The organism is Krasilnikovia cinnamomea (genome assembly GCF_004217545.1).
Taxonomy (GTDB): Bacteria; Actinomycetota; Actinomycetes; order Mycobacteriales; family Micromonosporaceae; genus Actinoplanes; species Actinoplanes cinnamomeus.
The window spans coordinates 4,251,788-4,367,130 of the sequence record NZ_SHKY01000001.1 but is presented as its reverse complement, the minus strand read 5'-3'; the positions used below and the strand labels follow the sequence as shown (position 1 = coordinate 4,367,130).

Genomic DNA, 115,343 nt, shown 5'->3' with positions numbered 1-115,343 from the left:
CGGCAGCGGCGTACTCGAGCCGCTTGACCACCCGGTCGGCCGAGGCGGATCCCGGCGAGACGACCTCCACGACCAGCAGGAGGTCGGCGAGGTCCAGCCAGACAGCCGGTGGCTGCGGCCGGGCCCACAGCGTGAGGTCGGGAATCCGGCCGCCGCCACCATCCGGCCCCGGAATCTTGATGCCAACAGCCTGAAGCACCTGCTCGGCGGGCCAGCCGGCAACCGCCAGCCAGATCATGAGGCGGCTGGCGATCGCGGCGTGTTCGGAGTCGGGCGGGGGCGTCACCGACAGGGCGCCCTCAGGGCTCAGCTCGTACCGGTGGCCGTAGCGGTCCGCCGCGTTCATCGCGGCCAGGTCGTCGAGCGTGACGACGGCAGGGAAATACCTGCCGAAGGCCTCGGCGCTCATGCCGTCATCGTAGTGGCCCTACGTTGCCCGCGGTGGGGCACGTGGAGCCGGTGGCCGTCACGTCGTTGCGTACCGCTGCAGGAACAGCGCCTCCGCCAGCGCCATGCGTTCGATCTCGGCGGGGTCGACACTCTCGTTCGGAGCGTGCATAGGGGTGAGCGGCTCCTCGACCCCCATCAGGCCTTCCACAATCAGCCTGAGGACGGCTCTGCTGCCGTCTGCGGTGGTGAGCAGCTGCATCTTGTCGAAGCCCAGCTCGGCGAACCGGTCCTTGACCCAGGTGGCGGCGCGTTCGCATTCCTCGACCGGGAACTGCCGGGAATCGGGCCACGGACCGGTAGGAGACCAGTTCGGCAAGTTCGGTCCGTACTCTCGGCATCTGTGCGGCGATCTTGTACCGCAGCCCGTCGACCCCACGCCCGCCTCCGGTGTCAGGTCGATTCGGGCAGGCCGAGCGTCGCGACGAGCTGGTCGGCCTTGGCGCTGGCCTCCTGGTTGGTCTTTCCCGTACGGAAACTGGCACATGCGTGATGCAGCCAGTGTGGCACATGACCGCTTTGTCTGGTTCGCGATTGCCCGCGCGGGGATCATGGCCGGGCCAAAGGTCGGAGATGACCCATCGGTCCTCGAGGTGGGTGAAGCTGAGGGTGTGGCGCGGACACCGCTCGCCGACGGTCAGCGCCCGGCTCAGGGGGCTGCATGCGGTACGCGGAATGGCAGCGGGAACACGGCTCGCTCACCCATGGCTGGTGGCGGGTCGGGGTGCTGTCGTTCGCCGTACTGATCATCATCATGACCAGCCTGGTGGACCTCGCCACGCCCCGCGAGCTGACCGCGTTCGGGCTGGTGATCGTGGCTGGTCCGGTGCTGGCGGCGGCCTCGGCCCGCCCGTGGGCGGTGGCCGCCGTCGGCGCGTTCGCCTGGGTGATGGCCTGGGCCACCTCCTCCTGGCAGGGCCTCGGCGGCACCGCCTACCAGCAGGTTCGCCTCTGGGTGATCGCCGGCATGAGCGTCCTGAGCGTCATCGTCGCCTACGGACAGCGTGCGTTGGAACGCCGCGCCAACCGCTCGGCCGAGGACGAGTCGATGCTGGCCGCGATCGTCGAGTCCTCCGGGGACGCGATCATCTCCATCGACCGGGAAGGCATCATCCTGTCCTGGAACCGCAGCGCCGAGCGGATGTACGGCTACACCGCAGCGGAGATGATCGGCCAGAGTGTGCTGAAGGTGCTGCCGCCGGCCGCGGCGGCCCGATTACCCAAGATCATGTCGGAGATCCTCAACGGTGGCGGAATCTCTCAGCTGCGTACCCAGCGGCTACACAAGGACGGCCATCTCTTCGACGTGTCGACCAGCATCTCGCCCATCTTCGACCGGCACGGCACCGCGGTCGGCATGGCCGCGATCGCCCGGGACATCAGCGCCGTCAAACGCGCCCAGGATCAGCGCGAACAGATCCTCGAACGCTCCGCCCGCGCCGAACGCCTCGAAAGCCTCGGCCAACTCGCCGGCGGCATCGCCCACGACTTCAACAACCTGCTCGCCATCAACCTCAACTACCTCGAATTCGCCCTCGAACAAACCACCGACCCCGACACCCACCACGACCTCACCCGCGCCAAAGCCAGCGCCGAACGCGCCCGCGACCTCACCCGCCAACTCCTCGTCTTCGCCCGCAAACAACCCACCACCGCCGAAACCATCGACCTCAACACCGTCATCACCGAAACCCGCACCCTGCTCGACCGCACCATCGGCGCCAACATCGAACTCATCACCCACCTCCACCCCCAACCCCTACCCATCCGCGCCGACCGCGCCCGCCTCGAACAAGCCCTACTCAACCTCGCCATCAACGCCCGCGACGCCATGCCCGACGGCGGAATGATCATCATCGAAAGCGGCACCACCACCATCGAGGACAGCCCTCACCCCCAGGCCCACCTCAACATCACCGACACCGGCACCGGCATGCCCCCCGACATCGCCGACCACGCCTTCGAGCCCTTCTTCACCACCAGGACGCAGGAACACGGCACCGGGCTGGGGCTGGCCACGGTCTACGGCATCGTCACCGAGGCCGGGGGCACCATCACCCTCACCACCAAACCCGGCGTCGGCACCACCTTCCACATCGAGCTGCCCTTCACCGGCATGGAGCTGCCGGCCACCACGGAGACGGCCGACGCCGATCAGTTACGGCTCGGCTGAGGATGCGCGTTAGGTAGCCGCGGGTTTCCGGTCGATCGGGGTCAGTCCCAGGCACGACCGAGCTCGGCCAGCTGATCCGATCTGATCAGCCCATCCATCCGGCCAGGCAGGCGATAAGTCCGAGTCACCGGACTGCCGCTGAGCGAACCCCGGCCCACCCTTAGCGGGCCACGGTTTCGTCGACGGTGAGGAACTCGGTCGGCTTCGCCTAGGGCGTGGCCTCCCCGGGGGTCAGCGGCGGCTGCGGGTTCCCATTGGCGTCGAGGCCGAGCGGTTCGGTGAACTTGCCGGGGCTGTACACCGGCGGACGGGGCCGCTTCGCCGCCTCAGCCAGGTCCGTTTTGAGCTGCTCGACGGCCCGCCGGGCTTCCTCTCGTTCCTCTTCCGTGACCGGCTCGAATCGGGCCGTCTCACTCACGTCAGACCGCCTTCAAGCGAGAAAGCCGCCGTCCGTGACGCGCACTGCTGTCAATGACGGCGGCTTTCGCCTCAGTCCTTGAGCAGCTGGCGGGCCATGACGATGCGCTGCACCTGGTTGGTGCCCTCGTAGATCTGGGTGATCTTGGCGTCGCGCATCATCCGCTCGACCGGGTAGTCGCGGGTGTAACCGTACCCGCCGAGGAGCTGGACCGCGTCCGTGGTGATCTCCATGGCGGCGTCGGAGGCGAAGCACTTCGCGGCGGCACCGAAGTAGGTCAGGTCCGCGTCGCCACGCTCGCTCTTGCCCGCGGCCACGTACGTGAGCTGCCGGGCCGCCTCCAGCTTCATGCCCATGTCGGCCAGCATGAACTGCACGCCCTGAAAGTCGGCGATGGGCTTGCCGAACTGCGTGCGCTCCTGCACGTACCCCTTGGCGAAGTCCAGCGCGCCCTGCGCGATGCCGACCGCCTGCGCGGCGATGGTCACCCGGGTGTGGTCCAGGGTCTTCATCGCGGTCGCGAAGCCGGTGCCCTCGGCGCCGATCATGCGGTCCAGCGGGATGCGTACGTTGTCGAAGTACACCTCGCGGGTCGGCGAGCCCTTGATGCCGAGCTTCTTCTCCGGGGCGCCGAAGCTGACCCCCTCGTCCGACTTCTCCACCACGAACGCCGAGATGCCGCGCGAGCGCGACGACGGGTCGGTGGTCGCGAAGACGGTGTAGTACTCGCTGACGCCCGCGTTGGTGATCCACCGCTTGACGCCGTTGAGCACCCAGTAGTCGCCGTCGCGGACCGCCCGGGTGGTCATGGCGGCGGCGTCGCTGCCCGCCTCGGGCTCCGACAGACAGTACGAGAACATGGCCTCGCCCGCGGCGACGGCGGGCAGGTACTTCTGCTTCAGCTCCTCGGACGCCGAGATCAGCAGGGGCATCGTGCCCAGCTTGTTGACCGCCGGGATGAGCGAGGACGAGGCGCAGGCGCGGGCGACCTCCTCGATGACGATCGCGGTGGCCAGGGCGTCCGCACCGGCGCCGCCGTACTCGACCGGGATGTGCGGGGCGTGGAAGTCGGACGAGCGCAGGGCCTCGTACGAGGCCTTGGGGAATTCGCCGCTCTCGTCCGCTTCGGCCGCGTTCGGGGCCACCCGGGCGTCGCAGATCTCGCGTACCGCCGCGCGGATGGTCTCGTGGTCCTCCGGCAGCTGGTAAACGTCGAACGCGCTCATGTAGGGCCCCTCTCTCTACGGTCGGCGCAAATGTTACTGGTGCGTAGGGTACGACGGCTATCCTCTCCGCGGCCAACCCGGCAGGGTGCTTCCCCGGCGCCCCACCGGGTAAGCGGTGGGCGACAGCACCGGTTCGCCGTGAGAAAGTGAACTCCCCCCAGCAGTGAGCGGAGACTCGTGTGACCATCCCCTACCCGACCAAGCAGACAGCGACGGCGTTTTCCGAGGTGAGCCCGCCGTCGGGCGCGTCACGGCCCCGGCTGAGCTTCCTCGGTACGGGCTACCTGGGCGCGACGTACGCGATCTGCTTCGCCGAGCTGGGCTACGAGGTCCTCGGGTTCGACGTCGACGAGGCCAAGATAGCCAAGCTGGCGGGCGGGCAGGTGCCGTTCCACGAGCCCGGCCTCGACGAGCTGCTGCGGGCCAACCTGGCGGCCGGGCGGCTGCGGTTCACCACCTCGTACCAGGAGGTGGCGGACTTCGCGGACGTGCACTTCATCTGCGTGGGCACCCCGCAGCGGGGTGACGGCATGGGCGCCGACCTGACGTACGTGGAGACCTCCGTCACCAACCTGGCCCGCCATCTCACCCGCCGCGCGCTGATCGTGGGCAAGTCGACCGTGCCGGTCGGCACCGCGGAGTGGGTCGAGCAGCTGGTCGCCAAGCACACCGACCCGCAGCTCCAGATCGAGGTGGCCTGGTCGCCGGAGTTCCTGCAGGAAGGCTTCGCGGTCGAGGACGTGTTGCGCCCCAACCGCATCGTCGTGGGCGTCAAGACCGACTGGGCCAACGGCATGCTCTACGCCGCGCACAAGGGCGTCTTCGACCTGGCCGCCACGGAGGACCGCGAGGTGCCGCTGGTGGTCACGGACTTCGCCACGGCCGAGCTGGTCAAGGTCGCCGCGAACGCGTTCCTCGCTACCAAGATCAGCTTCATCAACGCGATGGCCGAGGTCTGCGAGGTCGCGGGCGGCGACGTCACCCAACTGGCCAAGGCCATCGGGTACGACCCGCGCATCGGCAACCGGTTCCTGCAGGCCGGGGTCGGCTTCGGGGGTGGCTGCCTGCCCAAGGACATCCGCGCGTTCCAGGCCCGGGCCCAGGAGCTGGGCGCGGGCGAGGCGCTGCGCTTCCTGCACGAGGTCGACCTGGTCAACCTGCGCCGCCGGGGCCGCGTCATGCAGCTCGCCGCCGAGCTGCTCGGCCGCCGGTCCGGCCCGGCCGGGCCGGACCTGTCCGGGACCAGGATCGCGGTGCTCGGCGCCGCGTTCAAACCCAACTCCGACGACGTACGCGACTCGCCGTCGCTGGCCATCGCCGCCACCCTCGCCAAGGCCGGTGCCGACGTCCGGGTGTACGACCCGCAGGGCATGGAGAACGCCCGCGCCGCCCAGCCCGGCCTGAGCTACGTCGCCACGATGGCCGAGGCCGTCACGGACGCCGAGCTGGTCTGCGTACTCACCGAATGGGCGGAATTCCGCAACGCCGACCCGCAGGCCATGGGTGAGCTCGTCGCCCAGCGCCTCGTGATCGACGGCCGGAACTGCCTGGACGCGGCGCTGTGGGCCCGCGCGGGCTGGCAGTACCGGGGCATGGGCCGCCCCCACCCGCAGGCGTAGGCGCACTCCCTGTCGGCTTCGCCGCCGTTTCCATGGATCTCGACCCCGGTGAGCCTGTTCTAATGAGGTGTCGTACCGGCATGCTCTAGTAAGGACATGCGACCGGCGGGGCACTCGCGCTGATCCCGGGTTCCCCGTCGCCGGTCGGTCGAGGAGGTGCCGTGGCGCAGGGGCAGCAGCCGGACAGCTATGACGAGGAGCTGGCCCGCATCGACGCCTCGATCGCGGAGCTGAAGATCCGCGATATGGCGGCCGCGAAGGAACGCACCCAGCTCGCGGCGAAGCTGCAGGCGGCGCAGTTCCAGCGGGACATCCTGGCCCACGCCAACACACAGAAGGCGAAGAAGGCCGCCCGCAGGCAACGGCTCCGGCGCCGGCCGGCGACCGACGACGGGCCTGCCCCCACCGAGTCTCCGGACGCCAGCCCCGCCCCTGCCGGGTCTCCGGCCGCTGGGTCCTCCCCGGCTGGATCCCCCACCGCCGGATCCCCCACCGCCGGATCTTCCACCGCCGCGACTCCCACTACCGGATCTCCCACCGCCGGATCTTCCACCGCCGCGACTCCCACTACCGGATCTCGTACCCCCGGGTCTCCGCCCACCGGGGCTTCCGGGCCGGGCGCCAGCGTGGGTCAGCCACCGCGCCCGGGATCCCGTCCCGCTGGTCCGCCGCCGGGATCCGGCCGCCGGCCCCCACCGGCCGGCCGGGCACCCGCCCGGGGCGAGACGGGCGGCGCGTACCCCGGGGAGGGCCGCAGGCCCCGGCCCGCCGGTGAAGGGCGCACCGCGCTGCTCGACAGCCCCCCGCCCAGCGAGCACCCGGGGCCACCGCGCGCCCCGCATCAGGAGCACCCGCACGAGCACCCCCCGGAGACCTCGACCCAGTCCGTACAGAACATCCTGCTCGGCCTCGGAGCACTGCTGCTCGGCGTGGCCGCGGTCGTCTTCGCGGGCGTGGCCGTCAGCAACCCGATCGCCCGGAGCCTGGTCCTCGGGATCGCCACCGCCGCCGCGCTGTTCGTCGCGCCGCGCATCGCCCAGCGCGGTCTGACCTCGACCGGCGAGACCGTCGCGGCCGTCGGGCTCGTGCTGCTGCCGATGTCGGTGTACGCGCTGTACGGCAGCGCACTGGTCGGCGGCCACGCCATCCCGGTCACCCTCTACCTCGGCATCACCTTCGCGATCACCGCCGTGGCCGCGTTCGTCTACGCGGGCAGCACCCGGCTGAGCGCCCCCCGGTACGGCACGGTCGTCGCGCTCCAGCCGGTGGCGCCGCTGCTGGCGTACCCGGCGATCGAGAGCCCGGCCGGCTGGGGGGTGGCCCTGACCGCGGTCGCCGTCATCGACCTGCTGCTGCTCACCACGGTCATCCGTACGGGGCCGCTGCTGCCGCACTGGCCACTGGTGAGCCGGCTGATCCCGGCCGGCCGCCGGTCGCGGGCGGAGGCGGCCGCCGCCCGGGCCGCCGGGGCCACCGACTTCACCGACCGCGACGCCTCCCCCGGCCGCGCGGGCGCGGGCTCAGCCGGCGCCTCAGGGGCACCCGCTGCGGGCTCGGCCAGCGCCGGGCCGGGGAGTCCGGCTGAGGCGGGCCCCGGCGCGGCTCCGGGAGCAACGGCACCGGATCCAGCCGAGCCGGCCTCGGACGCGCCGCCGCGGCCGGAATCCCGGCCGGAGGAGCCGGATCTGATCATCGGGGCCCTCGCCAGCCCCAGCCGCCTGCACTGGGCGCCGACGTGGCTGTTCCCGGAAGCCGGCCCGGTCCCGCCGGGGCAGACCGCCGCCCCCGCGTCGGGCGGGTGGCTGCGCGAGCTCACCTACGCCCTGCTCTGGGCCGCGGTCACCGGCGCCCTGATCTACTCGGGCGCCGCCCTGATCGGCGCGGACGCGATCACGGACGCCGTACGCTCCGGCATCGTCCTGGTTCTGGCCGCCACCGTGGCCCACGCCGCGGCCCGGCTGCTCGACAACGTCACCGCGCGCAACGTCACGGGCGGGGTGCTCACCCTCGCGGTCATCGCGGCCTGCGCGCGCATCGCGGACGTCGCCTCGCCACCGTGGATGTTCGCCGTGGCGGCCGCGGCCATCGCGATCACGGGCATCGCGGTCCACCGGGTCCCGGAGGAGGTCCGGCGCGGACCGCAACTGGCCTCCGCGGGCGCGTTGACGATGGTCGGGCTGTTCGTGGCACTCGACGCGCTGCGGGCCGCGCTGGCCCCGGTGCAGGCGGCCCGGCCGGTGTGGCATGCGGACACGGCCGCCTACGCCGAGGTGATCGCCCGCGCCGCCCCGGCCGGGTGGCTGCTGGCGCTCAGCGCACTGCTGGTCACGGTCGCGGCCGCGGTGGCGTTGCCCGCCGACGTACGGCACGAGGGTGCCGTGGCGGGCATCGCGGTCACCGCGCTGGCCGTACCGGCGTCGCTCGGGCTGCCGTGGGCGCAGGCGCCGTGGCCGCTGGTTCTCGGTGCGATCGGGCTCGGGGCGGCGGGTCTGGCGGCGCGTACCCGACGCATTGCGATCGCGCACATCGCCGGCGCCGGCGTGGTGGGGTTGTTCGGCGCGGCCGCCGCGCTCAGCGCCTCCTGGCTGACCGCGGCGGTGCTGACCGCGCTCGCCGGAGCGGGCATGATGATCGCGATCGGGGCCCGCCAGGTGCCCGTCTCGCGGTACGCGTGGCTGGTCGGCGACTGGGCGGCAGCGGCGGCGGCGCTGGCGCTGCCCGGCGCGGTGGTGACGGCCATGCTGGCGATGCACGACCGGGGCAACGGGCCACCGGCGACGGAGGCCGTGACCGTACCGGCGCTGGCGGTCGGTTTCCTCGCGGTCGCCGGGACCCTCACGTACGCGGCGGTGTTCCAGGTGGCGCGGCGCGAGATCAGCCTGCCCCTGACGATCGGCACCGGGCTGGGCGCGGTCGCGCTGGCCCTCGCCGCGATCCTGGCCCCGGGCGCCACCCCACCCGACGTGTGGGTCGGCGCCCTGCTGCTGACCGCCGCGGGCCTGCTCTTCTTCGCCAGATCGATCGACTCCGGGCGGCGCGCCGACCGGATGCTCGACGGTCCGGACATCGCCGCTGCCGCGGCCACCGTCGCCGTCTGCGGCGCGCTGGCCCGGGTGACCGCCCTGGCGTTCCCGCACGCCCCGCTGGTCGTCGCGGGCCTGGTCGTGCTGGCCGTGGCCCTGGGCGTGCGGGCGCTGCCGGAGGACTGGCGGCGCGGTCCGGTCCGTGGCCTCGGGCTGGCCGGGGCCGTGGTCGGCGGGATCGCCGCCTGGCAGGCGCTCAGCGCCGGGCTGCGGGTCATCGCCGCGCCGGGGCCCCTGTGGGCGTCCGATCTGAGCCAGCATGCACCCACCACCGGAGCGTGGCAGGCGCCGATCGCCCTGGTCCTGGTGGCGATGGCCGCGGCGGCCGCCCTGCCCCGCCCGGCGTCGTACGACATCGCGGCCGCGGCGGCGGCGATCGCCACGATCGGGGCGCCGGCCTGCTTCGGCCTGCCGTGGTGGGCGCCGCTGCTGGTCGGCGGGGCGGTGGCGCTGGCGTACGGGATCGGCGCCGTGGCCGCCGCCGATCCCCGGGCGGCCCTGGCCCGGGCCGGGGTGGCCGCCGCTGTCGCGGTGCACTTCGTCGCGGTGGGACTGGTCCGGCCCTGGTCCACCGCGGTCGCCCTGGCCTTCGTCGTCCTCATCGGTCTCGTGGTCGCCACGCTGTGCCGCACGGACGTGCCGCTCACCGGGGCGGAAGCCGACCCGGACGGTCCGGCTTCCGGCTACGCGGCGGACGGCGAGTACGCGCCAGGTCCCGCCGGAAGATCGGCGCCGGCCGGCCCCGGGTGGGCGGCGTCCGCCGGACCGGCCCGGGTGGACGCGCCGGACTGGCCGCGCGCCGAGGTGGCCGACGAGGAGTTCGCCCTCGCCCGCGACGACACCGGCATGCCCCGGCACCGGGCCCAGATCGGCGGGGCCGCCACGGCCTCGGTGCTGCTGGCCGCGCCGGGCCTGCTGGCCGCGATCGCCGCCGCTCAAGGCCGCTCGACACCGGTCATCCTGACCGCCGCGCTGGCCGCGTCCAGTCTCTGCCTCGCGGTGCTGGCGCTGGTCGCCCGGTGGATCCCGCAGTATCTGCCGTGGGCCACGGCCGGCCTGGTCGGCGGCGCCACGATCACGGCGTTCGTGTCGCTGCCCACGGGGTACCCGACCGCCCTGTACGCCGCGACCGCCGCCCTCATCGGCGTCATCGCGGAACTGCTGCGGGGGGCCACCCCGGCGCCCGGCATCACGGTCGCCCCCACGAACTTCTGGTCGGAGCGCGGCTACCCGCGCCCCCGCTGGACCGCGATCCGGCCCAGCGGGCTGCGCGGACGGTGGCTCGTCGACCCCGCCACCGGCGCGGTGATGGTCGCCCTGGTCCCCACCGTGCTGGCCCTGATCTCGCTGGCCCCGGCGCTGAAAGGCGCGCTGGTCGACCCGCTGAAGCAGCTGAACGCGATCTGGCAGGGGCCGGTCACCGCCCTGACCGACCCGACCCAGGGCAACGTGGACGCCACCGGTGTGCTCGCCGCGGTGCTGCTCACGGTCGCGGCCGCGCTGGCGGCCACCGGGTTCGGCGGGCGCCCCGCCGAGGTCGTCCCGGTCGTGCTGCCCGGGCTGGCGATCACGTTGCTCATCGCGCCGATCGGCCTGAACGCGGCCTGGCCCGCGTCCACGATGGCCGCTCTCGTGGTGTTCACGATCGCCATGCTGGGGCTCGCGCTGACCCCGCCGCCACTGTCGGCCCGGTCGACGCTGCTGGGCACCACGCGCACGATCGTCTTCGTCATCGGCCTGCTGGCGGGCGGCGCCGGTCTGGCCGGCAGCCTCGCCGCCCAACGGCTGACCCTGTTCACGCTGGGCAGCGCCGTGGGTGTCGGGCTGGTCGGGGCGATCGCCGGACGCACGACGCACGCCCGCATCCTGGGCTGGCTGTTCGCCGCGGTGATGGCCCAGTTCTTCGTGCTCACCGTCGCGCTCGTGGCCGGTCTCACCCCGGCCTGGGCGGCGTTCGGGGTGCTCACCGTGGGCGCGGCGCTGCTGATCCTGGAGGCCACCCTGCCCCGGCTCGGGCGCCCCGAGGCCGCCCGCGAGGCCGCCACGGTCGAGTGGAGCGGATACGCGTCGGCGCTGCTGGCCGGAGCGCTGGCCCTCAACTCGCCCCGCCACCTCGCCGCGCTGCTGGCGGCGTGGGGTGCGGTGCTGGGCCTGGCCGCGTCCCGGCCCGGGCGCACCGCGGGCAACCGGCGGACGCTGTTCTGGCTCGCGGTCGGCTTCGAGGTCGTCGGCTGGTGGCTGTTCATGACGCTGGCGGACGTAGCGCTGCCCGAGGCGTACACGCTGCCGTTCGCGGCGCTGGCACTGCTGGTCGGGGTGCTCGAGGTGCGGATCCGGCCGGAGCTGAGCAGCTGGGCGGCGTACGGGCCGTCGCTGCTGGCCGCGTTCGTGCCGACCACGGGCATCGTGCTGGCCACGGACGCGGGCGACCTGCGGGAGCTGGTGCTGCTGCTCGGCGGGGTGGTCACGCTGATCATCGGGTCCCGGCTGCGGCAGCAGGCCCCGGTGGTGGTCGGCGCGGTCGTCACGGCGATCGCGGCGCTGCACTTCGCGGTGACGCTGGTCGGCCCGTGGCTGGTGCTGGTGCCGCTCGGGGTCGGGCTGCTGTTCCTCGGCGCCACGAACGAGAACCGCCGCCGCACCCAGGAACGCCTACGCGGCGCCCTGGTCCGCCTCCGCTGACGCCCGGACAAGGACATCCCCTGACGGGCGGAAACACCCGGCGGGGCGGCGGGTCAGGACATCAGGCGGTTGCGCAGCGCCTCGTCCTTCTCGGCCACCAGCTGCTCCAGCCCGGCCTGGAACTGCGCCATCCGCTTGCGCAGACCCTCGTCCGAAGCTCCCAGGATGCGCACGGCCAGCAGCCCGGCGTTGCGCGCCCCGCCGATCGACACGGTCGCCACCGGCACGCCGGCGGGCATCTGCACGATGGACAGCAGCGAATCCATGCCGTCGAGGTGCTTGAGCGGCACCGGTACCCCGATGACCGGCAGCGGGGTGAGCGCCGCCACCATCCCGGGCAGGTGGGCGGCGCCGCCGGCACCCGTGATGATCACCTGCAGGCCCCGGTCGGCGGCGGTCTCCGCGTACGTGACCATCTTGCGGACCGTGCGGTGCGCGGAGACGACACCCACCTCGAACGGGACGTCGAACTCGGCGAGGGCGACCGCGGCCGCCTCCATCGTGGGCCAGTCGGAGTCGCTGCCCATGATGATGCCGACGCGGGGTGCCATCTACTTGCCTTCCTGCAGCCATCGGGCGGCGCGCGCCGCCCGGGCGCGCACCTCGGTCATGTCGTCGCCGAGCACGGTCACGTGGCCGATCTTGCGGCCGGGGCGGACCTGCTTGCCGTAGAAGTGCACCCGCGCGCCGGGGTCCGCCGCGAACAGGTGGTGCAGCCGTTCGTCGATGGACATGCCGCCGGACGCGCCGCCCAGCACGTTGGCCATCACCACGGCCGGGGCGGTCAGCGCGGTCGAGCCCATCGGGTAGTCCAGCACGGCCCGCAGGTGCTGCTCGAACTGCGAGGTCCGGGCTCCCTCGATGCTCCAGTGCCCGGAGTTGTGCGGGCGCATGGCCAGCTCGTTGACGACGATGCCGGTGTCGGTCTCGAACAGCTCGACCGCCAGCAGCCCCACCACCCCGAGCGCGTGGGCCAGGTCGATCGCGAGTTGCTGGGCGGCCACGGCGCGCTCGTCGCTCAGCCCGGGCGCGGGGGCCAGCACCTCGACGCAGATGCCGTCGCGCTGCACGGTCTCGACCACCGGGTACGCGGCGACCTGCCCGAACGGCGACCGCGCCACGAGGGCGGCCAGCTCCCGGCGCAGCGGCACCTTCTCCTCGACGATCAGCGGGGTGCCGGTGTCGACCAGCCGCTGCGCCTCGTCCGGCGAGGACAGCACCCAGACGCCCTTGCCGTCGTAGCCGCCGCGGGTGGCCTTCGCGATCACCGGCCAGCCGGTCTCGGCGGCGAACGCGGCGATGTCGGCGGTGTCGTTCACCGGCCGCCAGCGCGGCACAGGGGCACCCAGCTCCGCCAGCCGTGCCCGCATCCGCCCCTTGTCCTGCGCGAACAGCAGCGCCGCCGAACCGGGGTAGATCCGGACACCCTCGCCCTCCAGCGCCGCGATGTGCTCGGTGGGCACATGCTCGTGGTCGAAGGTGACCGCGTCGCAGTCCTTCGCGAACTCGCGCAGGGCCGCCAGGTCGGTGTGGGAGCCGATCCGCACGTCCCCGATCACCAGGGCCGCGCTGTCGTCGGGTGACTCGGCGAGCACGCGCAGCGACTGGCCGAGGGAGATGGCGGCCTGGTGTGTCATGCGGGCCAACTGGCCGCCGCCCACCATGCCGACTACGGGCAGACCGGTTCTGGTATCCATGTCGGCGCCAGCGTAGCGAGCACCCAGCTCAACCGGCGAGTCGGGCGAGCAGCTCAGCCTCGCTGGTGACGGGCAGGTCACAGACGAAACCCTGACACACGTACGCGGTGGTGGCCCCGTCCACCAGCGGCCGCCCGGCCAGCAGCGGCACCCCGGGACGGTCCGGTTCCCCGGCGACGATGACGGTGCCCGGCGGGGCGTGCCGGTGCGCCGCCGCGACCAGCGGGTCGGTGGCCGGATCGGCGGCGGCGATCGCGATCTCGTACGGTCCCGCGAGGGCCGCCTCCGCCGCGGCGGCCGAGTACCCGGCGAAGCGGGGATGCCCCTCGATCACCCGCCCGACCGTGCCCAGCGCGGTGTCGGCGGCCTCCCGGTAGCGCGTCTGGCCGCTGAGTGCCGCGTACGAGATGAGGGCCGCGCAGGCGGCGGCCAGCCCGGACGGGGTGGCGTTGTCGGTGGGGTCCGCGGGCCGGGTGACCAGCTCTTCGGCGTCATCCGCGGTGTCGTAGAAGCCGCCGCCGGGCGCGCCGAAGCGGGCCAGCACCACGTCCAGCAGCTGCCCGGCGAGCGTCAGCCAGCGCCCGTCCGCGGTGATCTGGTGCACGGCGCAGAACGCTTCGGCCACGCACCCGTAGTCGTCCAGCACCCCGGCCGGGGCGCCGACCACCCCGTCGCGGGACACCCGGCGCAGCCGCCCGTCGACGAGGTGCCGGTCGGCGAGCACCCCGGCCAGCTCGATCGCGGCCGCAGTGGAGGCCGGGGCGCCGGTCAGGGTGCCGTGTTCGGCCAGGGCGGTGACGGCGAGGCCGTTCCAGGCGGCCACCACCTTGTCGTCGCGGGCCGGCTGTGGCCGGGCCGCGCGCGCGGTCAGCAACCGGGACCGTACGTCGCGCCAGCGCGCCACCAGTTCCGGGTCGGCGGCGTCGATGTCGCGGGCGAGCACGAGAACGCTGGTGCCGTGCTCGAAGGTGCCCGCGCCGGTGACCCGGAACAGGTCGGCGGCCCAGGCGCCGTCCTGCTCGCCCAGCTCCTCGACCAGTTGCGTGGGCGTCCACGCGTACGTGAGCCCCTCGACGCCCTCGGTGTCGGCGTCCAGGGCGGACGCCAGCCCGCCGTGCTTGGTGCCCAGGTCGCGCAGCAGGAACGCGGCGGTCTCGTCGGCGATCCGCCGGGCGAACTCGTCGCCGGTGAGCCGCCAGAGCTGGGTGTAGACGCGCAGCAGCAGGGCGTTGTCGTAGAGCATCTTCTCGAAGTGCGGCACGGTCCAGGTCCGGTCCACCGCGTAGCGGGCGAAGCCGCCGGCCAGCTGGTCGTAGATGCCGCCGCGGGCCATCTGCTCGCAGGTGTGCCGGACGATCTCCAGGGACTCGGCGGAGCCGGTGCGCTGGTGGTGGCGCAGCAGGAAGAGCAGGGCCAGGTGCGGGGGGAACTTCGGCGCGCCGCCGAACCCGCCGTACTGTCGGTCGTGCTCGGTGTCGAGTCGCTTGGCCGCGGTGTCGAGCAGCTGCGCCGTCGGCGGCGCGGCGGTGGCGCCCGCCGGGTTGGCGCGGCCGATCGCCTGCACCACCGCGGCGCCCTGCTTGAGTACGTCCTCGCGCTGCTCCTGCCAGGCGGTGCGGACGGAGCCCAGCAGCCGCAGGAAGGCCGCCTTCGGAAAGTACGTGCCACAGAAGAACGGCTCGCCGTCCGGGGTGGCGAAGACCGTCATGGGCCAGCCGCCCTGCCCGGTCATCGCCTGGGTGGCGGTCATGTAGACCGCGTCGACGTCGGGGCGTTCCTCGCGGTCCACCTTGATCGCCACGAACCCGTCGTTGACGAGCGTGGCGACCTCATCGTCCTCGAACGACTCGTGCGCCATGACATGACACCAGTGATTTCATGCAAGAGGCGATAACCAGTGGCAGGATGCGTATCCCACTGAGATCAGTAGGGGTACGTCCCGCCGTTTTGCCTCTTGCATCGCCTCCTCTCCCCACGGCCACCAGTCCACGGGGTTGGTGGCATGTTGGAGGAGGTAGGGCGAGGTCGCACTACCGAGCCGGTTCACGGCACAACCTTCTCACAACCTCGGCCGCGATTGAGGCACCTCTCACCGCGGGTTCGGGCCGCGGCGCGCGGCGCGGCGCGGGCTCAGCTCATCGGTATGTCGCCGCGACGCAGCGTTGCCAGCGGGGCTGGGGCAGTACGGAGCAACCTGCCGGGACATCCTCAAGGTTTGGCAGTTCAGATCCTCAAATTTTGGTAGTTGTTTCTCTCTGAATTTGGTATCCTAACGTTCTGAATTTTGGTACCGCACGACCCTCGGAGGTCAAGCATGATCAGGCCGCTCGCCGGGATTGCGCAACGCCGCGTCTCTGCGCTGCTCGACGACATGTTGCAGGTGGAGCCGGTCATCGCCCTGCATGGTCCGCGCTCCGTGGGTAAATCCACAGCGTTAAGCGCACTGGCCCGCGGTCGAGAGGTGCCGGTTCTGGATCTGGACGATCCGGGCACTCGAGATGCCGTGACGGCCAACCCACAGACAGCTGTCGCGACTCCGGGGTTGCTGTGCGTAGACGAGTATCAGCACGCTCCGGAGATTCTTGACGCCTTGAAGGCACGGCTCAACCGCGAAGGCACCCTCCCGGGCACGGCCGTGCTGACCGGATCGACCCGCCAGGATGCACTGCCCCGCACGGCGCAGGCACTCACCGGCCGACTGCACACGATGACCATCTGGCCGCTGTCACAAGGGGAGATCAGCGGCGTCTACGAGGACTTCCTACCTGCGCTTCGAGCAGATCCGGATGCAACCGTCGCAGCCCAGCCATCCTCCTCGACCGCCCGAACGGAATACGTCGACCGGCTTTGCGCCGGAGGGTTCCCGCTGGCTCTGCGCCGTGTCGGCACCGCACGCGACCGGTGGTTCGACGACTACATCCGCCAGTCCTTGGAACGCGACGCCATCGAGCTTGTCCGGATACGCCAGCGCAACATGCTGCGCGAGCTTCTGGGCCGGCTTGCCGGGCGAACGGGGCAGGTACTAAACCTGAGCAATGCATCCCAAGGGCTCACGGCGGAACGCAAAACCATCGAGGATTACGTCCGGCTCCTGGAAAACCTGTTCCTCATCGATCGGCTTCCCGCTTGGGGCAAGACGCTACGCGCACGATCCGCGGCATCGCCGAAGGTGCACGTCATCGACACCGGGGTGGCCGCCCGACTCATGCGAGTTACTTCAGCCAAGCTCGCCACCCTCGACCCGACCGCCTTGGCGGAATTCGGGCACCTTCTCGAGACTTTCGTCGTCGGCGAGCTTCGCAAGCAAGTCTCCTGGCTGGACGAACGGGTCTCCACAGGACATTGGCGCACCCACGACGGCGACGAAGTCGACTACGTCATCGAGTTCGACGACGGCCAGGTCCTCGCCTTCGAAGTCAAGGCGAACGAACGCGTCGCCGGCACCGACCTGAAAGGCCTCCGCAAGCTACGAGACGCGCTCGGCAACAAGTTCATCGCCGGAGTCGCACTCAGCACCGGGATGCGGTCCTTCACCTACGAGGACCGCATCCACGTCATGCCCGTCGACCGTCTCTGGACACCCACCAGCCAGTAGCCGCGGGCACCTTCCCGCTCCACCACAAGCTTTTGCGTATGCCGACGCGCTGGAGGAGGTAGGGCGAGGTCGCACTACCGAGCCGGTTCATGGGGAACACCCTCTCACACCAGTCATTTCGATCTCATTCCCACGTGCAGCCCCAGGCGATCGGAATCGCGTCCGAATTAGATGTGATGTCCGTTTAAGCGCGCCTTAAACGGATGAGCGCCTCCGCAAGCGTGCGGCTAGGGTGATCCGGATGTCCGAGACGAAAGACTGGGTACAGCCGCAGGTCGTGACCAGTGGCTGCTGTGAGGGGTGGCGGTGGCATCTGCGGATGACCGGCCCGGACAACGACCGCCCCCAGTCCCGGCTCGCCGGGATCGCCTACAACCCGGCCGCGCCCGCCGAAGTCCTGCTCGCGATCGCCCGGTCAGGCGGCCGGCTGCCTCGGCTGGTGCTCGCCGAGCGGCTGAACGGGGATTCCTCGTTGTGCGAGGAGTCCCCCGAGATCGTCGCGGCCCTGGTAACAGCGGCGATCGACACCGGTGACCCCCACCTACTGGGGCGGCTCGTATGCACCGGCGACTTCCCGCCCGACGCGATCGCAGCGCTGGCCGTCTCGCCCGACCACCGGGTGCGGGCCGAGGTTCCCTGGCTGGCGGCCTGCCCTGCGCAGACGCTGGCCACACTCGCCGACGACCCGCACCCCGAGGTACGGCGGGCCATCGCCTGGCAGGTCAGGCTCAGTCCGGAACTTCAGGCCAAGCTGGCCCGTGATCCGGACCCGGTCGTACGGGAGGCGATCGGGGAGCGCGAAGATCTGTCGGCCGAGATAGTCACGATCCTGGCCCAGGACGAAGTCGCCTCCATCCGCGCGCACGTGGTCGATCAGGCGGACGACTGGCTCGCCGAGGAGCTGGCCACCAACCCCGATCCCGAAGCCCGCGCGGCGGCCGCCGGCTCCGGGCGACTGTCCGTCGAGATGATGTCGGCGCTGGCCAACGATCCAGTGGTAGAGGTGCGCCGCTGGCTGAGCTGGTCAGGCAACCTGCCCGTCCCGGTCCTGGCGATTCTCGCCCATGACCCCGACCCGGAGATACGCCGGCGAGTCGCGCTGAACGACGCCACCCCAGCGGCGACCCTGGCCACGTTGCTCGTCGACCCGGACGACACCGTGGCCAGTGCGGCCGTCGCGCAGATCGCCGGCCAACCGCACCGGCCGCTGCCGACTCTGGAGCGCTTGGAGGCGAGCGCCGAGCGCCTCTCCGTCGAGCAGCTCCGCGACCTCGTGGGTGGCGAGTACATCTCGGGCTGCGAACCCGGCCCGCGTCCGTGGCCGGTCGACGAGGCCGAGGATGCCCGGCACACCTTGCTGGCCCAGTGCGCGGTGTCGCGAAAAGCTCGACTCCGGGCGCTCGCCGCAGCGGATCGGCGGCTGCCGGCGGAGATCGCTGCCGTGCTGGCCGACGACCGCGACCCCACGGTCCGCCGCTGGCTCGCCCGGCATTGCCGACACCCGGAGATCCTGAACCGATTCGCCGACGCACCGGCCAAGGGAATCGGCGACGCCCTGGCCTCGAATTTCCACACCCCGCCGGACCTGCTGGAGCGGTTGCCCGCCAAGCCGCACCGGCTGGCCCGGCATTGGAACGCATCGGGCACGCTGCTGGCTCGCCTGCTCGACGGAGCCGACCACGTCACCCGGCTCGCCGTCGCCGAACACCGGAACACTCCACCAGAGACTCTGGCGGAGCTCGCCCGGGGCGATGCCGAGCGGGACGTGATCCGCGCCGCCTGCGAACACCCTGCCCTGCCGATCACGGTCATGTGGGAACTGGTCGAGGCCACCAGCTGACCACGCACGGCCTGCTCAGGAAGCGTCGTCGGCGCGGAGCGGGACGATCTTCGCCTGGGTCGCCGCCTCCCCGAGCCGGTGCAGCGTGCCGACGATCTTGTCGGGGGGCATCGGCTGGCAGAAGTGGTAGCCCTGCGCCGACACGCACCCCAGGGCCAGCAACGCCGCCCGCTGCTCGGCGGTCTCCACCCCCTCGGCGACGACCCGGGCGTGCAACCGCCCGCCCAGCTCGACCGCGCCCCGGACCACCGCCTCCGCGGCCGGGGAATCGATCATGTCGTCCACGAAGGACCGGTCCACCTTGAGCTCGTCGATCGCCACCCGGGTGAGGAACGCCAGCGACGAGAAGCCGGTGCCGAAGTCGTCGACCGACAGCTGTACCCCGGTCTCGCGCAGCGCGGCCAGCACCTCGTCGACGATCTCCAGGTCGCTGATCGCCACCGTCTCGGTGATCTCCAGGACCAGGTGCCGGGCGGGCACCACGTGCCGGCGCAGCGCGTCCGCGACCTGGCCCGGGAAGGTGGGGTCGAGCAGGCTGCGGGCCGAGACGTTGACGGAGACGGGCACGTCGATGTCCGCGGCGATCCAGCCGGCCGCGGCGGCCAGGGAACGGTCCAGCACGTACCGGGTGAACGGCCCCAGCAGTTCGCTGTGCTCGACCGCGGCGATGAACACGGCCGGGCTGAGCGGGCCGCGCCGGGGATGTCGCCAGCGGGTCAGCGCCTCCACCCCGACCGGCGCGCCGCTGGCCAGGTCGACGGCCGGTTGCAGGGCGAGGACGATCTGGTCGTCGGCCGTCAGGGCGTCGCGCAGCTCGGCCAGCAGCGCGAGGTGGTCGGTGCTGCTGGCGTCGCGGCTGCTGTCGTACGTGGCGACGCCGACCCGCAGCTGTTTGGCCTGCTTGAGGGCGACGGCCGCGCGGCGCAGCAGTTCGGCGAGATCCGCGGAGCCGGCCGTGGCCACCGCGACCCCGACCGCCCCTTCGACGGCCAGCCGGACCCCGCCGACCTCCATCGGGGCGGCGAGCTGTTCGACCAGTTCGCGGGCGCGCCGCAGGGCCCGCGACAGCGGTGTGGGCGCCTCGTGCAGCGGGGTCGCGGCGTCGGCGGGCACGGCGACGGTCGGCAGCAGCACCGCGAACTCGTCGTCGCCGAGGCGGGCCACCACGTCGTCCTCGCGGGCCAGGTCGAGCAGCCGCTGGGCGACCAGCCGCAGCACGTCGTCGCCCGCCCGGTAGCCCAGGGTGGCGTTGACCTCGCGGAAGTCGTTGAGGTCGAGCAGCAGCAGGGCGACGTGCCGGTCCCGTTCCACGGAGCGCAGCAGCGCGTTCGTCTCGGCCAGCAGCGCGGCCCGGTTGGTGAGGCCGGTGAGCGGGTCGCGTACCGCCTCGTACGCGGCCCGGGCCTCCAGCGCGGTCAGCCGCTCCCGTCCCGCCGCGCCGTGCAGCGCCCCGGCCAGCGCGTCGCCGTACGCGGAGACCGCCAGCTCGTCGCGGCCGGCGGGCAGCGTCGGCTCGGCCAGCCACACGGTCAGCTCGCCGACCGGGATGCCGGCGACCGCCATGGACCGGGTGATGACCGGCCCGGGCAGCCCGTCGGCGGCGACGTCGGGCCCCGGACCGTCCCCGGTGTACCGACGATGACCGCCCTCGGGCAGGTGCACCTCGATCTCGACCCGCCGGGCGTCGAACACGTCGAGCGCGCCGCGGATGCCCGCGTGGGCCACTTCCACCTCCGATGCCCCCGGCAGCGCGGCCGTGGCCCGGGCGAACGCGGCCCAGATCCGCCGTTCCTGCGCGGCGCGCAGGTGGTAACGGTAGGTGCGTTGCAGCAGCCACAGCGCGGGCGCGAAGGACAGCAGCCAGATCGGCGCGCGCGCCAGCACGAACACGGCGGCCAGGCCGACCACCACGCTGCCCACGGCCATGGGCGCCTTGGCGTGCAGCGCCCGGGTGACGAGTTGCCCGGCGGGCGCGTCGCGGCGCAGCACGAGGGTGAGCACCGCCAGCCCGAAGGTGACCACGAGGTAGCAGAGGGCGCCGGCGACCAGGGCCGCCTGGGCGCGGGCGGTCTGCAGGCCGGCGGGCCCGGCGACCGCGGTGGTGACCGCGGCCCCGGCGGCGGCGCCGAGCGTGAGCGATCCCGCCAGGTGCAGGATCTCGATGCCTCGGCGGTGGTCGTCGAGCCAGGACATGAGGGCCCAGGCGCTCGCGGCGCTCACGAACACGACGGCGGGCAGCCGTCCGGCCGGGGCGACCGCGTACCCGATGACCATGGCGGCCTCGCCCCAGGAGAGGCTGACGATGGCCCCGCCGAGCCGGAAGCGCAGCCGGGCGATCTGGCCTGCGGCGACGGCCGCCGCGGCGAGCAGGGTGCCGGTGGCGGCCGTGAAGGGTGCGCCGGGCGGTCGGTGGGCCGGGAGCAGGGCGGCCAGCACGGCGACGACCAGCGCGGTCGTGACCACGGCCGCCGACCAGACACGTACGGCACGAGGCCGGCCGGACCCGTGGGCGCCGGATCCCGGCGTCCCGGGCTGGACGGCCTGGGCCAGCGCCGACGAGGCGATCATGCGTCACTCCGGGTGGCCGCCGGAACACGCGAATGCACGTGCATCTGCAGTGGATCAAAGAGTCGGCGGAAAGTGGTCGGCATTCGGTGCCCCCTTCCGCGCAGGGTCGAGGGACACAAAAGCCCCCGGCGGAAGGCTAAGCCAATCCCGATGAACGCAACAGGGGTTGACGACGGACCGTTGTCGATGTTCAGACCGGACGAGATCGACCGGTCGGCCGATCCGATCCACTTGACACAGTCCACACACGCCCGACCCGGTGGCCTGTCACGGCCCGGGGAGACGCCCTCAGGACGAACCGTCGGCGGCGGGTGGCTGCTGGTCCGGTGCGCGGTCGGGCGCCTCGGTGCGGTCGCCGCCGTCGGCCCCGGGGCGGACCGGCTCGGCGGAGGGCAGCCGCAGGTCGGCGTCGAGGCGGGCGATCTCGGCGTCGCGCCGGGCCGCGTCCGCTTCGCCGAAGGCACCGGGCAGGCGGCGGATGCGCTTGTTCATGTTGCGGATGAGCAGGACCGTCGCGACGATCATCAGCACGATGAGGAACAGGCCCATCGGCCCCGCGAGCCCGCCGGAGCGGGTGTCGCCGAAGTTGTTGACCGCCACCACGATGTTCACGGCTCAACCGTACGCCACGGCCTCAGTGGGTCTCGACCGTCTCCCGGACCCCCGCGAACAGGTCGGACTCGGGGACCGGGCTGTCGACCAGCGACCGGGCCAGCTCGAAGTCCTCCGTCGGCCAGACCTTCTGCTGCATCTCCATCGGGACGTGGAACCAGAAGCCGTCCGGATCGACCTGGGTCTCGTGGGCCCGCAGCGCGTCGTCGCGGACGTGGAAATACTCCCCGCACTCGACCCGGGTGGTGATCCGGCTGCCGCGGTCCTCCCGGTCGCGCCACTTGTCCAGCCATTCCGCGTACGGCGACTCCAGGCCGGCCGCGAGCATGCCCTCGTGCAGCGCCAGCATCCGGGCCCGGGTGAAGCCGGAGTCGTAGTACAGCTTCAGCGGCTGCCACGGCGCGCCCAGCTCGGGGTGGACCTCCGGGTCACCGGCCCGGTCGAACGCCGCCACGGTGATCTTGTGGCACATGATGTGGTCGGGGTGCGGGTAGCCGCCGTTCTCGTCGTAGGTCGTCACGACGTGCGGGCGGAACTCCCGCATCAGCTTGATCAGCGGCTCGGCGGCCAGCACCGGATCCATCAGGCCGAAACACCCCTCGGGCAGCGGGGGCAGCGGGTCGCCCTCGGGCAGGCCCGAGTCGACGAAGCCGAGCCACGCCTGGCGCACCCCGAGGATCTCGCGGGCCCGCTCCATCTCCCGGCGGCGGATGTTCGCGATGTCGGCCCACACCTCGGGGCGGTCCATCTTCGGGTTGAGCACGCTGCCGCGCTCCCCGCCCGTACACGTGGCGACCAGCACCTCGACACCCTCGTCGACGTAGCGCGCCATGGTGGCGGCGCCCTTGCTGGACTCGTCGTCTGGGTGCGCATGCACCGCCATCAGACGCAACTGCTCAGCCACTGGTCTCTCCCTCGACCAGGCCGCCGCGAACCGGCCCGGACCTGCTGCGAAGATTGTCGTTGCCATTCTGGCCGATACCACTGACAACTGTTGCAGGAGACGTAACACGGTGAGCGAGACGCACGCCACAGCCCCCGCGTTCCCGCCGGGCCGCTACGGGCGGCGGCGCGACAGACGGCGCCGCCGGTTCCTGCCGGTGCTCGTGGCGGCCGTCGTGATCGCGGCCTCCGTGACGCTGTCCGTAAGCCTGTACCGCCAGTACGGCGACCCGGACTATGACGCCCAGATCGTGGGTTGGCACGACGTCACCGACACGCGGATCACGGTCGAATTCACCGTACGGGTGCCGCCCGGCGGCTCGGCCGAGTGCGCGCTGCGCGCCCGGGCGTACGACGGCAGCACCGTCGGGTTGCGCACCGTGACCGTCGCGGCCAGCGGTGATGCCACCACGATCCGCGCCGCCGAGGCCGTCGACACGACGGCGCGGGCGTCCGTCGGCGAGGTGTTGCACTGTCAGCCGCCCGGCTGACCCGCTGTCGCTGGGGGTCCCGAATCGGGCAAGATCCAACAATCCGGTCGGTGCGCGCACCGCTGGTAAGCTTGGTGATTCGCTCAGTTCCCTTGCCTCACACCTCAAGGAGATCGTCTGTGTCCAGTTCAGAAGCGTCGCGGACCTGGCTCTCCCAGGACGCCCACGACCGCTTGCAGGCAGAACTCGACGCGCTGATCGCCGGTCGGCCCGTGATCGCCGCGGAGATCAACGCGCGTCGTGAGGAGGGTGACCTGCGCGAGAACGGCGGCTACCACGCCGCCCGCGAGGAGCAGGGCAAGCAGGAGTTCCGGATCCGCCAGCTGCAGGAGTTGCTGCGTACGGCGCAGGTCGGGGAGGCGCCGACGGCGGACAAGATCGCTCCCGGCACGGTCGTCACGATCTACTTCGACGACGACCAGACGGACACGGAGACGTTCCTGCTGGGCTCCCGCGAGATCTCCTCGACCACCGACCTGACCGTGTACAGCCCCGAGTCGGCGCTGGGCAAGGCCATCCTCGGGGCGGGGCCGGGTCAGACCGTCACGTACACCGCCCCGAGCGGATCGGACATCAAGGTGACGATCGTCACGTTCGAGCCGTTCGGCGGCTGATCGCCGCAGAGCCCAACTACGGGGTGCCGGACTGCGCCACGGCGTAACCGGCATCCCGTAGCGCGGTGATCAGCGCCGCCGAGTGGTCCGGCCCCCGGGTCTCCACCGACAGCTGCACTTCGACCTCGCCGAAGGCCAGGCGCGGATTCTGCCGGGAATGCAGCACGTCGACGATGTTCGCCCGGGTCTTCGCGATCTCCCCGAGCAGCCGGGCCAGCTCACCCGGCTGGTCCGGGGTACGCACCGACAGCCGCTGGAACCGGCCCGCCGACGCCAGCCCGTGCTCGATCACCCGCAGCAGCAGCATCGGGTCGATGTTGCCGCCCGACAGCACCGCCACCACCGGCGGTTCGGCCCCCACCTTCCCGCTGAGCAGGGCCGCCACCGCGGCCGCACCCGCGGGCTCCACCACCTGCTTGTGCCGCTCCAGCAGCACCAGCAGCGCCGCCGACAGCTCCTCGTCGCTGACCGTGACCACGTCGTCGACCAGCTTGCTGACGTGCGCGAACGTCAGGTCGCCCGGCCGCTGCACCGCGATGCCGTCCGCGATCGTGGCGCACCGGGGAATCTTCACCGGGGCACCCGCCGCCAGCGACGCCGGGAACGCGGCCGCCCCGGCGGCCTGCACGCCGACGATCCGTACGTCCGGGCGCAGCGCCTTGACCGCCACCGCGACCCCCGAGATGAGCCCACCGCCCCCGATCGAGGTCACGATCGTGCCCACCTCCGGGCACTGATCGAGGATCTCCAGGCCGACCGTGCCCTGCCCGGCGATCACATCCGGGTGGTCGAACGGGTGGATGAACACCGCGCCGGTCCGCTCGGCGAACGCCCGGGCGGCGATCAGGGCGTCGTCGACGCTGGTGCCCGCGTACTCGATCGTGGCGCCGTACCCCTTGGTGGCCGACACCTTCGGCAGCGGCGCGCCCTCCGGCATGAAGACCGTGGCGCGGATACCCAGCAGCCCGGCGGCCAGGGCGACCCCCTGGGCGTGGTTGCCCGCGCTGGCGGCCACCACCCCGCGCCCGCGCTCGGACTCCGGCATCCGCGCGATCCGGGTGTACGCGCCGCGCACCTTGTACGCCCCCGCGCGCTGCAGATGTTCGCACTTGAGCCAGGTGGGCTGCCCGATCATCCGGGTCAGCGGCCCGGAGCGGACCAGCGGGGTACGCCGCACCACGCCCGTGAGAAGCGTCCGCGCGGCCTCGACATCCGCGAGTTCCAGCAGATCCATGCCGCCACCCGTCATGGCTCGCATCCTGCCACCGGTCGCGCCGATCCCGCACGGCTGGTCCGTGGCGGGATCGCTACCCGTCGCCCCCGACCGGCGGGCTGCGCGCCCGGCTCGCCCCGGACAGCTCGGGAGCAGCGCGCCCGGCTCGCCCCTGGCAGCTCGGGACAGGTCAGCCGGGGCTCACGCCAGCACGTGCCGCCGCCACGGGTTGCGCATCTCGAACTGGCCCGCGACCGCCAGCAGCAGCAGCTCGGAGTCGGGCGGCCCGACCAGCTGCACGGCCAGCGGCAGCCCGTCCGGGCGCACCCCCACCGGAACGACGATCGCGGGCAGGCCCGCCACGTTCCACGGCGCCGCGTACGGCGCGTAGCGCAGGTTCGTCAGCACGTTGCGGCCCCACCGGGCGCCCGTGTGCCCGTCCGCGGCCGGGGGCGGTCCGGCCAGCGCCGGGGTGAGCAGGAGATCCACCCGGTGCTCCGCGAAGAACCGGATCGAGCGGGCCCGCCACCCGTCCCGCTGCTCCTGCCGTACGTATCCGCGGCGCCATGCCCACCGGCCCAGCCGCACGTGCCGCCTGGTCCGTGGCTGCAACGTCTGCGGGTCCACGCCGGTGCCCTCAGCCTCCCGGTACGCGGCCGCGAACCACGTCGCCAGGCCGGCCAGGTTCAGGGCGGTCGGGTAGACCGGGTCGGCGGTCACGGTGTCGTGTCCCGCGCCGCCGAGCAGCCGCGCCGCGACGGAGACCGCCTCGCGGTTCGGTACGTCCGGGCGGACGCCGAGCACCGGTGAGCGCAGCGAGACCCCGACCCGCAGGCGCCCCGGCTCGACCAGCTTCGCGGGCCGCCCCCCGGCCAGCACGCTGAAACCGAGCGCCGCGTCCGCGACCGTGGTGGCCAGAATGCCGTGCTCGACCAGCCCGAACCAGCCGTCCACGCCCAGCTCGCGGGGGATGACGCCGCTGCCCGGCTTGAGCCCGATCAGCCCGCAGCAGGCGGCCGGGATGCGCACCGAGCCGAGCCCGTCGGTGCCGTGCGCGATCGGCACCAGCCCGGCCGCCACGGCCGCGGCGGCGCCGCCCGAGGAGCCGCCCGGCGTACGGTCCAGATCCCATGGGTTGCGGGTGGCGCCGTCCGGGCCGTCCGTGGTCCCCCACAGGCCCAGCTCGGGCATGCGGGTGGTGCCCACCACGACCGCGCCCGCGCCGCGCAGCCGCCGCACCACCTCGTGGTCCTCCTCGGCGACGGCCGAACGGACCGCCGCGCCCTGCGACGTCGCCAGCCCGGCCACCGGGGTGTTCTCCTTGACCGCCACCGGCACCCCGGCCAGCGGCAGGTTCGCCAGGTCGTCCTGCTCGTCGACCTTCTCCGCCTCGACGATCGCCTCGCCCGCGCGCACCGTCCGGAACGCCTCCAGCGACGGGTCGGTGACCGAGATCTGTTCGAGGTGGTCGGCGACGATCTGGGTGGCCGACACGTCACCGCGCCGGACCGCGCGGGCGATCTGCTTCGCCGTCGCGCCCACCCAGGTCGTCGTTGCGTTGTCCATCAACGGTCTCCGTCCGGAAAGGACCTAGCCGAGCGCCTGCTCCAGATCGGCGAGCAGATCGTCAACGGTCTCGATGCCGACTGACAGTCGCACGAGATCGGCTGGTACTTCAAGCGGGGAACCCGCGGCGCTCAGGTGTGTCATCTGACCCGGGTGCTCGATAAGCGACTCGACTCCGCCCAGTGACTCCGCGAGCACGAAGAGTTTCGTCCGGTTGCAGATGTCGATCGCCTGCTGCGGACCGCCCGCCGCCCGGAACGACACCATCCCACCGAAGCGGCGCATCTGCTTGGCCGCGGTCTCGTGCCCGGGATGCGACTCCAGGCCCGGGTACAGGACATCCGCCACCGCGCGGTGGCCGGAAAGGTACGCCACGATGCGCTCGGCGTTGTCGCAGTGCCGGTCCATCCGTACGCCGAGGGTCTTGATGCCGCGCAGCGTCAGCCACGCGTCGAACGGGCCGTTGATCGCGCCCATCGCGTTCTGGTGGAACGCCAGCTGCTCGCCCAGGTCCTCGTCGGCCGTGATCAGCGCACCACCGACCACGTCGGAGTGCCCGCCCAGGTACTTCGTGGTCGAGTGCACCACGACGTCCGCGCCCAGGCCCAGCGGCTGCTGCAGGTACGGCGAGGCGAACGTGTTGTCGACCGCCAGCAACGCGTCGTACTCGTGCGCGAGCGCGCCCAGCGCGGCGACGTCGGCGATGCCGAGCAGCGGGTTGGTCGGGGTCTCCGCCCAGATCAGCCGGGTGTGGCCGGGACGGAACGCTGCCCGCACCGCGTCCAGGTCGCCCAGCGACACGGCCGTCCAGTCCAGCCCCCAGTTCTCGGCGACCTTGGCGAACAGCCGGTACGTGCCGCCGTACGCGTCGTCGGGGATGACCACGTGGTCGCCGGGGCGGCACACCGTACGCAAGAGGGTGTCCTCGGCCGCGAGGCCGCTGGCGAACGCCAGCCCGCGGCGGCCGCCCTCGATCGCGGCCAGGCATTCCTGCAGCGCGTCGCGGGTGGGGTTGCCGGACCGGCTGTACTCATAACCGAGGCGCGGGGAGCCCACGGCGTCCTGCGCGTAGGTACTGGTCTGGTAGATCGGCGGCACCACCGCGCCGGTCCGCGGCTCCGGCTCCTGGCCGGCGTGGATGGCGAGAGTGTCGAAGCCGTACTGGTTACCCGTCATGCCGGCCAAGGCTAGTCTGCTGCCGTGCCCGACTGCCTGTTCTGCGGAATCGTGGCGGGGACCGTGCCGGCATTCACGGTCGCCGACGGTCCCGACGCGGTGGCGTTCCTGGATGTCCGCCCGGTCTTCAAGGGCCACGTGCTGGTGGTGCCGCGCCCGCACGTCGGCCAGCTCGGCGAGCTGGGTGCCGAGCTGTTGCCCGGGTTCTTCGCGCAGGTGCAGCGGGTGGCGCGGGCGGTTCCGGACGCGCTGGGGTCGCAGGGCACGTTCGTGGCGATGAACAACGTGGTATCCCAATCGGTGCCGCACCTGCATGCGCACGTGGTGCCGCGAACCAAGGGTGACGGCCTGCGCGGCTTCTTCTGGCCGCGCCACAAGTACGCCTCCGACGACGAGGCCACCTCCTACGCGACGCGCATCACGGCCGCCCTGCGGTAGTCCGCCGCTGACATTTCCTGAGTGATATTCGGCAAGTTCCGGGCGAGTTGTGCGAGGCACGGTACTCGGTATGATCTCACGGATTTAAATGATTGGCTGCGCGCCAGCCTTCCTGGCGGAAATGTCTCCACTGTGACCGGTGGGCCCGCGTTTCCGCTGCCCGGTAAGCACCGCGTGCGATACCGGTGTCGGTGATCACCGACAAATTCGGGGAACAGAAAGGACAACGCGACGGGCAGGGTGCCGAGCCAGCCGATCACGGTCGAACTGGGCCGCACCGTCAGCGTGACGTGGGTGGTGCCGCACGCGGACCGCGACGCCGCTCTCCTGCGGTTGCAGACGCCGGTCACCACGGTCGCCCCGGTGTCGCTCGCCACGGCCGCTCCCGCCGCCGGGGACGTCCTGCGCGTGGTCGGGTACGGCCGCACCGCTGACACGTGGGTGCCGGATCAGAAGCAGCGGCTGGGCCAACAAGCCCCGCATCATCACCGGCGACTTCAACGGCGCCGGCAAAACCGACATCATCGCCCAGAACGCCGAAGGCGAACTCCGCGCCTGGGCCTCCCGAGGCGACCTGACCACCGACAGCAAGCTGTTCACCGGCCCCGGGCTGGCCGTGGGCACCGGCTGGACCGTCAGCGCCCGCCCACGGATCCTTTAGGTGTCATCCCGGCGCGGCCGCCCGCTGTGGCGGCGCGCCGGGGAAACGCCGTCCGACGCCGGTCGGGATCCCGGGTAAGGATCGCCGGGCGGGCGGCGTTACGCAGGGCGGATGAAGGGAGTTGGCCGTGTTCCTGCGGTACAAGAAGCTTGAGCTGCCCACACCCGAGCAGGCGCTGCCGGGTCGCCCCCTGGCGATGCCGGTCGCGGCGACGCACACCGTGCTGGGTACCCCGCTGAAGGGCCCATGGCCGTCCGGGTACGAGACCGTCGTCTTCGGAATGGGCTGTTTCTGGGGCGCCGAGCGGATCTTCTGGCGCCTGCCCGGCGTCCACTCGACCTCGGTCGGCTACGCGGGCGGGACCACCCCGAACCCGACGTACGAGGAGGTCTGCTCGGGGATGACCGGGCACGCCGAGGTCGTCCAGGTGGTGTACGACCCGGCGAAGATCAGCTACGAGCAGCTGCTCAAGACGTTCTGGGAGAACCACGACCCGACCCAGGGCATGCGGCAGGGCAACGATGTCGGCACCCAGTACCGGTCGGCGATCTACACCACGACCGACGCCCAGGCGCGGACGGCCGAGGCGTCGCGCGAAGCGTTCGCGCCGGTGGTGCGCGCGGCCGGGCACGGCGAGATCACCACCGAGATCACCCCGCTGGGTACGTACTACTACGCCGAGGACTACCACCAGCAGTACCTGTCGGACGCGAAGAACCCGGACGGCTACTGCAACCACGGCCCGAACGGAATGTCCTGCCCGATCGGCGTCGGCAAGTCCGCCTGACAAGGCATTGCTGGCCCCCTCCTGTGTACGTACACTCGTACGTACACAGGAGGACGACATGACCACCGCGGCATCGGCCCGATTCGAGTTCCGTCTGCGCCCAGAAGCGAAAAGCCGCATCGAGCAGGCGGCTGGCCTCGTGCATGAGAGCACGTCAGACTTCGCGCGGACCGCCGCCGAGGAGCGCGCCAACCGCGTGCTGCAGGAGCATCTCGTCGCCACCGTCGTGCCTGCCGAGTTCTTCGAGGAACTCCTGCAGGCTCTTGACGCCCCAGCCCAGGCAAACTCCGCCCTGCAGCGCGCCGCAGAGCGGGCAGGCAGCGTCGTGGAACGGCGGTAGCGTTCGTGGCCTTCATCAGCGATGCGCTGAGCGAGCACCACGTCACAGAACACTTCGACAGCGGCAAGCCCGATCTCGACAGCTGGCTCAAGCAGCATGCCCTCACCACCGAGGCGCGCCGCACCGGCCGGACTTTCGTCTGGCACGACGATGAACGGGTCGTCGCCTACTACACGATCGCCGCACACCTGATCGTGCGCGAGGAACTTCCACGCGTACTCGGGCGGGGAAATCCTGGTCAGATCCCCGCAGTGTTGCTGGCCCGGCTCGCACTCGACAAGGCACTGCACGGTCAGGGCCTCGGCGGCGCCCTTCTCGCGGACGCACTGCAGCGCATCGTCGTCGCCACCCGCACGGTCGCCGCTCGGTTCGTGGTCGTCGACGCGATCGATGAAGCCGCCCACGGGTTCTATCTCCATCACGGCTTCCGTGAGATACCCGGCACGATGCGGCTGATCCAGAAGGTCAGCGACATCGCCGCAGCCGTCGCGCCGTGAACCGGTAACCCGATCCGGGCGCCGACCCACGGCGCCCGGACCAGGGTCCCGTCACTTCAGGGACTTCAGTGTGCCGCGCGCGCTGCGGGCCGCCTCGCGGATCGGCTGGACCTGGGCGCGGATCGCGTCCCCGTCCGGTCCGGGCTGGATGGCCAGCAGCTTGTCGACCTGACCGGTCAGCGACCGCTCCACCGCGTCGAGCTTGGCCTGGTCGACGCCCGAGCGCCCCTCCAGCTTGGCGACCACGGCCAGCTCGGTGTCGATCGCCTTGGTGAGCCGGACCTTGGGTCCGGTCAGGATGAAGACGCGGAAGTCGTCGACCATGCTCTGCGCGTCGGTCTTGACCGCCGCCGCGGTGCTCTCCCCGGCGACCTTGGCGCGCAGGGCGGTGAGCCCGGCCCGCTGGTCGTCGATCAGCTTGTCCAGCGCGGCGCGGTGCCCGGCCTGCACCCTGCCGGCCTTGCCCAGCGTGGCGTCGAAGCGCTGGAGCGCGGCGAGGCGCTTGTCGATCCGGGCGGTGACCACGGTCTTGGCCTTGTCGAGGGGCTTGTCCGCCACGTCGGCGCGGGCGGGCGCGCCCGCGCCGAGGGTGACGGCGAGCGCGGCGGCGCCCACCACGACGGTACGGGGGATGCGGTTCATCGGTGTCCTCATCTCTCAGTCCTGGTCCTCGGCCGGCTGCTGGTCGCTGGACAACTGCCGGTCGACCTCGTCCAGCAGGCCGTCGACGTCCGGGCTCGGCCCGGCGTCTTCGGGCCCGGCGGCCTGGGTGCGCGTCACCCGCGACGTCGGGGTGGACGCGGTGGCGGCCGGAGCCGGTTGCCGGGTCGCGGCCGCCGGCTGCTCGGTGGTGGCCGGTTCGGCCGGCGCACGGTGGCGGGCACAGCCGCCGGCCAGCAGCACCGTGGCCGCCAGCGCGATGGCGAGGGTTCGTCTCATGACCGAGGATCCTTGGCTCGCACCGTCAGCGGATGGCGAGCGGTTCGTAAGGATCAGGTCAACCCGCATTCACCACCCGTGTGGGCGAAAAAGATCGACACCCGCCGAGGCTCAACGGACACTGGTACCTGCGGACAAACCAGGAGGTTGCGCCACGGGAGGGGCACACATGACGGAGTTCATGATCGACAACGACGAGGGCGAAGAGCTCAGCTGGACGCTGGCCGAGTCCCTCCTCGAGAAGGCACGCACCATGATGCAGGAGGCGGAGACAGCCCTCGAGTCGTTCGTGACGGGCAAGGAACTGAACCGGCAGTTGTGCTCGAGCCGGGGCATCGGCGAGTCCGACGCGGAGATCCGCTGGAACAACACCGCCAAGGCCCGCAAGGCCCTCGCGGACACCACCTTCAACACCACCCAGGCCACGATGTACTACGGCGCCGCCACCGCGAATTTCTCCCGCGCGCTGTACCTGCGCAGCCATCGCCGGGAGCCGGTGTGAGCCCTGTGCCGCGAGCGCCCCGGCAGGCAAGATAGACAGAATGGAGAGCGCCACTGAAACCGAGCGCAAGTACGACGTCCCCGCGGACTTCGAGCTGCCACCGCTGACCGGTGTCGGCGGCGTGAGCCGGACGAGCGACGCCGAGACCCACAACCTCGACGCCACCTACTTCGACACCGAGGACCTCAGGCTCGCCCAGCACCGGCACACGCTGCGGCGGCGGACCGGCGGCTCGGACGCCGGCTGGCATCTCAAGACGCCCGGCGACGGCGCGACCCGCACCGAGCACCGGCTCCCGCTCGACGCGGGCACCGACGAGGTGCCCGGCCCCCTGCAGGCACAGGTGCGGGCGATCGTGCGGGACCGCGACCTGCGCCCGGTGGCCCGCCTGCGTACCGTGCGGCGGGAGACCCCGCTGTGCGACGACGACGGACACACACTCGCGCTGGTCGCCCAGGACACCGTCACCGCCGAGACCGACGCCGGCCGGCAGCACTGGCAGGAGCTGGAGGTCGAGCTGGTCGACGGCTCCAAGAAGGTGCTCACCGCGGTGGAACGTGCACTGCTGGCGGCCGGTGCGACCCCCGCCGGCGGGCCCTCGAAGCTGGCCCGCGCGCTCGGCGACCAGCTGCCCGCCCCCGGCCTGGGCGGCGACGGGCGGCCCGACCCCGTGCTGGCGTACGCGCGGGCCCAGCGCGACGCGATCGAGGCGTACGACCCGGGGGTACGGCGGGGCGAGCCCGAGGCGGTGCACAAGATGCGGGTCGCGACCCGGCGCCTGCGCAGCACCCTGCGTACGTTCAAGGCCTGGTTTCCGCCGCAGGCCGCGGGCCCGGTCACCGACGAGCTGAAGTGGCTGGCCGACCTGCTCGGCGCGGTCCGCGACGCCCAGGTGCAGTCACACAAGCTCCTGGCCACGGTGGATCGGGAGGGTCCGGAGTTCAGTACCGTCGCGCGGCGGATCCGGGAGCACCTGCGGGACGCGGAGACCCGTGGCCGGGCGGCGCTGACCGAGCAGCTCGACAGCGAGCGGTACCTGCGCCTGCTCGACGTGCTCGACGCCCTGGTCGACGCGCCCGCGGGCAGCGACGCCAACCCGAAGGGCCGGGTCCGCAAGGCGCTGGCCAAGGCCGACCGGCTGCTCGACCAGGCCCACGCGGACGGGGTCGACGCGGAACTGCACGACGCCCGCAAGGCGTACAAGCGGGCCCGCTACGCCGTCGAGGTGCTCGCCGGCGGCGCGGGCAAGCCCGGCGCGAAGCTGGTCGACAGGCTGACGGACCTGCAGGACGTACTGGGCGGGCATCAGGACTCCGTGGTGGCCCGGGAGCTGCTGCGCGAGCTGGCCGACGCCGCCCGCGCCGCCGGCGAGGACGGCTTCCCGTACGGGGTGCTCTACGCCCGCCAGGAGCGCGTCGGCGACGACACCCTGGCGCAGCTGTCCGCCGTCGAGGCCGCGTCCCGCCGCCCCAAGCTGCGTGGCTGGCTCGGCTGACGCCCGGCTGGGTAAATACCGTTGTCGTGTTTCGGCACCCTGACTACGGTGGGCGGTACACGCGAAAGGAGGTGGTCCGACGTTGTATAGCTACGGGACTCGTGAGGTGGCTGTCCGCTAGGCCGCTGTCCTCGACAGCAGAATGAAACCCCATGTCGAGACCGTGTGGCAGCGGTCCCGGCCGAATACCAGACAGCCACCCGACCCCCGGGGTTCCGGCCTTGTCCGACCGGACCGCGCTCCTCGCGAGCGCGGAGAACCCCGGGGGTCGCTTCATGTCCCCGGAAGGGCGGACGGACCCGATGCGCGAACTCGTCGTCCTCGGCACGGCCAGCCAGGTGCCGACCCGGCACCGCAACCACAACGGCTACGTGCTGCGCTGGGACGACGAGACGATCATGTTCGACCCCGGCGAGGGCACCCAGCGCCAGATGCTGCTGGCCGGGCTGGCCGTGAGCCCGCTCACCCGGATCTGCATCACGCACTTCCACGGCGATCACAGCCTCGGCCTGCCCGGCGTCATCCAGCGGATCTCCCTGGACAAGGTGCCGCACGCCGTCGCGGTCGCCTTCCCCGCGAGCGGCCGGGAGTACTTCGACCGGCTGCGGCACGCCACCAGCTTCTGGGACAACACCGACCTGCGGCCCGAGCCGGTGGGCGCGGGCTTCGCGGTGCAGACGTCCGCGGGGCGGCTCACCGCGCTGCCGCTGCGGCATTCCATCGAAACGTACGGGTACCGCCTGGTCGAGCCGGACGGCCACCGGATGCTGCCGGACCGCCTGGCCGCGCACGGCATCACCGGGCCCGCGATCGGCGAGCTGCTGCGTACCGGCCGGCTGGACGGGGTCACCCTGGCCGAGGTGAGCGTGCCGCGGCCGGGCCAGCGCTTCGCGTTCGTCATGGACACCGGCCTGTGCGACTCGGTGTACGCCCTCGCCGAGGGCGCCGACCTGCTGGTCATCGAGTCGACCTTCCTGGCGGCGGACGCCGCGCTGGCCGCCCAGGTGGGTCACCTCACCGCCGGTCAGGCCGGGGCCGTGGCCCGCGAGTCCGGGGTACGCACCCTGGTGCTCACCCACTTCTCCCAGCGCTACCCGGACCCGCGCGCGTTCCTGGACGAGGCCCGCGCGCAGTTCACCGGCGAGATCGTGCTGGCCGAGGACCTCATGCGGGTGCCCGTACCGGCCCGGCTACCGTCGGGCGATGACCGTCCTGCTGCGCCCCGCCGTTGAGGCCGATCCGCCCGCCGTCGGTGCCCTGCACTTCCGTTCCCGGCGCAGCGCGTACGCGGGGCTGTTCTCCCCCGAGGCGTTGAACCACGGCTCGCCCACGGCGCTCGGCGAGTGGTGGGCGGAACGGTGGCGCTGGGAGCGGGAGACCCACCGCCTGACGGTCGCGGACGCGGACGGGGAACTGGTCGGCTTCACCTACCTCGGGCCGACCCCGGACCCGGGCGTCACCGAGCTGTACGCGATCCATGTCGCCCCGGAACGGGTGGGCCGGGGCGTGGGGCGGCTGCTGATGCTGGACGCCCTGCCGCACCTGGGCGCGCGGGCCGTGCTGTGGGTGCTCGACGGCAACACCCGGGCCCGGCGTTTCTACGAGCGCGGCGGCTGGGTGCCGGACGGTGCGACCCGCGACCAGCCGATGGGCTCCGAAACGGCTCGTCAGCTGAGGTATTCGCGCACTCGGACGGACTGACGTCGCGCGTGCGCGACGAAAGGAGGGCGGGAACGCGCGACCGAGTGAATGCGGGGGAACCTGTGGTCGCGCGCTCCCGCCTACCGCGCCCGCCCAAACCGGGGGTTGCGCCTGGCCGGAGGCGCTGACCGGCGGAGGCGTGCCGGTCGATCCAGTTTCCTGGGCGGGTCTTCGCGGGATGCCGGTGTGCTGGCGGGGCACAGCGGCGTCACCGCCGGGGAGGCGTCGTACGGGCCGGGGAGGGCTGGGCCCGCCGGGGGACGGCCGGGCCGCCGTACGACGTCGCGGTTTTCTGTTGTCGTCAACCGGGTCTGGCGCCGATCTCCGTGTGGGTCAGCCGAACGCCCCCCGGTTGGCACGGTGGCGGGGCGGCGGTTCGTGTGCCGTGCGGTTGGCGGCCCGCCGGGCCCGCCGGTCCGCCCCGGCCGGACCCGCCGTACGGCGGCGGTCGAGGTTGTCGCGCAGCCCGGCGTGCAGTCCCGTGGGGCGGATGCTGTTCAGGTCGTGCCGTAGGGTCCACGCCTCCCGCCACGGGCGGCGCGCGGCGGTGTTCGCCCGTTCGGCGAGCCGCCGTGGTGCGCACGGCCAGCGCCGTCCACACCAGACACAGTTGAAGTCGGCGTCCGGCCGGTCGTGGCGGCCGAGCAGGTGCTGCGCGTCGCGCCAGAGCAGCCGATCCACGATGTCGGCCGGTTCAGTCTGGTCGACAGAGACCATTCCTCACCCCTCCGTCAGCAGTGGCGTATGTCCGTCACGACACATACAACTCCGACCACCGGCCCAGCGGTCGGACTTTCTGTGCGATTGCCCCCACTATGCGTTACGGCGGCTGCGATGTTCGCCGTGGGCGGACGATCAACGGGCATGACCCGGCGCGGGGGCGGCGTTGACGGCGGCATGGATACCGAACGCCCGGACGCCGAGGCGCAGGCCCTCGACGCCTACAGCCGGGTGGTGACCGGGGTGGCCACCCGGCTGCTGCCCTCCGTCGCGGCTCTGGCCGTCCGCACCCCGCGCGGTCCCGGCGCGGGGTCGGCCGTCACGTTCACCGACGACGGGTTCCTGCTCACCAACGCGCACGTGGTGTCCGGTGCGGTCGGCGGCACCGCCGAGTTCGCCGACGGCACCGAGAGCGCGTTCGATGTGGTGGGCGCCGACCCGCTCTCCGACCTCGCGGTGGTGCGGGTGCACCACCGCGGCGCGCCCGCGGCCCCGCTGGGCGACGCCGACCTGCTGCGCATCGGCCAGCTCGTCGTCGCGGTCGGCAACCCTCTGGGCCTCGCCGGCTCCGTCACCGCCGGGGTGGTGTCGGGGCTCGGCCGTTCGCTGCCGACCCGGGACGGCCGCCGGACCAGGATCATCGACAGCGTCATCCAGACCGACGCCGCCCTCAACCCGGGCAACTCGGGTGGGGCGCTGGCGGACGCCGCCGGCACCGTGGTCGGCATCAACACCGCCGTCGCCGGTTACGGCCTGGGCCTGGCCGTACCGGTCAACGCGACGACCCGGCACATCGTCGGGGAGCTGGTGTCCCACGGCCGGGTCCGCCGGGCCTGGCTGGGCATCGCCGGGGTGCCGGTCCCGCTGCCGCCGCCGATCGGCGCCCGGCTCGGCCAGCGGATCGGCCTGCGGGTCGTGGAGGTGGTCCCGGGCAGCCCCGCCGGCACGGCCGGGATCTACCTCGGCGACATCCTGGTCAGCGCGGGCGGGCAGCCGGTGCAGAGTGTCCAGCGGTTGCAGCGGCTGATGCTCGGCCCGGCGATCGGCACCCGGCTGCCGGTGACCGTGTTGCGCCGCGACGCGTTCGTCGACGTGGTGACGGTGCCGACGGAGCTGGCGTAGGGGTCCGGCGCCGGGGAGCGGCGGCCACCTGCGTGGACTCGCGCCCGGCGGCACGCCGACGGCGCCGCCACCTGGGCGGCGCCGTCGGGCGGGCTCAGCTGAGGTGGGCCAGCAGGTCCTGCCGGGTGAGCACCCCGGCCGGCTTGCCGTCGATGAGCACCATGGCGGCGTCGGCGTGCTCCAGCAGGGTCACGGCCTCGCTCACCGGCTGGCCGCCACCGATCATCGGCAGCGGCTCGGCCATGTGCCGCTCGATGGTGTCGTGCAGGTGCGCCTGACCGGTGAACAGCGCGTCCAGCAGCGCCTTCTCCGCGATCGAGCCGGCCACCTCGCCGGTGACCACGGGCGGTTCCGCCTTGAGCACGGGCAGCTGGCTGACGCCGTACTCGCGCATGTAGTCGATCGCGTCCCGGACGGTCTCGGTCGGGTGGACGTGCACCAGCGGCGGGATGTCGCCGCTCTTGTTGCCGAGCATGGTCGCCACCGTGGGCTCGTCGCCGCCGGTGGTGAGGAAGCCGTACCGGGCCATCCAGCCGTCGTTGAAGATCTTCGACAGGTAGCCGCGGCCGCCGTCGGGCAGCAGGACCACGACCACGTCGTCCGGTCCGGCCCGGCGGGCCGCCTCCAGCGCGGCCACCACGGCCATGCCGCAGGAGCCACCGACCAGCAGCCCCTCCTCGCGGGCGAGGCGGCGGGTCATCTCGAAGGAGTCCTTGTCGGAGACCTCGATGATCTCGTCGCAGATGTCGCGGTCGTAGGTCGTCGGCCAGAAGTCCTCGCCGACACCCTCCACCAGGTACGGCCGCCCGGTGCCGCCCGAGTACACCGAGCCCTCCGGGTCGGCGCCGACGATCCGTACCGGGCCCTGTTCCTTGAGGTAGCGCCCGATTCCGCTGATGGTGCCGCCGGTGCCGACCCCGGCCACGAAGTGGGTGATCTTCCCGGCGGTCTGGGTCCACAGCTCGGGGCCGGTCTGCTCGTAGTGCGAGCGCGGGTTGGCCGGGTTGCTGTACTGGTCGGGCTTCCACGCGCCGGGGATCTCGCGGGCCAGCCGGTCCGAGACGTTGTAGTACGAGCGGGGGTCCTCGGGCGCCACGGCGGTCGGGCAGACCACGACCTCCGCCCCGTACGCGCGCAGCACGTTCTGCTTGTCCTCGCTGACCTTGTCGGGGCAGACGAAGACGCAGCGGTAGCCGCGCAGCTGGGCGACCAGGGCCAGACCGACGCCGGTGTTGCCGCTGGTGGGTTCGACGATCGTGCCGCCGGGCTGGAGCGCGCCGGACTTCTCGGCGTCCTCCACCATCCGCAGCGCGATGCGGTCCTTCACGGACCCGCCGGGGTTGAAGTACTCGACCTTGGCAAGGACGGTCGCGGCGATGCCCTCGGTCACGCTGTGCAGCCGGACCAGGGGCGTGTCACCGATCATCTCGACGACGTTGTCGTAGTAGCGCACGCCTTAGCCTAACGACGACTCAGGGCACGACGGAGCCGGGGATCACCGAAGCACGCTGGCGTTCCCATGCCAGGAACCGTTCCGTCTCGCTGAGTACGGTCCCGGCCAGCCAAGTGATCATGATGGCGTCGTCGGCCAGCCCGAAGACGAACATGACCGCCTCCGGTACGAGGTCGACCGGTGACACCACGTATGCGGTGGCCGCCGCCATCAGGGCGATCCGCTTGCCGCCGTCGTACTCGCCGCGCATCGAGGCCAGCACCATCCGGGGCACTGCGGCCAGCCGGGCGCCGATGGACGGGCCGCCGCGGGCGCCGCTCGTCAGGGCCCGGGCGAGTGCGGTGAAGGCCGCCGTACGCTTCAGCGTCTTTGCCATGGTCAATCCCCTCTCCTGAGTCCAGGATGACGCGGTGCCGCCACCGCTGCCGAGCGATGACGGCTCCGGGATGGTTTCGTGCCGACTGAGTGAACTCTGCGTCGGGTAGGTGGCGACCCCGACCACGCTGTCGTACCCGCGCGCTAGCCTCTGAATTCCCACCATCGCGGGACTTGTTTTGATCCAACCGGATCGGGCACGTCTCACCGAGCGACCGCGAGGGAGACAGTGGAACAGGTGTTCAGAGCCGCGTTCGGCCCCGCCCGGGCCCGCGGGATGACGAAGGACGACTGGCGGCGCGCCCGTCGCCTCGCGGGCGGCGTGACGGGCGCGGCCGCCGGTCTGACCCTGCTCTCGCTCGGCGTGCTGCTGCGCCAGGCCGCGGACGCCCGGCGGGTGATCCCGATGGCCGAGGCGCCCCCACCCCGCGGCGACGGGCTGTACGGCGCGAAGTTCCCCGGCAAGCCGCTGACCATGGTGATCCTGGGCGACTCCTCCGCCGCCGGGTACGGCGTGCACCGCCCCCGGGAGACCCCCGGCGCCCTGTTCGCCACCGGGGTGTCCCGGCGGCTGCACCGGCCGGTCCGGCTGTATCGGCTGGCCGTCGTGGGCTCCGTCTCGGCCGGCCTGCCGTATCAGGTCGACGCCGCCCTGGAGTACGACCCGGATGTCGCGATCATCCTGGTCGGCGGCAACGACGTCACCCACGTGTCGGCCCGCACGGCCGCCGTGCGGCATCTCGCCGCGTCGGTGCGCCGTCTGCGCGCGACCGGCTGCAAGGTCGTGGTGGGCACCTGCCCGGACATCGGGGCGATCCAACCGATCAAGCCGCCCCTGCGCTGGGTGGCCCGGAGCTTGAGCCGCCAGCTGGCCGCCGCGCAGACCATCGCGGTGGTGGAGGCCGGCGGGCGCACGGTCTCGCTGGTCGACCTGCTGGGTCCGGCCTTCGAGGCCGATCCCGTGCGGATGTTCAGCTCCGACCGCTTCCACCCGTCCGCCGAGGGGTATGCCCGGGCGGTCGCCGTGATGATGCCGACCCTCGTGGCGGCCCTCGGCGAGGACGACGAGGACCGGCCCCCGCTGGCCACCGGCGAGGGCGTACGCAGCCTGCCGGCCGCCGCGCAGGAAGCGGTCCGCGCGGCGGGTACGGAGGTCAGCGCCGCCCGGGTCGACGGGCACGAGCGGGGCCCCGCCGGGCGCTGGGCGCAGTTGCGCCGGCACCCCTGGTTCGGGGAACAACGCCTGTGGTTCGGCCACCGGGCCCCGGCCCGGCCGGGGAATCCGGCAGTGGGCGCACGGGTTGCGGGCGGGGCGGCTGGATCCACGCCAGGCGCCGTAGGGTGGACACCGGAGGATCATCAGGCGACCGTGGACTGACCCCGTCATCGGCCGCCGGCCCTCCGGCACCGGTGACGACCGGGGAGTGACCCAGGGAGGCGACATGACGAGCTTGGCGGGACGCATCGGCAAGGCGGCGGCGACGACGCTGTTCGCCGGCGCCGTGGGTGGTTTCGCCCTGCTGGCCGGGGAGGCGCTCGCGGCCAAGAGCAGGCGCTACGCCAAGCCGACGATGGGTCTCGCCCTGCGTACGTCGATGGGTCCCACCGCGGCGCCGCGGCTGCGGCTGATCCTGCTCGGCGACTCCGGCGCGGTCGGCGTCGGTGTCGAGTGGCTCTCCGAGACGGTCGGTGGCCAGCTGGCCCGGCTGCTGGCCGACGGCTCGCCGGAGACCGGTGAGCGGCACGTGCTGCTCTCCAGCGTCGGGGTGGCGGGCTCGCGCTCCAGCGATCTGGCCACGCAGGTGGCCCGGGCGTTGCTGGGTGACCAGCCCGACGTGGCGGTGATCCTGATCGGCGCGCACGACGCCACCTCGCTGCGAGGGCCGGAGGAGTCCGCGGAGCACCTCGGCGCGGCGGTGCGCCGGCTGCGCGAGTCGGGCGTGCAGGTGGTGGTCGGCACCTGCCCGGACCTGGGGGCGATGCGCGCGATCGCGCAGCCGCTGCGCCAGCTCACCGGCTGGCTGGGGCGCCGGATGGCGCGGGCCCAGGCCCAGGCGGTGCAGGCGGCGGGCGGCGCGGTGGTGGACCTGTGCGAGGAGACCGGAGCCGTGTTCCGCGCCGACGCCGGGACGTTCTGCTACGACGGCTTCCACCCGTCCGCGGACGGCTACCGGGTATGGGCGCATGCGCTGTATCCGGCGGTCGAGGAGGCGGCATTGGCCGCAGGACGCCCAGCCGCGGAAAAGTAGGACATTTCGGTGTGACGCGATTGTCCTTCCTCGCCAAGTTACCGTTCAGTTAACGTAGGTGAATGCCGGAAGCTGTCATCGTTGCCACTGCCCGCTCCCCGATCGGCCGTGCCGTCAAGGGCTCGCTGCGGGAACTGCGCCCGGACGATCTCACCGCCACGATCGTCGACGCCGCGCTGAACAAGGTCCCTCAACTGGACCGTACGCTGATCGAAGATCTTTACCTGGGCTGCGGCCTGCCCGGCGGTGAGCAGGGCTTCAACATGGCCCGCGTCGTCGCCACCCTGCTCGGGCTGGACGGCCTGCCGGGCGCCACGCTGACCCGGTACTGCTCGTCGTCGCTGCAGACCACCCGGATGGCGCTCCACGCGATCAAGGCGGGCGAGGGCGACATCTTCATCTCCGCCGGCGTCGAGACCGTGTCCCGGTTCGCCCGCGGCAGCTCCGACGGCCTGCCCTCGGAGGCGCAGGCTCTGGTCGGCGGCGGCTGGGAGAACCCGAAGTTCGCGGACGCCCAGGCACGTTCGGCCGCCGCGGCACAGGGCGGCACCACCTGGCACGACCCGCGCGAGGACGGGAACGTCCCGGACATCTACCTCGCGATGGGGCAGACCGCCGAGAACCTGGCCCAGCTCAAGGGCGTGACCCGCGAGGACATGGACGAGTTCGGCGTACGCAGCCAGAACCTCGCCGAGAAGGCCATCGCGGACGGCTTCTGGGAGCGCGAGATCACTCCCGTGACGCTGCCCGACGGCACGGTCGTCTCGACCGACGACGGCCCGCGTTCCGGGGTCACCATGGAGGCCGTGTCGGGGCTCAAGCCGGTGTTCCGTCCGGACGGCCGGATCACCGCGGGCAACTGCTGCCCGCTCAACGACGGCGCCGCCGCCGTGGTGATCATGAGCGACACCAAGGCCCGCGAGCTGGGGATCACCCCGCTGGCCCGGATCGTCTCGACCGGCGTGACGGCGCTGTCCCCGGAGATCATGGGCCTCGGCCCCGTCGAGGCGTCCAAGCAGGCGCTGAAGCGGGCCGGGATGACCATCGACGACGTGGACCTCGTCGAGATCAACGAGGCGTTCGCGGCGCAGGTCATCCCGTCGTACCGGGACCTGAACATCCCGATCGAGAAGCTGAACGTGAACGGCGGTGCCATCGCGGTGGGCCACCCGTTCGGCATGACCGGCGCGCGGATCACCGGCACCCTGCTCAACTCGCTCGAGTGGCACGACAAGAGCATCGGCCTGGAGACCATGTGCGTCGGCGGCGGCCAGGGCATGGCCATGGTGCTCGAACGCCTCAGCTGAGACCTCCGCCGGGTCCGGGTGCCATGGGGCGGCCGGGCTCGGCGGGCTTCACCACCGGCCGTGGTGCGCCCCGGCTCCCGGGGCCGCCCGGCAGGAATCTGCTTCGCCGGGTTGCCATCCGGACCGCTCGCGCATAGTCAGAGTGAGAGCGGGAGAGGGAGAGGCTCAAATGGTCGCAATGGGGCGCAAGGGCACGGATGACACCGACAGACTGTGTGCCGCCGAGGCCGTACAGTTTCTGACTCCCGATCTCCTCGAGTTCCTGGCCGACCTGTACGGGGCACCGGCGTCGATCGCCCAGGGCGCGGTACAGCTTCTGCCGTTCGGGTCGCGGGCGGCGTTGCTGGCCACCGGGCTGGTCACCGCGCTCGACGACGGTGACGGTCCGGCGCACGAGGAGATCCTGCAGCTCACCGACCTGGCGTTCGAGGTAATCGCGATGGCCGCCAGCGCCGCCGCGAGTGAGCAGATCGACGAGCTCGCGGCGCACGCGGCCGCGATCGTCGCGGCGCGGCAGCGCGGCTGACCGGGGCGTGACCTTACGCCGTCTCGGCGATCACCGCGTGTGCTGCAACGCGGTGATGTACGAACGCAGCCGCCGCAGGGCCTTGCCGACCCCCTCGTGACTGAGCCCGAGGACCTGGGCGCAGGCCCGGTTGCTGGGGGCCTTGCCGGTGCGCTGGATCTGGTCGAGCAGGTGGGTGGCGACCCTGATCGCGGTGGCGTCGCGCCGGTGATAGGCCAACGCCATCGCCTGCTGGATGATCTCCGGCGTGGCCGCTTCGTCCAGCCGCGCGGCGGCCTGCTCGTCGGTCATGGCCAGGAGCCCGGGGTGCGAGGTGTCGACCGGCACGGTGCGCTGGGCGCGCCGGATCGCGGCGAGCGCCTCGTTCGAGGCGATCTTGACGAGGTAGCCGGCCGGGTTGCGGGCCTCGTCGACCAGGCCGCGGCGGCCACTCTCCACCAGCCGGGCCACCGCGTCGTTGGCGATCTCGTCGAGGTCCGCACTGCTCAGCGGGGGGCTGTAGCGGCCCTGCAGGTAGCGGCGCAGCGCCGTGACGCCGCGCTGCAGCGTCTGCGAGGTCACCGCGGTGGGCGCCCGCAGCAGCCCGAGGACGAGGAACTGTATGGGGTCGTCGGGTTCGGTCGCGGTGGCGGTGTCGTCCATGGTTCAGGGCGCCCGGTGCAGCAGGCAGTGGAAGTCGACCAGGGCGTTGTGCACATCGTCCTCACTCAGGCCCCGGCCGCGGCCCTTCAGCTTGTCCAGCACCTCCCGCGCGGTGGGCACCATGCCGTCGAGCTCGGCCATGTCCAGGTACTGCGTCATGATCAGCGCCTCCATGATGCGCCTCTCATGCACCAGGAGGTGGATGCCCCACCGGATCGCGGCCGCGTCGAAGCCGCCGCCGAACACGGTGTCGGCGAACAGGTCGTCGTAGTCGCGTCCCCTCGAGTCGATCTTGCCGTTGGTGCGCAGCCACGCCAGGGCGGCCCGGTTCGCGTCCGCGCGCAGGCCCTTGGCGACCGCGGCGCTGCGCGAGTCCAGGACTCCCCGCCAGCGGGCCACCACCCCGGCCACCAGCGTCCGGACGACGGGTGCCGGAATGCGGTCGGAGAACCGCTCATGGACGTGCCGATCCAGGTCATCGAGCAGCGACGCCACGGCCGACGACCGGCCGGATTGCCGCTGCGTATCGCCCCGTTCTGAATCGACCACGACGCCCCACGTCCGAAAAGCCGGAAATAGCCAGGTGAATCCGCGGTAACAGCGCCGTTTATGCTACGGGAGCCGCACCATCGCCAAACCTGGCTATTTCCTGACACCCGTGGGGACCTCGTGTCGCTTGTGTCACTTGCCGTCGCGATTGTCGTCGCGGCGGTGTTCGCGGTCTTCGGCTTCCCGTTCCGCTTCTACCAGTGCTGGTTCAGCTGGAGTCGCATCGGCGCGCCGGCCGGCGTCCTGCTCTACATGGCCCTGGCCGGTGGGGGCGGCGGCGGCATCGGCTGGCTCACCGCGTACCTGGCCAACGTGCCGCCCTCCAGCGTCCCCTTCATCGACGGGCTGTTCTACGGCGTCGCCGGCGCCCTCGCCGTACGCGCCGACTTCCGCTCCGGGCCGGGCGTCACCCGAGGCCCGCAGGAGGTGCGCGGAGCCGCGTCGCTGCTCGGCAAGGGGATCGAGTGGACCACCGGCCTGCTCGACGAGGTCACCTGGCGCCGGGTCAAGTACTGGCTCGACGCCCGGACCGACGACCAGCTCCTGGTCGTCGCGTTCGACATCGTCCACGAGATCAGGGCCGACAACGCCATACCCCCGCCCGCCAAGAAGGTCATCGGCAAGGAGGCGGTCGACGCCATGCAGGCCCTCCACGAGGCCGACGACGACGTGAAACGCGCCGAGGGCCGGTCGCGGCTCACGCACTTCTGCCGAAGCCAGATCGTCAGCCAGCACATCACCAAACCGGTCTAGCCCAGCGACGTGGCTCCCCCGTCAGCCCGTCACAGGACGCGGCGCAGGGCATCCACCTCGACGCCGGCCTGTGCGAACACGTGCGCGCCCGGCTCGGCGGCCAGCAGGTCGTCCGAGGTGACGCGCAGTTGGTCGGGCAGCACCGGATCGGTCAGCCGGGGCACGGGACGGCGCGGCCGCCCCTCCGCGTCCGCGGCGAGGTCGGCGAGGCTCTGGACGAGCGCGTACGCCAGGTCCGCCTTGGTCGGGCCGAGCGGCGTGTGCACCCACCAGCGGCCCTGCTCCCAGTGGCCGACCTGGTTGAGCAGCCGGTCGACGTTGGTGGCGAACTCCTGCGCGGTCACGCCCGCGACCCTACCGCCGCGCCCCGCACCTACGGGACAGCGCCCGGTCCGTGACGACACGGGCCGGGCGCTGTTCGCGGCGAGAGACGAACCGTCAATCGTCGCCTTGCAAGATGCTCAACAGGCGCAGGATCTCCAGGTAGAGCCAGATGAGGCTCACCAGGATGCCGAACGCGGCGGTCCACGAGTACCGCTGCGGCAGGCCCATCCGGACGCCCTCCTCGACCTCGGCGAAGCTCAGGATGAAGCTCAGCGAGGCGACGACGATGCACACGATGCTGAAGATGATGCCGAGGGCACCATTGCCGCGCAGGCCCGTGTTGATCCCGAAGATCGACAGCACGAAGTTGATCAGCATCATGGCGAACAGACCCGCCATGACGGCGATCATGCCGCGGACGAACTTCGGCTTGGCCCGGATGACGCGGGCGCGGTACAGGATCGCCATCAGGAAGAACACGCCGAACGTGGCGACGACCGCCTGCAGCACCACACCCTGGTAGCCGGCGATGTTCTCGAAGTACTTGCTGACCATGCCGAGGAAGACACCCTCGACCACGGCGTAGGTGACGACGAGTGCCGGGTTGGCCACGCGGGAGAAGGAGATGATCAGGCCCAGCACCAGGCCGACCATCGCCGCACCGATCCACGCGGCACGCAGCATCGTGTCCGGGACCAGGTTCCACGCGGCGGCCGCGGAGATGCCGGTGATACCCAGCAGCACCACGGTCTTGACGACGACGTCGTCGATTGTCATGGGCTGCACGGCGGGCGGAGCGGCAGGGTACCCGGCAGCGGTCGGGTACGGCTGCCCGTACCCCGGCTGACCGGCGGGCCCGTACGCTCCGTACCCGGCCGTCCCCTGGCGCTCGGCCGCCTGGCCGAGGCGCGACAGCACCGGGTTGGAAGTCTTCACTGTGTCCAGCCTCCCCTGAGGTTGAGGCACGTGTGTGTGCGTGCCCTTCCAGAGTAAGCGCTGCACACACCCACTGGGTGTGGCACCACCTGTGAGCAGGCTGAGAGTGCCCGGGACGGGTCTCGAACCCGCACGCCTTTCGGGCAGCCGCTTTTAAGGCGGCCGTGTCTGCCATTCCACCACCCGGGCGAGTCCAGCCCTCACCGTAGCGAACGCCGCCCGTCCGGCGGCGGACCGGACGGGCAGAACCCGCCGGGACGTCCGGCCCCAAATGCCCCGGACCGCGACGCGGACCGGGGCATCGTGTCGTCAGCGGGCGCCGGCACCCACCGGGCTGCTCGCCCGGTCGCCGGCCAGCGGCGGCGTCACGTCGGTGAACTCCTCGCGCGGCTTGTGCAGCTGGCCCAGCGAGACGACCTCACGCTTGAAGATCAGGGCCAGCGTCCAGTCGGCCACCACGCGGGTCTTGCGGTTCAGCGAGGGGATCCGGCTCATGTGGTACGTACGGTGCATGATCCACGCCGGGTAGCCCTTGAGCTTGATGCCGTACACCTTCGCCACGCCCTTGTGCAGGCCGAGGCTGGCGACGCTGCCGGCGTACTTGTGCTTGTAGTCCTTCGGGGCGCCGCCCAGGACGACCTGGCGGATGTTGTCCGCGAGGACCTTGGCCTGGCGGACCGCGTGCTGCGCGCTGGGCGAGCAGAACGCGCCCGGGTTGGCCAGGTCGGGGACCTGGGCGCAGTCGCCCGCGCTCCACGCCCCGTCGAGCACCTTGTCGCCGTCGACCACCTGCAGGGTGGGCTTGCAGGTGACGTGCCCGCGCGGGCCGCGCGGCAGGTCGGTGCGGTCCAGCATCGGCGACGGCTTGACCCCGGCCGTCCACACCAGCGTCTCGGTGCGGAACTCGTCGCCGTCGGAGAGCCGGACGACGCCGCCCACACACGACTCCAGGCGGGTGTCCAGGCGCAGGTCGATGCCGCGGCCGGCGAGCTGGCGGGCGGCGTACGCGCCCATGTCGGGGCCGACCTCGGGCAGAATCCGGTTGGTCGCCTCGACGAGGACGAAGCGGACTTCGTCCTGGCGCAGCTCGGGGTAGACCTTGAGGGCGTCGCGGACCACGTCCTCCATCTCGGCCAGCGCCTCGATGCCCGCGTAGCCGCCGCCGACGAAGACGAACGTCAGAGCCGCCCTGCGTACCTCGGGGTCGGGGGTGACCGCGGCCACGTCCAACTGGTCGAGGATGTGGTTGCGCAGGAAGATGGCCTCACCGATGGTCTTGAAGCCGATGCCGTGCTCGCGCAGGCCGGGGACCGGCAGGGTACGCGACACGGAGCCGGGCGCCACGATGATGTGGTCGTACGACAGCTCGGTCGTGGGGCCCTCGATCGGCGCGATGGTGACCGTCTTGCGGGCGTGCTCGATGCGGGTGACCTCGCCGGAGATGATGCGGCACCGCTTGAGGGCGCGGCGCAGCGGCACCACGGAGTGACGCGGGGAGATGTTGCCGGCCGCCGCCTCGGGCAGGAACGGCTGGTACGTCATGTGCGGCTGCGGGTCGATCACGACCACTTCGGCCCGGCGCGCCGAGAGCTTCTTCGACAGGCGCAGGGCGGCGTACAGCCCCACGTGTCCTGCCCCTACGACGACGATGCGCTGCGGTTTCACGTGTTTATTGTCGCCCGTTCGCGCCGGGAGCGCCTCGGGATGTGACGTAACACAAAGCCCGCTGTCAAGTGCCGTTACGCACGTATTTCCGGAAGGTGGCGGGGGCCGCCGGGACCCGGCCGGACGGTTTCCGCCAGCCCCCTGATCGGGCCGCAGGATCTCCGCCCTAAGGGCGGCGTAGGAGCCGGGCCAGGAGCATGGTGAGGCCGACCGCGGCAGCCAGCCCGGCCAGCGTGGCGACCAGGAACGCGCCGCCGGCCAGGTCGGTGGTCAGGCCCAGCGCCAGCACCGTGAGCACCGCCGAGACCAGCGTCACCGCACCGGCCCGCAGCAGCCAGCCGGTCACCACGTCGGTGTCGACCTCGGCGTCGGTGGGCAGCACGGCGGCCAGCGCGGTCAGCGTGTGCGCCAGGTACAGCAGGGTGGCCAGGGCCAGCACCCGCCACAGCGCGACCCGGGCGTCGTACCAGGCGGTGTCGAGGATCCAGCCGCCGACCGCGGCGACGGCGGCCACGGTGGCGCCCCGGCCGCGCGGGGCCAACGCCGGGTACACCGCGACCGCGGCGATGAACACCGCGAACCGGCCGGTCAGCACCGGCACCGGCCAGGCCACGGTGACCGCCAGCAGGCCGCACACCGCGACCCCGGCCCGGACCAGCATCGGCACGAGGGTGGCCCGGCGCACCGTGGTGCGGGCCCGTTCGATCCGCTGGGTCAGCGTCCCGAGCACGGCCACCACCTCCGGCGCGGCGTCGACGGATCGGACACGGTCAGCGCCCCCTCGGCGCGGAGGCCGTCCGGGCCACGTCGCGCAGCACCAGGTCGAGGCTGCCCGCACCGGCCCAGGTCACCACGGGGACGCCGTGCTCGCGCAGGCGGCCCAGCACGTTCTCCCGTTCGAGGCGCCACAGGCGGGTGGCCAGCGGGGTCCAGGCGCTGCGCCGCGGCGGGGTCACCTCGGCGGGCAGGGTGTCCACCGCGACCGTGAACCGGCCCGACTGGGCCAGCTGGGCCAGCATGTCGGCGGCGCGCGGGTCGACCAGCGGGGTCAGCACCACGACCAGGGCGTCGGAGGAGATGTGCTGCATGCCGAGGAGGTGCTCGGAGGGGTCCGCGTCCGAGACGTCCGCGCGCACGTCGAGCAGCCACTCCAGGGCGGTCAGGTACTGGCGGCGGCCGGTGGCGGGGCGCAGCCGCCGGGCGGACTGGCCGTACTCCAGAAGCGACACCCGGTCGCCGCGCTGCAGATAGTGCTCGGCGATCGCCGCGGCCGCCCGGACCGTCGTGTCGAGCACGGAGGCGCTGCCCCGGATCCCGCCGGAGCGGCCCGCCTCGCCGAGCACGTCGAGCAGCAGCAGCACCTCGGCGTCGCGGTCCGACAGGGTGGCCGCCACGTGCAGGTCACGGGTACGCAGTGACACCCGCCAGTCGATGCGGCGCAGCCGGTCGCCGGGGGCGAACGGGCGTACCCCGGCCAGCTCGCCGCCCTCGCCGGGGCGCCGGGACCGGTGGTTGCCGACCAGCCCGGCCGCCGCGGGCATCGCGTCGACGGCCGCGAACGGCTCGGTGACCGGGTACACCCGGACCGCGCTCGCGGGGGTGAGCACCGGACGGCAGGCCAGCAGGCCACCGCACGCGGCGACCCGGGCGGCCGCCGGGCCCACGTCGTGGCGGCCCCAGCGCAGGGCCTCGCCGGGCAGGTCGATCGCGCGCCAGCGCTGCGACCGTACGGTGATCCCGAAGGGCCGGTCGGCCTTCTCCAGCCGCAGCCACGGCGACGTCCGGGTGCGCACCACGACCAGGTCGTACGTGATGCCGTCGGGGTTGGCGACGGTGAGCCCCGCGGTGACCTTGCCGCCCTCGACGACGTGTTCGGCGTCGGCCTCGATGGTGATCTCGGGGGCGGCGCGGGGCATCCGGCGCAGCCCCACCGCCGCGCCGATCGCGAACGGCGCCGCCAGCAGCACCAGATCCACCCGCCCCAGGGCGACCCCGAGCACCAGCAGCAGGCCGGTGAGCAGCACCGCCCGCCCGAGCGCCCGGGTCGGCACCCAGGTCGGAGCCCCGTCGTCCGCCGCGTTGTTCATTGCCGCGGATACCCGCTCGGCAGCGCGCCGCTGGCCGGGGCGGGCACCGCGGCCAGCACCTCGTGCACCACGAAGGACGGGTCGACGCGGCGCAGCCACATCTCCGGACGCAGCGTGATCCGGTGCGCCAGCGCCGGGACGGCCACCTCCTTGACGTCCTCGGGCACCACGAAGTCACGCCCGGCCATGGCGGCGCGGGCCCGGGCCAGCAGCAGCAGGGCCAGCGAGCCGCGCGGCGACGAGCCGACCAGCGCGGAGCCGTGCTCGCGGGTGGCCGAGGTCAGCGCGACGATGTACCGGCCGATCGAGTCCTCCACGGCCACGGTCTCCAGCGACGCCTGCATCGCCTGCAGGGTGCGCGCGTCGACCACGGGGGCGAGCTGGGCCTCCTCCTGGCGGCGCGCCATCCGGCGGCGCAGCACGTCCCACTCCTCCTCGGCGGTGGGGTAACCGAACGAGACCCGCAGCATGAACCGGTCGAGCTGGGCCTCGGGCAGCGGGTACGTGCCCTCGTACTCGATCGGGTTGGCGGTGGCCAGCACGTGGAACGGCGGCTCCAGCCGGTAGGTGACGCCCTCCACGGAGACCTGCTTCTCCTGCATGGCCTCCAGCAGGGCCGCCTGGGTCTTCGGCGGGGTCCGGTTGATCTCGTCGGCCAGCAGCATGTTGGTGAAGACCGGGCCCGCGCGGAACGCGAAGTCGCCCTTGCGCTGGTCGTAGAGGAATGAGCCGGTGACGTCGGCGGGCAGCAGGTCGGGGGTGAACTGCAGCCGCCGGAAGTCGAGACCCAGGGCCTGGGCGAAGGAGCGGGCGGTCAGCGTCTTGCCGAGCCCCGGCAGGTCCTCCAGCAGCACGTGGCCGCCCGCGAGGATGCCCGCGAGCACCAGTTCCAGCGAGTCCCGCTTGCCGACCACCACGGTGCCGACGGAGTCCAGGACCGCGCCCGCCAGCCGCCCCACCTCGTAGGGCGGCATCACCTCCACGCGTGCGTCCGTCACGAATCCGCCCTTCTCACAGTCGTTCCAGTGTTTCCACGTACGCGGCCAGATCGCGCCCCTTCGGCGGGCGCCGGCCGGGCTCCGCGAGGGTCTGCCACAGCGCCTCGCCCAGCAGCTCACGGGCCCGGCGCGGGTCGGATGCCCGGGTGATGCCGTGCCGCAGCCGCAACCGCTCGTCGGTGAGCTCGGCGATGACGGGCAGGACGTTACGCGAGTACTGGTCGGCGTCGCTCTGCGCCCAGTCCAGCCGCAGCTCCCAGCGGCGCACCGCGGCCCGCAGCGCGTCCCCGCCCTGGCTCAGGTGTTCGGAATCGGCGGGACGGGACGTGGCCCGCGGCGGCGCGGGCGCCGCCACCTGCGAGACGGCCAGCATCAGCAGCCGCAGCGCCACGAACGCGGCGACGATCAGCAGCAGCGACACGGAGATCCCCGCCGAGCGCAGCGCCGCCACGGTCACCACGGTCGCGGCGACCACCAGCAGCACATTGCGGACGATCCAGGCCGTCCGCGAGCGCGGCCTGCGCACCTCCGGCAGATCCGGTACGGGCTCCGCCGCGCTGGAGAACAGGTCGTCGAGCCCGCCGTCGCGTTCACTCATGGCGCGCTCACCCGCCGTACCCGCTCGCTCATCGGGCGGCCACCTCCGCGCCCAGGTCGGCGCGGAGCTGCTGCAGCGCCGTGCGGGCCTGGCCGCGCATCCGCTCGTCGACCGTGTGCGTGGTGGCGTACCGGGCCTCCCGGTACACCGCGGCGAAGGCCGCCAGCACCTGGGCGTCGACGTGCTGCTCGGCCAGCAGCCGGGCGATCAGGTCGGTCGGGGTGTCGCCCGGGTGGCGCGGAGTGCCCGCCGCGGCGGCGGCCTGCTCCAGCCGTACCCAGCAGGCGATGACCGCCCGGCGCGGGTCGCGGTCGGCGTCGGACAGCTCGTCCAGGCCCGCGTCCAGCACCGCCACGATGTCTTCGGCGCTGCCCGGTTCCGCCTGACGGGTGACGCGGCGGCCACCCCGGCGGGCCCGGCGGCGCGCCTGATCGCGGACCAGCGCCCAGACGATCAGCGCCAGCACGATCAGACCCGTCACGACGAGTACGGCGACCGCGGCCGTACCGACCCAGTCGGGCAGGCCGCTCGCCGCCTCGGGGGTCGGCGCGCTCGACGGGGTGGCCTCGGCGCCGGACGGCCCGGGCGTGGGCTCGGACGGCGGCAGCAACGGCGCCGCGGTGGTGGCGACCGCCTCCTCGGGGGTGATCCGCTCCAACTGCGGCGCCGACCGGGTCGCGGCCAGGGCGGCAAGGAACAGCAGCCCGAGCACGGCGGCCACGGGCCACCAGCGGCGCAATGCGGCGAGGTCCACTCTCAGGCCCTGTTCCGTGGCTCCGGGGTTGGCGGTCGAGGTGGAATCATGCCAGGCCCGCCAGCTCTTTGGCACGACCGAAGACGTCGTCCAGCATCGCGGGCGTCAGCCTCCCGGTGAACGTGTTCTGCTGACTCACGTGGTAGCAGCCCAGCAGGTCCGGCATTTCTGGCACTTCGGGCAGGCTGACGTGGGCGCCGTGACCGAAGGCGGGGCGGGGGCTGGGCGGCCGGTGGCCGTACACCGCGCGGGCGGCGGGCCACCACGCGGCCCAGGCGAACGCGCCGAGCGCCACCACCACTCGCAACGTCGGCCGGATCAGGGCCAGCTCGCGGTGCAGCCACGGGGCGCAGGTGTCGCGTTCGGCCGGTGACGGCTTGTTGTCGGGCGGGGCGCACCGTACCGCCGCGAAGATCCGGGTGTGCGCCAGAGTGAGACCGTCGTCGGCCGCGACGCTGGTCGGCTGGTTGGCCAGCCCGGCCCGGTGCAACGCCGCGAACAGCACATCCCCCGAACGGTCCCCGGTGAAGATGCGGCCGGTGCGGTTGCCGCCGTGCGCGGCGGGAGCCAGGCCCAGAATGCCGATGACCGCGTCGGACGTCCCGTAGCCGGGCACCGGGCGCCCCCAGTAGGTCTGGTCACGGAACGCGGCGCGGCGCTCGGCCGCGACCCGCTCCCGCCAGGCGACCAGGCGGGGGCAGGCGAAACAGTCGGCCACGGCGGCGTCGAGGGCGGGCAGGTCGGGGGCGGCGGCCGCGCGGGCCACCACCTCATCCGGGGTACGGGTGGTCACCGCACCAGCAGAGCACTTCCCACGTACGCCGGGCCGGGCGGGTGGTTCCTGGCCGTGCCCAGCCCCGGGGGTGTCCGCGCGGCCAGCCCTCCGATCCTGCGCGACGCGGTCACGGATTGCTCGGCGGCGGCGTCGGTCGTGTCCGGGTTCGCCCATCGGCAAAGATGCGGACTTCCGGTCAGCCCCACACCTCAACTCACCAACATCCAGTGGTCAGGCGGCCAGCAACCGGGAACAGGCGCGGCCCCAAGGCTGCGCGCCGCGAACGTTGAAGACATTCGGTCAGCCACGCACCGCAAGTCACCAACATCCAGAGTTCAAGGCGGTCAGTCGGAGGCGAGTTCGAACTCGCCGTTCTTGACGCCGTCGAGGAACCGGGTCCAGGCATCCGGGTCGAAGGTCAGCACCGGGCCGAACCGGTCCTTGCTGTCACGCACACCGACCACACCGGGGACGTTCTTGGCGACCTCGACGCACGAGTTGCCGCCCGTGTCGCTGCGAGTCGACTTGCGCCAGACGGCGCCGGTCAGGTCTGCCATCTTGCCAGCACCTCCTTGATCAGCCCTATCGACTGCATCCGGGGCAACGCTTCACCACGGATCGCCTCCCATCTCTTGATCAGGCTATCAACGGCATCACGCCGATGAAGCACCTGCACGGGCCACGGGGTGTCCATCATGGCCACCTCGAACTCGTCTCCCTTGCTGATGACGAATGGCCCAGCCAGGCCCGCATAGGCGCCCGCGGCTGCCGGTACGACGTTAATCTGAATGGTGGATCTGTCCGCGCAACGCAGCAGGTGTTCGCACTGCGCCGCCATCGTCTCGGGACTGCCCACGGGTCGGCGCAGTGTTCCCTCATCGATGATCGCAAGGAGATGCGGCGGCCGTGGCGCCCTGAGGACCTCCTGGCGCTCCAGCCGAGCAACGACGCGCCGCTCGACCTCTTCGTCGTCGATGAGCCTGGACCCCGCGAAGATCGCGCGGGCGTAGTCCTCCGTCTGCAGCAGGCCCGGAACGATTGACGGGTCGAACCATCTGACGAGTGTCGCCTCGCGCTCGAAAACGAGCCAGTCCCGAAACCAGACCGGCGATTGATCGGTGCGGACCAGGTTGTCGAGCAGGCGCTGGAAGAGGCCGCCCGTATCCAAGGCACGGTCCACGCCTGCGAGATAGTCCCGGGTGGGTGGGCGTTGGCCGTTTTCTACGGCGCTGACCAGGGATGACGAGTAGTTGATGGCCTTGCCGAGGTCTTCCTGGCTGAGGCCGGCGGCCGAGCGCGAACGCCGTAACTCGTTCACCAGGAAGCTCGACGCTGACTCCGACACCTCGGCCATCGCACACTCCCGCCACACGTCCGCCGGGCTCCGCCACACGTCCCCACGGGCCCGGGGCCGGGCACACGGCACCGCCGGGGACCGGCGCAAGAGCTTCCGAGCGTATCGATGCCGTCACCAGACTGTGAAGACACGCAGGAATGATGCCGGGAGGCGGAGATGGAACTGGTGATGGTGATCGGTCCGGCGCTGGCGGTGGGGTTCTCGCGGGGCTGCTGACGTTCCGGCAGAAGAGCCGGTGGTGCCCGGCGTGCGGGGCTACCCTCGCCTGCCCCGATGCCAACCGTCACGCCGCCCGAGGGTGGCGGATCTGACCATGGTGGACGCGCTGGAACCTGCGGAACCGGGCGGCGCGGCGCCCGCCACGCCGCCCGGGCACCGTCAGGACTTGGGCTTGAGGCAGAGCAGGTAACCGTCGCCGGACTCGCCGGCGACGGCGAGGTACTGCTCGCCCTCCTTGACGTACTTCTCGCAGGCGCCGTTGTTGACGTCGGTGACGCCGTCGACGCGGCCCAGGACGACGAAGGCGGCATCGCGGGAAGCGCAGTCGACCATCGTCATCTTCGCGACGCCCCGCTCGCCGACCTTGACATCCTTGGCGGCCTCGGAGGCGAGGCAGTCGCCGGCCTTGGCGTCCTTGGTCGGGTCGGCGAACATGCCCACCACCACTCCGCCGACGACGACCAGGACGAGCACGAGCACGGCGACGACGGCCAGGATGATCCAGACGGCCTTCGACTTCTTCTTCTTCGGCGCGGCGGACCCGGCCTTCGGGCCGGAGACAGCGGCCTTCGGGTCGACGGCGGCGGCCTTGGCGTCGGAGACGGCGGCGTTCGGGTCGGAGGCGGGGGTGTTGCCGCCCTCGGGGGCGGGGGTCGGCCCAACCGGGTTGCTCACTTCGCGTCCTTTCGCGGAGTCGGTCGACGGCCGACCGAACACCGGACGACAACTTAGCGATCAACCCCTCGCGGGCGCGACCCCGCTCCGGTGCTGCCTACCGGCCGGGGCTGGGCGCGGCGGTCGCCGACGGGGTTCGCGGTGAGGCCGAGCCCGTCGGTCCTGCCGATGGCATCTCGAAGGGGGCGTTCTGCGGGCAATAGGGGTAGACCGACTCGTCGGCTGCGTTCGGGCCACTGCCGTCGGCGGCGACGTCGCACCAGGGGTTGCCCAGGTGGATCGGGGTGCCGTCCTGATCGAACAGCCGCGCCCCTTTGACCAGCCGACCCTGCTGGTCGTAGACAAACACATCCTGGACATTTCCGTACGGGTCGCTGTAGCCGACGTCGGTGTATTCGGGGTCGAGGCTGTTGCTGTCGGCGAGGGTGAAGCCGCCCAGCGCGACGATCACCAGGATGACGGACGCGGCGTACAGCGCGTACCGGGGCCAGTGGGTGAGATTGACCGTCCGGCGGCCGACCCAGATCGAGCCGAGGACGCCGGCGGCCAGCAGCACCAGCGCCACCGCCTCGCTGCCGCCGATGCGCGGGAGCAGCCCGATGGACTGGCCGCTGTCGTCCAGGATGCCGGCGAGGACCATCGCGACGAGGTAGCCGCGCAGCACCCACCACGCGGGGCGCAGCATGGCCAGGAACTCGCTGGCCCGCGCGGCGCCGAACAACGGCCCGAGGCGCCGGTCGACGATGCCGAGCCCGCGCCGCAGCTCCTGGCCCAGCTCGCGGAGCCGGTCGGGGCTGGGCGGCGGCGGGTCGGGGAAGCCACCGACGAAGCCCGCGCTGGTACGCAGCTCCGCCGCGTACGCGCTGGGCACCCCGAGCCGCTCGATCAGGGTGCCCTCGCCCTCAGCCAGCACCTCGGCCAGGTGCTCGGGCAGGTCCTCGAGCAGCTCGTCGCGCAGTGACTCCGGAAGGTCACCGAGGGCCGCGCGGACCGCGAAGACGTACGCGGCGATCTCGTCCTGTGCCGTTCCGTTCACGCCGTCCCCCGCTCCCGAAGCAGATCGTTCATGGTGGATGCGAAGCCGTACCACACCTTGCCACCGCGCTGCAACTCCGCTCGGCCAGCAGGATTCAACGCGTAGTACTTGCGATGTGGACCCTCGTCGCTCGGCACGACGTACGTGGTCAGGTAGCCGGCGTTGAACAGGCGCCGCAGCGTGCCGTACACGGAAGCGTCGCCGACGTCGGCGAGGCCCGCGGCGCGCAGCCGCCGCAGGATGTCGTAGCCGTAGCCGTCCTCCTCGCACAGCACCGCCAGCACGGCCAGATCCAGGACCCCCTTGAGCAGCTGGGTCGTATCCACGCGGTGCACGGTAGTCCGCAGTGCGAAATACCGTCAAGCTGGCGGCCCCTCAGCCAGAACTTGAAGAGTTCCGGTCAGCTGCGCACCCGAACTCATCAAGATCCGAGCCGATGCAGCCCGAATGCCGACCACCGCGAGGGTCGCGGCCAGCACGACACCTGCCGTCAGTGATGAGTTTCGGTGCCGAGCTATCCGGAAGTCCCCAAGATCGAAGCCAGCAAGCGTCAACTGGCGAGACTCCAGGCGATGCCGTCGAGGATGTCGTGTTCGCTGGCGACCACAGTGGACGCGCCGGCATGCTCCATGACGGTCCGCAGGATGAGGGCGCCCGCGGCGATCACGTCGGCGCGGCCCGGGTGCATCACCGGCAGCGCGCGGCGCTGCGCGACCGTCGCGGCCAGCAGCTCCGCGGTCACCTTCGCCACCTGCTCCTGCGACACCCGGGCGTGGTGGATGCGGCTGGCGGCGTACCCGGGAAGCCCCAGGGCCAGGGCGGTCACGGTGGTGACCGAACCGGCCAGCCCGACCAGCGTCGCCGCCGCGCGGCCGGGCACGGCCGCCAGCGCGGCATCGACCGCGTCGGCGATGTCGCGCTCCGCCGCCGCGATCTCCGTGGCGGTCGGCGGATCGGAGCGCAGGTGCCGCTCCGTCATCCGGACACAGCCGATGTCCACCGAGATCGCCGCCTCGACGGTACGGTCGCCCGTGACGAACTCCGTCGACCCGCCGCCGATGTCCACCACCAGGTACGGCGCCGGGGCGGCCAGCCCGCGCACCGCTCCCGTGAAGGACAGCCGGGCCTCCTCCTCGCCCGTGATCACCTCCGGGTCGACACCCAGGACCGACCGGACCATCTCCCGGAAGTCCGCGGCGTTGGAGGCGTCCCGGGACGCCGACGTGGCGCACATCCGCACCCGGGTCACGCCCAGCTCGGCGATCTCCGCCGCGTAGCCCAGCAGCGCCGTGCGGGTGCGGGCGATCGCCTCGGGAGCCAGGCGGCCCGTGCGGTCGACCCCCTCGCCCAGCCGGACGATCTCCATCCGGCGGGCCACGTCCGTCAGTGAGTCGCCGACCACGTCCGCGATGAGCAGCCGGATCGAATTCGTGCCGCAGTCGATCGCCGCGGCCCTCATAGGTGCAAGAGCATTCTCGTGTTCCCCAAGGTGTTCGGCTTGACCCGTTCCAGGTCCAGGAACTCGGCGACACCCTCGTCGTACGAGCGCAGCAGTTGCTCGTACACCGCGTGCGGGACCGGGGCGCCGTCGATCTCGGTGAACCCGAACGAGCCGAAGAACGAGGTCTCGAACGTCAGGCAGAAGACCCGGGCCACACCCAGTTCCCGGGCCATGGCCAGCAGCTCCGTCACGATCCGGTGGCCGATCTTCTGGCCCCGGCAGGACGGGTCCACCGCGACCGTACGGATCTCGGCCAGGTCCTCCCACATCACGTGCAGGGCGCCGCAGCCGACCACCCGCTGGTCGGACGCGCGCACCGCGACCCAGAACTCCTGGACGCTCTCGTACAGGGTGACCGTGGCCTTGCTGAGCAGCCGCCGGTCCGTGGTGTACGTGTCCACGAGCTCACGGATGGCCTTGACGTCGGACGTGCGCGCCCGGCGGATCTCCACCTGCATTCCGTCGAGTCTAGGAAGGCTCCGGCGCCACGCAGGGACCGCCCGTCCACCACGGCCCCACGGCCTCGCGCACCTCGTCACCGAACGGGTTCACCCCGGGCCCGGCGGCCAGCGCGTGCGCCAGGTGCACGTGCAGGCACTTCACCCGTTCCGGCATGCCGCCCGCCGAGACGAACGCGATCTCCGGTACGTGCATCACGGACTCGCGGCGGGCCAGGTAGTCCTCGTGCGCCCGGGCGTACTGTCTGGCCAGCTCGGGGTCGGCGGCCAGCCGGTCCTGCATCTCGCGCATCACCCCGCCCGACTCCAGGCGGCTGCAGGCGGCGGTCGCGTTCGGGCAGGTCAGGTAGAACATCGTCGGGAACGGGGTGCCGTCGTCCAGGCGCGGCGTGGTCTCCACCACGTCCGGGTTGCCGCACGGGCAGCGGTGCGCGACCGCCCGGGTGCCGCGCGGGCGGCGGCCGAGCTGGGCTTCGACCGCGTCCAGGTCGGCCTCGGTGGGAGAGTCCATCTGCGTCATTTCTTCGGCGGGGTGTCGGCGGCGGCGACGCTCGACCACAACGTGTCGTACCAGCGGTCGGGGGCGGGGGCCGGTGGTGGCTTTCCCGCGTCGCGGGCGGCGCCGGCCGGGTCGTTGAGCACCAGCAGCGGCACCTCGCCGGGGCGGACGTAGAACAGGCGGTCGCGGGCCTGGATCCGGACGTACTCCGGGTCCTGCCACTTCTCGACCTCCTCGGTCAGGCCCTGGATCGTGGCCTGCTGGGCGGCCTGTGCCGCCTCCATCCGGGCGATCTGCGACTCCTGCGCCAGATACACCCGCACCGGATACGTGTACGCCAGCGCCAGGATGACCAGCACCGCGATCAGCACCGTGGCCCGACCCGTGAAGGCGCGCGGGCGCGGGGCGACCGTACGTTTCGTGGCGCCCGTGGCGGCGGTGCGCCGGGCCGCCGCGGGACGGCTGCCCGCGCGGTCGCCGCCGCGCCCGGCACGGGCGGCCGGGACGCGGACGGCGCTGGCGCGGGGCTCGATCCGGATGTCGCCGGTGTCGCGGGTCGCGGAGCGGGTGGGCCGGACCGCCGCGCGTCCGCCCGGACGGCCCGCCTGCCCGGGGCGGCGGGACGGGCCCTGCCCACTGGGCGTGCGGCGCTGCGTCATCCCTGCCCCTCCCCCGAGTCGGACCCGGCCGCGCGGCATCGGCTCCAGCCGAAACCTATGCCCCGCGCGGCCGGTGTCACAACTCCAACTCCCGTTACGCGGAGCGGTAGCGCGGGAACGCGCCCGCACCGGCGTAGCGGGCGGCGTCGCCCAGCTCCTCCTCGATGCGCAGCAGCTGGTTGTACTTCGCCACGCGGTCGGAGCGGGCCGGGGCGCCGGTCTTGATCTGGCCGCTGCCCACCGCGACGGCCAGGTCGGCGATCGTGACGTCCTCGGTCTCGCCGGAACGGTGGCTCATCATCGTCGTGAACCCGGCCCGGTGCGCCCGGTCCACGGCGTCCAGCGTCTCGGTGAGCGAACCGATCTGGTTTACCTTGACCAGCACCGAGTTCGCGGCGCCCTCGGCGATGCCGCGGCCGATCCGGGTCGGGTTGGTGACGAACAGGTCGTCGCCGACGATCTGCAGCTTGTCGCCGAGCTGCGTGGTCATCGCGGTCCAGCCCGCCCAGTCCTCCTCGGACAGCGGGTCCTCGATGGAGACGATCGGGTACGTCTCGGCCAGCTTGGCGTAGTAGTTGATCATCTCTTCGGTGGACTTCGGGGAGCCCTCGAAGACGTACGCGCCGTCCTTGTGAAACTCCGTCGCCGCCACGTCCATCGCCAACACGATGTCGGTGCCCAGGGCGAAGCCCGCGGCCTGCACGGCCTCGGCGATCAGGTCCAGCGCGGCCGCGTTGGTCGGCAGGTTCGGCGCGAAGCCGCCCTCGTCGCCCAGGCCGGTCGACAGACCCTTCTTCTTCAGTACGGACTTCAGCGCGTGGTAGACCTCCGCGCCCGAGCGCAGCGCCTCGCGGAACGTCGGCGCGCCGATCGGGGCGATCATGAACTCCTGCACGTCGACGTTCGAGTCGGCGTGCGCGCCACCGTTGAGGATGTTCATCATCGGCACCGGCAGCACGTGCGCGTTCGGTCCGCCGACGTAGCGGAACAGGGGCAGCTCCGCGGAGAGCGCGGCGGCCTTGGCCACCGCCAGCGAGACGCCCAGGATGGCGTTCGCGCCCAGCTCCGACTTGCTGGGGGTGCCGTCGATGTCGAGCATCTTCTCGTCGATGAGGCGCTGCTCGCTGGCCTCGTACCCGATCAGCTCGTCGGCGATCTTGTCCTCGACGTTGCTGACCGCCTTTTCGACGCCCTTGCCCAGGTAACGGCCCTTGTCGCCGTCACGCAGCTCGATCGCCTCGAACGCGCCGGTGGAGGCGCCGGACGGGACCGCGGCGCGGCCGATGGTGCCGTCGTCGAGACCGACCTCGACCTCGACGGTGGGATTGCCTCGCGAGTCGAGGATCTCACGGGCGACGATTGCTTCGATGGTGGCCATGTCTGGTGTCGCTCCTTGCGCTCGTACGGATGAGTTCCTGACCGCGACCCTGCGGCCGACCACGGCCCTGAGCGTATCGAGCCGGGGTGTGCGCCGTACGGGCGGCCGGGGAACTTCGCCCCCGGGATGCCTCAAGAACGGCCCGCTGTTGCCGATCAAGAGCGCACCATGACTACGACCACCGTGCTCCCCGAAACCGGCACCCGCGTCGAGCTCACCGCCTCCGCGGCCACCGAGCCGGTGGGCTGCGTACGGGTCGTACAGGCCGAAGGCTCCGTACTGACCCTGGCGCTGCCGCAGGCGCTGGCCCCCCGTGCCGGCGCCTTCGTGACCCTGCGCTGGGCGGCGGGCGCCCGTGGGCGGTTCGTGCTGCCCGCGGTGGTCGTCGCCGTGAACGAGAACCGGATCGAGCTGCAGCCCGCCGGTGAGCCGACGATCGAGCAGCTGCGCCGCTACGTGCGCGGCGGCGGTGGCGAGCAGGTGCTGCTGCGCCGCCCCGGCGAGATGGACACCCTGGGCTGGATCCGGGACATCAGCGAGCACAGCGTGCGGGCCCACTTCTCCGGGGTCCAGCTGGCGCCCGGCGACGAGGTCGGCCTGCTCATCGACCTCGACGGCGAGATCATCGAGGTACGGGCGACCGCCGTGAAGGCGGCCGGGCTGCCGCAGCGGGTGCCGCCGGGGCCGATGTCGGTCGAGGTCGTCGCGGTGTTCTCCGCCGACGAACCGCAGGCCAAGCTGATCCGCCGCTACGTCATGCGCCAGCAGCTCCTCAGCCGCATGCACGCCTGACCAGCTCCCGGAGTGGCTCAGACGCCGAGCAGGGTGCGCAGGTGGCGCGGCGGTGGGGAGCCGTGCGCCAGCATCGCGTCGTGCCAGGCCTTCGGGGTGGCGCCGAACGGTCGCGCCGCCGCGATCGCGCTCACCTCGGTGTAGCCGACGAAGTAGGTCGACAGCTGGGTGGAGGTGAGCAGGGCGCGGCGCCACTTGCCGGCGGCCTCGCCCTCCTCCTGGAAGCCGCGCCCGGTCATCAGGGCCATCCCGTCGGCCTCGGACAGGTCCGCGCAGTGCACCAGCTGGTCGAGGACCGCGTTGAGGCTCATCCGCAACTGCATCTTCAGCTGTTGCAGGCGCACCGGCGGGCCGCCGAAGCCCAGCCCGGCCACCAGCTCCTCCGCGTACACCGCCCAGCCCTCGACGAACGGGTCGGAACCGGCCAGCGCCCGCACCCGGGTCGCCGCGCGGAACCGGCGGGAGTGGGCGAGCTGCAGGAAGTGGCCGGGCATCGCCTCGTGGACGGTGAGGTTGCGCAGCATGTGGTTGTTGTACTCGCGGTAGAACGACTCGACGCGCGCCGCGGGCCAGCCCGACGGGGCCGGTGCGATGCAGTAGAACGTCGGCACGTCGGCCGTCTCCAGCGGGCCGGGCGGATCGCAGTAGGCCACCGCGACACCTCGGGCGAACTCCGGCATCTCCTGGATCAGGCACTCGTCGTCCGGGATCGTCATCAGGTCGTGGGCGCGGACGAAGTCGGTGGCCTCGGTCATCGTCCGCTTCGCCAGCTCGACGATCGTGGCCCCGTCGGGGTGGTCGTCGGCCAGCCGATCCAGCGCCCGGCGCACCGTCTCGTCGGTGGCCGGGCCGCCGGTCAGCTCGGCCGCCACCGCGCGCAGCTCGGCGGCGACGTCGTCGAGGTTGCGCTCGGCGCGGGACAGGACCTCGGTCGCGGGCAGCTCCGTGTCGAGGGCGTGCCACAGCCGCGCCTCCCACAGCGGGCGCCCCAGCCGTGGGTCGCGCCCGGGCTCGCCACTGTCGAGCCTGTCCCCCAGCCAGCGGCCGAACTCGGCCAGGGCATCCAGGGCGGCGGCCGCCGCGGGCTCCACCACGGGGCGCAGCCCGGGCTCCTCGGCCAGCAATTCGGGAATCTCGGTGCGGATCAGGGCCGCCGAACCGGCGAACTGGCCGACCGCGGTCTCGGCGTGCAGCCGGGGCACGTCGCTGAGCACCGCGCGGGCGGTGGCGAGCGCGTCCGGGATGGCGGCCAGCCGGGCACCGAGGCTGCCGAGCCGCTCCGCCACCGGCGCGAACGGGCGGCTGATCAGGCTGTCGAGCAGCGGGCCGGGGTTGTGCCGCAGCGGATTCCACTCGTGCTCGCGCAGGTCGCGGAGCTCGAACAGGGCCCGCTCCACCCGCGCGCTGAGGATCGCGTGGTCGACCTGCTCCTGCGGGCCGAACTCGTCGGGATCGACACCGGACAGCGCGTCGGCCGCGTCGCGCAGCATGGTGACCCGCTCGGCGACCGCCCCGGGCGACAGGTCCGGCAGCCGGTCGTCGACGCGGTGATCCCCCGCCTGCGACGCCAGCATGGGGTCGTCGGCCAGGAGGGCATCGACGATGCGCTCGGCGAGCGGCACGAAATCCGACATGCCGAGAACCTACCCGGGCGGTCCGACGTTTCCGTTCTCCGCCGCCCGCACCGCGTCGGCGTACGCGAGGGTGGCGCGGCGCAGCGCGGCCTCCGCGTCCAGGCCGGCGGCGCGCGCGTCCGCCACGACCCGCAACAGCGCGGCACCCAGCTCCGCCTCCGCCCGCGCCGCGCCGCCCGGTGTGTCCTCCGGCGGCGTGGCTGCCGGATCGGGCTCCGGTGGCAGCGGGACGGCCAGCCCGGCGCGTTCGGCACGCCGGAGTATCTCGTCGGCCAGCGACAGGGCGGGCTGGCTGCGGGCCACACCGTCCAGGACGGAGCCGCGGGCCTTCTCGGCGCGCTTGATCCGTTCCCAGTTCTCGATGATCTCCTCGACGCCCGCGACCTGCTCGCCCGCGAACACGTGCGGGTTGCGCCGGATCATCTTGTCGACCAGGCCGCCCGCCACGTCGTCGACGCTCCAGCGGTGCTCCTCGGGCCCGTCCTCGGCCAGCCGGGCGTGCAACACGACCTGCAGCAGGACGTCGCCGAGCTCCTCGCGCAACGCGTCCGGGTCGCCGTCCACGATCGCGTCGTACGCCTCGTACGCCTCCTCCAGCAGGTACGGCGCGAGGCTGGTGTGGGTCTGCTGGCGCTTCCACGGGTCGCCCCCGGGCGAGACGAGCCGGTCCATCACCGCCACCGCGTCCAGCAGCCGGGCCCCCGGCGGATCCCAGGAGCCGTAGCAGAGTTCCAGCTCGGCCAGGGCGGGTTCGCGGGCGAGGCGCAACCCGAGCTGGCGGGCGAAGTCCTGGTCACCGCCCGGGCCGGAGAGCCAGACGACCGCCCCGCCGGAACCGGGTAGGGCCGCCAGCAGCGCCTCCGGGTCCGGCGGGAGCACGGTCACCGTGACCCCGGCGGCGCGCAGGGCGTCCGCCTGCTCGCTGTCGGCGGCGGTGCACACCGGGTGGGACCGGACGAGGTCCCACGCGGCGGCGCTGAGCAGCCCGGCGGGCAGCCGGGGCGAGGTCACCAGCAGGACGATGCGGGCGGTCACCGGCGGGCGCTCCAAGTGGTCGGCACGGCCGGGCGTCGCCGAGCGCCCCGGGCCTCAGGCAAGGTCGGTGACCGGCACGGCGTCCCCGCCCGCAGTACCGAAGGTCACCTCGATCAACGGCAGGTTCTCACCCTTGGGACCCTGGACGGTGTAGAGCGGCAGCGTCGGCACCGGGTAGCGGGGGTTCACCTTGATGTCGAGCGCGTCGATCCGAGGCTGCAACGCGTTGCGCAGGCCGATGAAGGGTGCCAGCGACTGCTTGTCCTGATCGGTGATGCTGGCCGCGAACTGCTCGAAGGTCGGGTTGCCCGGCAGCGGGCCAGCGGCGCTGAGCCGCTCGAAGATTCCGCGCATGTCCTCGTCGGTCACCGTCGCGGGCGCCGCCTTCTGCTTCAGCAGGGTCACCCACGCCTGGAACTCGGCGGCCAGGCCGACCAGCTCGGCGTCCGGCGAGAGGTTGAGCGACTGGGCGATCTCGGCGGCGGACTGCGCCGTCACGGTGAGGCCCTGGTCCTTGCCCACCTTGCGCAGCGCCTCCAGGCGGATCAGCAGGCTGCTGATGTCCTTGCGCTCGAACGGCATCTGCTTCTGGCCGGTCTGCGGATCCGGCTGCAGCCGCGCCTCGGTGTCGTCCCATACCCACTGCAGCTCCTGCTCGGTGACCACCTTGGCCGGGCCGAAGTACGACACCGCGTCCGGCGCCGACCGGCAGGCGGTCAGAGCGCTCACGGCAAGGGCGGCGACGGCGACGAAAGCGGCGAGTCGGCGAGCACGTGGCATGGTGAGAACTCTCTCATGCGGGGGCCGGAAAGCGCCGCCGACCCCCGCAGATCGGTCATGGGGAAACGGGTGCGGGCACCTCGCCCAGCACATCGGAGAGCAGCTGCGCGCACCACTGCAGCAGCGCCTGGTCGCGCAGCGGCTCGCCGCCCACCCGCCGGGTGCTCGGCCGGGGCACGCTGACCTGGTCGGTCGCCTGCTTGTAGACCGAATCCGGGTGGTAGCGCTTGAGCCGCAACTGCTTGGAGTCCGGCAGCGGCAGCGGGGAGAACCGCAGGTGCTTGCCCTGCACGGACACATCGGTCAGACCGTACGCGCGGGCCAGCAGCCGGAAGCGGGCCACCGCGATCAGGTTGGCGACCTGGGTCGGGGGCTCGCCGTACCGGTCGGTCATCTCGGCGACGACCTCGTCGAGGCGGGCGCCGTCGCGGGACTCGGCGAGCTTGCGGTACATCTCCAGGCGCAGCCGTTCCACCGAGATGTACTCCGTGGGCAGGTGCGCGTCGACCGGCAGGTCGATCTTGACTTCGGGCTCCTCCTCGGGCCGCTCGCCCTTGAACGCGCTGACCGCCTCGCCGACCATCCGCACGTACAGGTCGAAGCCGACGCCCTCGATGTGGCCGGACTGCTCGCCGCCGAGCAGGTTGCCCGCGCCGCGGATCTCCAGGTCCTTCATGGCCACGTACATGCCCGCGCCCAGCTCGGTGTGCTGGGCGATGGTGGCCAGCCGCTCGTGCGCCTGCTCGGTGAGCGGCTTCTCGCGCGGGTACAGGAAGTAGGAGTACGCGCGCTCGCGGCCCCGGCCGACCCGGCCCCGGATCTGGTGCAGCTGGGCCAGGCCGAGCAGGTCGGCGCGTTCCACGATGAGGGTGTTGGCGTTCGGGATGTCGATGCCGGACTCCACGATGGTCGTGCAGACCAGGACGTCAAACTCCTTCTCCCAGAAGCCGACCATCACCTTCTCCAGCGCGTCCTCGCCCAACTGCCCGTGCGCCACCGCGACCCGGGCCTCGGGCACCAGCTCGCGCAGCCGCCGGGCCGCCTTCTCGATGGACTCGACCCGGTTGTGCAGGTAGAACACCTGACCGTCGCGTAGCAGCTCGCGGTGGATGGCGGCGGCGACCTGCTTGTCGTCGTACGCCCCGACGAACGTGAGCACCGGATGCCGCTCCTCGGGCGGGGTGGCGATCGTGGACATCTCCCGGATGCCGGTGATCGCCATCTCCAGGGTGCGCGGGATCGGGGTGGCGGACATGGTGAGCACGTCCACGGAGGCGCGCAGCGTCTTCAGGTGCTCCTTGTGCTCGACGCCGAAGCGCTGCTCCTCGTCGACGATGACCATGCCCAGGTTCTTGAAGCGGGTCGCGTTCTGCAGCAGCCGGTGGGTCCCGATGACGATGTCGGCGGTGCCGTCGGCGGCCTGCTCCAGCGTCTGCTTCGCCTCCGTGGGCGTCTGGAAGCGGGACAGCTGGCGGACCGCCACGGGGAACTGGCTCATCCGCTCGGAGAACGTGTTGTAGTGCTGCTGGGCCAGCAGCGTCGTGGGCACCAGCACGGCGACCTGCTTGCCGTCCTGCACCGCCTTGAACGCGGCCCGCACCGCGATCTCGGTCTTGCCGTACCCGACGTCGCCGCAGATCAGCCTGTCCATCGGGACGGCCTGCTCCATGTCGTGCTTGACCTCGTGGATGGCGGCCAGCTGGTCCGGAGTCTCCGTGTACGGGAACGCGTCCTCCAGCTCCCGCTGCCACGGGGTGTCCGGCGCGAACGCGTGCCCCTTGGACGCCTGCCGGGCCGCGTACAGCTGGATCAGCTGGGCGGCGATCTCGCGGACGGCCTTGCGGGCCCGGGCCTTGGCCTTCTGCCAGTCGGAGCCGCCCATCTTGTGCAGGGTGGGCGACTCGCCGCCGACGTAGCGGGAAAGCTGGTCGAGCTGGTCGGTGGGGACGAACAGGCGGTCGCCGGGCTGGCCGCGCTTGCTCGGCGCGTACTCGATCACCAGGTACTCGCGGTCGGCGCCGTTGACCGTGCGCTGCACCAGCTCGATGTAGCGGCCGATGCCGTGCTGCTCGTGCACGACGTGGTCGCCCATCTTGAGCTCGAGCGGGTCGATGGTGTTGCGGCGGCGGCTGGGCATCTTGCGCATGTCCTTGGTGGACGCGCCGCGACCGCCGGTGATGTCGTTGCCCGTGATGACCGCGAGCTGCGAGCCGGGGTCGACGAAGCCGTGGTTGAGCGGGCCGCAGGTGACCAGCAGCTGACCCGGCTCGACCGGAACGGTCACCGCGTCGACCGGGGTGACCCCGAGCCCGGCGTCGCGCAGCAGCTCGGTGGCCCGCTGCGCGGTGCCGTGGCCCTCGAAGACCAGGGCGACGGCCCACTTCTGCCCGATCCACTGGCCCAGGTCGGCGGCGAGCCGGGCGGTGTCGCCGTGATACAGCGGCACGGGCTGGGCGGCCAGGCTGATCGCGTCCCCGGTGTCGGGGCTCACCTCGACCGGGGCGGACTCCAGCCACGGCGTGTCCGACTCCGGCGCCTCGTCCGCCTCGGCGAGGCCGAACGGGGAGATCGTCCACCAGGGCTGGCGCAGCGTGGCGGCGTGCGCGCGCACGTCGGCCAGGGTGCGGAAGGCGACCGCGCCGACGTCGATCGGGGCCTCGCCGCCGACCGCGGCGGCGGCCCAGCTGGCCTCCAGGAACTCGGCGGACGTACGGACCAGGTCGTGCGCGCGGGTGCGGATCCGCTCCGGGTCGCACAGCAGCACCTGGGTGCCGGTGGGCATGCAGTCCAGCAGCAGCTCCATGCTGTCCGCGCCGGCGGAATCTCCGGACAGCAGCGCGGGGGCCAGCGACTCCATGCCCTCGACCGGGATGCCCTCGGCCAGCTTGTCGAGGATCTCGGCCAGCTCGGGATGCTGGGCGGCCAGCGCGGCGGCCCGCTCGCGCACCTGCGGGGTGAGCAGCAGCTCCCGGCACGGCGGCGCGAACAGAGCGTCGACCGGGTCGATGGTGCGCTGGTCGGCCACCGCGAACGTACGGATCTCCTCGACCTCGTCGCCCCAGAACTCGACCCGCGACGGGTGCTCGTCGGTGGGCGGGAAGACGTCCAGGATGCCGCCGCGCACCGCGAACTCGCCGCGCTTGGTGACCAGGTCGACCCGGGCGTACGCCAGGTCGGACAGCCGCCGGGCGACGTCCTCCAGCTCGGCGGACCCGCCCGCCGCCAGCTCCACGGGGGCCAGCTCGCCCAGGCCCTTGAGCTGCGGCTGGAGCAGGCTGCGCACCGGCGCCACCACGACCGACAGCGGACCGGTGTCGGGGTGGGCGAGGCGGCGCAGCACCGCGAGGCGGCGCCCGACCGTGTCGGAGCGCGGCGACAGCCGCTCGTGCGGCAGCGTCTCCCAGGACGGGAACACCTCGACCCGGTCGGGGTCGAGCAGGCCGCGCAGCGCGTCGGCGAGGTCGTCGGCCTCGCGGCTGGTCGCGGTGACGGCCAGGACCGGGCGTTCGGCACCGCCGGCGTCGGCGGGCGCCGCTACGGCCGCCACGACGAACGGGCGCAGCGCCGCCGGGGCGGTCAGGTCGAGGGCGTCCGCGTCGACGCCGCCCTTGCGGGCCAGGTCGCGCGCACGGGAAAGGCCACGGTCGCGCAGGGCGGCCGGGATCAGGCCGGCGAGTTGCATGAACGCTCCTTGGGCTGCGTTGTCCGGGCGGAAGGCACGCCGGATGCCCCCGGTCGTCCGGTAGGACGGGGGTTCGCGACCCTCAGGATAGTCCGGGCCACCGACACGGCCGGGCCCCGACCGGGTCGCACACCCCGTCCGACATAAGCCTTCTGACACGCCCAAGACTCGCGAACCGGTCTGGGGACCACGTCTGGGGAGGCGATGTGCGGGTTCTGCTGCTGGTGTCGGCGTTCAACGGGCTCAGTCAGCGCGCGTGGTGCGCGCTGACCGAGGCCGGTCACGACGTGGGGGTGCTGCTGGCGACCGGACCCGAGGAGATCGTCGACGGGGTCCGGTCCGCGCAGCCGGAACTCGTGCTCTGCCCGTACCTGAAGCACCGGGTGCCCGCGGAGGTCTGGCAGAACTGGCGGACGGTGATCATCCACCCGGGTCCGGTCGGCGACCGGGGCCCGTCGTCGCTGGACTGGGCGATCAGCGAGGGCGCCACCACCTGGGGGGTCACCGCGCTGCAGGCGGTCGAGGAGATGGACGCAGGGCCGGTCTGGGCGCACCGGAGCTTCCCGGTGCCGGGCCCGCCGCCGCGCAAGTCCGCGCTGTACTCGGGCCCGGTCGCGGACGCCGCGCTGGAGTGCATCACCGAGGTGCTGGCCAAGGCCGCCGACCCGGACTTCACCCCGACGCCCGCGCAGGACCTGGCCGAGGCCCGCACGCGGCCGCTGATGACCCAGTCCGACCGGGCCTTCGACTGGACCGAGCCGACCGAGCACATCGTGCGGCACATCCGCGCCGCCGACGGCTTTCCAGGGGTACGCACGGAGGTGGCCGGACTGGCCGTGTTCGCCTACGACGCGCATCCCGGGCTGGCCCTGGGCACGCGGCCCGGTGCGGTGCTGGCCCGCCGCCAGGGCGCCGTGCTGGTCGGCACCGGTGACGGGGCGGTGTGGCTCGGGCACCTGCGGGCGGCCGAGGCCGGGACGGGGCCCGCGTTCAAGCTGCCCGCCACGAGCCTGCTGCGGCATCGGATCAGCGGGGTGCCGCATGCGCCCGTGGGTCCCTGCGGCGACGCGGAGCAGCCGTCGTACCGGCAGATCCGGTACCGGCGCACCGGCGTCGTGGGCTGGCTCGTGTTCGACTTCTACAACGGTGCGATGTCCACCGCGCACTGCCGCCGCCTGCGCGCCGCGCTGCGGCACGCCGCCGGCCAGGACACCCGGGTGCTGGTGCTGCGCGGCGGCACGGAAGCCTTCAGCAACGGAATCCACCTCAACATCACCGAGGCCGCCGCCGACCCGGCCGGGACCGCGTGGGCCAACATCAAGGCCATCAACGAGGTGTGCCGGGAGATCATCGGCTGCACCCGGCAGACCGTGGTAGCGGCGTACGCGGGCAGCGCGGGCGCGGGCGGAGCCATGCTCGGCCTCGGCGCGGACGTGGTCGCCGCGCGGGCCGGGATCGTGCTCAACCCGTACTACGACATCGGGCTCTACGGCTCCGAGCTGCACACCTTCACCCTGCCCCGGCGCGTCGGCGCCGAAACGGCCCGGCAGTTGCTGGAGCGGCGGCTGCCGGTCAGCGCGGAACGGGCCGCCACACTGGGTCTGGTCGACGAGGTCGGACCGCGGCACCCGCAGGCGTACACCGAGTGGCTGACCGAGCTGGCGCAGCGGCTGGCCGATCCCCGGGCGGCCCGGGCCCGGCGGGCGGCCAAGGCCGGGGCGCTGGCCGCCGAGCCGGTGCCGCTGGACGCGTACGAGGCGCAGGAGCTGGCCGAGATGAGCCGCGACATGTTCGCGGACCGGTCCGGCTTCGCCGCCGCGCGGCGCGCCTTCGTCACCAAGGCCGCCCCGGAGGGCACCCCGCAACGGCTGGCGGCGCGGCCCGCGGAACCGGCGCGGGGAGCCCGGTTGTCCCGCCAGCGGTCCGCCGCCGACGACGCGCCCGGGACCCGCGTGCGCCCCGCCGTACCCATGTCGGCCTGACACCCATGTCGGCCTGACACCCATGTCGGCCTGACACCCATGTCGGCCTGACCCGGAAAGGCGCCCGGGCGGGCCCGAGGTCGTCGCCTCGGACCCGCCCGGGGTCACCGCCTACACATCAGTCGAGGCCGTACACCGACGGCACCGTCAGGGTGCGCTCCTGCGGGGTGCCGCCCAGGATGACCTTCCGCAGCGAGGTGTTGTTCGTGGTGCTGGACTCGGCGAGCTTGTTCTCCGGGTTCGCCTTCACCTCGATGTAGTACGTGCCGTTCGGCAGGTCGGTCACCTCGAACGACTGGCCCGGCCGGGCCTGGCTGTACGTGTCGCCGTTGCCGGAGTCGAGCACCTCACGCACCGCCACCGCGGTGTTGCCGCCGCAGGCGGTGGAGAGGTCGGTGTTCTCCGGGCGCCACTTGGCACCGGGCACGGTGTAGTCGATCGCGTCCGTGTTGGCCAGGCAGAACGCCTCCTTGCCGCTGCGCACGGCCAGCTTCTTGTCCGCCTTGAGCAGGTTGTACTGGGCGAAGTCGGTGAAGTGCCAGTGCTTGTGGCCCTCCCGGTTGTCCCACTCCATCGTCCCGGCCTTGGCCGAGCCGACCTGCTTGCCGTTGTTGTCGAAGAAGTACTGGTACGCGTCCATCAGCTCGGTGCCGGTGCGGCGGAAGCCGTCGACCAGCAGGGTCGAGGGTCCGGCGTTCCACACGGTGGCACCGAAGTTGATGTACCACTTGCCGTCCTTGACGCCGTCGGTGCCCTCCTCCAGGGAGATGTCCCAGGCGGGCAGCGAGCGCAGGTCCGGCCGCGGGCCCTTGGGCGCCTGGGCGGTGCTGCGCAGCGCCCCCTGCGGGGCCTTCGCCGGGGGCCGGAACGCGGGCAGGTAGCCCGCGATCTGCTTGCTCTCGACGCCCTCGCCGCCGTGCACGCTGTGCTCGTCGCCCGGTGCGGCGGCTTCCGCCCGCAGGGCCTGGGCCCGCGCGGCCTTCGCGTCCTTGGCCTTCAGCCGCGCCGGGGAGCTGGGCGACGGGTTGGGTCCGTCGCCCTCGCCCTCGGACTCCTTGATCTCGACGACCTTCATGTTGAGCTGCACGGAGGCGCTCTTGGCGGGGATCTTGAAGAAGTCCCGGTACGTCTTGTTCAGCTCCACGGTCACGGCGTAGTCGCCGACCGGCAGGTCGAGCTCCGAGTTTCCGGAGTCGCCCCGGTAGCCGTCGTTCGCCACGGGGGCGTTCCAACCGGCCTGGATGCCCCACACCGCGCCGAGCGTGAACGGGTTGGACCCGTTGCACGACTGCGGGTACGGGCTCTCCGCCGGCGCGTCCGGCCGGGTCCGGTGCGTGTCCCAGCCGTTGGGACAGAAGTCCTGCTGGTACTGCTTGACCTGCTTGCCGGAGGTGTCCTTCACCGTGATCGTGGTGAAGTTCCTCAGGCCCTCGAAGTTCGTGACCATGCCCGCGGGCAGGTTCACCTTCTTCGTCTTGCCCTTCTCCGTGACGAACTGCTGCGCCACGATCGGGTCCGCGTACGACTTGCGGGACGCCCGGATCTCGAACGGGTTCTTTCCGGCGATCAGGTTCACCCCCAGATCGACGTTGAACCACGATCCGTCACTGAAGATGTGACGCTCCGCGGTCACGTTGGGGGTGGCCGACACGAACGCCAGTGCCGGCGGATCGGCGGCAGCCGTCGCCACCCCCACACCGGCCGCGGCGGCGGCCACCGCGGTGGTCACGGCGCCCGCTACCAGGAGCCGCGTGCGCGCACGACGGCTGAGCCTGTTGCTCATCGAAAATGTCCTCCACGAATAGGCCGACCAAAGACACGTCGGTCGATGTGTGGGGACATGGAACCCGGTGCGTGGTGAACTCAGCGTTAGGACGTATGAGACTCACCTCAAAATACGCAGCCAGGTCGCGACGCCGATACCATCGGCGGGAAGTCGGGACAGCGCCGTCCACCGCACATCACGCATAAGGAGCGTCCCGGTGAGCGACCTGAACGGCCACCTCGACCCCGACTCGCCAGACTCCCCCGACGCGGCCCTGCGCGCGGACATCCGCCGCATCGGCACGCTGCTCGGCCAGACCCTGGCCCGGCAGGAGGGCCCGCCGCTGCTCGACCTCGTCGAGGAGGTCCGCGCGCTGGTGCGTGCCGACGCCCCGGCCGCCGCCGCCCGGCTGGCCGCCCTCGACGTCACCACCGGCACCAAGCTGGCCCGCGCCTTCTCCACCTATTTCCACCTGGCGAACATCACCGAGCAGGTGCACCGCGCCCGCGACCTGCGGCGCCGCCGGGCCCGCAACGGCGGCTGGCTGGACCAGGCGGCCAAGCTCATCGCCGAGCAGGGGGTGCCCGCCGACGAGATCGCGGCCGCCGCCCGGCGCCTCGCGGTACGCCCGGTCTTCACCGCGCACCCCACCGAGGCCGCCCGCCGCTCGATCCTGTCGAAGCTGCGCCAGGTGGCCGACGCGCTGGACGCCGAGGCCGCCGCCGCGGTGCTGTACGACGCCACCGACACCAGCGCCTCCACCCGCCGCTTCGCGGAACTCATCGACCTGCTGTGGCAGACCGACGAGCTGCGCCTGGACCGGCCGGACCCGACCGACGAGGCCCGCAACGCCGTCTACTACCTCAAGGACCTGTACGCCGAGGCCGCGCCGCAGGTCCTCGACGACCTCGCCGACACGCTGCGCCAGCTCGGCGTGGAGACCGCCCCGACGTCACGCCCGCTGACCTTCGGTTCGTGGATCGGCGGCGACCGCGACGGCAACCCGTTCGTCACCCCGGCCGTCACCCGGGACGTGCTGATGATCCAGCACGAGCACGGCATCCAGGCCACCGAGGCCGCGATGGACGCGCTCATCGACCAGCTGTCGGTGTCGCGGCGGCTGCGCGGGGTCTCCCTCGACCTGTCCGCCAGCCTCGCGAAGGACCTGGACAACCTGCCCGAGGTGGCGCCCCGGTTCCGGCGTACCAACGCCGAGGAGCCGTACCGGCTCAAGGTGCGCTGCATCCGGGCCAAGCTGGGCAACACCCGCAAGCGGTTGCAGCAGGGCACCGCGCACGTGCCCGGCCGCGACTATCTGGGCAGCCACGAGCTGATCGCCGACCTGGAGCTGATCCGGGCGTCGCTGGCCCGCAACTCCGGCCAGCTCACCGCGGTCGGCACGGTCGCCTCCGCGATCCGTACGGTGTCCGCGTTCGGCCTGCAACTGGCCACCCTGGACGTCCGCGAGCACGCGGAGAAGCACCACGAGGTGCTGGCCCAGATGTACGCCCGGGTCGGCGAGGTGGACGAGTACCCCACCCTGGACCGGGCCGCCCGGACCAAGCTGCTGGCCGACGAGCTGACCGGGCGGCGGCCGCTGGCCAGCGCCGACACCCCGCTGAACGACTCGGCCCGCAAGACCTTCGACGTGTTCCACACGATCCGCGACGCGCAGGACCGGTTCGGCCCGGAGGTCGTCGAGTCGTACATCATCTCGATGACCCTCGGGGTGGACGACGTGCTGGCGGCGGCCGTGCTGGCCCGCGAGGCCGGGCTGATCGACCTGCACAGCGGCAAGGCCCGGGTCGGGATCGTGCCGCTGCTGGAGACCCCGGCCGAACTGGACGCCGGTGGCGAGCTGCTCGACCAGATGCTGTCGCTGCCCGCGTACCGGGAGATCGTGCGGGCCCGCGGTGACCTGCAGGAGGTCATGCTCGGCTACTCCGACTCCAACAAGGAGGCGGGCATCACCACCAGCCAGTGGTCGATCCACAAGGCGCAGCGGGCGCTGCGGGACGTGGCGGCCCGGCACGGGGTGCGGCTGCGGCTGTTCCACGGCCGGGGCGGCACGGTCGGCCGGGGCGGCGGCCCCACCCACGAGGCGATTTTGGCCCAGCCGTACGGGACCCTGGACGGCGCGATCAAGGTGACCGAGCAGGGCGAGGTCATCTCGGACAAGTACACGCTGCCCGCGCTGGCCCGGGAGAACCTGGAACTCACGGTCGCCGCCGTGCTGCAGGCCACGCTGCTGCACACCACCTCCTCGGTCGACGCGGGACGGCTGGCGCGCTTCGACGCCACCATGGACACCGCGTCCGCGGCGGCGTTCCGGGCGTACCGGTCGCTGGTCGAGGACCCGGACCTGGCCGCGTACTTCTGGGCGGCGACCCCGACCGAGCTGCTCGGCGCGCTGAACATCGGCTCGCGCCCGGCGAAGCGCCCGAACGCCGACGCGGGCCTGGGCGGGCTGCGCGCGATCCCGTGGGTCTTCGGCTGGACCCAGACCCGGCAGATCGTGCCGGGCTGGTTCGGCGTCGGCAGCGGGCTGGCCGCGGTACGCGAGTCGGGCAGCGGCGAGGTGCTCAAGGAGATGTACGGCGGCTGGCAGTTCTTCCGTACCTTCGTTTCCAACGTGGAGATGATGCTGGCCAAGACGGACCTGTCGATCGCCCGCCGGTACGTGGAGACCCTCGTCCCGGAGCAGCTCCACCCGATCTTCGCGAAGATCGAGCAGGAGTACGCGCGTACGGTCGAGGAGATCCTCGCGATCACCGGCGGCGAGGGCCTGCTCGCCGGCAACCCGCAGCTGTCCCGCACGCTCGGGGTGCGCGACACCTACCTGGAGCCGCTGCACCACCTGCAGGTGGCGCTGCTGCGCCAGTACCGCGATCTGCACGACGCCCAGCGCCAGGTGCCGACCGCGCCGGGCGGACGGCGCGGGCCCAGCGACTCGACGGCCCTGGAGCGTGCCCTGCTGACCACGGTCAACGGCATCGCGGCCGGCATGCGTAACACCGGCTGAGCCCCTGGTTCACGCAGTGACCCCCGGGCGCTCGGCGCCCGGGGGTCATCGTTTTCGGTACGGGGGTGGGGCTATGACACGACGACGGCGCCCTTGCCCCAGCCGCCACGGCCGTCGCCGCCGAGGTTGATGAAGACGTGCACGGCGCCGCTGTCGTCGTGGTAGATGTGGTCGGCCTTGCCGTCGCCGTGGTCTGTGCGGATCACGACTACAACTGTGCGTGACCGCGACACGGCACCCTCCCGAGCCGACGCGGGGCAGCTGAGGCCGTCCGGGGGCACGGTGGACGGTCAGAACCGACCATCCCGGGGCCTTGTCATTCGAGGCATCGATAGGTCTGCCTGCGAGGCGGGCCGCGTGCGGATCGGGGCCGTTCACGTTGGGTTCAGGTGGCCGGGAAGGCTCCCTGCCTCGGCCGGGCAGGGAGCCTTTGGTGTGCCGGTGGTGCAGGGATTAGGCGTTAGCAGCCGCTGGTGGTGTCGCCGCTGTCGACGGTGCAGGTGTCGGTGCCGAGGCCGCCGTTGGCGGTGTCGCCGGACACGCTGTCCTGGGTGTCGATGTTGTCGTTGCCGTTGCCGCCGGACAGGGTGTCGGTGCCGGTGTGGTCGTAGAGGGTGTCGTTGCCGTTCTGGCCGTTGAGGTTGTCGTCGCCGGTGCCGCCGTAGAGGGTGTCGGCGCCGTTGTCGAGGATGCTGAGGATGTCTTCGCCGTAGCTGGAGTCGTTGCCGGGTCCGGCGTAGATGGTGTCGTTGCCGTTGTCGCCGTTGATGGTGTCGTTGCCGGCCAGGGCGCAGATGACGTCGGCGCTGTTGGTGCCGTTGATGGTGTCGTTGCCGTTGGTGCCGTAGATCGTGCAGCCGTTCGCGTTGTTGATCGTGGTGGACTCGGCGTCGGTGTTGTTACCCGAGTTGGAGTCGGACTCGTTGGCCGACACGGTGGCGGTGGCGGTCAGGGTGCCGGTGGTGGAGCCGGGTGACACGTTGATCGTGACGCTGGCGGAGCCGGAGGCGGCGATGCTGCCCAGCGAGCAGGTCACGGTCAGACTCGAGGTGGAGCAGGAGCCTTGGCTGGTGGAGGTGGACAGGATCGCCGTACCGGACGAGGCGGTGCCGGTCACCGGGACCGACAGGCTGACCCCGGTGGCGCCGGACGGGCCGCCGTTGGCCACGGCCACGGTGTAGGAGTAGCCGTCACCACCGACGGAGACCGGGTCCGCCGAGTCGGACACCGACGCCGACACATCCGCACCTGCGGGCGGCGTGCCCGCGTCCACGTGCAGCTCGAGATAGGTTGCGGAAATTTCAATGCTGTTGACCTGGATGTAGTACGTCGTGGACGCCGACGCGCTGAACGTCACCTGCGACTGCACACCACCGCCGTCGTCGTTGCAGGCGATGTCGGAGAGATTGGAGAGCTGGGTGCCGGTGTAGACGTCGAGGACCGTGTCATAGTTCGAGCCGAATGTATCGACGGTGACGCTCGTGGCATAGCTGAGCGTCAGTTTGTACCACACCGTTTTGTTCAGCACGCCGAAGCAGGATGACCCGGGTTCGTCGTTCTCCGTAGTTGCCTCATCCGGATTGAGGCTGTCGTTGAACGATCCGGTGTGGGCTTGGGCGTTGGCGAAGTCGTCGTTGGCCGGCGGGGCCGCGTACGCCGGGGAGGCGGCCAGGGCCGTGAAACCGGTCAGGGCGACTGCGATGGCGGCGGCCATGACCAGCCGCCGTCGAGTGTTCTGGAACATGGGAATTACCCCCGCTTTCGGGAAACCGGCGCAGCCGCACCCAGACCCCTGGGGGCCGCGCGAAGAATGGGATCGTGGCGCCGGGATTTAGTTCGCCAAGCGCCAAGCAACAACGCTAGTGGACTTCAAAGATCCATGTGGACGAAATGCAAATTGCATGACCTCCCGGCCACCGGAGCTTCACCCTGCCTTTCGCAGCCACCCTCAGAGTCATCCGTCTGATTTAGACGCGACGCACAGCTGAGGCCGTCCACGGGGCCGCGGTGGACCGTCAGAACCGGCCATCCCGGAGCCTTGGCCGTGTCATTCAAAGACATCGATAGGTCTGCTGCGAGGCGGGCCGCGTGCGGATCGGGCCTGTTTCACGTTGGGTTCAGGTGGCCGGGAAGGCTCCCTGCCTCGGCCGGGCAGGGAGCCTTTGGTGTGCCGGTGGTGCAGGGATTAGCAGTTAGCAGCCGCTGGTGGTGTCGCCGCTGTCGACGGTGCAGGTGTCGGTGCCGAGGCCGCCGTTGGCGGTGTCGCCGGACACGCTGTCCTGGGTGTCGATGTTGTCGTTGCCGTTGCCGCCGGACAGGGTGTCGGTGCCGGTGTGGTCGTAGAGGGTGTCGTTGCCGTTCTGGCCGTTGAGGTTGTCGTCGCCGGTGCCGCCGTAGAGGGTGTCGGCGCCGTTGTCGAGGATGCTGAGGATGTCTTCGCCGTAGCTGGAGTCGTTGCCGGGTCCGGCGTAGATGGTGTCGTTGCCGTTGTCGCCGTTGATGGTGTCGTTGCCGGCCAGGGCGCAGATGACGTCGGCGCTGTTGGTGCCGTTGATGGTGTCGTTGCCGTTGGTGCCGTAGATCGTGCAGCCGTTCGCGTTGTTGATCGTGGTGGACTCGGCGTCGGTGTTGTTACCCGAGTTGGAGTCGGACTCGTTGGCCGACACGGTGGCGGTGGCGGTCAGGGTGCCGGTGGTGGAGCCGGGTGACACGTTGATCGTGACGCTGGCGGAGCCGGAGGCGGCGATGCTGCCCAGCGAGCAGGTCACGGTCAGACTCGAGGTGGAGCAGGAGCCTTGGCTGGTGGAGGTGGACAGGATCGCCGTACCGGACGAGGCGGTGCCGGTCACCGGGACCGACAGGCTGACCCCGGTGGCGCCGGACGGGCCGCCGTTGGCCACGGCCACGGTGTAGGAGTAGCCGTCACCACCGACGGAGACCGGGTCCGCCGAGTCGGACACCGACGCCGACACATCCGCACCTGCGGGTGCGGCCGGCACGGTCACGGTCAGGTCGAGCGGGCCAGACTCCACTCCTTCGCCGAAGTTGACGCCGGCGACCTGAATCCAGTACGTCGTGGAGGCGGTGACAGTCGCGCTGGCGCCGAAGAACTGGCAGCCGTCGCTCACCAGGGTGAGCGAGTTCAGATCCGATCCCGTGTAGATGTTCCCAGCGCTGTTGAACTGCGGGTTGTCGACGGTGACCAGCAGCTCTCCAGATGCGGCCGGGGTGACCTCGTACCAGACCGACTTTCCGATCTCGAAGGGGAAGAATTCTGTGCAGACCGCTGTGACCTCACCGGATTCGGTGGTGGCCTCCGCGGTGTTCAGGCTGTCGGTGAAGCTCGATGTGTGGACTTGGGCGTTGGCGAAATCGTCGTTGGCCGGCGCTGCCGCGTACGCCGGGGACGCGGCCAGGGCCGTGAAACCGGTCAGGGCGACCGCGGTGGTGGCGGCCATGACCAGCCGCCGTCGAGTGTTCTGGAACATGGGAAAGACACCCGCTTTCGGGAAACCGGCGCAGCCGCACCCACACCCCTGGGGGCCGCGCGAAGCATGGGATTGCGGCGCCGGGATTTAGTTCGCCACGCGCCAAAAAACAACGATAGCGGCACCGGAAGATCGAGCGGCCCGTTATCCGAAACACGAACGTCTCTGTCCCAAAAACGTCGTCCCCACCTGCGCAACGATGCGCGAGCCCCGCTGTCCTAACTGGATAGCAGGATTTGTCACTGGAGGCACATTCAGATCGGGAGTAGCGACAGTCACAGGGTGCGCTCGACAACCCGCACTCACAACATGGGCGGCGCAACATCAACCCATGCCGCCCCTTGACGCTCAGGGAAGAACCGGTTACCGGACCCCTCCCACATGAAGCTGACATGGCACACGCTCGCCCGGCGGCAACGGGCACCACAAGCAGTCGCTAACCCGCCGGGGTGAGGGCGTCGCCCCGGCTGGCCACCGCACTCGGCGTCAACGTCTGATGAGACGAACCGGGAGGGGCCTCGCCGGACCGTTCCCCGGTTTCGCAGATCGATCTCTCGAACCTTGTTAGCGTGCCGGTTGGGTATGCCACACAGCGCCCGGCGCCACGCCGTCGATACCACGATGCGGGCCTCAGGCACGAGTTCCGGGCCACGGCCAGCCGTTTTGCGTCCAACGCAGGGCACGGGTGTTCTCGGCGCTCCTGCTGGAGGAGGAACACGATGCACACCTCGCCGCCGCCGATCTCGTCTACACGGTCAGCAAGACCGTCACGTTCAGTCCGGGCGTGACGTTCACCCCGACCAACCAGACGGTCACGTTCAGAGCCCTGGCTCGCACGAATGACCCCCGAGCGCTCAGCGCTCGGGGGTCATTGTTTTCGGGACCGGAGGACGGGGCTTATGACGCGATGGTGGTGTCCTTGCCCCAGCCGCCGCGGCCGTCGCCGCCACGGTTCAGGAAGACCCGGACCGAGCCGTCCTCGTTGGCGATGAGGTAGTCGTCCTTGCCGTCGCCGTCGAAGTCGGCCCAGCGAATCTTGGTGCGGTCGCTGATGGCACCCGTCGCGACGAGGCCCAGGTTCTGCCAGCCACCACGACCGTCCCCACCACGGTTCAGGAACACACTGATCGCCCCGTTGTCGGCGAACACGAAATAGTCGGCCTTACGGTCACCATCGAAGTCCGCCCACCGAACCTTCGTCCGGTCACTGACCGCACCCGTCGCCACCAGACCCAGGTTCTGCCAGCCACCACGACCATCCCCACCACGGTTCAGGAACACACTGATCGCCCCGTTGTCGGCGAACACGAAATAGTCGGCCTTACGGTCACCATCGAAGTCCGCCCACCGAACCTTCGTCCGGTCACTGACCGCACCCGTCGCCACCAGACCCAGGTTCTGCCAGCCACCACGACCATCCCCACCACGGTTCAGGAACACACTGAGCGCCCCGTTGTCGGCGAACACCAAGTAGTCGGCCTTACGGTCACCATCGAAGTCCGCCCACCGAACCTTCGTCCGGTCACTGACCACACCCGTCGCCACCACGCCCAGGCTCTGCCAGCCGTCGAAGCCGCCGCCACGGTTCAGGAACACTCGGACCGCGCCACCGTCGTCGATGACGATGTAGTCGGCCTTGCCGTCGCCGTCGAAGTCCGCCCACCGGCCGCTCGCGGCCTCGGGGTCGGCGCCCTGACTCGGCGGCAACTGCGCGGTGTTCTGCCAGATCCAGGAGCGGAGATCGTCGACGCGCGCGCTCGTCGCACCGGTGGGTGCGTCGTCGGCCACGGCGAGGCAGCCGCGCTGACCGCTCCCGGTGGCAACGGCCACGAGGCTCGGCGCGCCGGCCGCACCGCGCAGCACTGGGGCGCCCGCGTCACCCTTGCAGACCGTGGCTCCGGGCCGGTTGACCAGCTCCGCCGACGTCGCGGTGCTGGAGCCGACGGTGAACTCGCTGGCATGCTGGTGGGTGGGCACCCACTCGGTTCGCGTACGCCCGTACCCGGCGACCTGCAGCACTTCTCCGGCAGCGGGCGCGCCCGTGCCGAGGGTCACCGGTTTCACGCCGGTAACCGGGGCGGCCAGCTTGACGACCGCGACATCACGGTCGGGATGGGCCACGACCTGTACCGCAGCGAGGGCGTGCCCCGCGCGGGTGGACAGGTCGGGGCGTCCCACGATCACGGTGGTGGCCAGCTGGGGGGCACCGGTGGGAACGGGGGATCCGGGCCGGGCAAAGCAGGCGGCTGACGTGATGACCCACTGGGGGTGTACCAAGGCGCCGCTGCAGCCGCGCGCGTCGGTGCTGCCCGGCGCGCCGACCTCGATCTTCGCCGCGAAGGCGTGGGCACTGTCCACAGCCGTGTCGGCACCGTGGGCCGGTACCCCTGCCCACACGGTGGTCACCGCCAGCGCTCCCACCAGTGCCACAGAGCGAACGAACCATCGTCTCGTCATCGATCCTCCTTCGGGAGCCGGATCCCACCGACGACGGCGTGCTGAGCCGTGGCGGCCACCGGACCCGCTCCGGCGAGTACGGCGGCCAGAACCCGCACCGAGACGCGCACGATCTGCAGATTCCGTTCCCCCGTGTGAACAGCGACCGAACTGTAGAGCATCGATGATCGACAGCAGAGAAGATCGTCGCTGCGGGTGAGCCATCCAACAGCCGGGGATGCGCCGTGTTCAGGCGGCCACGGACCGTTGCGCCTCGCGCAGGCTCAGGATCTCGTGGATGACGCCGTTGACCGGCGTGGGGGTTCCGGTACGGGCGCCGAGGCGCACCACGGCTCCGGTCCACGCGTCGAGTTCGGAGGGTCGTCCCGCCTGGATGTCGCGGTGCAGTGACGACGTGCCCGCGGCCGGTTGCCGGTCGAGGAACTCCATCGTCGTCGGCACGATGTCGGCGGGCAGGGCGACGTCGTGGGCGCGGGCCAGCTGCTCGATCTCGGCCATGCCATGTTCCAGCAGCCGGCGCGTGCCGGGACGCTCGCGCAGCACCCCGAACGGCGCGTCGGTGACCGCGCCGAGCCCGCCGAACGGCACCACGAACAGGAACTTGGCCCACAGCTCGCGCCAGATGTCCGCCGGTGCCGTCGTGCGGATGCCGGCGGCGGCGAGGGCGGCCCGAATCCGCTGCGCCCGCGCGGTCGGCGCGTTGTCCCACTCCGCGAAGTCGAGCGAGCCGAGGCCGCCGACGTGGCACACCACGGCGGGCCGGTCCAGCATGGCGATCACCTTCGCGACGCCCGGCAGGACGGCGTCGCGGCCGACCGCCTCCGCCACCTGCCCGGGCGCCTCGACGCCGTTCTGTGTGGTGATGACCGCGGAGTCCGGGCCGAGCAGTGGCGGCAGGGCGGCGAGCGCACCGTCGAGCTGCCAGGTCTTCACGGCGAGCAGCACGGCGTCGACCCGGCCGATGTCGCGTGGGTCGTCGGTGGCGCGTACCGGTGTGCTGGTGACATCGCCGTCGGGGCCGACGAGGGCGAGTCCGTCGCGGCGCAGTGCGGCGAGATGGGCGCCGCGGGCCAGGAACTCGACGTCGTGACCGGCTGCCACCAGCCGCCCACCGAAGAATCCGCCGAGACCGCCGACCCCGATGACCGCGAACCTCATGAAACCTCCCGATCGAGTGTGCTGGATACCCGAGTGACGTTACCTGTCGAACGGGTAACGGAGAGGGTGACTTCGGTTACCTGTCGAACGGGTAACCTGGGTCCGTGGGCGACGAGCGTGACTTCCGGTTCGAGGGCGGGCGGCCCTCGGTGGACTTCACCGCGACGGTGGGCAAGCGCCATCGCGACGGTGGATTCGAGCGCCTGATCGACCCGGCCGCGCTGGGCCGCTGGTGCACCGTGGCCGGGCTGGCCGCCACCGCCCCCCGCGTCACGCCGGCCGACCTGGGCCGGGCTCGCCTGCTGCGCGAGGCGGTCTACCGGCTGATGACCGCGCGGCTGAGCCGGAGCGGGCGCCCCGCGACGGCCGACATCGACGTCGTCAACGCGTGGGCCACGAAGCCGCCACCGGCGCTGGAGCTGCGCCTCACGGCGGACGGGCTGCACGCGCGGCCCTCACACGTGACCATGCCCGCGCTGCTGGCGCTGATCGCCCGGGACGCGGTCGAGGTGATCGGCGGCGCGGACGGCGCACGGCTGCGCGAGTGCGACAACCCCGAGTGCTCGCTGCTGTTCATCGACACGTCCCGGGCCGGGGCCCGGCGGTGGTGCTCGATGCGCACCTGCGGCGCCCGGGACAAGATGGCCCGCTACCGTGGCGGCCACTAGCCCCGTCAGCCGGTGACCCCGAGCAGGGTCCGGAACTCGGCCCACCGCGCGAACGGGAAGCTGCCGTGCTCGGCGTTGCGGTTGGAGTAGCACGGGTACGCGCCACCGAACACCCAGCCGCGCTCCGGGTCACGCCGCCACGCGTAATCGTCGTCCGGCGCGGCCAGCAGCAGCCGCGCCGCCATGCGTTCGGCCTCGGCGCCCTCGAACACCCCGAGGCGGGTGAACATGGCCGCGACCAGGCGCCGCCCCGCCGCCAGCCGCTCCTCGTCGCCCACGCCGTGGCCGACGAAGCGGGCCAGCAGCAGCATCGCCAGCTCCGGCGGGATCTGCTGCCGGTCCGGCCTGGTGGCCATCCGCGAGACCACCGCCCCCAGCTCCTCCCAGCGCAGACACCACGGCGACCAGCGCGCCTGGTCCCAGTGGCCCAGCTCGGAGAACAGATACGTCTCGTAGTCGTCGCCCAGCGCCGCGTACTCGTCGTCCTCGCATTCGTCGATCTCGTCGTCGTTCAGCGTCTCCAGGCGCAGCTCGAACAGGCAGACGTCGAAGTACAGCCGCAGGCGCAACAGCCAGGGGCTGAACGCGGGCAGACCCAGCCGTACGTCGTCGCCGATCAGCTCGGCGATCCGCTCGCTCTCGCCGGTGAGGTCGAAACCGTCCTCGTCATCGAAGGTGTAGCAGCGCCAGAACTCGGGCGTGCACATCGTCTCGAGCAACGTCTCGTTCGGGCTGTCCGCCATGGCCCGCGAGGCTAGTACGGCCCGACCAGCCCGACAAGGTCAACTCGTCTCACCCGCCACGCTGAAGCTGCGCAGGCGGTCGATCGCCGCCACGGTGCAGCCGAGCACGAAGATCGTGGCCATGACGAGCGCCGCGGGCACGCCGACCTTCGCGTCGAGCAGGGCCGTGGGGGTGATCCTCTCGGTGATCGTGATGACGTACTGCTCGATGGAGAGCACCCGGGTGCCGGTGACGAACCGGCCGAGCAGACCCTCCCAGACCAGGATGTAGACCAGGCCGAGCAGCACGTGACGCCGGGTGAGCAGGCTGATCATCAGGAACAGCGCCGTGTACGCGCACCCGCCGACCGCGGCCCCGGCCGCCAGTGCCAGCCCCAGCCGGGACGAGTGGGCGAGCGCACCGGCGAGGTAGAGCGGCACGCAGGTGGTCACCACGGTGACCGCGACGGCCACCCCGAACTTGGCCAGCACGATGTCGCGGCGCGGCAGCGGCTTGGTGAGGATGTGCACGATCGTGCCGTCGTCCACTTCGGAGCCGAGCACGCCGGTGCCGACGATGAGCGCGGTGACCGGCAGCATCACGGCCAGCCCGAGGCCGACCAGTACGGGTGTGCCCCAGTGCAGGGGATTCAGGTCGTACGCCCGGCACAGCAGGGCGAGGCCGACCAGCAGCACCGGCAGCGGCAGCAGGAGCAGGACCCGGCGGCGGCCGAACAGGCCCCGGGCGGTGATCCAGGCAACGGTCGACATCACGCCTCCAGCAGGTAGGAGAAGACACTCTCCAGGGACTCGTCGGAGGGCAGCAGCCGGCGCAACCGGATGCCCTCGGCCAGGGCGATGCGGGGCAACGCTCGGGTGAAACTGCCGTAGTCGGACGCCCGTACGCTCAGGCCGTTGCCGTCGATCTCGACGCCGCTGACGGACTTCTCCGCGATCAGCGCGACCGCGAGGCGGCGGTCGTCGGACGACTGCACCGCGAACAGGTGCGGCCGGTTGGTCATCAGCCGCCGGATCCGCCGGTAGTCGCCGGAGGCGGCCAGCCGCCCGGCCACGATCACCTGGACCGTGCCGGAGACCTGCTCGACCTCCTCCAGGATGTGCGAGCTGAACAGGATGGTGTGGCCGCGGTCGCCGAGCGAGTGCAGCAGGTCCATCATGTGCATCCGCTGCCGCGGGTCCATGCCGTTGAACGGCTCGTCCAGCAGCAGCACCTGGGGCTCGTGCACGAGCGCGGCGGCTACCCGGGTGCGCTGCCGCATGCCCTTGGAGAACGTCTCGATCCGCCGGTCCTGCGCCTCGGTCATCTCGACCAGCGCGAGGGCGCGGGTGGCCGCGCCGCGCGGGTCGGCCAGTTTGTGCATCTTGGCGCTGGCCAGCACGAAGTCCCACGCGGAGAGGAAGCCGTGCACGGCCTCGCGCTCGTTGACCAGGCCGAGTTTGCGGTAGACGTCGGGGTGGCGCCAGGTCGGGGCGCCGTCGACGGTGACCGTGCCCCGGGACGGGGCCAGGAAACCGGCCATCATGTGCAGCACGGTGGTCTTGCCCGCGCCGTTGGGGCCGAGCAGTCCGGTGACCCCGGCGTCGAGGGTCATGCTGATGTCGTTGACGGCGACGACGTTGCCGTACCAGCGGGAGACGTTCGTCAGCTCGATGGTGCTCACAGGGAGGCCACCTTCCGGTAGCGGGCCAGCAGCAGCAGGAGGCAGGCGGCGATCAGGGTGACCACCGCGATGGCGTACACCGGGCCGAAGCGGCCGATGTCGAGGCCGGTGCGGGTGGACGGGATCAGCCAGGTGCCCACGCCGGTGACCATCGACATGGGGCTGGCCAGTCCGGCGAGCTCCTGGGCGCTGCGCGACGGCAGGATGGACAGCACCCCGACGACCGGGGTGGTCATGAGGAAGACGGCAACGATGCCACCGGCGGCGAACGCACGCTTGCCGGTGAGCGACGCGATCAGCAGCGCGATGGACGCGAAGACCAGCGCCCACAGCGCGCTGTGCGCCCACCCGCCGAGCAGCTTGCCCAGTTCCTCCCACACCCCGCGGAAGCCGTCCTTCGTGGTGAAGGCGGCGCCCAGGAACATGATGAACTGGGGTACGCCGAGCAGCAGCCACACCGCGGACACCAGGGCGGCGAACTTCGCCCCGAGGTAGTCGGCCGCGCGCAACGGCCGGCTGAAGTACAGCGGCAGCACGCCCGCGTGCAGGTCCCGGGAGACGAGTTCCGGCGCGACGATCGCGACGAAGAAGATGATCAGCCAGCTGATCCGGTCCGCGAACTCGGCGTAGCTGAGCACCTCTTGGCCGATCTGGGAGCGGACCGCGGCGAGGATGATCGCCACGATCAGCGCGATGCCGGCCACCATCCAGGGAAAGATCTTCGCCTTGGCGGTACGGCCGAACCCGAACGCGGTACGCAGGCCGTGCCCGTAGATCGCGCCCAGCACGTGGCCGCGGCCGTGGCGGGGCCCGGTGTAGCGCTGGTACCCGATGTCGTGGATGACGCTGGCCTCAGACATCGGCGGGCTCCTTCGGGGCGAACAGCTCGGCGACGCGGTGCCGCCGCTGGTCGAGGCGGTGCAGGGGCAGGTCGAGGTCGGCCACGCAGCGCAGGATGCGGTCGTAGGTGTCCTCGGTGTCCAGGGGTACGAGCAGCAGCCGCCCGTCCTGGCGCACCGGCAGGCCCAGCGCGGTGAGCGCCGCGGCGAGTTCCTCCGTACCGTCGCTGACCTCGACCGCCAGCACGTCGCTGGCCGTGGTCATCGCGGAGATGGTGTCGGCACGCAGCAGCCGCCCGCCCTCGATGGCGATCAGCGAGTCGCAGATGCGTTCCACCTCGCCGAGCAGGTGCGAGCAGACCACCACGGAGATGCCGAACTCGGTGCCGATGCGGTGCACCAGGTTCAGCATGGCGTCGCGCCCGGCGGGGTCGAGGCCGTTGGTGGGCTCGTCGAGCAGCAGCAGGTCGGGGTCGTGCACCAGCGCCTGGGCCAGCTTGACCCGCTGCTTCATGCCGGTGGAGTAGCCACCGATCTGCCGGTACCGCTCCTCGTAGAGCCCGACGTGGCGCAGCGCCTCGGAGGCGCGTTCGCGGGCGGCGGTGCGCGGCAGGCCGCTGATCCGGCCCAGGTGGGTGACGAACTCCGCCGCGGACAGGTCCGGGGGCAGGCAGTCGTGTTCGGGCATGTAGCCGACCCGGGCGCGGACCCGGTCGGTGTCGCGGGTCGGGTCGAGGTCGAAGACCCGCACGCTGCCACCGGTCGGGGCCAGCAGACCCAGCATGATTTTGATGAAGGTGGACTTGCCGGCGCCGTTCGCGCCGACCAGTCCGATGACGCCGGGTTCGACCGACACCGTCAGGTCGGCGAGCGCGGTCACCGGACCGTACGTCTTGGTCAACCCTTGGGTTGCGATGAGGCTCACCGGCACAGCGTAGGGACTGCGAGCCCGCCGTGGATCAGGTGAAACCCCGTAAGGCGGGGACCTTCACCGAACCTGCACCTGGAAAATGGGCAGGCTGCCGAGCTGCCGGTACGCGGCCAGCGCCGACGGGTTCGCGTCGACCCGGGAGTCCCGCTTGTCCTGGTTGTGCGGGGTCTCGAAGTACACCATCGCGCGGATCCGGGGGAAGCGCCTGATCTGCACGCCCACCTCCCGGTAGAAGGCGGCCTGGTAACCGGGGTTGCGCCGGGAGGCCCACACGCCCCATTCGGCGACCATGAGCGGCTTGCTGGGATGTTTGCGGGTGGCCCACGCGTAGAAGCCGGGCCAGCTGGGGCGGGCCGAGGACTGGCGGTTCAGCATCTCGGTCAGGTCGCCGTGGCCGTAGCCGGGGTCGCTGTAGGAGTACGAGTCCATGCCGATCCAGTCGACCACGTCGTCGCCGGGGTACATGTCGTCGAACCAGGCGGTGTGCGGCACGTACGCCATGTGCACGAGGACGGTGACGAGGTTGTTCACCCCGCGGGCGCGCAGCCGCTGCACCACGTGCCGGTACATCGCGGCGTAGTCCTTGGCCGTGTAGCCCGAGCCCGCCTTGGGCCGGACGTTGTCCTCCCCCTCGTGGTGCACGGTGAAGAAGAACCGCTCCGGGAACGTCTTCTTGATGTGCGCGGCGAGCCGGTCGAGGAACGCGTCGGTGGCCGGGTCACCCTTGGCGATCTTCGCCCACGAGGTCTTGTACGGCTTCTTCCAGTTGATCAACAGCAGGCGCTCGCGGCCGGGCTGCCGGGCGATGGCGATCTCCTCCGGAGTCGGGAAGAGCTGTTTGATCCCCAGGTGATACGAGTGGTAGATGTCCTGGTGGCGCCCGGTCTTGCGTTCGAAGGCGGCCAGCGCGGTGGCCCCACGCGTGTCGGTGAACGCGCCCGGCGCGACCCCCCACATCACCCCGCAGGTCGGCACGAGTTTGGCGCCGACCCGGCAGCCGCCGCCGGTGGCGGGGCGGGGTGCGAGCGCACCGCCGGACGCGGCGGCCGAGGCGCTCGATGCCGCCGCGCGGGGGCGGCGGGACGTGGCGGGTGTGGCGGCGGCCCCGGCGGCCCCGCCCGTCCGGGCCTTGGTGGTGGCGGGCGCCGCGGACTGCCCCGATCCGGGCGACACCGGCTCGGCCGCGGGCGACCAGGCCACGCCCGGTCCGGCGACGGTGGGGTCGCCGAGCGCCTCGAACGGGAGTCCGATCTGCTGGACCCCGCCGGTCCAGGCCCAGGCGAGGGTGGTGGTGACCGACAGCGCGAAGGCGGTGGTCAGGCCGGTGAGGTAGAGAATCCGGGGACGGCGTATCACGATCGCCGAGTATCGGACCTAAAGTCCGTTTTGTCGACTACCGTCCGATTATCTGTCCGCGCGGGTCGCTCCGACCTACCCGGACAGCCCCGCTCGACCGCCGGGATCGCGGCTGCGAAACTGTCCCCTAGTCGGCCCCAGGGGGAAGAACGGTGAACGGTTCGATGCTGCCCGAGGACGTCCTGCGTGACGCGCCGTCGTACACGCCGCGCCCGCATGAGCTGGCGGACCTCGAACTGCTGCTCTCCGGGGCGTACACGCCGCTGACCGGGTTCCTCGGCCGCGCCGACCTCGCGGCGCTGGCCCGCCGGGGACGGCTCGCCGACGGGACACCGTGGCCGGTCGCGGTCACCCTCGAGGTGCCCGCCGAGGTGGCCCAGGACCTCGACCTTGGCAACCCGGGCGGGCGCACGATCGTGCTCACCGACCCCGAGGGCGCCCCGGTCGCCGCGCTGGAGGTCACCGACGCCTGGCCGAACACCGGCGGGCTGTGGGGGGTCGGCGGCTCCGTCCAGCGGCTCGGCGACGGCGGGCACGGGCCGTTCCAGCGGCTGCGCCGTACCCCGGAAGAGGTGCAGGCCCTGCTGCCGCCCGGCCGGGTCCTCGGCGTGATCGCGGACCGGCCGCTGCACCGCCCGCAGCTCGCGCAGATCGCGCACGCCGCCCGCACGCTGGCCGCCCACCTGCTGATCATGATCCCGGTCAGCGGCCCCGGCCCCGACGGGCTGCCGCCCGAGGCGCTGGTCCGGGCCGTCTTCGCCGCCCGCGACCGGATGCCACCCGCCACGATCGTGGCGGTGCCGCTGCTGCCGCGCGGCGACGAGATGCGCGACGCGCTGCTGCGGGCCCGGGTCGCCGGAGCATACGGCGTGACCCACGTGCTCTCCACCGGCGAGATGCTCTCCGGCGCGGGCCTGCGCGTGCTCGTCCCCCGCGACCTGGCCTACGACAACCGGGACGGGCAGTGGCGCTGGCGCGAGGACATCCCGCCGCGCAACCGGCGGCTCGCCCTGTCCCCGGCCGAGATCGCCGACCTGCTCGACCGCGGCTTCCCGCTGCCCGAGTGGCACACCCCGCCCGCGGTCGCCAAGGAACTGGTCCGGGTACGCCCGCCGCGCCGCCACCGCGGCCTGGTCGTGTTCTTCACCGGCTTCTCCGGCTCCGGCAAGTCGACCGTCGCTCGTGGTCTCGCCGACCACCTGCGGGAGAGCGGCGACCGTACCGTCACCCTGCTGGACGGTGACGTAGTTCGCCGGGAACTGTCGGCGGGGCTCGGCTTCAGCCGCGCCGACCGGGACCGCAACGTGCGCCGCATCGGCTGGGTCGCCGCCGAGATCGCCCGGCACCGCGGCATGGCCGTGGCCTGCCCGATCGCGCCGTACGCGGCGGCGCGCGCCGCGGCCCGGGAGATGGCCGGGCTGGCCGGGGCCGGTTTCGTGCTCGTACACGTAGCCACCCCGCTGGAGATCTGCGAGCAGCGCGACCGCAAGGGCCTGTACGCCCGCGCCCGGGCCGGTCAGCTGCGCGGCATGACCGGCATCGACGACCCGTACGAGGAGCCGAGCGACGCGGAGCTGGTGCTCGACACCACCGAGATCACCGTGCCGGAGGCGGTTGAGCTGGTCATGGCGCACCTGGTGGAGAACGGCTGGGTGGAGCCCAAACACGGATAGATCGTTTCTCGGCGCGCGTGAGCAGTTACGTACCGGCGTACCGGCCGTTTACCCCTCAGGGGATAACCACCCGAATGCCGTCAACTCTCACTCACCCGCGAAAGGGCCGCCGAACCCATGGAAGCGACTCGTCCGGTGTCCGCCGACCTCTCGCACTACCTGGGCGTGTTCCGCCGCCACTGGTGGGTCGTGCTCGCCGCGACCGGCCTCGGGATCGGCGCGGGTGCGGGTGTCACCGCCGTACTGCCCAAGGTGTACGAGGCCAACACCTCGGTGCTCGTGCAGCCCGTGGACCAGGACACCAACGCGCAGGGCGGGCGGACCAAGGGCACCATCAACCTCGACACCGAGGCCCAGCTCGTCGGCTCCGGCGCGGTCGCGGCCAAGGCCGCCGAGCTGCTGCGCACCTCGGACTCGCCACTCGACCTGGCCCGGTCCGTCTCCGTCGAGGTGCCCGCCAACACCACGGTGCTGGTGATCCGGTACGAGGCGGACACCCCGAAGGGCGCCCAGGCCGGCTCCCACGCGTTCGCCGAGGCGTACCTGCGTAACCGGCAGGAGACCGCCCGGTCCGGCCTGGACCAGCAGATCAAGTCCCTGGCCGCGAAGATCAAGCAGCTCACCGACGGCATCTCGATGCTCAACTCGAAGCTGGCCGCGTCCAAGCCGGGCAGCTCCCAGCGCAGCAACCTGGAGAGCCTGCGCGGCAACTCGCAGAGCCAGCTCAACAACCTGACCGCGCGGCTCAACGAGCTCACCACCACCACCGTCGGGGCGGGCAACATCATCAGCGACGCCCGGGAGCCGGACGAGCCGTCCAGCCCCGACGGGATGCTCACCATGGGCACCGGGGCGATGATCGGGCTGCTGCTCGGCCTGGCCCTCGCGTTCCTGCGAGAACGGGTCGACGGGCGGCTGCGCACCGCGGCCGACGTCCGCGACCGCGCGCGCGTCCCGGTCCTGGCCGCGCTGGACGAGCGGACCACCCCGCACTTCGACGACGTGCTGCAGCCGTACGGGCCGGGCGGGCGGGTGTTCAACCGGCTCCGCAACGAGGTGCTGGCCAGCCTGCGCCCCGGCGACCAGGTCATCGTGGTGACCGGGGCCAGCCGGGGTTCGGCGTCCACGCTGGTCGCGGCGAACCTCGCCGCCGCGCTTGCCCGTACCGGAAGCGACGTCGTGCTGGTGGGTGCGCACCTGCCGGACAGCGTCGTGGAGGCGGCGCCGCTGGCCCGGATGCTCGGGGTCTCCGCGATCCCGGGCCTGTCCGACCTGCTGGCCGGGCGGATCACGCTGGCCCGCGCGATGCAGCGCACCCCGCGCATTCCGTCCCTGCGGGTGATCACCACGGGCGGCGCGGCCACCGCGGCCGGGCTGATGCAGTCGCAGCGGCTGCGCGACACGCTGGAGACGCTGCGCCGTCAGGCCGGGTACGTGGTGATCGAGGCGCCGTCGACCAACAGCAGCGCCGACGCGCAGAGCCTGGCCAGCCTCGCCGACGCCGCGATCCTCGCGGTCGAACTGCGCCGCGCCCGCCGGGCCGCGCTGCTCGACGCGGCCGAGCAGCTGCACCGGGTGGGTACCCCGCTGCTCGGCGCCGTGGTCCTGCCCCGGCTGGCCGCGCTGCGCTCCGACGAGGCCAACATGCCGGTGGTGACGCTCACGCCGCCGTCGCCCGGCGCCGAGCGCACCCAGCCCCGGCCCGACGAGACCATGGTGCTGGACACCGAGAAGACCCAGCAGCTGCGCCTGCCCACCGGCAATCCCGCCGCGCCGGCGCCCGGGGCCATCGGCAAGGTCGCACCCTCGGCGACCCGGGAACGGCCGGTCGACCTCGGCGGCACCAGCGCCGCGATCCGGCCCCGGCTCGGCACGGACCACGAGGCCACCGCGATCATCGACCTGAAATCGGGGGCATCCGCCACGGCCCCGGACGCCGACTCCGCTGACGGCGCGCCGAGCGACGACCGGTGACGCTGGTCGTCGGCCGCGGCACCGGCCCCGCGCACGGAGCCACCGCCGCACGGCCGGTGAGCCTGCCCGCCTGGCCGGTCACCGCCCTGCTGGCGGCGTATCCACTGTGGTGGGCGCTCGGCCTCGGTGTGCTGATCTTCCCGCTGCTGGCGGTGCCGATGATGGTGCTGCTGGCGCGGCGCCGGGCGGCCGGGCGGCGGCTGCGGCTGCCCCCCGGCGCGCTGTTCTGGGCGCTGTTTCTCGCCGCCGTCGTCATCAGCCTGTCGGCGCTGGGCGCCGACCCGCCCGGCACCGTCGCCGACCACGGCAGCAACCGGATGCTGGGGGCGGTGTTCAAGCTCGGCATGTACGCGTCGCTGACCGCCCTGCTGCTCTACGCGGGCAACCTCACCGACGCGGAACTGCCCCGGCACCGCCTGGTCCGGCTGCTCGGCGGCCTGTTCGTCGTCACGGTCGCGGGCGGGCTGCTCGGCATGGTGGCGGGGCGCTTCCAGTTCACCTCGCCGGTCGAGTGGCTGCTGCCGGACGACATCCGCGCGAACGGCTTCGTGCAGTCGCTGGTGCACCCGTACGCCGCGCAGATCATGAACCTGGTCGGGGGTGACCGGCCCCGCCCCGCCGCGCCGTGGGGTTACACCAACACCTGGGGCAACGTCTTCTGCCTGCTCATCGCCTGGTTCGTGGTCGCGATGTTCGCCCAGTCCACGCGCGGGCTGCGGGACCGCGTGTTCGCGGTGGCCGTGCTCGCGCTCTCCCTGCTGCCCGCGATCTTCTCCCTGAACCGGGGCCTGTGGATCGGGCTCGCGGTGATGGGCGCGTACGTGGCGCTGCGCTTCGTGCTGGCCGGGCGGCTGTGGATTCTCGGCGCGGTGGCGGTGGCCACGGCCGGGCTGGCCGTCGCGCTGGTGGCCAGCCCGCTCGGTGACGTCGTCGAGGCCCGCCTCGACAACGGCAAGTCCAACGGGGTGCGCTCGTTCCTCGTCGAGCGGGCCCTGGACGGCTTCGTCGAATCGCCCGTGATCGGGTACGGCGGCACCCGCAACACCCTGGGGGGCCGCAACTCCATCACGGTCGGCGAACGCGCCGACTGCGGCCGCTGCGGCAACTTCACCGTCGGCGGCAACGGCCAGCTGTGGCAGGTGCTGTACTCGCACGGCGCCGCCGGCACGATCGGCTACCTCGGCTTCTTCACGTACGGGCTGTGGCGCTTCCGGCGCGACCGCACCGCGATCGGCATCGCCGGCAGCGCCGCGATCGTCTCGTCGTTCTCCGCCATGCTCTGGTACAACGCACTCGTCACCCCTCTGGCCTTCATGTTCCTGGCCTACGCGCTGCTGTGGCGCAACGAGACAGAGGGGCGACCATGAGTCCAGTCAAGACAGCCCCGGCGGAGTTGACCGCCGGGGACGCAGCACTACGCGCCCAGTACCTGACCGAGGTACTCGGGCTGCTCTACCCACCACCATGCGCGGCCCATCGCGGCCGCGCCGCGGGCGAGACCGTCGCCGAGTACGTGGTGGTGCCGGACGCCCGCAAGCCGCGGCTGCTCGTGCCGACCTCGCGGAAGGTCGCGGCCGCCGCGGTCCGCCGGTACGCGGAGCCGCAGTCGCGCACCGCCCGGCTCAAGCGCGACGCCGTGGTCGCCGCGCTGCGCACCGGCATGTCCGGGCTGCTGCTGCGCGACCGGATCCGGGTGACCGGGCCGGTCGAGGAGAGCATCGACGGCCACCTGCGGGCGGCGCTCGGCCGGGAGCTGTCGGTGAGCATCCACATCGGACCGGCACGGGCCAACCGCAAGCCGGTGCTGCAGCTGATCAGCCCGGCCGGGGAGACGTTCGCCTTCGGCAAGCTCGGCACCGGCCCGCTCACCCAGCGCCTGGTCCGGGAGGAGACCAACGCGCTGGTCGCGCTGGGCGCCGCCGGGCTGAGCAAGCTGACCGTGCCCCGGGTGCTGCACGCCGGGCAGTGGCGCGGCATGCAGGTGCTGGTGCAGTCGGCGCTGCCGGTGTGGCTGCCCCGGGCACCGCTGGACCCACGCCGGCTGGCCGCCGCGATGCTCGACGTCGCCGGCTGCTGCGGGTACTTCACGGCCACCCTGACCGCCAGCGCGTACTGGGGTGAGATGCGGGGGCGCCTGGCCGCCGTGGCCGACCGGGCGGAGGGGCGGGCCCTGGCCACCGCGGCCGACCTGCTGGCCGGGCGCGTCGGCGACACGATGCTGCGCTTCGGCGCGTGGCACGGCGACTGGGCCCCGTGGAACATGGCGAACCTGGCCGACGCGCTGCTGGTCTGGGACTGGGAACGGTTCGCCACCGGGGTGCCGGTGGGCTTCGACGCGGTGCACTACGAGCTGCAGCGGCGCATCCAGGCCGACGGCGACGCCGCCGCGGCGGTGGACGCGACCGTACGCCGCGCCGGGGAGCTGCTGGCCCCGTTCGGGCTGGCCCCCGAGGTACGGGAGCTGACCGCGCTGCTGTACCTCGTGGATCTCGCCGCCCGCTACCTGTCCGACCGCCAGGCCGAGGCCGGCGCCCGGCTGGGCGTGCTCGGCACCTGGCTGCTCCCGGTGCTGATCCGCCGGGTGGAGGAGCTCTGACATGGACGTACGCAAGGTTCCCTCACCGGTCAAACGGGTGGTGCACCTCGGCTCCCGCTCGTACGGGCGGCTCACCGCGACCACCCGGATGACCCCGTCGTTCCTGATCTGCGGCGGCCAGCGCTGCGGCACCACCTCGCTGTACCGGGCGCTGGCCGCGCACCCCGTTGTGCTCAAGGCGGTGCTGCACAAGGGGGTGCACTACTTCGACACCGGCTACGACCGGGGCATGGCGTGGTACCGGGGCCACTTTCCGCAGCACCGCCACGACGAGCGGGTCCGCGCCAAGTACGGCGAGCCCGCCCAGACGTTCGAGTCCAGCCCGTACTACATGTACCACCCGCAGGCGGCGGCCCGGATCGCCGCGGACCTGCCCGGGGTGAAGATCCTCGTGCTGGTGCGCGACCCGGTGGAGCGGGCGTACTCGCAGCATGCCCACGAGGTGGCCCGCGGCTTCGAGTCCGAACGCGACTTCGGCGCGGCGCTGGCGCTGGAACCGGCCCGGCTGCACCGGCAGGAGGAACGGCTGGCCGACGACCCGCGGTACTACAGCTTCGCCCACCAGCACCACGCCTACCGGGCGCGCGGCGAGTACGCCCGCTACCTGGGCGCGATGGCCCGGCACCTGGACCGCGAGCGGATCCACGTGGTGGAGAGCGAACGCTTCTTCACCGAACCGGAGCAGGTGTACGACGAGGTGCTGGACTTCCTCCGCCTGCCGCAGGGGATGGCCGAACCGCCGTTCGAGAAGCACAACGCGCGGCCGCGTGCGACCGACATGGATCCGGCCGTCCGCCGGGACCTGACGGCCCACTTCGCCCCGCACGACGAGGCGCTGATCACCTGGCTCGGCCGGACCCCGGTCTGGCGCCGCCGATGACCCGCACCGCCGCCCCGGCCCCACCCCTGGAGCCGCGCGCGGCCGGGGCCGGGACCCGGGGGGCCGCCCGGGGCGGGATCGCGGGAGTCGTGGGATCCGCGATCGCGGGGGGCACCGGGGTCGGCGTCACCTGGATCGTGGCGCGGTCGCTGGGCGCCGAGCAGGCGGGCGCGTTCTTCGCCGCCACGGCCGCGTTCGTGCTGGTCGGCGGGCTGGCCAAGCTGGGCACGCAGACCGGGCTGGTGTACTGGCCGGCCCGGCTGCGCGCGGGCGGGCGGGCGCACCTGCTGGGCGCCTGCCTGCGTACGGGCCTGGTGCCGGTGGCCGCCCTGGCGGTGGCGCTCGCGGCCGGCATGTGGCTGGCGGCGCCCGCGATCGCCCGGGTCACCGCCGAGGACACCCCGGCGGTGCTGGCCCAGCACACCGCCGGGCTGCGGGTGCTGGCGGTGTTCCTGCCGTTGCAGGCGCTGACGGACGCGCTGCTGACCGCGACGCGCGGCTACCGGGCGATGCGGCCCACGGTGCTGCTGGACCGGCTGCTGCGCAGCGGGCTGCAACTGCTGCTGGTCGGCGCGGCCGGGGTGGCGGCCCTGTGGAGCGCCGCGAACCTGCCGCTGTTCGCGGCCGCGTGGGCGGCGCCGTACCTGCCGGTGGCGGTGCTGGCCGGGCTCGGCCTGCGGCGCATCTACCGGGCCGGGAAACCGGCCGCCGCCGCGCCGGTCCAGCGGGCCGAACTGCGGGCGCTGCGCCGCGACTTCTGGGTCTTCACCGGGCCCCGGGCGCTGGCCAGCGTCGCCCAGCTCGCCCTGCAACGGGTGGACGTGCTGCTGGTCGCCGCGCTGGGCGGGCTCGCCGCGGCCGCCGTGTACGCGGTCGCGGGCCGCTTCGTCGTGCTCATCCAGTTCGCCAACCAGGGCATCTCCCAGTCGGTGCAGCCCCGCCTCGCGGAGGCGCTGGCCACCGGCGACACGGACACCGCCAACCACCTGTACCGCACCGCGACCGGCTGGCTGGTGCTGGTCACCTGGCCGATCAGCCTGCTGGTGATCCTGTTCGCCCCGGTGTACCTGGCGCTGTTCGGCGACGGCTACCGCTCCGGGGCGCCGGTGGTGGTCGTGCTGGCCTGCGCGACGCTGGTCGCCACCGGGTGCGGCATGGTCGACATGGTGCTGGCGATGGCCGGGCGCACCTCGTGGAACCTCTACAACGTACTGATCGCGCTGGCCGTCACGATCGGCCTCGACGTGCTGCTCATCCCCCGCTACGGCGCGCTCGGCGCGGCGATCGGGCTGGGCTGCGCGATCCTCGCCAACAACCTGCTGCCGTTGATCCAGGTGGGCCGGGTGGCCCGGCTGCACCCGTTCGGGGCCGGGACGTGCGCCGCCGTGGCGCTGTCGGTGGCCTGCTTCGGCGTACTGCCCCGGCTGGTCACCGCGGCGGCCGGGACCGGCGCGTCCGGCCTGCTGCTGGCGCTGGGGGTGGCCGTGCCGGCCTTCTGCGCGGGCGCCTGGCTGCTGCGCCGCCCGCTCGCCCTCGACGCCTTCACCCGCCGCACGACCATCACCGAGGAGGACAGTTGAGCACGGACTACAGCCAGGTGTTCCAGGACACCGACGCGGTCGAGAAATACGAGCACGTCACGTACGCGCCGGACAGCTACGCGTCGCGGATCAACGAGCGGCAGGGCGCGTACGTGCGGGCCATGGTGGTCCGCGAGTTCGGCCCGAACCGGCCGGTGCAGCACGACTTCGCCTGCGGCACCGGGCGGGCGATCCGGACCCTGCACGGCCTGGTCCGCGAGGCACACGGGTACGACACCTCGGCCGAGATGATGGTGAAGGCCGCCGAGGTCGGCTCGCAGGCGCAGTGGCATCTGGTGGCGGCGGACGGCGACGTGCCCGACCCGGTGGTCACCGCGGGGCCCGCGATCGTGACGATGTTCCGGCTGCTGCTCAACGTGGACGACGAGGTACGGGACCGGGCGCTCGCGTTCGCCGCCAAGGCCCTGCCGACCCGCGCCGACGGCGTACTCGTGGTGGAGAACCACGGCAACACCGGCTCGGTGCGGCACCTGCGGGCGCGCCGGCACCGCGGCGACCGGTGGTTCGCCGAGCTGTCGCATGCGCAGGTGACGGCGCTGCTCGACCGGCACGGCTTCGAGGTGGTACGGCGGCGCGGCTTCTCCATGCTGACCCCGTCGCTGCACGAGAAGCGGATCGCCCGCGCCGCCGACGCGCTGGTCCGGCACGTGCCGGGCACCGGCCGATTCGCCGTGAACGTGCTGTACACGGCGCGGCGGAAGAAGTAAGCCCGTGCACAGACCCCTCATCGCCCTGCTGCTCGTCGGAGTCCTCGCGCTCGCCGGCTGTTCGTGGAGTCGGCGGGCCGAGCCCGAACCCACCCCCGCACCCGACCTGACCAGCCCCCCGACCGCGATCGCGGTCAACCCCGGGCCGTTCGAGTCGGGCCCGTTCGCCGCCCCCGCCGCCGGGGCGTACGTCGGTGCCTGGATCAAACCGGCCGAGTTCACCCACGGCGGCCGGGTCGACGCCGTCGACGGCCTGGAGGACGACCTGGGCCGGCGGCTCGACCTCGTCAACACGTACCGCCGGTTCGACGAGCTGGTCGGCACGAAGTCGGACCGGCACTTCCTCAAGCAGGGCTCGACGCTCATGGTCAGCTGGGCGACCGGCGACAACCGGTCCATCGTCGCCGGTTACCACGATCAGCTCATCCGGCACCAGGCGCGGGCGATGCGTTCGCTCAAGCGCCCGGTGCTGCTGCGGATGCGCTGGGAGATGGACCGGCCTAATCTGCGTGCCCAGATGTGGAGTTCGGAGGACTACGTGGCCGCGTGGAAGCACGTCCGGGCGATCTTCGCGGCCGAGGGCGCGGACAACGTGTCCTGGGTGTGGTGCCCGACCGCGGAGGGCTTCGCGCGCGGCGAGGCCCCGGACTTCTACCCGGGCGACGACCAGGTCGACTGGACCTGCGTCGACGTGTACGCGGGCAACCAGTTCCAGCCGATCGGCGCCCTGATGGGCCCGTTCCTGCGGTGGGCCGCGCAGCGTCACAAGCCGATCGTGGTGGGCGAGTTCGGGGTGGCCAAGGCGTGGGGCTCGGCGGGGCGGGCGGCGTGGCTGCGCGACGCGGCCCGTACGTTCAAGGCGAACCCGCAGATCAAGGCGGTCGTGTACTTCGAGTCCGACCCCGTGGGCAACGGCCCGAACCAGCAGTTCCAGCTGACCGGGGACCGGGCCGCCTTCAAGGCGTTCGCGGCGCTGTCGCGCGACCGCTATTTCAATCCCCCGCGACCTCGCTCGCCGAACCCCCGCTGACCTGCCGAGAGAAGAGGGCTTCGACGCCGCGGCGATCCGGGCCCGCACCGAAGGCACTGTGGTCTATCTGGAGAACGGCTCCTACGTAGCCTGATCCGTCGTGGCAGTTGCCCGCCGTGGCATTAGTGGGCTTCTAGGCGCGACCCCTATGCCACAACTTGACTGCGTCTGGCATGACGTAGTCCGGGAACGGCTCCGTTTCCGGATCGACTCCGATCGAGGCACTGGCGCCGGTGACACGAAGAAGCATCTTCGTGCCGTCTGCGCAGACCAGGCTCACACCGCTCGGGGAACTGCCCCGCGCGTCGGTCGGGCCGAGGTCCGATAGCGCAACGAGCTGCCATGAGCGGAACTTCGTCGGGCGTGCGACGTCGAGGAGCTGGACAACGAAGATGGCCAGGCGCGGAGCGCGGCGGGCAGGCGGCGGCATCTCGTCGGGCACCGGGACCGGTGTCTCACCGGGCCAGATCGCACCGAAGATCATCGCGGAGGCGGACGACTGAAAGCGAACCCTGACGCCGCTGATAGACCGGCTCTTGGACGTCTGGATATTCGGCCCCCATGGCTCCGTGGCATCGCCGTAGCGGTCAACCTGCACGATGTCCGGGTGCTCGCTCGCATTGAGCACAACTTCGATGACGTCAAGAATCTCGGCCAGCCGCATTCTGCTCCGATCCATATCTGTTCAGGGCGTGGGGAGTCTAGCCACGGGCGAATCCTGGCAAGGCCGGTGACCGATGGGCCGGTGGTGCCCGCGCATTCGCCGAGCACGAGGTAACCCAGCCATACGGATCAGTGGTAGACGGCATTACGTAGCATGCTGCTCCCCGCCCCGATTGAGCCCTTGGTCCAGCCCAAGAAGCGGTCGTACAGATCCGGAACGGCTCCGCGCGCACCTGCGACCCAGTCATCGATCGCGTCGACCAGGCATGAGCCGAGGTAGATGGCAAGGCCCGTCGGGAAGCGCTCGTACTGCTCGGCGAGCTCGACCTTCGCAGTAGCGCACGGCCATGCTCGGCCGCAGGCGCGGCAGTCCCATGACGGCCGTTCCGCCTGATGTTCTTTACACGACTCCAACATGGCGGCGTCCCTCCGTTGCAGCGGGTCTGCGCTGGGAAAGGCGAGCCGACCCGGCCTCGGCGGCAGCAGCCCGACCCGCCCCGGCAGTCACGCTAGGGTTCAGGGGAATCACAGCTCAATGCTTGTGCGGGCGTGTGCGTCGCAATTGGTTCAAGCGCCTATCGCGTCGATCGCGGCGGTGATGCGCGAGCGCGCTGCGACCCCGTACAGGGCGGCGTCGGACAGCTCAGCGAAGACCTGGGCGTACATCGCAATCTCGCGGGGCTGCGTCACCGTGAGATGCCCGGAGACCAACTCGATGGCGACCTGTTCGTCATCGAACATGTAAAACGCCTCTACCGGCCACGCGCCGCCCCGGTCTGGGTGGAAGGGCAGGATTCCCAGACTTACGTTCGGCAGGGCCGACATGGCAATCAGGTGGCCGAGTTGTCCAGCCATGACCTCGGCGCCGCCGAAACCGGCAGCGAGCGCAGACTCCTCGATCAGACAGGCGAACCGACGACGCGAGTCGCGGAGCACCTGCTGGCGCATCATCCGCGCAGCGACGGCTTCCGCGATGTCGTCCGGCAACGCCCGACGGCGACCGATGGCGGTAAGGACCTCCGTCGTGTACGCCTTCGTTTGTAGGACACCCGGGAGAATGTTCGGCGTGTAAATGCGGAAGTGCCGCGTGCGCTGGTACAGCGGGAGGCGGGACTCCTGAGCGTGTCGTAGTCCGCTGCGCTCCATGCGGCGCCACTCGACCCACATCGTTTCGACGGCGCGGAGCGAGGCGATCAGGTCCGGGATCTGGTCGGGCACGCCGCAGTGTTCGCACCATGCACGCACGTCAGCCTCCGAAGGTGCCGCGAACCCGTGCTCGATCCGCGACACCTTCGCGTGGTGCCGACCCATTCGCCCCGCGAGTAACACCGCTGTGAGCCCAGCCTCTACCCGGATCTCACGAAGCCTCAGCCCAAGGGCCTCGCGGGCTTGCTGGGCGCTGGACGACGAAGACGCAGGCAACGGGGCCTAGCTTGTGGGCAGTCGGTAGTCCGCGTGTGGCGTACCCTGCGCCCAAGCGACATCGAACGCTTCAGTGAGCCGCGCTGCTAGCACGGCGTCGTCGCGTAGTTCCTCATCGATCCAGTCACCGTCGCCGTTGAAGTGGTTGAACACCACGACATCATCGATGACCCAGAAGTCAGCCGGCGGAAGGAACAGATCCGTCGCGACGCGGCGCGAGAGCCAGCGGACATCCTCGCCGGCCGCGAGGTTGTGGGCCGCCGTGATGTCGTACTCATAGTGGACGTAGTCGGAGACAGGCTCAGAGATGACGCGAAGTCGGCGAACGGCGACGCCCCTCGCGGTGACCTCGCGGACCATATCGGACCACCCCGCCCGCGTCACGGCGACATCCGGCAGCTGCCCCGCCCGCCAGGTTCGCCAGTCCGGGTCATCGAGCGTGTACCAGTCCCGCAACTCGAGGTGAATCGCTGACCGGGTGGACGCCTTGAGGAGGTCAGCGATCCTCGACCCCGGCACCATACACCTCCTGCAGGAACGGAACCATGCGGCTCGGCAGCCGGAGCACTGTCTCACGATCGGGAATCGGGCCGGTCGCCTGGACGGCGGCAAGCGTCGCCGCGTCTTCGATCTTCCAACCTTGAACCACGATGCTTCCGTCCTCGTCGTCCACCCACACCGTCGGTGAGCCACCATCAGGGCTGCCGGGGTCCTTGCCGATGAACCGCAGCGACATCTTGGTCTCCTAACGGGTCCTCGTAGGCACGTTGTGAGCGAGTCTGCGCGTCGATGCTCGGCGACTCAAGAGGGTGTGCGGAAGTGTGCGCGGCTCTTTGCAGCCGCCAGGGACCGTAGGAACGCATCCCTATCCCGACAGTCCTCGTAGGCGGGGCCGGACCATCCGGGTACCCGGCGGGATCCAGGCGATCGGCCGTCAGGCGTAGCCGCCTGATACGGCAAGTTCGTGAGGATCAGCGGCGGGCGGAGACGGCTAGCAGGCGCAGCGCGTACGGGGCGCCCTGGCTCAGATAGCGGCGCGCCAGGCGGCGCGGCTCGCTGCCCAACCGGTGCACCCATTCCAGGCCGGTGCGCTGCATCCAGCGCGGCGCGCGCCGTACGTCGCCGGCCACGAAGTTGACCGCGGCGCCGCAGCCGACGAACCAGGTCTGCGGCAGGTCGGTGCGCAGCCGGGAGATGACCTGCTCCTGCTTGGGGAAGCCCAGGCCCACCAGGACGACGTCCGGCTGCGCGTCGACCACCTTGGCGCAGAACTGCGCGTACCGGGTCTCGTCATGCTCGAAGCCGAACTCCGGGCACAGGGTGCCGCCGACGCGCAGGCCGGGGCAGGCGGCGGCGAGCCGGTCCGCCGCCCGGGTGGCGCCGTCGGGCAGGTCGTCGGCGCCGGGCGCCCCGCCGATCACGAAGATCGAGCGGTCGTCGCGGCCGAGACCCTCCGACAGGGACCAGACCAGGCTGCTGCCGGCGACCCGTTCGGGCAGCGGCATCCCGGTCAGGCGGCTCGCCCACACCAGCGGCATCCCGTCCGCCACGACCAGGTCAGCGTCGTCGAGGAACGCCCGCAGGCCCGGATTGGCGCGGGTCATCCGCAGGATGTCGACGTTGGGGGTGATGATCCGGCCGCCCCGGCCGCAGGCCAGCGCGTCCCGGACGACCGCGACGACCTCGGCCTCGGTGATCCGGTCGAAACCCGTCCCGTCGAGGTATACCCGCTCGAAAGCCTCGGTTGTCAATCCCACGCCTCCTTCAGCCTGGTTCGCTCGTTATAGGAGCGAAACGAATGAAGGCGGGACAAAGTGGCACGGGTGCTGTTTGTGGGCGGGCTAGGACGTAGCGGGACAACCCTGGTCGAGCGCCTGCTCGGCGAGCTGCCCTCCGTTCGCGCCCTCGGCGAGGTCGTCCACCTCTGGCAGCGCGACATCCGCGACGACGAGCGTTGCGGCTGCGGGGCACGGTTCTCCGCCTGCGCGTTCTGGCAGCAGGTCGGCGAGCGGGCGTTCGGCGGCTGGGGCACCGTTGACGTGGACCGCATCCAGGCCCTGCGCGACGCGGTCGAACGCACCCGGCACATCCCCCGGCTCGCCGCCGCCTCGCTACCCCCGGCGCAGCGCGCCGAGGTCCGCGAGTACGCCGCCTACTACGCCCAGGTGTACGCGGCGGCCGCCGAGGTCTCCGGCGCCGCGGTGGTGGTGGACTCTTCCAAGCACAGCGCGCTCGCCCACGTGCTGCGCTGGGCCGACGACGTGGACCTGCGGGTGGTGCACGTGGTACGGGACGCGCGCGGGGTCGCGTACTCGTGGACCAAGACGGTGGCCCGGCCCGAGACCGACGGCGCCGAGGAGATGACGCGCTACTCCCCCGGCCGCTCGGCTCTGCTGTGGAACGCGCACAACGCCGCGTTCGGCCTGCTGGCCCGCCGCGGCGTCGCGGTCCGCCGGGTTCGCTACGAGCAGTTGCTGGCCGATCCGCGCCAGGCGTTGCGCGAGCTGGCCGCGTACGTCGATCTGCCGCTCACGGACGCCGACCTGGACTTCCTCGGCGACGGGCACGCCGACCTGACGGTGGGGCACAGCGCGGCCGGCAACCCGATGCGGTTCCGGGTGGGCCGCGTCCCGCTGCGCCACGACGACGCCTGGGTGCGCGCCCTGCCACGGGGTCAGCGCCGCCTGGTCGGCGCGGTGTGCGCACCCCTGCTGCGCGCCTACGGCTATCCGCTCAACCCCGCAGCCCCTCAGGAGGCGTGATGAACTGGCCGTCCGTCGGCGTCGTGATCCCCACCCGCAACCGCCCCGAGCTGGTACGCAAGGCCATCGCCGCGGTACGCGAGCAGGAGTATCCCGGCGCGCACACGGTCGTGGTCGTCTACGACCAGGCCGAGCCGGACCACACGCTCGCCACCGCCGAGGGCGTCGGGGTGCAGGTGCTGACGAACCGGCGCGCCTCCGGGCTGGCCGGCGCCCGCAACACCGGCATCCTCGGCCTGGACACGGAGTTCGTGGCGTTCTGCGATGACGACGACACCTGGGCGCCGGACAAGCTGCGCCGGCAGGTCGCGGCGCTGCTGGCCGAGCCGGACGCCGAGTTCGCGACGTGTGCGATCGAGGTGGAGTTCGAGGGCCGCACCACGGCGCGGCTGGCCGGCTGCAGCCGGGTCACCGTGGATCAGCTCGCCCGCTCCCGGATGGCGATGCTGCACTCGTCGTCGTTCCTGATCCGCCGCGAGGCGCTGGCGGAGGATGCGATCGGGCTGGTCGCCGAGGACGCCCCGGGCAGCCAGAACGAGGACTGGGATCTGCTGCTGCGCGCCGCCCGCCGGACCCCGATCGTGCACGTGGACGAGCCGCTGGTGCGGGTGCTGTGGGGCCGCACCTCGCACTACGCGTACGAGTACGCCACGAAGATCTCCTCGCTGCGGTGGATGATGCAACGCCACCCCGAGATCAGCGGCTGCCGCCCCGGCGCCGCCCGGGTCTACGGCCAGCTCGCCTGCTGGTCGGCGGCCAGCGGCAACCGCAGCCAGGCGTGGCAGTTCAGCAAGGAGGCGGTACGGGCCAACTGGCGCGAGCCGCGTACCGCGATCGCGCTGGCGGCCATGACGGGGGCCGTCAAGGTGGAGAACGTTCTCTCCGCGCTGCACAAGCGGGGCCGTGGGATCTAGCCGTTAGCGAGCGCACGCCAAGGTAGCCCAGCCGGCGAAGGTCACTCTTTTGCGCACACCCGGTCGTCAGGTAATGTTCGCACGTGTTCGAATCAGTGCGGTTGATCCGACGTAGCGGCATGCGCCGCCCGGGCCAGGGCGTCCGCTGATGCTGGCGCAGCAACGCCAGGCGGCGATCCTGGACCGGGTACGCGCCTCGGGCGGCGTGCGGGTGAGCGAGCTCGCCACCGAGTACGGCGTCTCCGACATGACGATCCGGCGCGACCTGGAGGCCCTGGCCGACCGCGGGCTGCTGGAGAAGGTACACGGGGGGGCCACCACGGTGACCCCGGGCTCGGCGCACGAGCCCGGCTTCGCCGCGAAGTCGGAACGCCAGCGCACGGAGAAGGCCGCGATGGCGATGCGCGCCGCGGCACTGGTGTCCCCCGGCGACGCCATCGCCCTGTCCGCGGGCACCACCACCGCCGGGCTGGCCCAGCGCCTGGTCGACGTGCCGGAGCTGACCGTGGTGACCAACTCGATCCCGGTCGCGGACATCTTCTACCGGGCCGGGCGCCCGGATCAGACCGTGGTGCTCACCGGCGGCACCCGGACCCCCTCCGACGCGCTGGTCGGGCCGGTCGCGGTCGCCGCGATCGGCACGCTGCACCTGGACATGCTGTTCCTGGGCGTGCACGGGATGAGCGAGCGGGCCGGTTACACCACGCCGAACCTGATGGAGGCGGAGGTCAACCGGGCGCTGGTCGAGGCGGCGGAACGCCTCGTGGTGCTGGCCGACCACACCAAGTGGGGCACGGTCGGCATCTCCTCGATCGTGCCGCTGGACGCCGCCGACGTACTCATCACCGACGACGGCCTGGACGCCGCGGCCCGGGACCTGCTGGCGGAACAGGTGGCCGAGCTCATCGTGGTGACCGCTCCGTGATCGCCCAGCGCACCGCGATCGAACTGAGCGACGGCCGGGAACTCATCTACTTCGACGAGAAGCCCGGCGCGGACCGCTCGTTCCCGGACCGGCGTCACCTACCGCCCCCGCCACCCGCCTCGCAGCTGCGGCTGGACCCGCTGGTGGACGAGTGGGTCGCGGTCGCCGCGCACCGGCAGACCCGGACCTTCCTGCCGCCCAGCGACCGGTGCCCGCTGTGCCCGTCCACTGCGGACTTCGCCAGTGAGATTCCGGCGGACGACTACGACGTGGTGGTCTTCGAGAACCAGTTCCCGTCGTTCAGCGACCGGGTGGCACCGGACGAGATCACCGAGCTGACCGAGGCGGTCCCGGTGCGTTCCGGTATCGGGCGCTGCGAGGTGGTCTGCTTCACCAGCGACCACACCAGCTCGTTCGGCGCCCTGTCGCCCGAGCGGGTCCGCACGGTGATCGACGCGCTGGCCGACCGCACCGAGCTGATGTCCGCGCTGCCCGGGGTGGCGCAGGTGTTTCCGTTCGAGAACCGCGGCGTCGAGATCGGGGTGACCCTGCACCACCCGCACGGCCAGATCTACGCGTACCCGATGCTGCCGCCGCGCACCCAGGCGATGCTGGGCGCGGCCCGCCGGCACGCGGCCACGACCGGGCGCAATCTGTACGCCGACGTGCTGGCGGCCGAGCAGAAGGCACAGGTACGGGTCGTCGCGGCCAACGAGCACTGGACCGCGTACGTGCCCGCGGCCGCGCGCTGGCCGTTCGAGGTGCAGGTGGCCCCGCACCGGCAGGTGCCGGACCTGCCCGCGCTCGACGACGCGGAACGCGACGCGTTCGGCCCGCTGTATCTGGACGTGCTGCGGCGCCTCGACGCGCTGTTCGGCCAGCCGATGCCGTACATCGCCGCGTGGCATCAGGCGGTCGTCGGCGCGGGCCGGGAGCTGGGCTACCTGCACCTGCAGGTGTTCAGCGTCCGCCGGGCCGCCGACAAGCTGAAGTTCCTGGCCGGATCCGAGTCCGCGATGGGCGTCTTCGTCAACGACGTCGTGCCGGAGACGGCCGCCCGGATGCTGCGCGACGCCTGCTGACCGGCGGCCCAAAGGCCACCCAAAGATTCCTTCCTAGGCTCCGGGCGTAGCCCGGGCGCACCCCACTTGGGACGCACCCGGAAACTTCTCGGAAGGAATCCCGTACAGATGAATATGCAATCTCGTGGCGTGTTCGCCGCCGGCATCGCCCTGGCGGGCCTCGTGGTGACCGGGGCACCCGCAGCGGCGCAGGAACCGGACGCGCCGACCTACGTCCGGGCGAACGTGAAGACCGGCGGCGCCGAGGTGCGCGGCCCGGAGTGGCTCAACTTCGACGACGCGGCGGTGAGCGACGACGGCCGTTTCACGGTCTTCTCCTCCAACGCGACGGATCTGGTCCCCGGCGACACCAACACCTCGTGGGACGTCTTCCTGCGTGACAGCGTCAAGGACGAGACGACCCGGATCAGCGTCTCCAGTTCCGGCGAGCAGACGACCTACGGTGGGGCCGGCCTGAAGAGCGCCTACAGCGGTGAGTCGTCGATGAGCGCCGACGGCCGGTACGTCGTCTTCACGTCGCACGGGCCGAACCTCGTGGCGGACGACACGAACAACTCCTCCGACATCTTCCTGCGCGACACGGTCGCCGGTACCACCACCCGGGTGAGCCTCACCGAGACCGGCGCCCAGGCCGACAAGCAGAGCTACCGCCCGGCCCTGAGCGCCGACGGTCGCTTCGTCGCGTTCGTGACCTGGGCCGCCCTGGTGGCGGGCGACACCGACACCCGGCCGGACGTGTACCTGCGGGACCTGACGTCCGGGCGCACCGTGCTGGTGAGCGAGTCCTACGACGGCTCACCGGTCGAGGTCGACGGCTTTGGCTTCGACGACCTGGCCATCACGCCCGGGGGCCGGTTCGTCGCGTTCCAGACGGACGCCACGAAGCTGGTCGCGGATGACACCAACGGCAGGGCCGACGCGTTCGTCAGGGATCTGCAGACCGGCACCACCGTCCGGGCCTCGGTGTCCGACTCCGGTGCGCAGGCCGACGCGGGCAGCTACTGGGCGTCGATCAGCGCGGACGGACGATACGTCGGGTTCACGTCGAATGCGAAGAACCTCGTGCCGGGCGTCACCGACGGCCGGTACCAGGCGTACGTGCGTGACCTGGCCGAGGGGACCACGACGCTGGCCAGCGTCCGTGACGGCGCCGCCTACGACGACGACTTCACCGAGTTCGCCCAGATCAGCCCCGACGGCCGGCACGTGGCGTTCCAGGTCGCGTCCTTCAAGGACCCGTACCCGACCGACATCTTCATCCGGGACCTCGACGCGCAGACCACCCGCCGGGTCACCGTGTCGCCCGCGGGTGGGCACCCCAACGGCGAGAGCTGGGGCGGACGGTTCAGCCACAACGGCCGGCACCTCGTCTTCAAGTCCGAGGCGTCGGACCTGGTCGACGGGGACACCAATCGCAGCAAGGACATCTTCGTCCGGCTGAACGTCGGCTGAGGATTGGGGGGCGGGGGGCCCGGGACAAGGCCCCCCGCATGGGAAGGGACGGCAGGCGCGCTGCAGCACGCCCACTGGCGGTTACCGGCATCAAGAGAACCGGTCGGCGCCCGGGACAAGGCGGCCGGACCGGCGGGCGACCCTTGAGTGGCACCGCCTGCATCCGTTCTGCCTAGAGAAACGAGGCCCATACCCCCCGGTTACGCGTCTCTAGCGCACAGTTTGTCCCGATTATGGATCATAGTTTGCCGGCCGGGCCGTAGTACGCCGCCCGCATCAACGCCTGCATGTCGTCCAGCATCGGCATCCGCGGGTTGGCCGGGGCGCACTGGTCCAGGTAGGCGTTCATCGCCTGCTGCGGCAGGGCCGCCAGGAACGCCTGCTCGGCCACGCCGGCGGCCCGGAACGACGGCGGGATGCCCACCGCGTCGCGCAACCGCTCGACCGCGGCCGCGTACGACTCCACCCCCTGCTCCGGGGTGTCCGCGGGCAGGCCCAGGGCCCGGGCGATCTCCTGGAACCGCTCCGGCGCGGTGTACCGCTCGTACTTGGGCCAGGCCGTCAGCTTGGCCGGAACCGTGCCGTTGTACCGGATCGCGTGGGGCAGCAGGATCGCGTTCGTGCGCCCGTGTGCGATGCGGAACGTGGCACCCAGGGTGTGCGCCATGGCGTGCACGATGCCGAGAAACGCGTTGCCGAACGCCATGCCCGCGACCGTCCCGGCGTTGTGCATCTTCTCCCGCGCCCGCGGGTCCGCCCCGCCGTCGCGGACCGCCCGTTCCAGGTTCTCGAAGATGAGCCGGATCGCATGCAACGCCAGCCCGTCGGTGAAGTCGTTGGCGTACACCGACACGTACGCCTCGGTGGCGTGGGTCAGCGCGTCGAACCCGCTGTCGGCCGTCACCACGGCAGGCAGGTCCGCGGTCAGTTCCGGGTCCACGATCGCCACGCTGGGCGTCAGCGCGTAGTCGGCCAGCGGGTACTTCTGCCCGGTGACCGTGTCCGTGATGACCGCGAACGGGGTCACCTCGGCGCCCGTGCCCGAGGTCGTCGGCACGCACACCAGCCGGGCCAGCGCCCCCGGCGCGGGGAAGCGGAACGCGCGCTTGCGCACGTCGAAGAACTTCTCCCGCAGGTCGGCGAAGTCGACGTCCGGGTGCTCGTAGAGCAGCCACATCACCTTGGCCGCGTCGATCGGCGAGCCGCCGCCGAGCGCGACGATGGTGTCCGGCCGGAACTCCCGCATCACCTCCGCGCCCCGGCGGACCGTGTCGATGCTGGGTTCCGGTTCGACGTTGTCGATGACCTGGATGGTGACCGGCTCGCCGCGCTCGCGCAGCACGGTGCTGACCCGGTGCACGTACCCGAGCCGGGTCATGGTGGCGTCGGTGACCACGGTGACCCGGCGGACGCCGGGCATGTCGCGCAGGTAGCGGATCGCGTTCGGTTCGAAGTAGACCTTCGGCGGCACCTTGAACCACTGCAGGTTGTTCGTACGCCGCCCGATCCGCTTGATGTTCAGCAGGTTCAGCGCCGACACGTTGTTGGACACCGAGGTGTGGCCGTAGCTGCCGCAGCCCAGCGTCAGCGAGGGCAGGTAGGCGTTGTAGATGTCGCCGATGCCGCCGTGCGAGGCGGGCGCGTTCCAGATCACCCGGACCGCCTTCACCCGGTGCCCGTACGCCTCGGCGACCGCGGCGTCGCAGGTGTGGATGACGGCGCTGTGGCCCAGGCCGTGGAACTCCACCATCTGCTCGGCGTACGCAAAGCCCTGCTCCTGGGTGTCGGCGTGGAGCAGCGCGAGGACGGGGCACAGCTTCTCGCGGCTCAGCGGCTCGGCCGGGCCGACCTCGCCGATCCCGGCCAGCAGGACCGAGGTGTCCTCGGGCACCGCGAACCCGGCCTGGGCGGCGATCCACGCCGCGGACTGCCCGACGACCGCGGTGTTCAGGGTGCCGCCCGCGCAGTCGGCCCCGTCGCCGTCCGGCGGGAAGAGGAAGCGTTCGAGCAGCGCCTTCTCGTGCGGGCTGGCGACGTGCGCGTGCAGCCGCCGGAACTCGTCAAGCGCCTGCGCCGCGATGGCGGAGTCCAGGATGACGGCCTGCTCGGAGGCGCAGATCATCCCGTTGTCGAATGTCTTGGACAGCACGATGTCGTGCACCGCGCGGCCCACGTCCGCGGTGGCGTGCACGTAGGCGGGGACGTTGCCCGCGCCCACGCCCAACGCGGGCTTGCCCGCCGAGTACGCGGCCCGCACCATCGCGTTGCCGCCGGTCGCCAGGATCACCGACACGCCGTCGTGGTGCATCAGCGCCTGCGTCGCGGCCAGCGACGGCTCGTCGATCCACTGCACGCAGTTCTCCGGCGCGCCCGCCGCCACGGCCGCCTCGCGCACCACCCGGGCCGCCTCGGCGCTGCACCGCTGCGCGTGGGGGTGGAACGCGAAGACGATCGGGTTGCGGGTCTTCAGCGCCAGCAGCGCCTTGAAGATGACCGTCGAGGTGGGGTTGGTGACCGGGGTGAGCCCGCACACCACACCGACCGGGTCGGCGATCTCCACGATGCCGTCGATGTCGTCGCGGCGCACCACCCCGACCGTCTTGAGCCCGGCCATGCTGTGCGTGACGTGCTCGGCCGCGAAGATGTTCTTGACGGCCTTGTCCTCCAGCACCCCGCGGCCGGTCTCCGCGACCGCGAGCTGGGCCAGCCGGCCGTGGTGGTGGATGGCCGCCACGGACGCCTTGCCGACGATGTGGTCGACCTGCTCCTGGGTGAAATCCGCATAGTCGGACAAAGCCTTCTCCGCGCCACGCACCAGTTCGTCCACCATGGCGTTCGTGTCCGACATATCCACACCCTTCGTCGTCCGGTCCCATGACCATCCTTGGACGAGGAGCGCGTGGTGACTGCGGGCCAACGGCACGGCCCGGAGGGACCATGGTCCCGCCGGGCCGGAAAGCTCTTTTCGGTACGGGCGTCAGCCGAGCTTGCCCGCCAGGTTCGCCTCGAGCGCGTTCATGAACTCGTCGGTGGTCAGCCACGGCGCGTCGCGGGAGATGAGCAGCGCCAGGTCCTTGGTCATCTGACCACTCTCGACGGTCTCGACGCAGACCCGCTCGACGGCCTCGGCGAACTCGGTGACCGCCGGGGTGCCGTCCAGCTTGCCGCGGTGCTTGAGGCCACCGGTCCAGGCGAAGATCGAGGCGATCGGGTTGGTCGAGGTCTTCTCGCCCTTCTGCCACTGCCGGTAGTGCCGGGTGACGGTGCCGTGGGCGGCCTCGGCCTCGACGGTCTTGCCGTCCGGGGTCATCAGCACCGAGGTCATCAGGCCGAGCGAGCCGAAGCCCTGGGCCACGGTGTCGGACTGCACGTCACCGTCGTAGTTCTTGCAGGCCCAGACGTAGCCGCCCTCCCACTTCATCGCGGCGGCGACCATGTCGTCGATCAGCCGGTGCTCGTAGGTGATCCCAGCGGCCTTGAAATCCTCCGCGAACTCCGTCTCGAAGATCTCCGCGAACAGGTCCTTGAACCGGCCGTCGTACGCCTTGAGGATCGTGTTCTTCGTCGACAGGTAGACCGGGTAGTTGCGGGCCAGGCCGTACCGGAACGAGGCGCGGGCGAAGTCGCGGATGGACTGGTCGAAGTTGTACATGGCCTGGCCGACACCACCGCCCGGGAAGTCGGCGACGTGGAACTCCATGGGCGCCGAGCCGTCGTCCGGGGTGAAGGTCATCGTCAGCTTGCCCGCCTTGGGCGTGACAAAGTCGGTGGCCTTGTACTGGTCGCCGTGGGCGTGCCGGCCGATGACGATCGGCTTGGTCCAGCCGGGTACCAGCCGGGGTACGTTCGACATGATGATCGGCTCGCGGAAGACGACGCCGCCGAGGATGTTGCGGATCGTCCCGTTCGGGGAGCGCCACATCTTCTTCAGGCCGAACTCGTCCACCCGGGCCTCGTCCGGGGTGATCGTGGCGCACTTCACGCCGACGCCGTGCCGCTTGATGGCGTTCGCCGCGTCGATCGTGACCTGGTCGTCGGTCTCGTCTCGGTGCTGGATCGACAGGTCGTAGTACTCGAGGTCGACGTCGAGGTAGGGCAGGATCAGCTGCTCACGGATCTGCTTCCAGATGATCCGAGTCATCTCGTCGCCGTCGAGCTCCACGACCGGGTTTTTGACCTTGATTTTCGCCATCGGCCGGCGCTCCTCTCCCGGGACACATGTTTTAGCAGTACGAGCGTACTGCCTGACGGTGGGAGATCATCGCCGACCCCGTCCGTGACCACCCCGATTCCGCAAGATACCCCGCCGTTCCCGGGCGGACGTTCGGAGGGGCGAACACCGTTCCCTGTGACGTAACCGACACCGTGTTACATCGAAGTATGTCGTTGTCCAGCTTCTCCTTCCCCGTCAGCCGCCGCCGCTTCGTCGCGGGCGCCGCCGCCGTCGCCGCGGGCCCCCTGCTGATCACCCACGACGGCGGGTACGCGCGCATCCGCAACGGCCTCGGCGCCCGCGTACCCGCCGGCGTCTTCACCCTCGGCGTCGCCTCCGGCGACCCGCTGCCGGACGGCGTGGTGCTCTGGACCCGCCTGGCCCCGCAACCCACCACCGGCGGCGGGATGCCCACCCAGAACGTGGCGGTGGACTGGGAGGTCGCCGAGGACCCGGGCTTCAGCCGGATCGTCCAGCGCGGCTCGGCCACCGCCACCCCCGAGTACGCCCACTCGGTGCACGTCGAGGTGCGGGGCCTGCGCCCCGACGCGGTCTACCACTACCGGTTCAAGGCCGGCGACCAGATCTCGCCGGTGGGCCGCACCCGGACCGCACCGGCGGCCGACGCCCGGCCGTCTCGGCTGCGCTTCGCGTTCGCGAGCTGCCAGGACTACCAGGCCGGGTACTACACCGCGTACCAGCACCTGGCCGCCGAGGACCTGGCGTTCGTGGCGTTCCTCGGCGACTACATCTACGAGGGCGCACCCAATCCGGCCGCGATCCGCCGCCACGAGGGCACGGGCGAGCCGACCGGGCTCGTGCAGTACCGCAACCGGCACGCGCGGTACCGGACCGACCCGGACCTGCAGGCCGCGCATGCCGCGTTCCCGTGGATCGTGACGCTCGACGACCACGAGATCGACAACAACTGGGCCGACGAGATCCCGCAGGACCCCGACCAGCAGTCGCCGTCGGCGTTCCGGGCCCGCCGGACCGCCGCGTTCCAGGCGTACTACGAGCACATGCCGCTGCGCCGCAGCTCACTGCCCTCGGGTCTGGACATGCAGGTGTACCGGCGGCTGCGGTTCGGGACCCTGGCCAGCGTGCACGTTCTGGACACCCGCCAGTACCGCAGCGACCAGCCGGGCACCCTGGCCGGCGCACAGGACCCCACGCTGACCATGACCGGGGCGGACCAGGAGCACTGGTTGACCGAGGGTCTGCGCAGCTCCGGGGGCACCTGGAACCTGCTGGCCAACCAGGTGATGTGGGCGCAGAACGACCGCAGGGCCGGGCCGGAGCAGGTCTTCGACTACGACAACTGGGACGGCTACCGGGTCCAGCGGCGGCGGCTGCTGGAGCTGTTCGGCACCGGGCAGGTCGCGAACCCGGTGGTACTCACCGGCGACCGGCACTGCACGTGGGTCTGCGACCTGCGGCCCGACTTCGACGATCCCGCGTCACCGGTGGTCGGCGCCGAGCTCACCGGCACGTCGGTCAGCTCGGGCGGAAACCCCGACGTGGCCGCGTTCCATGCCACGTACGACCCGATCATGCGGGAGAGCCCGCACTGGCGCTACATCGACAACCGGCGCGGCTACGTCGTCTGCGACGTGGACGCCCAGCGCCTGCTGAGCAGCCTGCGCGTGGTCGACACGGTGTGGGCGCCCACCGCCACCGTGCGCACGGCCGCGCAGTTCGTGGCGGAGGCGGGGCGGCCGGGCATCGCGGAGGTCGACGAACAGGTCGCGCCCGCCACCGGCACCCCGCTGCTCGGGCCGGTCTACGACGTCCACGACGACCAGCACAGCTTCCCGTTGCGGCCGTAGCAAAGTTGAAGAGTTCCGGTCGGCTACGCGCCGAAACTCTCCAAGACCCGCACGGCAAAGGCCGGGACCGCATGGTCCCGGCCTTCCCGGTGAACGAACCTAGATCTTGGTCGGTTTCCGCCCCCGGGAGGGCGAGTATCGACCAAGATCTGCCGACTCAGAGGTCGGCGACGTCGGCCTGCTTGGCGCGGACGGCCTCGGCGGCCTCCTTGAGGCCCGCCAGCTCGGAGTCGGTAAGCTTCGTCTCGACCACCCGGCGCACGCCCTCGGCGCCGATCTCGGCCTCCACGCCCAGGTAGACGCCCGAGATGCCGTAGTCGCCGTCGACCCAGGCGCAGACCGGCATGACCGCGCCGGAGTCCTCCGCGACCGCCTTGGCCATGCGGGCGGCGGCGGCGGACGGCGCGTAGTACGCCGAGCCGGTCTTGAGCAGGGCCACCACCTCGGCGCCGCCGTTGCGGGTCCGGGTGACCAGCTCCTCGATCTTGTCTTCGGGCAGCAGGTCGGACAGCGGCTTGCCGTTGACCGTGCACCGGCTGGGTACGGGCACCATCGTGTCGCCGTGCGAGCCGAGGGTCAGGGTCTGCACCGCGCCCACCTTGACGCCGAGGGTCTCGGCGACGAAGTGGGTGAACCGGGCCGTGTCCAGCATGCCGGCCTGGCCGAGAACCCGGTTCTTCGGGAACTGGG

The 115,343-nt window shown here is 71.9% G+C and carries 102 protein-coding genes, 1 tRNA gene and 1 pseudogene (2 of these 104 running past the window's edge); 40 read left to right on the top strand and 64 right to left on the bottom strand.

All coding sequences use genetic code 11. The annotated features are described in order from the left end of the window. Together EV385_RS19840 and EV385_RS19835 are read right to left on the bottom strand one after the other, a co-directional pair. Window positions 1–409, bottom strand: the 5' portion of a protein-coding gene (locus EV385_RS19840; protein ID WP_130510817.1) for a Uma2 family endonuclease. 224 nt of this gene lie to the left of the window's left edge; only the first 409 of its 633 coding nucleotides appear in the window; the start codon lies at window positions 407–409; its stop codon lies off the left edge, out of view. 57 nt (window positions 410–466) lie between these two features. Continuing rightward, window positions 467–766, bottom strand: coding sequence for a hypothetical protein (locus EV385_RS19835; protein WP_130510816.1), 300 nt, complete (start codon window positions 764–766; stop codon window positions 467–469). A 342-nt stretch (window positions 767–1,108) separates the two neighbouring features. On the opposite strand from EV385_RS19835, the gene EV385_RS19830 reads away from it, so the two are divergent. After that, window positions 1,109–2,620 carry a two-component system sensor histidine kinase NtrB gene (locus tag EV385_RS19830; RefSeq protein WP_130510815.1) on the top strand — a complete coding sequence of 504 codons (1,512 nt, stop codon included), beginning with the start codon at window positions 1,109–1,111 and terminating at the stop codon, window positions 2,618–2,620. A gap of 208 nt (window positions 2,621–2,828) precedes the next feature. On the opposite strand, the gene EV385_RS19825 is transcribed toward EV385_RS19830, so the two are convergent. After that, window positions 2,829–3,038, bottom strand: a complete 210-nt coding sequence (locus tag EV385_RS19825; RefSeq protein WP_130510814.1) for a hypothetical protein — start codon at window positions 3,036–3,038, stop codon at window positions 2,829–2,831. A gap of 71 nt (window positions 3,039–3,109) precedes the next feature. After that, complete coding sequence (locus EV385_RS19820; RefSeq protein ID WP_130510813.1) at window positions 3,110–4,264, bottom strand: acyl-CoA dehydrogenase family protein; 1,155 nt, start codon at window positions 4,262–4,264, stop codon at window positions 3,110–3,112. Window positions 4,265–4,443: 179 nt separating this feature from the next. Between EV385_RS19820 and EV385_RS19815 the strand changes: the two genes are divergently transcribed. Together EV385_RS19815 and EV385_RS19810 are read left to right on the top strand one after the other, a co-directional pair. After that, on the top strand, window positions 4,444–5,883 hold the full coding sequence (locus EV385_RS19815; protein WP_130510812.1) for a UDP-glucose dehydrogenase family protein: 1,440 nt from the start codon (window positions 4,444–4,446) through the stop codon (window positions 5,881–5,883). A gap of 161 nt (window positions 5,884–6,044) precedes the next feature. Beyond that, window positions 6,045–11,648, top strand: coding sequence for an SCO7613 C-terminal domain-containing membrane protein (locus EV385_RS19810; RefSeq protein ID WP_130510811.1), 5,604 nt, complete (start codon window positions 6,045–6,047; stop codon window positions 11,646–11,648). Window positions 11,649–11,701: 53 nt separating this feature from the next. On the opposite strand, the gene purE is transcribed toward EV385_RS19810, so the two are convergent. The 3 genes and pseudogenes from purE to EV385_RS19795 form a co-directional block, all read right to left on the bottom strand. Then, on the bottom strand, window positions 11,702–12,199 hold the full coding sequence (gene purE / locus EV385_RS19805) for a 5-(carboxyamino)imidazole ribonucleotide mutase (protein WP_130510810.1): 498 nt from the start codon (window positions 12,197–12,199) through the stop codon (window positions 11,702–11,704). Further along, window positions 12,200–13,345 (bottom strand): 5-(carboxyamino)imidazole ribonucleotide synthase, encoded by a 1,146-nt coding sequence (locus EV385_RS19800; protein WP_130510809.1) that lies wholly within the window; start codon window positions 13,343–13,345, stop codon window positions 12,200–12,202. It abuts the gene before it with no gap. Between the two features lie 28 nt (window positions 13,346–13,373). After that, a pseudogene (locus tag EV385_RS19795) lies at window positions 13,374–15,392 on the bottom strand (thioredoxin domain-containing protein). Between the two features lie 267 nt (window positions 15,393–15,659). On the opposite strand from EV385_RS19795, the gene EV385_RS19790 reads away from it, so the two are divergent. Continuing rightward, a complete protein-coding gene (locus tag EV385_RS19790; RefSeq protein ID WP_130510808.1) occupies window positions 15,660–16,940 on the top strand; it encodes an ATP-binding protein in 1,281 nt (426 codons plus the stop codon). 241 nt (window positions 16,941–17,181) lie between these two features. After that, window positions 17,182–18,780 (top strand): hypothetical protein, encoded by a 1,599-nt coding sequence (locus tag EV385_RS19785; protein ID WP_130510807.1) that lies wholly within the window; start codon window positions 17,182–17,184, stop codon window positions 18,778–18,780. 15 nt (window positions 18,781–18,795) lie between these two features. Here EV385_RS19785 and EV385_RS19780 read toward each other — a convergent pair whose 3' ends face one another. From EV385_RS19780 to mca, 3 genes are all read right to left on the bottom strand, one after another. After that, the gene (locus tag EV385_RS19780) at window positions 18,796–21,348 is read right to left on the bottom strand and encodes a putative bifunctional diguanylate cyclase/phosphodiesterase (protein ID WP_130510806.1); all 2,553 of its coding nucleotides are present in this window, start codon (window positions 21,346–21,348) and stop codon (window positions 18,796–18,798) included. A 288-nt stretch (window positions 21,349–21,636) separates the two neighbouring features. After that, window positions 21,637–21,960, bottom strand: a complete 324-nt coding sequence (locus EV385_RS19775) for a hypothetical protein (RefSeq protein ID WP_130510805.1) — start codon at window positions 21,958–21,960, stop codon at window positions 21,637–21,639. 22 nt (window positions 21,961–21,982) lie between these two features. Then, window positions 21,983–22,864 (bottom strand): mycothiol conjugate amidase Mca, encoded by an 882-nt coding sequence (gene mca, locus EV385_RS19770; RefSeq protein ID WP_130510804.1) that lies wholly within the window; start codon window positions 22,862–22,864, stop codon window positions 21,983–21,985. Window positions 22,865–22,973: 109 nt separating this feature from the next. Here mca and EV385_RS19765 point away from each other — a divergent pair, with 109 nt between their 5' ends. After that, window positions 22,974–23,393, top strand: coding sequence for a DUF4307 domain-containing protein (locus tag EV385_RS19765; protein WP_130510803.1), 420 nt, complete (start codon window positions 22,974–22,976; stop codon window positions 23,391–23,393). A gap of 119 nt (window positions 23,394–23,512) precedes the next feature. Next, on the top strand, window positions 23,513–24,007 hold the full coding sequence (greA, locus tag EV385_RS19760; RefSeq protein WP_130510802.1) for a transcription elongation factor GreA: 495 nt from the start codon (window positions 23,513–23,515) through the stop codon (window positions 24,005–24,007). Between the two features lie 16 nt (window positions 24,008–24,023). On the opposite strand, the gene ilvA is transcribed toward greA, so the two are convergent. The 3 genes from ilvA to EV385_RS19745 all read right to left on the bottom strand — a co-directional run bounded on the left by ilvA (window position 24,024) and on the right by EV385_RS19745 (window position 27,962). After that, the gene (ilvA, locus tag EV385_RS19755) at window positions 24,024–25,256 is read right to left on the bottom strand and encodes a threonine ammonia-lyase (protein WP_130510801.1); all 1,233 of its coding nucleotides are present in this window, start codon (window positions 25,254–25,256) and stop codon (window positions 24,024–24,026) included. Window positions 25,257–25,421: 165 nt separating this feature from the next. Then, entirely contained in the window at window positions 25,422–26,786 is a 1,365-nt protein-coding gene (locus EV385_RS19750; RefSeq protein WP_130510800.1) for an amidase, read from the bottom strand. A gap of 24 nt (window positions 26,787–26,810) precedes the next feature. Beyond that, window positions 26,811–27,962: a cystathionine gamma-synthase gene (locus EV385_RS19745; protein WP_130510799.1), complete on the bottom strand. Its 1,152-nt coding sequence runs from the start codon at window positions 27,960–27,962 to the stop codon at window positions 26,811–26,813. A 24-nt stretch (window positions 27,963–27,986) separates the two neighbouring features. Between EV385_RS19745 and EV385_RS19740 the strand changes: the two genes are divergently transcribed. The 5 genes from EV385_RS19740 (at window position 27,987) to EV385_RS19720 (ending at window position 30,685) form a co-directional block, all read left to right on the top strand. After that, window positions 27,987–28,400 carry an HIT family protein gene (locus EV385_RS19740; RefSeq protein ID WP_130510798.1) on the top strand — a complete coding sequence of 138 codons (414 nt, stop codon included), beginning with the start codon at window positions 27,987–27,989 and terminating at the stop codon, window positions 28,398–28,400. A gap of 240 nt (window positions 28,401–28,640) precedes the next feature. Further along, window positions 28,641–29,300 carry a trypsin-like serine protease gene (locus tag EV385_RS36135; protein WP_423203072.1) on the top strand — a complete coding sequence of 220 codons (660 nt, stop codon included), beginning with the start codon at window positions 28,641–28,643 and terminating at the stop codon, window positions 29,298–29,300. Beyond that, window positions 29,189–29,848, top strand: coding sequence for a peptide-methionine (S)-S-oxide reductase MsrA (gene msrA, locus EV385_RS19730; protein ID WP_130510797.1), 660 nt, complete (start codon window positions 29,189–29,191; stop codon window positions 29,846–29,848). The genes EV385_RS36135 and msrA overlap by 112 nt, the downstream gene beginning before the upstream one ends. 58 nt (window positions 29,849–29,906) lie before the next feature. Then, window positions 29,907–30,188, top strand: coding sequence for a type II toxin-antitoxin system TacA family antitoxin (locus EV385_RS19725; RefSeq protein WP_130510796.1), 282 nt, complete (start codon window positions 29,907–29,909; stop codon window positions 30,186–30,188). A 5-nt stretch (window positions 30,189–30,193) separates the two neighbouring features. Continuing rightward, on the top strand, window positions 30,194–30,685 hold the full coding sequence (locus tag EV385_RS19720) for a GNAT family N-acetyltransferase (RefSeq protein ID WP_207229876.1): 492 nt from the start codon (window positions 30,194–30,196) through the stop codon (window positions 30,683–30,685). Window positions 30,686–30,736: 51 nt separating this feature from the next. Here the strand turns inward: EV385_RS19720 and EV385_RS19715 are convergent, their stop codons facing one another. Together EV385_RS19715 and EV385_RS19710 are read right to left on the bottom strand one after the other, a co-directional pair. Further along, window positions 30,737–31,327: a hypothetical protein gene (locus EV385_RS19715; RefSeq protein ID WP_130510795.1), complete on the bottom strand. Its 591-nt coding sequence runs from the start codon at window positions 31,325–31,327 to the stop codon at window positions 30,737–30,739. A 15-nt stretch (window positions 31,328–31,342) separates the two neighbouring features. After that, window positions 31,343–31,624, bottom strand: coding sequence for a hypothetical protein (locus tag EV385_RS19710; protein WP_130510794.1), 282 nt, complete (start codon window positions 31,622–31,624; stop codon window positions 31,343–31,345). Window positions 31,625–31,793: 169 nt separating this feature from the next. Between EV385_RS19710 and EV385_RS19705 the strand changes: the two genes are divergently transcribed. The 4 genes from EV385_RS19705 to EV385_RS19690 all read left to right on the top strand — a co-directional run bounded on the left by EV385_RS19705 (window position 31,794) and on the right by EV385_RS19690 (window position 35,322). After that, entirely contained in the window at window positions 31,794–32,126 is a 333-nt protein-coding gene (locus tag EV385_RS19705; protein WP_242624965.1) for a hypothetical protein, read from the top strand. Between the two features lie 40 nt (window positions 32,127–32,166). Further along, a complete protein-coding gene (locus EV385_RS19700; RefSeq protein ID WP_130510793.1) occupies window positions 32,167–33,621 on the top strand; it encodes a CYTH and CHAD domain-containing protein in 1,455 nt (484 codons plus the stop codon). A 302-nt stretch (window positions 33,622–33,923) separates the two neighbouring features. Further along, window positions 33,924–34,853, top strand: a complete 930-nt coding sequence (locus tag EV385_RS19695; protein ID WP_130513430.1) for a ribonuclease Z — start codon at window positions 33,924–33,926, stop codon at window positions 34,851–34,853. After that, entirely contained in the window at window positions 34,825–35,322 is a 498-nt protein-coding gene (locus tag EV385_RS19690; protein WP_130510792.1) for a GNAT family N-acetyltransferase, read from the top strand. The genes EV385_RS19695 and EV385_RS19690 overlap by 29 nt, the downstream gene beginning before the upstream one ends. A 333-nt stretch (window positions 35,323–35,655) precedes the next feature. Here the strand turns inward: EV385_RS19690 and EV385_RS35165 are convergent, their stop codons facing one another. Continuing rightward, complete coding sequence (locus EV385_RS35165; RefSeq protein WP_242624964.1) at window positions 35,656–36,039, bottom strand: hypothetical protein; 384 nt, start codon at window positions 36,037–36,039, stop codon at window positions 35,656–35,658. Window positions 36,040–36,186: 147 nt separating this feature from the next. On the opposite strand from EV385_RS35165, the gene EV385_RS19680 reads away from it, so the two are divergent. Beyond that, window positions 36,187–37,164 (top strand): S1C family serine protease, encoded by a 978-nt coding sequence (locus EV385_RS19680; protein ID WP_242624963.1) that lies wholly within the window; start codon window positions 36,187–36,189, stop codon window positions 37,162–37,164. Window positions 37,165–37,258: 94 nt separating this feature from the next. Here the strand turns inward: EV385_RS19680 and EV385_RS19675 are convergent, their stop codons facing one another. Together EV385_RS19675 and EV385_RS19670 are read right to left on the bottom strand one after the other, a co-directional pair. Next, a complete protein-coding gene (locus EV385_RS19675) occupies window positions 37,259–38,617 on the bottom strand; it encodes a cystathionine beta-synthase (protein WP_130510791.1) in 1,359 nt (452 codons plus the stop codon). Window positions 38,618–38,636: 19 nt separating this feature from the next. Next, window positions 38,637–38,993 (bottom strand): YkvA family protein, encoded by a 357-nt coding sequence (locus EV385_RS19670; RefSeq protein ID WP_130510790.1) that lies wholly within the window; start codon window positions 38,991–38,993, stop codon window positions 38,637–38,639. Between the two features lie 276 nt (window positions 38,994–39,269). Here EV385_RS19670 and EV385_RS19665 point away from each other — a divergent pair, with 276 nt between their 5' ends. The 4 genes from EV385_RS19665 (at window position 39,270) to EV385_RS19650 (ending at window position 43,074) form a co-directional block, all read left to right on the top strand. Next, window positions 39,270–40,370: an SGNH/GDSL hydrolase family protein gene (locus EV385_RS19665; RefSeq protein WP_130513428.1), complete on the top strand. Its 1,101-nt coding sequence runs from the start codon at window positions 39,270–39,272 to the stop codon at window positions 40,368–40,370. Between the two features lie 64 nt (window positions 40,371–40,434). Continuing rightward, a complete protein-coding gene (locus tag EV385_RS19660; protein WP_130510789.1) occupies window positions 40,435–41,241 on the top strand; it encodes an SGNH/GDSL hydrolase family protein in 807 nt (268 codons plus the stop codon). Between the two features lie 62 nt (window positions 41,242–41,303). Next, window positions 41,304–42,548: an acetyl-CoA C-acetyltransferase gene (locus EV385_RS19655; RefSeq protein WP_130510788.1), complete on the top strand. Its 1,245-nt coding sequence runs from the start codon at window positions 41,304–41,306 to the stop codon at window positions 42,546–42,548. Between the two features lie 169 nt (window positions 42,549–42,717). Then, the gene (locus EV385_RS19650) at window positions 42,718–43,074 is read left to right on the top strand and encodes a hypothetical protein (protein WP_130510787.1); all 357 of its coding nucleotides are present in this window, start codon (window positions 42,718–42,720) and stop codon (window positions 43,072–43,074) included. Between the two features lie 30 nt (window positions 43,075–43,104). On the opposite strand, the gene EV385_RS19645 is transcribed toward EV385_RS19650, so the two are convergent. Beyond that, complete coding sequence (locus tag EV385_RS19645) at window positions 43,105–43,716, bottom strand: RNA polymerase sigma factor (protein WP_130510786.1); 612 nt, start codon at window positions 43,714–43,716, stop codon at window positions 43,105–43,107. 3 nt (window positions 43,717–43,719) lie between these two features. Further along, entirely contained in the window at window positions 43,720–44,265 is a 546-nt protein-coding gene (locus EV385_RS19640; protein WP_130510785.1) for a hypothetical protein, read from the bottom strand. A gap of 120 nt (window positions 44,266–44,385) precedes the next feature. Here EV385_RS19640 and EV385_RS19635 point away from each other — a divergent pair, with 120 nt between their 5' ends. Next, on the top strand, window positions 44,386–45,018 hold the full coding sequence (locus tag EV385_RS19635; RefSeq protein ID WP_130510784.1) for a hypothetical protein: 633 nt from the start codon (window positions 44,386–44,388) through the stop codon (window positions 45,016–45,018). A gap of 29 nt (window positions 45,019–45,047) precedes the next feature. Here EV385_RS19635 and EV385_RS19630 read toward each other — a convergent pair whose 3' ends face one another. The 20 genes from EV385_RS19630 to eno form a co-directional block, all read right to left on the bottom strand. Then, window positions 45,048–45,362, bottom strand: coding sequence for a hypothetical protein (locus tag EV385_RS19630; RefSeq protein ID WP_130510783.1), 315 nt, complete (start codon window positions 45,360–45,362; stop codon window positions 45,048–45,050). 94 nt (window positions 45,363–45,456) lie between these two features. Beyond that, window positions 45,457–46,278 carry a Bax inhibitor-1/YccA family protein gene (locus EV385_RS19625; protein ID WP_130510782.1) on the bottom strand — a complete coding sequence of 274 codons (822 nt, stop codon included), beginning with the start codon at window positions 46,276–46,278 and terminating at the stop codon, window positions 45,457–45,459. A gap of 107 nt (window positions 46,279–46,385) precedes the next feature. Then, window positions 46,386–46,467 (bottom strand) — tRNA-Leu (locus tag EV385_RS19620). A 120-nt stretch (window positions 46,468–46,587) separates the two neighbouring features. Next, the gene (locus EV385_RS19615) at window positions 46,588–47,943 is read right to left on the bottom strand and encodes an NAD(P)/FAD-dependent oxidoreductase (protein ID WP_130510781.1); all 1,356 of its coding nucleotides are present in this window, start codon (window positions 47,941–47,943) and stop codon (window positions 46,588–46,590) included. A 166-nt stretch (window positions 47,944–48,109) separates the two neighbouring features. Beyond that, window positions 48,110–48,673: a hypothetical protein gene (locus EV385_RS19610; RefSeq protein WP_130510780.1), complete on the bottom strand. Its 564-nt coding sequence runs from the start codon at window positions 48,671–48,673 to the stop codon at window positions 48,110–48,112. A 40-nt stretch (window positions 48,674–48,713) separates the two neighbouring features. Beyond that, window positions 48,714–50,030 carry a DUF58 domain-containing protein gene (locus tag EV385_RS19605; RefSeq protein ID WP_130510779.1) on the bottom strand — a complete coding sequence of 439 codons (1,317 nt, stop codon included), beginning with the start codon at window positions 50,028–50,030 and terminating at the stop codon, window positions 48,714–48,716. Continuing rightward, entirely contained in the window at window positions 50,027–51,004 is a 978-nt protein-coding gene (locus EV385_RS19600; protein ID WP_130513427.1) for an AAA family ATPase, read from the bottom strand. The genes EV385_RS19605 and EV385_RS19600 overlap by 4 nt, the downstream gene beginning before the upstream one ends. A gap of 37 nt (window positions 51,005–51,041) precedes the next feature. Continuing rightward, window positions 51,042–51,626 carry a hypothetical protein gene (locus tag EV385_RS19595; protein ID WP_130510778.1) on the bottom strand — a complete coding sequence of 195 codons (585 nt, stop codon included), beginning with the start codon at window positions 51,624–51,626 and terminating at the stop codon, window positions 51,042–51,044. Window positions 51,627–51,654: 28 nt separating this feature from the next. Further along, complete coding sequence (locus EV385_RS19590; RefSeq protein ID WP_130510777.1) at window positions 51,655–52,380, bottom strand: DUF4129 domain-containing protein; 726 nt, start codon at window positions 52,378–52,380, stop codon at window positions 51,655–51,657. Window positions 52,381–52,426: 46 nt separating this feature from the next. Further along, entirely contained in the window at window positions 52,427–53,149 is a 723-nt protein-coding gene (locus EV385_RS19585; RefSeq protein ID WP_130513426.1) for a uracil-DNA glycosylase, read from the bottom strand. A 350-nt stretch (window positions 53,150–53,499) separates the two neighbouring features. After that, a complete protein-coding gene (locus EV385_RS19580; protein ID WP_130510776.1) occupies window positions 53,500–53,712 on the bottom strand; it encodes a DUF397 domain-containing protein in 213 nt (70 codons plus the stop codon). Continuing rightward, window positions 53,700–54,509, bottom strand: coding sequence for a helix-turn-helix domain-containing protein (locus tag EV385_RS19575; RefSeq protein WP_130510775.1), 810 nt, complete (start codon window positions 54,507–54,509; stop codon window positions 53,700–53,702). Before EV385_RS19575 ends, EV385_RS19580 begins: the two co-directional genes overlap by 13 nt. A gap of 381 nt (window positions 54,510–54,890) precedes the next feature. Further along, the gene (locus tag EV385_RS19570) at window positions 54,891–55,406 is read right to left on the bottom strand and encodes an LppU/SCO3897 family protein (RefSeq protein WP_130510774.1); all 516 of its coding nucleotides are present in this window, start codon (window positions 55,404–55,406) and stop codon (window positions 54,891–54,893) included. A 97-nt stretch (window positions 55,407–55,503) separates the two neighbouring features. Next, window positions 55,504–56,442, bottom strand: a complete 939-nt coding sequence (locus tag EV385_RS19565; protein ID WP_130510773.1) for an HAAS signaling domain-containing protein — start codon at window positions 56,440–56,442, stop codon at window positions 55,504–55,506. Beyond that, the gene (locus EV385_RS19560) at window positions 56,439–56,768 is read right to left on the bottom strand and encodes a PadR family transcriptional regulator (RefSeq protein ID WP_130510772.1); all 330 of its coding nucleotides are present in this window, start codon (window positions 56,766–56,768) and stop codon (window positions 56,439–56,441) included. Before EV385_RS19560 ends, EV385_RS19565 begins: the two co-directional genes overlap by 4 nt. Window positions 56,769–56,992: 224 nt before the next feature. Then, window positions 56,993–57,901, bottom strand: coding sequence for a Ppx/GppA phosphatase family protein (locus EV385_RS19555; protein ID WP_130510771.1), 909 nt, complete (start codon window positions 57,899–57,901; stop codon window positions 56,993–56,995). After that, entirely contained in the window at window positions 57,898–58,401 is a 504-nt protein-coding gene (locus EV385_RS19550; RefSeq protein ID WP_130510770.1) for an amino-acid N-acetyltransferase, read from the bottom strand. Before EV385_RS19550 ends, EV385_RS19555 begins: the two co-directional genes overlap by 4 nt. A gap of 10 nt (window positions 58,402–58,411) precedes the next feature. Further along, on the bottom strand, window positions 58,412–58,912 hold the full coding sequence (locus EV385_RS19545; protein ID WP_130510769.1) for a DUF501 domain-containing protein: 501 nt from the start codon (window positions 58,910–58,912) through the stop codon (window positions 58,412–58,414). Window positions 58,913–58,917: 5 nt separating this feature from the next. Continuing rightward, the gene (locus EV385_RS19540; protein WP_130510768.1) at window positions 58,918–59,559 is read right to left on the bottom strand and encodes an FtsB family cell division protein; all 642 of its coding nucleotides are present in this window, start codon (window positions 59,557–59,559) and stop codon (window positions 58,918–58,920) included. 94 nt (window positions 59,560–59,653) lie between these two features. Beyond that, window positions 59,654–60,937 carry a phosphopyruvate hydratase gene (gene eno / locus EV385_RS19535; protein WP_130510767.1) on the bottom strand — a complete coding sequence of 428 codons (1,284 nt, stop codon included), beginning with the start codon at window positions 60,935–60,937 and terminating at the stop codon, window positions 59,654–59,656. Window positions 60,938–61,105: 168 nt separating this feature from the next. Here eno and EV385_RS19530 point away from each other — a divergent pair, with 168 nt between their 5' ends. After that, the gene (locus EV385_RS19530) at window positions 61,106–61,729 is read left to right on the top strand and encodes a hypothetical protein (protein WP_130510766.1); all 624 of its coding nucleotides are present in this window, start codon (window positions 61,106–61,108) and stop codon (window positions 61,727–61,729) included. A 17-nt stretch (window positions 61,730–61,746) separates the two neighbouring features. On the opposite strand, the gene EV385_RS19525 is transcribed toward EV385_RS19530, so the two are convergent. The 4 genes from EV385_RS19525 to mfd are packed head-to-tail and all read right to left on the bottom strand — an operon-like array spanning window position 61,747 to window position 68,860. Next, window positions 61,747–63,363, bottom strand: coding sequence for a DUF885 domain-containing protein (locus EV385_RS19525; RefSeq protein WP_130510765.1), 1,617 nt, complete (start codon window positions 63,361–63,363; stop codon window positions 61,747–61,749). 9 nt (window positions 63,364–63,372) lie between these two features. After that, complete coding sequence (locus tag EV385_RS19520; RefSeq protein WP_130510764.1) at window positions 63,373–64,398, bottom strand: nucleoside triphosphate pyrophosphohydrolase; 1,026 nt, start codon at window positions 64,396–64,398, stop codon at window positions 63,373–63,375. Between the two features lie 54 nt (window positions 64,399–64,452). Further along, window positions 64,453–65,178 (bottom strand): hypothetical protein, encoded by a 726-nt coding sequence (locus tag EV385_RS19515; RefSeq protein ID WP_130510763.1) that lies wholly within the window; start codon window positions 65,176–65,178, stop codon window positions 64,453–64,455. Between the two features lie 55 nt (window positions 65,179–65,233). Then, the gene (mfd, locus tag EV385_RS19510; protein ID WP_130510762.1) at window positions 65,234–68,860 is read right to left on the bottom strand and encodes a transcription-repair coupling factor; all 3,627 of its coding nucleotides are present in this window, start codon (window positions 68,858–68,860) and stop codon (window positions 65,234–65,236) included. Between the two features lie 206 nt (window positions 68,861–69,066). Here mfd and EV385_RS19505 point away from each other — a divergent pair, with 206 nt between their 5' ends. After that, entirely contained in the window at window positions 69,067–70,842 is a 1,776-nt protein-coding gene (locus EV385_RS19505; protein ID WP_130510761.1) for a hydrogenase maturation protein, read from the top strand. A 118-nt stretch (window positions 70,843–70,960) separates the two neighbouring features. Here the strand turns inward: EV385_RS19505 and EV385_RS19500 are convergent, their stop codons facing one another. Further along, window positions 70,961–72,625 carry a lysyl oxidase family protein gene (locus tag EV385_RS19500; RefSeq protein ID WP_130510760.1) on the bottom strand — a complete coding sequence of 555 codons (1,665 nt, stop codon included), beginning with the start codon at window positions 72,623–72,625 and terminating at the stop codon, window positions 70,961–70,963. A 199-nt stretch (window positions 72,626–72,824) separates the two neighbouring features. Here EV385_RS19500 and ppc point away from each other — a divergent pair, with 199 nt between their 5' ends. Then, window positions 72,825–75,629 carry a phosphoenolpyruvate carboxylase gene (gene ppc, locus EV385_RS19495; RefSeq protein ID WP_130510759.1) on the top strand — a complete coding sequence of 935 codons (2,805 nt, stop codon included), beginning with the start codon at window positions 72,825–72,827 and terminating at the stop codon, window positions 75,627–75,629. A 71-nt stretch (window positions 75,630–75,700) separates the two neighbouring features. Here the strand turns inward: ppc and EV385_RS35730 are convergent, their stop codons facing one another. The 5 genes from EV385_RS35730 to EV385_RS19470 form a co-directional block, all read right to left on the bottom strand. Further along, complete coding sequence (locus EV385_RS35730; RefSeq protein WP_278044996.1) at window positions 75,701–75,835, bottom strand: hypothetical protein; 135 nt, start codon at window positions 75,833–75,835, stop codon at window positions 75,701–75,703. A 254-nt stretch (window positions 75,836–76,089) separates the two neighbouring features. After that, complete coding sequence (locus EV385_RS33975) at window positions 76,090–77,373, bottom strand: calcium-binding protein (protein ID WP_165449533.1); 1,284 nt, start codon at window positions 77,371–77,373, stop codon at window positions 76,090–76,092. Window positions 77,374–77,821: 448 nt separating this feature from the next. Continuing rightward, window positions 77,822–79,117, bottom strand: a complete 1,296-nt coding sequence (locus EV385_RS19480; RefSeq protein ID WP_130510756.1) for a calcium-binding protein — start codon at window positions 79,115–79,117, stop codon at window positions 77,822–77,824. 897 nt (window positions 79,118–80,014) lie between these two features. Further along, complete coding sequence (locus EV385_RS19475) at window positions 80,015–81,574, bottom strand: FG-GAP-like repeat-containing protein (protein ID WP_165449532.1); 1,560 nt, start codon at window positions 81,572–81,574, stop codon at window positions 80,015–80,017. Between the two features lie 228 nt (window positions 81,575–81,802). Further along, window positions 81,803–82,732, bottom strand: coding sequence for a 2-dehydropantoate 2-reductase (locus tag EV385_RS19470; RefSeq protein ID WP_130510754.1), 930 nt, complete (start codon window positions 82,730–82,732; stop codon window positions 81,803–81,805). 104 nt (window positions 82,733–82,836) lie between these two features. On the opposite strand from EV385_RS19470, the gene EV385_RS19465 reads away from it, so the two are divergent. Further along, on the top strand, window positions 82,837–83,400 hold the full coding sequence (locus EV385_RS19465) for a CGNR zinc finger domain-containing protein (protein ID WP_130510753.1): 564 nt from the start codon (window positions 82,837–82,839) through the stop codon (window positions 83,398–83,400). Window positions 83,401–83,405: 5 nt separating this feature from the next. Here the strand turns inward: EV385_RS19465 and EV385_RS19460 are convergent, their stop codons facing one another. The 6 genes from EV385_RS19460 to EV385_RS19435 all read right to left on the bottom strand — a co-directional run bounded on the left by EV385_RS19460 (window position 83,406) and on the right by EV385_RS19435 (window position 88,930). After that, complete coding sequence (locus tag EV385_RS19460) at window positions 83,406–84,143, bottom strand: hypothetical protein (protein ID WP_130510752.1); 738 nt, start codon at window positions 84,141–84,143, stop codon at window positions 83,406–83,408. A 39-nt stretch (window positions 84,144–84,182) separates the two neighbouring features. Further along, window positions 84,183–84,893, bottom strand: a complete 711-nt coding sequence (locus EV385_RS19455) for an ABC transporter permease subunit (RefSeq protein ID WP_130510751.1) — start codon at window positions 84,891–84,893, stop codon at window positions 84,183–84,185. Beyond that, entirely contained in the window at window positions 84,893–85,804 is a 912-nt protein-coding gene (locus EV385_RS19450; RefSeq protein ID WP_242624962.1) for an ABC transporter ATP-binding protein, read from the bottom strand. The genes EV385_RS19455 and EV385_RS19450 overlap by 1 nt, the downstream gene beginning before the upstream one ends. Beyond that, entirely contained in the window at window positions 85,801–86,664 is an 864-nt protein-coding gene (locus EV385_RS19445) for an ABC transporter permease (RefSeq protein ID WP_130510750.1), read from the bottom strand. The genes EV385_RS19450 and EV385_RS19445 overlap by 4 nt, the downstream gene beginning before the upstream one ends. Next, window positions 86,657–87,568, bottom strand: a complete 912-nt coding sequence (locus tag EV385_RS19440) for an ABC transporter ATP-binding protein (RefSeq protein ID WP_130510749.1) — start codon at window positions 87,566–87,568, stop codon at window positions 86,657–86,659. Before EV385_RS19440 ends, EV385_RS19445 begins: the two co-directional genes overlap by 8 nt. 63 nt (window positions 87,569–87,631) lie before the next feature. Further along, window positions 87,632–88,930 (bottom strand): glycoside hydrolase family 26 protein, encoded by a 1,299-nt coding sequence (locus EV385_RS19435; RefSeq protein ID WP_242624961.1) that lies wholly within the window; start codon window positions 88,928–88,930, stop codon window positions 87,632–87,634. 164 nt (window positions 88,931–89,094) lie between these two features. Here EV385_RS19435 and cysC point away from each other — a divergent pair, with 164 nt between their 5' ends. The 8 genes from cysC to EV385_RS19395 all read left to right on the top strand — a co-directional run bounded on the left by cysC (window position 89,095) and on the right by EV385_RS19395 (window position 99,391). Beyond that, on the top strand, window positions 89,095–90,603 hold the full coding sequence (gene cysC / locus EV385_RS19430; RefSeq protein WP_130513423.1) for an adenylyl-sulfate kinase: 1,509 nt from the start codon (window positions 89,095–89,097) through the stop codon (window positions 90,601–90,603). A gap of 135 nt (window positions 90,604–90,738) precedes the next feature. Further along, window positions 90,739–92,577: a Wzz/FepE/Etk N-terminal domain-containing protein gene (locus tag EV385_RS19425; protein ID WP_242624960.1), complete on the top strand. Its 1,839-nt coding sequence runs from the start codon at window positions 90,739–90,741 to the stop codon at window positions 92,575–92,577. Next, window positions 92,574–93,944 carry an O-antigen ligase family protein gene (locus tag EV385_RS19420; RefSeq protein WP_130510747.1) on the top strand — a complete coding sequence of 457 codons (1,371 nt, stop codon included), beginning with the start codon at window positions 92,574–92,576 and terminating at the stop codon, window positions 93,942–93,944. The genes EV385_RS19425 and EV385_RS19420 overlap by 4 nt, the downstream gene beginning before the upstream one ends. Next, window positions 93,941–95,173, top strand: coding sequence for a hypothetical protein (locus EV385_RS19415; RefSeq protein WP_130510746.1), 1,233 nt, complete (start codon window positions 93,941–93,943; stop codon window positions 95,171–95,173). The genes EV385_RS19420 and EV385_RS19415 overlap by 4 nt, the downstream gene beginning before the upstream one ends. A 1-nt stretch (window position 95,174) precedes the next feature. Next, complete coding sequence (locus EV385_RS19410) at window positions 95,175–96,053, top strand: sulfotransferase domain-containing protein (protein ID WP_130510745.1); 879 nt, start codon at window positions 95,175–95,177, stop codon at window positions 96,051–96,053. Next, the gene (locus EV385_RS19405; protein WP_130510744.1) at window positions 96,050–97,633 is read left to right on the top strand and encodes a lipopolysaccharide biosynthesis protein; all 1,584 of its coding nucleotides are present in this window, start codon (window positions 96,050–96,052) and stop codon (window positions 97,631–97,633) included. Before EV385_RS19410 ends, EV385_RS19405 begins: the two co-directional genes overlap by 4 nt. Then, window positions 97,630–98,361 (top strand): class I SAM-dependent methyltransferase, encoded by a 732-nt coding sequence (locus EV385_RS19400; RefSeq protein WP_130510743.1) that lies wholly within the window; start codon window positions 97,630–97,632, stop codon window positions 98,359–98,361. The genes EV385_RS19405 and EV385_RS19400 overlap by 4 nt, the downstream gene beginning before the upstream one ends. Before the next feature lie 4 nt (window positions 98,362–98,365). Then, window positions 98,366–99,391: a glycosyl hydrolase gene (locus EV385_RS19395; RefSeq protein WP_242624959.1), complete on the top strand. Its 1,026-nt coding sequence runs from the start codon at window positions 98,366–98,368 to the stop codon at window positions 99,389–99,391. A 133-nt stretch (window positions 99,392–99,524) separates the two neighbouring features. Here the strand turns inward: EV385_RS19395 and EV385_RS19390 are convergent, their stop codons facing one another. From EV385_RS19390 to EV385_RS19365, 5 genes are all read right to left on the bottom strand, one after another. Continuing rightward, the gene (locus EV385_RS19390) at window positions 99,525–100,055 is read right to left on the bottom strand and encodes a hypothetical protein (protein WP_130510742.1); all 531 of its coding nucleotides are present in this window, start codon (window positions 100,053–100,055) and stop codon (window positions 99,525–99,527) included. A 566-nt stretch (window positions 100,056–100,621) separates the two neighbouring features. Continuing rightward, entirely contained in the window at window positions 100,622–101,476 is an 855-nt protein-coding gene (locus tag EV385_RS19380) for a helix-turn-helix domain-containing protein (RefSeq protein ID WP_130510740.1), read from the bottom strand. A gap of 6 nt (window positions 101,477–101,482) precedes the next feature. Further along, the gene (locus EV385_RS19375; RefSeq protein WP_207229872.1) at window positions 101,483–101,995 is read right to left on the bottom strand and encodes a DUF6879 family protein; all 513 of its coding nucleotides are present in this window, start codon (window positions 101,993–101,995) and stop codon (window positions 101,483–101,485) included. Continuing rightward, on the bottom strand, window positions 101,973–102,212 hold the full coding sequence (locus EV385_RS19370) for a hypothetical protein (protein WP_130510738.1): 240 nt from the start codon (window positions 102,210–102,212) through the stop codon (window positions 101,973–101,975). The genes EV385_RS19375 and EV385_RS19370 overlap by 23 nt, the downstream gene beginning before the upstream one ends. A gap of 235 nt (window positions 102,213–102,447) precedes the next feature. Next, window positions 102,448–103,227: a WecB/TagA/CpsF family glycosyltransferase gene (locus tag EV385_RS19365; protein ID WP_130510737.1), complete on the bottom strand. Its 780-nt coding sequence runs from the start codon at window positions 103,225–103,227 to the stop codon at window positions 102,448–102,450. A gap of 63 nt (window positions 103,228–103,290) precedes the next feature. On the opposite strand from EV385_RS19365, the gene EV385_RS19360 reads away from it, so the two are divergent. The 5 genes from EV385_RS19360 (at window position 103,291) to EV385_RS19340 (ending at window position 108,611) form a co-directional block, all read left to right on the top strand. Continuing rightward, entirely contained in the window at window positions 103,291–104,238 is a 948-nt protein-coding gene (locus EV385_RS19360; protein WP_130510736.1) for a sulfotransferase, read from the top strand. Next, the gene (locus EV385_RS19355) at window positions 104,238–105,152 is read left to right on the top strand and encodes a glycosyltransferase family 2 protein (protein WP_130510735.1); all 915 of its coding nucleotides are present in this window, start codon (window positions 104,238–104,240) and stop codon (window positions 105,150–105,152) included. The genes EV385_RS19360 and EV385_RS19355 overlap by 1 nt, the downstream gene beginning before the upstream one ends. A 148-nt stretch (window positions 105,153–105,300) precedes the next feature. Continuing rightward, window positions 105,301–106,077, top strand: coding sequence for a DeoR/GlpR family DNA-binding transcription regulator (locus EV385_RS19350; RefSeq protein ID WP_130510734.1), 777 nt, complete (start codon window positions 105,301–105,303; stop codon window positions 106,075–106,077). Further along, window positions 106,074–107,159, top strand: a complete 1,086-nt coding sequence (gene galT, locus EV385_RS19345) for a galactose-1-phosphate uridylyltransferase (RefSeq protein WP_130510733.1) — start codon at window positions 106,074–106,076, stop codon at window positions 107,157–107,159. Before EV385_RS19350 ends, galT begins: the two co-directional genes overlap by 4 nt. A 108-nt stretch (window positions 107,160–107,267) precedes the next feature. After that, entirely contained in the window at window positions 107,268–108,611 is a 1,344-nt protein-coding gene (locus EV385_RS19340; RefSeq protein ID WP_130510732.1) for a TolB family protein, read from the top strand. A 238-nt stretch (window positions 108,612–108,849) separates the two neighbouring features. Here the strand turns inward: EV385_RS19340 and adhE are convergent, their stop codons facing one another. Together adhE and EV385_RS19330 are read right to left on the bottom strand one after the other, a co-directional pair. After that, complete coding sequence (gene adhE, locus EV385_RS19335; protein ID WP_130510731.1) at window positions 108,850–111,459, bottom strand: bifunctional acetaldehyde-CoA/alcohol dehydrogenase; 2,610 nt, start codon at window positions 111,457–111,459, stop codon at window positions 108,850–108,852. A 129-nt stretch (window positions 111,460–111,588) separates the two neighbouring features. Beyond that, a complete protein-coding gene (locus tag EV385_RS19330) occupies window positions 111,589–112,803 on the bottom strand; it encodes an NADP-dependent isocitrate dehydrogenase (RefSeq protein ID WP_130510730.1) in 1,215 nt (404 codons plus the stop codon). Window positions 112,804–112,991: 188 nt separating this feature from the next. On the opposite strand from EV385_RS19330, the gene EV385_RS19325 reads away from it, so the two are divergent. Then, entirely contained in the window at window positions 112,992–114,653 is a 1,662-nt protein-coding gene (locus tag EV385_RS19325) for an alkaline phosphatase D family protein (protein ID WP_130510729.1), read from the top strand. Between the two features lie 157 nt (window positions 114,654–114,810). Here the strand turns inward: EV385_RS19325 and mdh are convergent, their stop codons facing one another. Next, window positions 114,811–115,343, bottom strand: the 3' portion of a protein-coding gene (mdh, locus tag EV385_RS19320) for a malate dehydrogenase (protein ID WP_130510728.1). 418 nt of this gene lie beyond the right edge of the window; 533 of the gene's 951 nt are visible here — the last part of the coding sequence; its start codon lies off the right edge, out of view; it ends in the stop codon at window positions 114,811–114,813.

Coding starts and splice junctions, on each gene's coding strand:
- EV385_RS19830 (WP_130510815.1), top strand. CDS start 1,109: ATGCGGTACGCGGAATGGCAGCGGGAACACGGCTCGCTCACCCATGGC.
- EV385_RS19820 (WP_130510813.1), bottom strand. CDS start 4,264: ATGAGCGCGTTCGACGTTTACCAGCTGCCGGAGGACCACGAGACCATC.
- purE (WP_130510810.1), bottom strand. CDS start 12,199: ATGGCACCCCGCGTCGGCATCATCATGGGCAGCGACTCCGACTGGCCC.
- EV385_RS19800 (WP_130510809.1), bottom strand. CDS start 13,345: ATGGATACCAGAACCGGTCTGCCCGTAGTCGGCATGGTGGGCGGCGGC.
- EV385_RS19790 (WP_130510808.1), top strand. CDS start 15,660: ATGATCAGGCCGCTCGCCGGGATTGCGCAACGCCGCGTCTCTGCGCTG.
- EV385_RS19785 (WP_130510807.1), top strand. CDS start 17,182: ATGTCCGAGACGAAAGACTGGGTACAGCCGCAGGTCGTGACCAGTGGC.
- EV385_RS19780 (WP_130510806.1), bottom strand. CDS start 21,348: ATGATCGCCTCGTCGGCGCTGGCCCAGGCCGTCCAGCCCGGGACGCCG.
- ilvA (WP_130510801.1), bottom strand. CDS start 25,256: ATGACGGGTGGCGGCATGGATCTGCTGGAACTCGCGGATGTCGAGGCC.
- EV385_RS19750 (WP_130510800.1), bottom strand. CDS start 26,786: ATGGACAACGCAACGACGACCTGGGTGGGCGCGACGGCGAAGCAGATC.
- EV385_RS19745 (WP_130510799.1), bottom strand. CDS start 27,962: ATGACGGGTAACCAGTACGGCTTCGACACTCTCGCCATCCACGCCGGC.
- EV385_RS19725 (WP_130510796.1), top strand. CDS start 29,907: ATGACCACCGCGGCATCGGCCCGATTCGAGTTCCGTCTGCGCCCAGAA.
- EV385_RS19715 (WP_130510795.1), bottom strand. CDS start 31,327: ATGAACCGCATCCCCCGTACCGTCGTGGTGGGCGCCGCCGCGCTCGCC.
- EV385_RS19710 (WP_130510794.1), bottom strand. CDS start 31,624: ATGAGACGAACCCTCGCCATCGCGCTGGCGGCCACGGTGCTGCTGGCC.
- EV385_RS19705 (WP_242624965.1), top strand. CDS start 31,794: ATGACGGAGTTCATGATCGACAACGACGAGGGCGAAGAGCTCAGCTGG.
- EV385_RS19700 (WP_130510793.1), top strand. CDS start 32,167: ATGGAGAGCGCCACTGAAACCGAGCGCAAGTACGACGTCCCCGCGGAC.
- EV385_RS19695 (WP_130513430.1), top strand. CDS start 33,924: ATGCGCGAACTCGTCGTCCTCGGCACGGCCAGCCAGGTGCCGACCCGG.
- EV385_RS19690 (WP_130510792.1), top strand. CDS start 34,825: ATGACCGTCCTGCTGCGCCCCGCCGTTGAGGCCGATCCGCCCGCCGTC.
- EV385_RS35165 (WP_242624964.1), bottom strand. CDS start 36,039: ATGGTCTCTGTCGACCAGACTGAACCGGCCGACATCGTGGATCGGCTG.
- EV385_RS19680 (WP_242624963.1), top strand. CDS start 36,187: ATGACCCGGCGCGGGGGCGGCGTTGACGGCGGCATGGATACCGAACGC.
- EV385_RS19670 (WP_130510790.1), bottom strand. CDS start 38,993: ATGGCAAAGACGCTGAAGCGTACGGCGGCCTTCACCGCACTCGCCCGG.
- EV385_RS19665 (WP_130513428.1), top strand. CDS start 39,270: ATGACGAAGGACGACTGGCGGCGCGCCCGTCGCCTCGCGGGCGGCGTG.
- EV385_RS19660 (WP_130510789.1), top strand. CDS start 40,435: ATGACGAGCTTGGCGGGACGCATCGGCAAGGCGGCGGCGACGACGCTG.
- EV385_RS19655 (WP_130510788.1), top strand. CDS start 41,304: ATGCCGGAAGCTGTCATCGTTGCCACTGCCCGCTCCCCGATCGGCCGT.
- EV385_RS19650 (WP_130510787.1), top strand. CDS start 42,718: ATGGTCGCAATGGGGCGCAAGGGCACGGATGACACCGACAGACTGTGT.
- EV385_RS19645 (WP_130510786.1), bottom strand. CDS start 43,716: ATGGACGACACCGCCACCGCGACCGAACCCGACGACCCCATACAGTTC.
- EV385_RS19605 (WP_130510779.1), bottom strand. CDS start 50,030: ATGAACAACGCGGCGGACGACGGGGCTCCGACCTGGGTGCCGACCCGG.
- EV385_RS19600 (WP_130513427.1), bottom strand. CDS start 51,004: ATGCCGCCCTACGAGGTGGGGCGGCTGGCGGGCGCGGTCCTGGACTCC.
- EV385_RS19595 (WP_130510778.1), bottom strand. CDS start 51,626: ATGAGTGAACGCGACGGCGGGCTCGACGACCTGTTCTCCAGCGCGGCG.
- EV385_RS19580 (WP_130510776.1), bottom strand. CDS start 53,712: ATGGCAGACCTGACCGGCGCCGTCTGGCGCAAGTCGACTCGCAGCGAC.
- EV385_RS19575 (WP_130510775.1), bottom strand. CDS start 54,509: ATGGCCGAGGTGTCGGAGTCAGCGTCGAGCTTCCTGGTGAACGAGTTA.
- EV385_RS19555 (WP_130510771.1), bottom strand. CDS start 57,901: ATGAGGGCCGCGGCGATCGACTGCGGCACGAATTCGATCCGGCTGCTC.
- EV385_RS19550 (WP_130510770.1), bottom strand. CDS start 58,401: ATGCAGGTGGAGATCCGCCGGGCGCGCACGTCCGACGTCAAGGCCATC.
- EV385_RS19545 (WP_130510769.1), bottom strand. CDS start 58,912: ATGGACTCTCCCACCGAGGCCGACCTGGACGCGGTCGAAGCCCAGCTC.
- EV385_RS19540 (WP_130510768.1), bottom strand. CDS start 59,559: ATGACGCAGCGCCGCACGCCCAGTGGGCAGGGCCCGTCCCGCCGCCCC.
- eno (WP_130510767.1), bottom strand. CDS start 60,937: ATGGCCACCATCGAAGCAATCGTCGCCCGTGAGATCCTCGACTCGCGA.
- EV385_RS19530 (WP_130510766.1), top strand. CDS start 61,106: ATGACTACGACCACCGTGCTCCCCGAAACCGGCACCCGCGTCGAGCTC.
- EV385_RS19525 (WP_130510765.1), bottom strand. CDS start 63,363: ATGTCGGATTTCGTGCCGCTCGCCGAGCGCATCGTCGATGCCCTCCTG.
- EV385_RS19515 (WP_130510763.1), bottom strand. CDS start 65,178: ATGCCACGTGCTCGCCGACTCGCCGCTTTCGTCGCCGTCGCCGCCCTT.
- mfd (WP_130510762.1), bottom strand. CDS start 68,860: ATGCAACTCGCCGGCCTGATCCCGGCCGCCCTGCGCGACCGTGGCCTT.
- EV385_RS19500 (WP_130510760.1), bottom strand. CDS start 72,625: ATGAGCAACAGGCTCAGCCGTCGTGCGCGCACGCGGCTCCTGGTAGCG.
- EV385_RS33975 (WP_165449533.1), bottom strand. CDS start 77,373: ATGTTCCAGAACACTCGACGGCGGCTGGTCATGGCCGCCGCCATCGCA.
- EV385_RS19480 (WP_130510756.1), bottom strand. CDS start 79,117: ATGTTCCAGAACACTCGACGGCGGCTGGTCATGGCCGCCACCACCGCG.
- EV385_RS19475 (WP_165449532.1), bottom strand. CDS start 81,574: ATGACGAGACGATGGTTCGTTCGCTCTGTGGCACTGGTGGGAGCGCTG.
- EV385_RS19470 (WP_130510754.1), bottom strand. CDS start 82,732: ATGAGGTTCGCGGTCATCGGGGTCGGCGGTCTCGGCGGATTCTTCGGT.
- EV385_RS19460 (WP_130510752.1), bottom strand. CDS start 84,143: ATGGCGGACAGCCCGAACGAGACGTTGCTCGAGACGATGTGCACGCCC.
- EV385_RS19455 (WP_130510751.1), bottom strand. CDS start 84,893: ATGTCGACCGTTGCCTGGATCACCGCCCGGGGCCTGTTCGGCCGCCGC.
- EV385_RS19445 (WP_130510750.1), bottom strand. CDS start 86,664: ATGTCTGAGGCCAGCGTCATCCACGACATCGGGTACCAGCGCTACACC.
- cysC (WP_130513423.1), top strand. CDS start 89,095: ATGCTGCCCGAGGACGTCCTGCGTGACGCGCCGTCGTACACGCCGCGC.
- EV385_RS19415 (WP_130510746.1), top strand. CDS start 93,941: ATGAGTCCAGTCAAGACAGCCCCGGCGGAGTTGACCGCCGGGGACGCA.
- EV385_RS19410 (WP_130510745.1), top strand. CDS start 95,175: ATGGACGTACGCAAGGTTCCCTCACCGGTCAAACGGGTGGTGCACCTC.
- EV385_RS19405 (WP_130510744.1), top strand. CDS start 96,050: ATGACCCGCACCGCCGCCCCGGCCCCACCCCTGGAGCCGCGCGCGGCC.
- EV385_RS19390 (WP_130510742.1), bottom strand. CDS start 100,055: ATGCGGCTGGCCGAGATTCTTGACGTCATCGAAGTTGTGCTCAATGCG.
- EV385_RS19370 (WP_130510738.1), bottom strand. CDS start 102,212: ATGTCGCTGCGGTTCATCGGCAAGGACCCCGGCAGCCCTGATGGTGGC.
- EV385_RS19355 (WP_130510735.1), top strand. CDS start 104,238: ATGAACTGGCCGTCCGTCGGCGTCGTGATCCCCACCCGCAACCGCCCC.
- EV385_RS19350 (WP_130510734.1), top strand. CDS start 105,301: ATGCTGGCGCAGCAACGCCAGGCGGCGATCCTGGACCGGGTACGCGCC.
- EV385_RS19340 (WP_130510732.1), top strand. CDS start 107,268: ATGAATATGCAATCTCGTGGCGTGTTCGCCGCCGGCATCGCCCTGGCG.
- adhE (WP_130510731.1), bottom strand. CDS start 111,459: ATGTCGGACACGAACGCCATGGTGGACGAACTGGTGCGTGGCGCGGAG.
- EV385_RS19330 (WP_130510730.1), bottom strand. CDS start 112,803: ATGGCGAAAATCAAGGTCAAAAACCCGGTCGTGGAGCTCGACGGCGAC.
- EV385_RS19325 (WP_130510729.1), top strand. CDS start 112,992: ATGTCGTTGTCCAGCTTCTCCTTCCCCGTCAGCCGCCGCCGCTTCGTC.